This is a genomic window from Protaetiibacter mangrovi (assembly GCF_024752305.1).
GTDB classification, from domain to species: domain Bacteria; phylum Actinomycetota; class Actinomycetes; order Actinomycetales; family Microbacteriaceae; genus Homoserinibacter; species Homoserinibacter mangrovi.
The window spans coordinates 27,050-139,786 of sequence record NZ_JANTHX010000005.1 but is presented as its reverse complement, the minus strand read 5'-3'; the positions used below and the strand labels follow the sequence as shown (position 1 = coordinate 139,786).

113 protein-coding genes, 1 tRNA gene and 1 riboswitch (1 of these 115 running past the window's edge) are annotated in these 112,737 nt (G+C 71.6%); of the genes, 46 read left to right on the top strand and 68 right to left on the bottom strand.

Annotation, left to right across the window (positions count from 1 at the left end; genetic code table 11):
- Both NUH29_RS05515 and NUH29_RS05510 read right to left on the bottom strand, forming a co-directional pair.
- Positions 1-68 carry the 5' end (the start) of a pyridoxal phosphate-dependent decarboxylase family protein gene (locus NUH29_RS05515; protein WP_258798028.1) on the bottom strand. The gene continues 1,393 nt to the left of window position 1, outside the view, so the window shows 68 of its 1,461 coding nt (coding positions 1-68); its start codon is at positions 66-68; its stop codon lies off the left edge, out of view.
- Positions 65-1,453 carry an MFS transporter gene (locus NUH29_RS05510; protein WP_258798027.1) on the bottom strand — a complete coding sequence of 463 codons (1,389 nt, stop codon included), beginning with the start codon at positions 1,451-1,453 and terminating at the stop codon, positions 65-67. The genes NUH29_RS05515 and NUH29_RS05510 overlap by 4 nt, the downstream gene beginning before the upstream one ends.
- Before the next feature lie 95 nt (positions 1,454-1,548).
- Here NUH29_RS05510 and NUH29_RS05505 point away from each other — a divergent pair, with 95 nt between their 5' ends.
- Positions 1,549-3,099, top strand: coding sequence for a succinic semialdehyde dehydrogenase (locus NUH29_RS05505; protein ID WP_258798026.1), 1,551 nt, complete (start codon positions 1,549-1,551; stop codon positions 3,097-3,099).
- Positions 3,100-3,115: 16 nt separating this feature from the next.
- Here the strand turns inward: NUH29_RS05505 and NUH29_RS05500 are convergent, their stop codons facing one another.
- Entirely contained in the window at positions 3,116-3,496 is a 381-nt protein-coding gene (locus NUH29_RS05500; RefSeq protein WP_258798025.1) for a twin-arginine translocase TatA/TatE family subunit, read from the bottom strand.
- Positions 3,497-3,553: 57 nt separating this feature from the next.
- Here NUH29_RS05500 and NUH29_RS05495 point away from each other — a divergent pair, with 57 nt between their 5' ends.
- Positions 3,554-4,186, top strand: coding sequence for an O-methyltransferase (locus NUH29_RS05495; protein WP_258798024.1), 633 nt, complete (start codon positions 3,554-3,556; stop codon positions 4,184-4,186).
- A 57-nt stretch (positions 4,187-4,243) separates the two neighbouring features.
- On the opposite strand, the gene NUH29_RS05490 is transcribed toward NUH29_RS05495, so the two are convergent.
- The 4 genes from NUH29_RS05490 to NUH29_RS05475 form a co-directional block, all read right to left on the bottom strand.
- Positions 4,244-4,414, bottom strand: coding sequence for a DUF3117 domain-containing protein (locus NUH29_RS05490; protein WP_130489111.1), 171 nt, complete (start codon positions 4,412-4,414; stop codon positions 4,244-4,246).
- Positions 4,415-4,492: 78 nt separating this feature from the next.
- The gene (locus NUH29_RS05485) at positions 4,493-5,731 is read right to left on the bottom strand and encodes a hypothetical protein (protein WP_258798023.1); all 1,239 of its coding nucleotides are present in this window, start codon (positions 5,729-5,731) and stop codon (positions 4,493-4,495) included.
- The gene (gene dapE, locus NUH29_RS05480; RefSeq protein ID WP_258798022.1) at positions 5,713-6,789 is read right to left on the bottom strand and encodes a succinyl-diaminopimelate desuccinylase; all 1,077 of its coding nucleotides are present in this window, start codon (positions 6,787-6,789) and stop codon (positions 5,713-5,715) included. The genes NUH29_RS05485 and dapE overlap by 19 nt, the downstream gene beginning before the upstream one ends.
- A 9-nt stretch (positions 6,790-6,798) precedes the next feature.
- A complete protein-coding gene (locus NUH29_RS05475) occupies positions 6,799-7,383 on the bottom strand; it encodes a YdcF family protein (RefSeq protein ID WP_258798021.1) in 585 nt (194 codons plus the stop codon).
- Positions 7,384-7,442: 59 nt separating this feature from the next.
- Between NUH29_RS05475 and dapD the strand changes: the two genes are divergently transcribed.
- Both dapD and NUH29_RS05465 read left to right on the top strand, forming a co-directional pair.
- The gene (gene dapD / locus NUH29_RS05470; protein WP_258798020.1) at positions 7,443-8,366 is read left to right on the top strand and encodes a 2,3,4,5-tetrahydropyridine-2,6-dicarboxylate N-succinyltransferase; all 924 of its coding nucleotides are present in this window, start codon (positions 7,443-7,445) and stop codon (positions 8,364-8,366) included.
- Positions 8,367-8,586: 220 nt separating this feature from the next.
- Positions 8,587-9,444: a DUF559 domain-containing protein gene (locus NUH29_RS05465; protein WP_258798019.1), complete on the top strand. Its 858-nt coding sequence runs from the start codon at positions 8,587-8,589 to the stop codon at positions 9,442-9,444.
- Between the two features lie 189 nt (positions 9,445-9,633).
- Here the strand turns inward: NUH29_RS05465 and NUH29_RS05460 are convergent, their stop codons facing one another.
- From NUH29_RS05460 to NUH29_RS05445, 4 genes are read right to left on the bottom strand one after another with little or no spacing between them, the layout of a single operon-like run.
- A complete protein-coding gene (locus NUH29_RS05460; RefSeq protein WP_258798018.1) occupies positions 9,634-10,929 on the bottom strand; it encodes a citrate synthase in 1,296 nt (431 codons plus the stop codon).
- A 2-nt stretch (positions 10,930-10,931) separates the two neighbouring features.
- Positions 10,932-12,032, bottom strand: coding sequence for a succinyldiaminopimelate transaminase (gene dapC, locus NUH29_RS05455; protein ID WP_258798017.1), 1,101 nt, complete (start codon positions 12,030-12,032; stop codon positions 10,932-10,934).
- A gap of 2 nt (positions 12,033-12,034) precedes the next feature.
- Positions 12,035-12,355 carry a ferredoxin gene (gene fdxA / locus NUH29_RS05450; RefSeq protein ID WP_258798016.1) on the bottom strand — a complete coding sequence of 107 codons (321 nt, stop codon included), beginning with the start codon at positions 12,353-12,355 and terminating at the stop codon, positions 12,035-12,037.
- A gap of 9 nt (positions 12,356-12,364) precedes the next feature.
- Positions 12,365-12,727 carry a hypothetical protein gene (locus tag NUH29_RS05445; RefSeq protein ID WP_258798015.1) on the bottom strand — a complete coding sequence of 121 codons (363 nt, stop codon included), beginning with the start codon at positions 12,725-12,727 and terminating at the stop codon, positions 12,365-12,367.
- 113 nt (positions 12,728-12,840) lie between these two features.
- Between NUH29_RS05445 and efeU the strand changes: the two genes are divergently transcribed.
- From efeU to efeB, 3 genes are read left to right on the top strand one after another with little or no spacing between them, the layout of a single operon-like run.
- A complete protein-coding gene (gene efeU / locus NUH29_RS05440; protein WP_258798014.1) occupies positions 12,841-13,716 on the top strand; it encodes an iron uptake transporter permease EfeU in 876 nt (291 codons plus the stop codon).
- A gap of 45 nt (positions 13,717-13,761) precedes the next feature.
- A complete protein-coding gene (gene efeO, locus NUH29_RS05435; RefSeq protein WP_258798013.1) occupies positions 13,762-14,967 on the top strand; it encodes an iron uptake system protein EfeO in 1,206 nt (401 codons plus the stop codon).
- Positions 14,967-16,262, top strand: a complete 1,296-nt coding sequence (efeB, locus tag NUH29_RS05430) for an iron uptake transporter deferrochelatase/peroxidase subunit (protein ID WP_258798012.1) — start codon at positions 14,967-14,969, stop codon at positions 16,260-16,262. The genes efeO and efeB overlap by 1 nt, the downstream gene beginning before the upstream one ends.
- Positions 16,263-16,272: 10 nt before the next feature.
- Here efeB and NUH29_RS05425 read toward each other — a convergent pair whose 3' ends face one another.
- The 8 genes from NUH29_RS05425 to NUH29_RS05390 all read right to left on the bottom strand — a co-directional run bounded on the left by NUH29_RS05425 (position 16,273) and on the right by NUH29_RS05390 (position 26,887).
- Positions 16,273-17,112, bottom strand: coding sequence for an SGNH/GDSL hydrolase family protein (locus NUH29_RS05425; protein ID WP_258798011.1), 840 nt, complete (start codon positions 17,110-17,112; stop codon positions 16,273-16,275).
- A 60-nt stretch (positions 17,113-17,172) separates the two neighbouring features.
- Complete coding sequence (locus NUH29_RS05420; RefSeq protein ID WP_258798010.1) at positions 17,173-17,610, bottom strand: hypothetical protein; 438 nt, start codon at positions 17,608-17,610, stop codon at positions 17,173-17,175.
- Positions 17,611-17,671: 61 nt separating this feature from the next.
- The gene (typA, locus tag NUH29_RS05415; protein WP_258798009.1) at positions 17,672-19,585 is read right to left on the bottom strand and encodes a translational GTPase TypA; all 1,914 of its coding nucleotides are present in this window, start codon (positions 19,583-19,585) and stop codon (positions 17,672-17,674) included.
- 66 nt (positions 19,586-19,651) lie between these two features.
- Complete coding sequence (locus NUH29_RS05410) at positions 19,652-21,502, bottom strand: ABC transporter family substrate-binding protein (protein ID WP_258798007.1); 1,851 nt, start codon at positions 21,500-21,502, stop codon at positions 19,652-19,654.
- Positions 21,503-21,524: 22 nt separating this feature from the next.
- A complete protein-coding gene (locus NUH29_RS05405; RefSeq protein ID WP_258798006.1) occupies positions 21,525-23,243 on the bottom strand; it encodes a dipeptide ABC transporter ATP-binding protein in 1,719 nt (572 codons plus the stop codon).
- Entirely contained in the window at positions 23,240-24,250 is a 1,011-nt protein-coding gene (locus NUH29_RS05400) for an ABC transporter permease (protein ID WP_258798005.1), read from the bottom strand. Before NUH29_RS05400 ends, NUH29_RS05405 begins: the two co-directional genes overlap by 4 nt.
- Positions 24,240-25,169, bottom strand: coding sequence for an ABC transporter permease (locus tag NUH29_RS05395; protein ID WP_258798004.1), 930 nt, complete (start codon positions 25,167-25,169; stop codon positions 24,240-24,242). Before NUH29_RS05395 ends, NUH29_RS05400 begins: the two co-directional genes overlap by 11 nt.
- Before the next feature lie 92 nt (positions 25,170-25,261).
- Positions 25,262-26,887, bottom strand: a complete 1,626-nt coding sequence (locus NUH29_RS05390) for a peptide ABC transporter substrate-binding protein (RefSeq protein ID WP_258798003.1) — start codon at positions 26,885-26,887, stop codon at positions 25,262-25,264.
- A 253-nt stretch (positions 26,888-27,140) separates the two neighbouring features.
- Between NUH29_RS05390 and NUH29_RS05385 the strand changes: the two genes are divergently transcribed.
- From NUH29_RS05385 to NUH29_RS05370, 4 genes are all read left to right on the top strand, one after another.
- Entirely contained in the window at positions 27,141-27,548 is a 408-nt protein-coding gene (locus NUH29_RS05385; protein WP_258798002.1) for a DCC1-like thiol-disulfide oxidoreductase family protein, read from the top strand.
- Positions 27,545-28,348 carry a CPBP family intramembrane glutamic endopeptidase gene (locus NUH29_RS05380; protein WP_258798001.1) on the top strand — a complete coding sequence of 268 codons (804 nt, stop codon included), beginning with the start codon at positions 27,545-27,547 and terminating at the stop codon, positions 28,346-28,348. The genes NUH29_RS05385 and NUH29_RS05380 overlap by 4 nt, the downstream gene beginning before the upstream one ends.
- Before the next feature lie 41 nt (positions 28,349-28,389).
- Positions 28,390-28,551 carry a hypothetical protein gene (locus NUH29_RS05375; RefSeq protein ID WP_258798000.1) on the top strand — a complete coding sequence of 54 codons (162 nt, stop codon included), beginning with the start codon at positions 28,390-28,392 and terminating at the stop codon, positions 28,549-28,551.
- A 66-nt stretch (positions 28,552-28,617) separates the two neighbouring features.
- The gene (locus NUH29_RS05370) at positions 28,618-29,139 is read left to right on the top strand and encodes a redoxin domain-containing protein (RefSeq protein ID WP_258797999.1); all 522 of its coding nucleotides are present in this window, start codon (positions 28,618-28,620) and stop codon (positions 29,137-29,139) included.
- Positions 29,140-29,281: 142 nt separating this feature from the next.
- Here the strand turns inward: NUH29_RS05370 and gcvP are convergent, their stop codons facing one another.
- The 4 genes from gcvP to NUH29_RS05350 form a co-directional block, all read right to left on the bottom strand.
- A complete protein-coding gene (gcvP, locus tag NUH29_RS05365) occupies positions 29,282-32,116 on the bottom strand; it encodes an aminomethyl-transferring glycine dehydrogenase (RefSeq protein ID WP_258797998.1) in 2,835 nt (944 codons plus the stop codon).
- The gene (gene gcvH, locus NUH29_RS05360) at positions 32,113-32,484 is read right to left on the bottom strand and encodes a glycine cleavage system protein GcvH (RefSeq protein ID WP_258797997.1); all 372 of its coding nucleotides are present in this window, start codon (positions 32,482-32,484) and stop codon (positions 32,113-32,115) included. Before gcvH ends, gcvP begins: the two co-directional genes overlap by 4 nt.
- 1 nt (position 32,485) lies before the next feature.
- Positions 32,486-33,619, bottom strand: coding sequence for a glycine cleavage system aminomethyltransferase GcvT (gene gcvT / locus NUH29_RS05355; RefSeq protein ID WP_258797995.1), 1,134 nt, complete (start codon positions 33,617-33,619; stop codon positions 32,486-32,488).
- A 183-nt stretch (positions 33,620-33,802) separates the two neighbouring features.
- Positions 33,803-33,896, bottom strand: a riboswitch (glycine riboswitch).
- Positions 33,897-33,943: 47 nt separating this feature from the next.
- Positions 33,944-34,528 carry a hypothetical protein gene (locus tag NUH29_RS05350; RefSeq protein WP_258797994.1) on the bottom strand — a complete coding sequence of 195 codons (585 nt, stop codon included), beginning with the start codon at positions 34,526-34,528 and terminating at the stop codon, positions 33,944-33,946.
- An 86-nt stretch (positions 34,529-34,614) separates the two neighbouring features.
- On the opposite strand from NUH29_RS05350, the gene NUH29_RS05345 reads away from it, so the two are divergent.
- Positions 34,615-37,722 (top strand): hypothetical protein, encoded by a 3,108-nt coding sequence (locus NUH29_RS05345; protein WP_258797993.1) that lies wholly within the window; start codon positions 34,615-34,617, stop codon positions 37,720-37,722.
- A gap of 46 nt (positions 37,723-37,768) precedes the next feature.
- Positions 37,769-38,128, top strand: a complete 360-nt coding sequence (locus NUH29_RS05340) for a DUF7882 family protein (protein ID WP_258797992.1) — start codon at positions 37,769-37,771, stop codon at positions 38,126-38,128.
- Between the two features lie 6 nt (positions 38,129-38,134).
- On the opposite strand, the gene NUH29_RS05335 is transcribed toward NUH29_RS05340, so the two are convergent.
- Positions 38,135-38,434, bottom strand: a complete 300-nt coding sequence (locus NUH29_RS05335) for a hypothetical protein (protein ID WP_258797991.1) — start codon at positions 38,432-38,434, stop codon at positions 38,135-38,137.
- A gap of 82 nt (positions 38,435-38,516) precedes the next feature.
- Positions 38,517-38,852, bottom strand: coding sequence for a DUF7882 family protein (locus NUH29_RS05330; RefSeq protein ID WP_258797990.1), 336 nt, complete (start codon positions 38,850-38,852; stop codon positions 38,517-38,519).
- 73 nt (positions 38,853-38,925) lie between these two features.
- On the opposite strand from NUH29_RS05330, the gene NUH29_RS05325 reads away from it, so the two are divergent.
- Positions 38,926-39,495 carry a carboxymuconolactone decarboxylase family protein gene (locus NUH29_RS05325; RefSeq protein WP_258797989.1) on the top strand — a complete coding sequence of 190 codons (570 nt, stop codon included), beginning with the start codon at positions 38,926-38,928 and terminating at the stop codon, positions 39,493-39,495.
- Between the two features lies 1 nt (position 39,496).
- Here the strand turns inward: NUH29_RS05325 and NUH29_RS05320 are convergent, their stop codons facing one another.
- Both NUH29_RS05320 and glsA read right to left on the bottom strand, forming a co-directional pair.
- The gene (locus NUH29_RS05320; protein ID WP_258797988.1) at positions 39,497-41,128 is read right to left on the bottom strand and encodes an MFS transporter; all 1,632 of its coding nucleotides are present in this window, start codon (positions 41,126-41,128) and stop codon (positions 39,497-39,499) included.
- A gap of 5 nt (positions 41,129-41,133) precedes the next feature.
- Positions 41,134-42,150, bottom strand: a complete 1,017-nt coding sequence (gene glsA, locus NUH29_RS05315) for a glutaminase A (RefSeq protein WP_258797987.1) — start codon at positions 42,148-42,150, stop codon at positions 41,134-41,136.
- 113 nt (positions 42,151-42,263) lie between these two features.
- Here glsA and NUH29_RS05310 point away from each other — a divergent pair, with 113 nt between their 5' ends.
- Positions 42,264-42,842: a 1-acyl-sn-glycerol-3-phosphate acyltransferase gene (locus NUH29_RS05310; protein ID WP_258797986.1), complete on the top strand. Its 579-nt coding sequence runs from the start codon at positions 42,264-42,266 to the stop codon at positions 42,840-42,842.
- A 44-nt stretch (positions 42,843-42,886) separates the two neighbouring features.
- Here NUH29_RS05310 and NUH29_RS05305 read toward each other — a convergent pair whose 3' ends face one another.
- Together NUH29_RS05305 and NUH29_RS05300 are read right to left on the bottom strand one after the other, a co-directional pair.
- Positions 42,887-43,285, bottom strand: a complete 399-nt coding sequence (locus tag NUH29_RS05305) for a VOC family protein (protein WP_258797985.1) — start codon at positions 43,283-43,285, stop codon at positions 42,887-42,889.
- Between the two features lie 22 nt (positions 43,286-43,307).
- Positions 43,308-44,111: a DNA/RNA non-specific endonuclease gene (locus NUH29_RS05300; protein WP_258797984.1), complete on the bottom strand. Its 804-nt coding sequence runs from the start codon at positions 44,109-44,111 to the stop codon at positions 43,308-43,310.
- A gap of 187 nt (positions 44,112-44,298) precedes the next feature.
- On the opposite strand from NUH29_RS05300, the gene NUH29_RS05295 reads away from it, so the two are divergent.
- Complete coding sequence (locus NUH29_RS05295) at positions 44,299-45,270, top strand: hypothetical protein (RefSeq protein WP_258797983.1); 972 nt, start codon at positions 44,299-44,301, stop codon at positions 45,268-45,270.
- 104 nt (positions 45,271-45,374) lie between these two features.
- Positions 45,375-47,111 carry a peptidase M16 family protein gene (locus tag NUH29_RS05290; RefSeq protein WP_258797981.1) on the top strand — a complete coding sequence of 579 codons (1,737 nt, stop codon included), beginning with the start codon at positions 45,375-45,377 and terminating at the stop codon, positions 47,109-47,111.
- 15 nt (positions 47,112-47,126) lie between these two features.
- Here the strand turns inward: NUH29_RS05290 and NUH29_RS05285 are convergent, their stop codons facing one another.
- The 3 genes from NUH29_RS05285 to ychF form a co-directional block, all read right to left on the bottom strand.
- The gene (locus NUH29_RS05285) at positions 47,127-47,459 is read right to left on the bottom strand and encodes a nuclear transport factor 2 family protein (protein ID WP_258797980.1); all 333 of its coding nucleotides are present in this window, start codon (positions 47,457-47,459) and stop codon (positions 47,127-47,129) included.
- Between the two features lie 31 nt (positions 47,460-47,490).
- Positions 47,491-48,342, bottom strand: a complete 852-nt coding sequence (locus NUH29_RS05280; protein ID WP_258797979.1) for a hypothetical protein — start codon at positions 48,340-48,342, stop codon at positions 47,491-47,493.
- Between the two features lie 66 nt (positions 48,343-48,408).
- Positions 48,409-49,485: a redox-regulated ATPase YchF gene (gene ychF, locus NUH29_RS05275; RefSeq protein ID WP_258797978.1), complete on the bottom strand. Its 1,077-nt coding sequence runs from the start codon at positions 49,483-49,485 to the stop codon at positions 48,409-48,411.
- A 431-nt stretch (positions 49,486-49,916) separates the two neighbouring features.
- Between ychF and NUH29_RS05270 the strand changes: the two genes are divergently transcribed.
- The 3 genes from NUH29_RS05270 (at position 49,917) to NUH29_RS05260 (ending at position 51,197) form a co-directional block, all read left to right on the top strand.
- Complete coding sequence (locus NUH29_RS05270) at positions 49,917-50,201, top strand: hypothetical protein (RefSeq protein ID WP_258797977.1); 285 nt, start codon at positions 49,917-49,919, stop codon at positions 50,199-50,201.
- Positions 50,202-50,346: 145 nt separating this feature from the next.
- A complete protein-coding gene (locus tag NUH29_RS05265; protein WP_258797976.1) occupies positions 50,347-50,937 on the top strand; it encodes a 3'-5' exonuclease in 591 nt (196 codons plus the stop codon).
- 47 nt (positions 50,938-50,984) lie between these two features.
- A complete protein-coding gene (locus NUH29_RS05260) occupies positions 50,985-51,197 on the top strand; it encodes a response regulator (protein WP_258797975.1) in 213 nt (70 codons plus the stop codon).
- Positions 51,198-51,314: 117 nt separating this feature from the next.
- Here NUH29_RS05260 and NUH29_RS05255 read toward each other — a convergent pair whose 3' ends face one another.
- On the bottom strand, positions 51,315-52,811 hold the full coding sequence (locus NUH29_RS05255) for a CoA-acylating methylmalonate-semialdehyde dehydrogenase (protein ID WP_258797974.1): 1,497 nt from the start codon (positions 52,809-52,811) through the stop codon (positions 51,315-51,317).
- A gap of 215 nt (positions 52,812-53,026) precedes the next feature.
- On the opposite strand from NUH29_RS05255, the gene NUH29_RS05250 reads away from it, so the two are divergent.
- Entirely contained in the window at positions 53,027-54,394 is a 1,368-nt protein-coding gene (locus tag NUH29_RS05250) for a DNA recombination protein RmuC (protein WP_258797973.1), read from the top strand.
- Positions 54,395-54,400: 6 nt separating this feature from the next.
- Here the strand turns inward: NUH29_RS05250 and NUH29_RS05245 are convergent, their stop codons facing one another.
- From NUH29_RS05245 to NUH29_RS05235, 3 genes are read right to left on the bottom strand one after another with little or no spacing between them, the layout of a single operon-like run.
- Positions 54,401-56,524, bottom strand: a complete 2,124-nt coding sequence (locus NUH29_RS05245) for an ABC transporter ATP-binding protein (RefSeq protein WP_258797972.1) — start codon at positions 56,522-56,524, stop codon at positions 54,401-54,403.
- A complete protein-coding gene (locus tag NUH29_RS05240) occupies positions 56,521-58,254 on the bottom strand; it encodes an ABC transporter ATP-binding protein (protein ID WP_258797971.1) in 1,734 nt (577 codons plus the stop codon). The genes NUH29_RS05245 and NUH29_RS05240 overlap by 4 nt, the downstream gene beginning before the upstream one ends.
- A 34-nt stretch (positions 58,255-58,288) precedes the next feature.
- Positions 58,289-58,873 (bottom strand): TetR/AcrR family transcriptional regulator, encoded by a 585-nt coding sequence (locus NUH29_RS05235; RefSeq protein WP_258797969.1) that lies wholly within the window; start codon positions 58,871-58,873, stop codon positions 58,289-58,291.
- Between the two features lie 57 nt (positions 58,874-58,930).
- Between NUH29_RS05235 and glpK the strand changes: the two genes are divergently transcribed.
- Together glpK and fbaA are read left to right on the top strand one after the other, a co-directional pair.
- The gene (glpK, locus tag NUH29_RS05230) at positions 58,931-60,430 is read left to right on the top strand and encodes a glycerol kinase GlpK (RefSeq protein WP_258797968.1); all 1,500 of its coding nucleotides are present in this window, start codon (positions 58,931-58,933) and stop codon (positions 60,428-60,430) included.
- A gap of 74 nt (positions 60,431-60,504) precedes the next feature.
- Entirely contained in the window at positions 60,505-61,536 is a 1,032-nt protein-coding gene (fbaA, locus tag NUH29_RS05225; RefSeq protein ID WP_258797967.1) for a class II fructose-bisphosphate aldolase, read from the top strand.
- Here fbaA and NUH29_RS05220 read toward each other — a convergent pair whose 3' ends face one another.
- From NUH29_RS05220 to NUH29_RS05210, 3 genes are read right to left on the bottom strand one after another with little or no spacing between them, the layout of a single operon-like run.
- Positions 61,537-62,685: a hypothetical protein gene (locus NUH29_RS05220; RefSeq protein WP_258797966.1), complete on the bottom strand. Its 1,149-nt coding sequence runs from the start codon at positions 62,683-62,685 to the stop codon at positions 61,537-61,539.
- Complete coding sequence (locus tag NUH29_RS05215) at positions 62,675-63,958, bottom strand: sensor histidine kinase (RefSeq protein ID WP_258797965.1); 1,284 nt, start codon at positions 63,956-63,958, stop codon at positions 62,675-62,677. The genes NUH29_RS05220 and NUH29_RS05215 overlap by 11 nt, the downstream gene beginning before the upstream one ends.
- Before the next feature lie 59 nt (positions 63,959-64,017).
- Positions 64,018-65,085: a 4-hydroxy-3-methylbut-2-enyl diphosphate reductase gene (locus NUH29_RS05210; RefSeq protein WP_258798423.1), complete on the bottom strand. Its 1,068-nt coding sequence runs from the start codon at positions 65,083-65,085 to the stop codon at positions 64,018-64,020.
- A gap of 50 nt (positions 65,086-65,135) precedes the next feature.
- On the opposite strand from NUH29_RS05210, the gene xseA reads away from it, so the two are divergent.
- The 6 genes from xseA to NUH29_RS05180 are packed head-to-tail and all read left to right on the top strand — an operon-like array spanning position 65,136 to position 70,456.
- Positions 65,136-66,338, top strand: coding sequence for an exodeoxyribonuclease VII large subunit (gene xseA, locus NUH29_RS05205; protein ID WP_258797964.1), 1,203 nt, complete (start codon positions 65,136-65,138; stop codon positions 66,336-66,338).
- Between the two features lie 26 nt (positions 66,339-66,364).
- Positions 66,365-67,522: a flavin-containing monooxygenase gene (locus NUH29_RS05200; protein ID WP_258797963.1), complete on the top strand. Its 1,158-nt coding sequence runs from the start codon at positions 66,365-66,367 to the stop codon at positions 67,520-67,522.
- A gap of 1 nt (position 67,523) precedes the next feature.
- Positions 67,524-67,754 (top strand): exodeoxyribonuclease VII small subunit, encoded by a 231-nt coding sequence (locus NUH29_RS05195; protein ID WP_373317436.1) that lies wholly within the window; start codon positions 67,524-67,526, stop codon positions 67,752-67,754.
- Positions 67,751-68,401 (top strand): DUF4245 domain-containing protein, encoded by a 651-nt coding sequence (locus NUH29_RS05190; RefSeq protein ID WP_258797961.1) that lies wholly within the window; start codon positions 67,751-67,753, stop codon positions 68,399-68,401. Before NUH29_RS05195 ends, NUH29_RS05190 begins: the two co-directional genes overlap by 4 nt.
- A complete protein-coding gene (locus NUH29_RS05185) occupies positions 68,398-69,015 on the top strand; it encodes a carbonic anhydrase (protein WP_258797960.1) in 618 nt (205 codons plus the stop codon). The genes NUH29_RS05190 and NUH29_RS05185 overlap by 4 nt, the downstream gene beginning before the upstream one ends.
- A 43-nt stretch (positions 69,016-69,058) precedes the next feature.
- On the top strand, positions 69,059-70,456 hold the full coding sequence (locus NUH29_RS05180) for a class II fumarate hydratase (RefSeq protein WP_258797958.1): 1,398 nt from the start codon (positions 69,059-69,061) through the stop codon (positions 70,454-70,456).
- A 119-nt stretch (positions 70,457-70,575) separates the two neighbouring features.
- Here the strand turns inward: NUH29_RS05180 and phoH2 are convergent, their stop codons facing one another.
- The 3 genes from phoH2 to NUH29_RS05165 form a co-directional block, all read right to left on the bottom strand.
- A complete protein-coding gene (phoH2, locus tag NUH29_RS05175) occupies positions 70,576-71,931 on the bottom strand; it encodes an RNA 5'-3' helicase PhoH2 (protein WP_258797957.1) in 1,356 nt (451 codons plus the stop codon).
- A 185-nt stretch (positions 71,932-72,116) separates the two neighbouring features.
- Positions 72,117-73,244: an aminotransferase class V-fold PLP-dependent enzyme gene (locus NUH29_RS05170; protein WP_258797956.1), complete on the bottom strand. Its 1,128-nt coding sequence runs from the start codon at positions 73,242-73,244 to the stop codon at positions 72,117-72,119.
- Positions 73,245-73,251: 7 nt separating this feature from the next.
- Positions 73,252-74,037 (bottom strand): isoprenyl transferase, encoded by a 786-nt coding sequence (locus NUH29_RS05165; RefSeq protein ID WP_258797955.1) that lies wholly within the window; start codon positions 74,035-74,037, stop codon positions 73,252-73,254.
- Between the two features lie 86 nt (positions 74,038-74,123).
- On the opposite strand from NUH29_RS05165, the gene trhA reads away from it, so the two are divergent.
- Positions 74,124-74,921, top strand: coding sequence for a PAQR family membrane homeostasis protein TrhA (gene trhA / locus NUH29_RS05160; RefSeq protein WP_258797954.1), 798 nt, complete (start codon positions 74,124-74,126; stop codon positions 74,919-74,921).
- 1 nt (position 74,922) lies between these two features.
- Here the strand turns inward: trhA and NUH29_RS05155 are convergent, their stop codons facing one another.
- On the bottom strand, positions 74,923-75,156 hold the full coding sequence (locus tag NUH29_RS05155) for a hypothetical protein (RefSeq protein WP_258797953.1): 234 nt from the start codon (positions 75,154-75,156) through the stop codon (positions 74,923-74,925).
- A 58-nt stretch (positions 75,157-75,214) separates the two neighbouring features.
- Here NUH29_RS05155 and NUH29_RS05150 point away from each other — a divergent pair, with 58 nt between their 5' ends.
- Together NUH29_RS05150 and greA are read left to right on the top strand one after the other, a co-directional pair.
- Positions 75,215-75,655 (top strand): DUF4307 domain-containing protein, encoded by a 441-nt coding sequence (locus NUH29_RS05150; RefSeq protein ID WP_258797952.1) that lies wholly within the window; start codon positions 75,215-75,217, stop codon positions 75,653-75,655.
- 68 nt (positions 75,656-75,723) lie between these two features.
- A complete protein-coding gene (gene greA / locus NUH29_RS05145; protein ID WP_258797951.1) occupies positions 75,724-76,209 on the top strand; it encodes a transcription elongation factor GreA in 486 nt (161 codons plus the stop codon).
- 82 nt (positions 76,210-76,291) lie between these two features.
- Here the strand turns inward: greA and NUH29_RS05140 are convergent, their stop codons facing one another.
- The 4 genes from NUH29_RS05140 to NUH29_RS05125 all read right to left on the bottom strand — a co-directional run bounded on the left by NUH29_RS05140 (position 76,292) and on the right by NUH29_RS05125 (position 79,858).
- Positions 76,292-76,666 carry an ArsR/SmtB family transcription factor gene (locus NUH29_RS05140; protein ID WP_258797950.1) on the bottom strand — a complete coding sequence of 125 codons (375 nt, stop codon included), beginning with the start codon at positions 76,664-76,666 and terminating at the stop codon, positions 76,292-76,294.
- Positions 76,663-77,310 carry an SRPBCC domain-containing protein gene (locus tag NUH29_RS05135; RefSeq protein ID WP_258797949.1) on the bottom strand — a complete coding sequence of 216 codons (648 nt, stop codon included), beginning with the start codon at positions 77,308-77,310 and terminating at the stop codon, positions 76,663-76,665. Before NUH29_RS05135 ends, NUH29_RS05140 begins: the two co-directional genes overlap by 4 nt.
- Positions 77,311-77,439: 129 nt before the next feature.
- Positions 77,440-78,708, bottom strand: a complete 1,269-nt coding sequence (ilvA, locus tag NUH29_RS05130) for a threonine ammonia-lyase (protein ID WP_258797948.1) — start codon at positions 78,706-78,708, stop codon at positions 77,440-77,442.
- Complete coding sequence (locus tag NUH29_RS05125) at positions 78,668-79,858, bottom strand: AI-2E family transporter (RefSeq protein ID WP_258797947.1); 1,191 nt, start codon at positions 79,856-79,858, stop codon at positions 78,668-78,670. The genes ilvA and NUH29_RS05125 overlap by 41 nt, the downstream gene beginning before the upstream one ends.
- Positions 79,859-80,030: 172 nt before the next feature.
- Here NUH29_RS05125 and NUH29_RS05120 point away from each other — a divergent pair, with 172 nt between their 5' ends.
- The 5 genes from NUH29_RS05120 to NUH29_RS05100 are packed head-to-tail and all read left to right on the top strand — an operon-like array spanning position 80,031 to position 85,159.
- A complete protein-coding gene (locus NUH29_RS05120) occupies positions 80,031-81,161 on the top strand; it encodes an ABC transporter substrate-binding protein (protein WP_258797945.1) in 1,131 nt (376 codons plus the stop codon).
- Entirely contained in the window at positions 81,158-82,015 is an 858-nt protein-coding gene (locus NUH29_RS05115) for an ABC transporter permease (protein ID WP_258797944.1), read from the top strand. Before NUH29_RS05120 ends, NUH29_RS05115 begins: the two co-directional genes overlap by 4 nt.
- The gene (locus tag NUH29_RS05110; protein ID WP_258797943.1) at positions 82,012-82,806 is read left to right on the top strand and encodes an ABC transporter permease; all 795 of its coding nucleotides are present in this window, start codon (positions 82,012-82,014) and stop codon (positions 82,804-82,806) included. The genes NUH29_RS05115 and NUH29_RS05110 overlap by 4 nt, the downstream gene beginning before the upstream one ends.
- Complete coding sequence (locus NUH29_RS05105; RefSeq protein ID WP_258797942.1) at positions 82,803-83,903, top strand: ABC transporter ATP-binding protein; 1,101 nt, start codon at positions 82,803-82,805, stop codon at positions 83,901-83,903. The genes NUH29_RS05110 and NUH29_RS05105 overlap by 4 nt, the downstream gene beginning before the upstream one ends.
- Before the next feature lie 38 nt (positions 83,904-83,941).
- Complete coding sequence (locus tag NUH29_RS05100; RefSeq protein ID WP_258797941.1) at positions 83,942-85,159, top strand: winged helix-turn-helix domain-containing protein; 1,218 nt, start codon at positions 83,942-83,944, stop codon at positions 85,157-85,159.
- Positions 85,160-85,172: 13 nt separating this feature from the next.
- Here the strand turns inward: NUH29_RS05100 and NUH29_RS05095 are convergent, their stop codons facing one another.
- Positions 85,173-85,871, bottom strand: coding sequence for a hypothetical protein (locus NUH29_RS05095; RefSeq protein WP_258797940.1), 699 nt, complete (start codon positions 85,869-85,871; stop codon positions 85,173-85,175).
- 82 nt (positions 85,872-85,953) lie between these two features.
- Positions 85,954-86,526: a LemA family protein gene (locus tag NUH29_RS05090; protein ID WP_258797939.1), complete on the bottom strand. Its 573-nt coding sequence runs from the start codon at positions 86,524-86,526 to the stop codon at positions 85,954-85,956.
- A gap of 81 nt (positions 86,527-86,607) precedes the next feature.
- Between NUH29_RS05090 and NUH29_RS05085 the strand changes: the two genes are divergently transcribed.
- Both NUH29_RS05085 and NUH29_RS05080 read left to right on the top strand, forming a co-directional pair.
- Positions 86,608-87,354: an ABC transporter ATP-binding protein gene (locus NUH29_RS05085; RefSeq protein WP_258797938.1), complete on the top strand. Its 747-nt coding sequence runs from the start codon at positions 86,608-86,610 to the stop codon at positions 87,352-87,354.
- Positions 87,351-88,082: an ABC transporter permease gene (locus tag NUH29_RS05080; protein WP_258797937.1), complete on the top strand. Its 732-nt coding sequence runs from the start codon at positions 87,351-87,353 to the stop codon at positions 88,080-88,082. Before NUH29_RS05085 ends, NUH29_RS05080 begins: the two co-directional genes overlap by 4 nt.
- A gap of 63 nt (positions 88,083-88,145) precedes the next feature.
- Here NUH29_RS05080 and NUH29_RS05075 read toward each other — a convergent pair whose 3' ends face one another.
- Genes NUH29_RS05075 through NUH29_RS05060 form a run of 4 tightly spaced genes read right to left on the bottom strand, consistent with a single transcriptional unit; the run spans position 88,146 to position 92,633 of the window.
- The gene (locus NUH29_RS05075; RefSeq protein ID WP_258797936.1) at positions 88,146-89,492 is read right to left on the bottom strand and encodes a D-arabinono-1,4-lactone oxidase; all 1,347 of its coding nucleotides are present in this window, start codon (positions 89,490-89,492) and stop codon (positions 88,146-88,148) included.
- Positions 89,489-90,709 (bottom strand): amino acid deaminase/aldolase, encoded by a 1,221-nt coding sequence (locus NUH29_RS05070; protein WP_258797935.1) that lies wholly within the window; start codon positions 90,707-90,709, stop codon positions 89,489-89,491. The genes NUH29_RS05075 and NUH29_RS05070 overlap by 4 nt, the downstream gene beginning before the upstream one ends.
- 8 nt (positions 90,710-90,717) lie before the next feature.
- Entirely contained in the window at positions 90,718-92,001 is a 1,284-nt protein-coding gene (locus NUH29_RS05065) for an MFS transporter (RefSeq protein ID WP_258797934.1), read from the bottom strand.
- A gap of 41 nt (positions 92,002-92,042) precedes the next feature.
- Positions 92,043-92,633, bottom strand: a complete 591-nt coding sequence (locus tag NUH29_RS05060; RefSeq protein WP_258797933.1) for a TetR/AcrR family transcriptional regulator — start codon at positions 92,631-92,633, stop codon at positions 92,043-92,045.
- 109 nt (positions 92,634-92,742) lie between these two features.
- Between NUH29_RS05060 and NUH29_RS05055 the strand changes: the two genes are divergently transcribed.
- A tRNA-Leu gene (locus NUH29_RS05055) sits at positions 92,743-92,816 on the top strand.
- A 104-nt stretch (positions 92,817-92,920) separates the two neighbouring features.
- On the opposite strand, the gene NUH29_RS05050 is transcribed toward NUH29_RS05055, so the two are convergent.
- On the bottom strand, positions 92,921-93,286 hold the full coding sequence (locus NUH29_RS05050; RefSeq protein WP_258797932.1) for a VOC family protein: 366 nt from the start codon (positions 93,284-93,286) through the stop codon (positions 92,921-92,923).
- A gap of 65 nt (positions 93,287-93,351) precedes the next feature.
- Here NUH29_RS05050 and NUH29_RS05045 point away from each other — a divergent pair, with 65 nt between their 5' ends.
- Entirely contained in the window at positions 93,352-93,798 is a 447-nt protein-coding gene (locus tag NUH29_RS05045; protein ID WP_258797931.1) for a MarR family winged helix-turn-helix transcriptional regulator, read from the top strand.
- A 3-nt stretch (positions 93,799-93,801) separates the two neighbouring features.
- Here the strand turns inward: NUH29_RS05045 and NUH29_RS05040 are convergent, their stop codons facing one another.
- The 7 genes from NUH29_RS05040 to NUH29_RS05010 all read right to left on the bottom strand — a co-directional run bounded on the left by NUH29_RS05040 (position 93,802) and on the right by NUH29_RS05010 (position 101,875).
- Positions 93,802-95,085 carry an MFS transporter gene (locus NUH29_RS05040; protein WP_258797930.1) on the bottom strand — a complete coding sequence of 428 codons (1,284 nt, stop codon included), beginning with the start codon at positions 95,083-95,085 and terminating at the stop codon, positions 93,802-93,804.
- Between the two features lie 112 nt (positions 95,086-95,197).
- The gene (locus NUH29_RS05035) at positions 95,198-96,520 is read right to left on the bottom strand and encodes an NAD(P)/FAD-dependent oxidoreductase (protein WP_258797929.1); all 1,323 of its coding nucleotides are present in this window, start codon (positions 96,518-96,520) and stop codon (positions 95,198-95,200) included.
- Positions 96,521-96,562: 42 nt separating this feature from the next.
- On the bottom strand, positions 96,563-97,807 hold the full coding sequence (locus NUH29_RS05030) for a S8 family peptidase (protein WP_258797928.1): 1,245 nt from the start codon (positions 97,805-97,807) through the stop codon (positions 96,563-96,565).
- A gap of 1 nt (position 97,808) precedes the next feature.
- Positions 97,809-98,327 (bottom strand): DUF501 domain-containing protein, encoded by a 519-nt coding sequence (locus NUH29_RS05025; protein ID WP_258797927.1) that lies wholly within the window; start codon positions 98,325-98,327, stop codon positions 97,809-97,811.
- Positions 98,324-98,842 (bottom strand): FtsB family cell division protein, encoded by a 519-nt coding sequence (locus NUH29_RS05020; protein ID WP_258797926.1) that lies wholly within the window; start codon positions 98,840-98,842, stop codon positions 98,324-98,326. Before NUH29_RS05020 ends, NUH29_RS05025 begins: the two co-directional genes overlap by 4 nt.
- A gap of 284 nt (positions 98,843-99,126) precedes the next feature.
- Entirely contained in the window at positions 99,127-100,401 is a 1,275-nt protein-coding gene (gene eno / locus NUH29_RS05015) for a phosphopyruvate hydratase (protein ID WP_258797925.1), read from the bottom strand.
- A gap of 214 nt (positions 100,402-100,615) precedes the next feature.
- Positions 100,616-101,875 carry a histidine--tRNA ligase gene (locus tag NUH29_RS05010; RefSeq protein WP_258798422.1) on the bottom strand — a complete coding sequence of 420 codons (1,260 nt, stop codon included), beginning with the start codon at positions 101,873-101,875 and terminating at the stop codon, positions 100,616-100,618.
- A 126-nt stretch (positions 101,876-102,001) separates the two neighbouring features.
- Between NUH29_RS05010 and NUH29_RS05005 the strand changes: the two genes are divergently transcribed.
- Both NUH29_RS05005 and NUH29_RS05000 read left to right on the top strand, forming a co-directional pair.
- Positions 102,002-102,976 (top strand): ABC transporter ATP-binding protein, encoded by a 975-nt coding sequence (locus NUH29_RS05005; RefSeq protein WP_258797924.1) that lies wholly within the window; start codon positions 102,002-102,004, stop codon positions 102,974-102,976.
- A complete protein-coding gene (locus NUH29_RS05000) occupies positions 102,973-104,040 on the top strand; it encodes an ABC transporter permease (RefSeq protein WP_258797923.1) in 1,068 nt (355 codons plus the stop codon). The genes NUH29_RS05005 and NUH29_RS05000 overlap by 4 nt, the downstream gene beginning before the upstream one ends.
- Before the next feature lie 4 nt (positions 104,041-104,044).
- Here NUH29_RS05000 and NUH29_RS04995 read toward each other — a convergent pair whose 3' ends face one another.
- Positions 104,045-104,641 (bottom strand): TetR/AcrR family transcriptional regulator, encoded by a 597-nt coding sequence (locus tag NUH29_RS04995; RefSeq protein WP_258797922.1) that lies wholly within the window; start codon positions 104,639-104,641, stop codon positions 104,045-104,047.
- Between the two features lie 134 nt (positions 104,642-104,775).
- On the opposite strand from NUH29_RS04995, the gene NUH29_RS04990 reads away from it, so the two are divergent.
- Positions 104,776-105,531, top strand: coding sequence for an SDR family NAD(P)-dependent oxidoreductase (locus NUH29_RS04990; RefSeq protein WP_258797921.1), 756 nt, complete (start codon positions 104,776-104,778; stop codon positions 105,529-105,531).
- A gap of 1 nt (position 105,532) precedes the next feature.
- Here NUH29_RS04990 and NUH29_RS04985 read toward each other — a convergent pair whose 3' ends face one another.
- Entirely contained in the window at positions 105,533-106,621 is a 1,089-nt protein-coding gene (locus NUH29_RS04985) for an EamA family transporter (RefSeq protein WP_258797920.1), read from the bottom strand.
- A gap of 77 nt (positions 106,622-106,698) precedes the next feature.
- Between NUH29_RS04985 and NUH29_RS04980 the strand changes: the two genes are divergently transcribed.
- Positions 106,699-107,247, top strand: a complete 549-nt coding sequence (locus NUH29_RS04980; protein WP_258797918.1) for a CGNR zinc finger domain-containing protein — start codon at positions 106,699-106,701, stop codon at positions 107,245-107,247.
- Here NUH29_RS04980 and mazG read toward each other — a convergent pair.
- The 3 genes from mazG to NUH29_RS04965 all read right to left on the bottom strand — a co-directional run bounded on the left by mazG (position 107,223) and on the right by NUH29_RS04965 (position 110,489).
- A complete protein-coding gene (mazG, locus tag NUH29_RS04975) occupies positions 107,223-107,909 on the bottom strand; it encodes a nucleoside triphosphate pyrophosphohydrolase (RefSeq protein WP_258797917.1) in 687 nt (228 codons plus the stop codon). The genes NUH29_RS04980 and mazG overlap by 25 nt on opposite strands.
- A gap of 79 nt (positions 107,910-107,988) precedes the next feature.
- A complete protein-coding gene (locus tag NUH29_RS04970; RefSeq protein WP_258797916.1) occupies positions 107,989-109,434 on the bottom strand; it encodes an MFS transporter in 1,446 nt (481 codons plus the stop codon).
- A gap of 41 nt (positions 109,435-109,475) precedes the next feature.
- Positions 109,476-110,489: an acyltransferase family protein gene (locus NUH29_RS04965; protein WP_258797915.1), complete on the bottom strand. Its 1,014-nt coding sequence runs from the start codon at positions 110,487-110,489 to the stop codon at positions 109,476-109,478.
- Positions 110,490-110,591: 102 nt separating this feature from the next.
- Here NUH29_RS04965 and NUH29_RS04960 point away from each other — a divergent pair, with 102 nt between their 5' ends.
- Positions 110,592-111,341, top strand: coding sequence for a CPBP family intramembrane glutamic endopeptidase (locus NUH29_RS04960; protein ID WP_258797914.1), 750 nt, complete (start codon positions 110,592-110,594; stop codon positions 111,339-111,341).
- 12 nt (positions 111,342-111,353) lie between these two features.
- On the opposite strand, the gene NUH29_RS04955 is transcribed toward NUH29_RS04960, so the two are convergent.
- Both NUH29_RS04955 and NUH29_RS04950 read right to left on the bottom strand, forming a co-directional pair.
- Positions 111,354-111,953, bottom strand: coding sequence for a gamma carbonic anhydrase family protein (locus tag NUH29_RS04955; protein ID WP_258797913.1), 600 nt, complete (start codon positions 111,951-111,953; stop codon positions 111,354-111,356).
- 9 nt (positions 111,954-111,962) lie between these two features.
- Positions 111,963-112,737, bottom strand: a 775-nt coding sequence (locus NUH29_RS04950) for a TRCF domain-containing protein (RefSeq protein WP_308445747.1), incomplete at its 5' end; no start/stop codon positions are given.

Below are 112,737 nucleotides of genomic sequence, written 5' to 3'. Positions count from 1 at the left end.
GGCGGGTCGACGGCCCGCATAGCCGTCAGCCGGCCGATGATCTCGTCGACGTCGCCCGCGGGGTTCATCGTGTTCCCTCCTGGTCGGCCGCGGCATCCGCGGTGTCGGTCACGAAGTCGGCGCGTCGCAGCGGGTACCGGGCGAGCGTCCAGAGGCTCAGGCCGATCATGACGGCGGGCACGATGCTGAAGCTCAGCACGATGCCGGTGAGCGCGGTCGCCGACTGGTCGACCACAGCGCCGGCGACCGACTCCTGATAGCCGGTGGCGGCGAGCAACAGGGTCAGCAGCACCGCGCCGAGCGCCATGCCGGTGGTCTCGCCGGCCGTCCAGACCCCGCCGAAGATGCCCGCGCGCCCCGGGCCGTTGCGCCGCGCGTCGTCGGTGATGACGTCGGGCAGCATCGCCATCGGCAGGGTCTGCATGCCCGCATAGGCGGCGCCCGCGAGCGCGACCGGACCGTAGAGCCACGGGCCGGGCACCCAGACCAGCAGCACCAGCGAGAGCGCCGCGAGGCCGTACAGCACGCTCGCGAGACCGAACGCCCACTCCTTGCCGGTGCGGCGGGCGATGAGCGACCACAGCGGCGCGCAGACCAGGGCCGGCGCGATGAGCGCGAGGAACAGGTAGGTCGTGCCGCTGTCGTCCCGCAGCACCCACTTGGCGATGTAGGCGGCTCCCGCGAGCATCATCCCGGTCGCCAGCGCCTGCAGCAGGAAGGTGCCGAGCAGGTTGCGGAACGGCCGGCTGCCGCGCAGCGCCTCCACCCCGTCCCGGTAGTGGGCCGCGAACGAGCTGCGCGCGGGCGGCGCGGAGGGGAGGCTCCGGGGTGCCGAGGTGGTGGCGACGATCATGCCGACGCCGAGCAGCACCCCGGCGACGACCGACATCCAGAAGTAGCCGCCGTGGGTGGGGCCGCCGAACGCCTTGACGAGCTCGGGCCCGCCCGCCCCGAACAGCAGGATCGCGAGGGTCAGCACGACGACGCGAGCCGACAGCAGCCGGGTGCGCGCGTCGTAGTCGGTGACGAGCTCCGCGGGCAGCGCGATGTAGGGCACCTGGAAGAGGCTGAAGGCGGTGGCCGCGAGCACGAACGCGACCAGCACCCAGACGCCGCTCGCGACGGGCCCGAGACCGGGAAGCGCGGCGAAGGTCAGGATGAAGAACACCGGCAGCAGCAGGCCGCCCAGCAGCATGAACCGGCGCCGCGACCCGGTGAGGGCGAGGCTGCGGTCGCTGCGCCCGCCGATGAGCGGGTCGATGATCACGTCCCACACCTTCGCGACACCGATGATGACGCTCACCCAGATCGCGGCGACCCCGAGCGTGTCGGTGAGGTAGATAGCGAGCACGAGGCCCGGCAGGGTGGCGAATCCGCCCGTTCCGAGGGAGCCCGCGGCGTAGCGGGCGGTCACGGATGCGGTCAGCGGTCGGGTGCCGGACGGCGATGTCATGCGGGCCACCCTATCCGGGCGGCGGAGCCCTCACGTGCAGCCTCCCCCGCACAGGGGTCGCGAACTTGGACGCCCGTCCAAGTTAGACTCGCCGCATGCCCGGCCAGCTGCTGCCGCGGTCGCTCGCCGACGAGCTCACCACCGATCTCGCCGGCCGCGCCGCCACCCCCGTCCCCGTCATCGCCCCCTTCACGGGCGAGCAGCTCTACCTGCTGCCGCACGCGACGGTCGCCGAGGTCGAGCAGGCGGCGGCGCGGGCCCGCGACGCCCAGCGCGCGTGGTGGGAGGCGGGCGACGCGCACCGCCGATCCGTGCTGCTGGCGGGCCACGACCTGTTCCTCGAGCGGCGCGAGCTGCTGCTCGACGCGGTGCAGTCCGAGACGGGCAAGACCCGCGGACAGGCCTTCGAGGAGGTCTTCAACTCGGCCGCCGCCACCCGCTACGCCGCCCTCACGGCGCGCCGCATCCTGCGCACGGAGGGGCGCCGCGCCGGCATCCCGCTCGTCATGCGCACCAAGGTGCGTCGTGCGCCGAAGGGCCTCATCGGCGTCATCACGCCGTGGAACTACCCGCTGAGCCTCGCCCTCATGGACATCGCGCCGGCCCTCGCCACGGGCAACGCCGTCATCCAGAAGGCCGACGACCAGGGCACCCTCTCGGTGCTCCTCGCGCGACGCGCCTTCGTCGACGCGGGGCTGCCGCCCGAGGTGTGGCAGGTCGTCGCCGGCCCGGGCGCCGAGATCGGCTCGGCCGTCGTCGACCAGGCCGACTACGTGTGCTTCACCGGCTCGACCGCCACCGGCCGCACCGTCGCGCAGCGCGCCGCCGGTCGCCTCATCGGCGCGTCGATGGAGCTCGGCGGCAAGAACCCGCTCATCGTGCTCGACGACGTCGACCCCGAGAAGGCGGCGGCGGACGCGGCATACGGATGCTTCTCCGCGGCCGGGCAGCTGTGCGTCTCGATCGAGCGCATCTACGTCGAGAAGGGCGTCGCCGACCGCTTCATCCCGGCCTTCGCCGAGCGCGTCCGCAACCTCTCGCTCGGCGTGGACTTCGACTACACGGCCGACGTCGGCTCCCTCGCCACGCAGACCCAGCTCGAGCGCGTCACAGCCCACCTCGACGACGCCGTCGCGAAGGGTGCCACCGTGCTCGCCGGAGGTGCGGCCCGCCCCGACCTCGGCCCGTACGTCATGGAGCCGACCGTGCTCACCGACGTCACCGACGCCATGCAGTGCTTCGCGGGCGAGACCTTCGGCCCGCTCGTCGCCGTCACGGTGGTCGACGATGCGGATGCCGCGGTCGCCGCCGCCAACGCGAGCGAGTTCGGGCTCAACGCATCCGTGATGTCCGGTTCGCGCTCCCGCGCCCGCGCCGTCGCAGCGCGCGTGAAGGCCGGCTCGGTCAACGTCAACGAGGGCTACCGGGCGAGCTTCGGCTCGATCGACGCCCCCATGGGCGGCGTCAAGCACTCGGGTCTCGGGCGCCGCAACGGCCTCGACGGCCTGCTGCGTTTCACCGAGTCCACCACGGTCTCCGAGGCGACCGGCCTCATGCAGCTGCCCCGCACCGGCCCCGAGTTCGCGAAGCTCGTCGGCCTCATGGTGCTGACCCTGAAGTCGCTCAAGGCGATCCGCCGCCGCTGAGGAGGGCCAGCAGCCCCTACGTCGCCTCGACGTCGTACGGGGGGACGACACCCTTGCCGAGGCGTCGCTGCCGCAGCTCGTAGGCGGTCGCCGCGGAGCGCCGGGGCGCCGCCGGTCCGGCCGGGACGGACGCCGACGGGTCCTCCTCGAGCAGGGCGTCGCGGATGATGCGACGCGGGTCGTACTTGCGCGGGTCGAGTTTGGCCCAGTCGACCTCGTCGAAGTCCGGCCCCATCTCCTCGCGCATGCGGTCCTTGGCGCCGTTCGCCATGTCGCGCAGCGACCGGGTGAGGCGCGCGAGCTGCGCCGCATAGCCGGGCAGGCGCTCGGGGCCGACGAGGAAGATCGCGATCACGAAGATGATCAGGATCTTGTCGAAGGTCAACCCGAAGGACACCCGCTCAGGATAACCGTCGCCGGCTGGGCACGGCCTACGCTGGAACCCGGAGGCGACGTGAGCGACAAGGACCTGAGCTGGAAGTACGCCGAGGAGTTCTCGGGCGAGCCGGCGACCACGCAGCTCGCCCGCCAGCACTCGCTCGAGCTCGGCATCGACCCCGTCTCGCCCGCCGCCGGAGCGCAGCTCGCGGTGCTGGCCGCCGCGATCGACGCCCGCACCATCCTCGAGATCGGCACGGGAGCCGGCGTGAGCGGCCTCTGGCTGCTGCAGGGCGCCCCGGGCGCCACCCTCACGACGATCGACGTCGAGATCGACCACCAGAACCGCGCCCGCCAGGCGTATGCCGACGCGGGCATCCCCGCCGCCCGCACCCGGCTCATCGCGGGACGGGCCACCGAGGTGCTGCCGCGCATGAACGACGGCGCCTACGACCTGGTGCTCGTCGACGCGGATGCGGCATCCGTGCTCGACTACGTGGAGCACGGCCTGCGGATCGCGCGGAAGGGCGGCATCGTCGTCGTCGCGCACGCCCTCTGGCGCGGGCGGGTGGCCGACCCGGCGCACCGCGACGAGACGGTCGCCGACTACCGAGCGCTGCTCGCGACGATCGCGGAGTCGAGCGCCGTGACCGCCGCCCTCAGCACGGCCGGCGACGGCCTGCTGCAGCTCGTCAAGACCGCCGACTGAGACGCAGAAACCCCGCCGATCCGGAGGACCAGGCGGGGTTTCGCTTCAGGATGGGTTTCAGCCCGCGATGACGCCCGCGAGCGCGTCGTGCAGCTCCTTGGCCTCGTCATCGTTGACCGAGACCACGAGACGCCCCCCGCCCTCCAGCGGAACGCGCACGATGATGAGGCGACCCTCCTTCACAGCCTCCATCGGGCCGTCACCGGTCCTCGGCTTCATGGCTGCCATGAGATGTCCCCTTTCGACGGTTGCTCATCCCCATTATCCCGTATGCGGCGGACACGGGCCAATCCGCGGGGTGCGGGCCTACGGCGGCGACCAGTCGCCGGGCAGGCGGATCCAGCAGAAGTACACCCACACCAGCTGCCCGAGCACCCCGAGCACGACGAGCGACACCCGCCACAGGCGCGACCGCGGCACCGCGAAGGCGCCGAGCGCGGGCGAGAGCGGCAGCAGCAGCCGCCAGGTGCTCGACTGCGGGAAGAACACCGCCATGAGGTAGACGAGGTAGCCCACGAGCCACAGGCGCACCTCGAGCCCGAGCCGCCGCGCCCACGGGCTGAGGACGAACCCCGCGAACAGCACGAGCGACGCCCCCACGACCGCCACCGCAGCGCCCGCGGATGCCGTCTCCGGAACACCGGCGAAGCGCAGCCAGAAGGCGATCCCGTCGAACCATGCCGCGAAGGGCACGAGATGCCCGTAGCCGAGGTACCCGGCGCGCCAGGCGAGCTCGGTATCCGTGTACGCCGACACCGAACCGGTCACCGCCCACGCGATCGCCGACCACAGCAGGCCCGCCGCGACGCTCACGATCCCGGCGACGCAGATGGCGAGCGCCTCCCGCCGGGGCAGCGGATGCGCCTCGGCGTCGCGGCGCCACCGCACCAGCCGCGCCACGAGGTAGAGCAGCAGGAACAACGCGAACGCGAGGCCGCTCGGTCGGGTCAGCGACATCACGACCACGACGGGCAGCAGCACGCCGAAACGGCGACGCTGCACGAGCAGCAGGGCGAGGAACAGCAGCGCGAGGCCCGACGCCTCGGCGTAGGACACCTGGAACATCACCGACAGGGGCGCCGTGCAGAGCAGGACGACGCCCGTGAGCGCCTGTCCCGCCCCGAGGCCCGCGCCGCGCAGCAGCCGCTCGAACAGCAGTGCGGCGCCCGCCCCCGCCGCGAGCGAGAACAGGACGGCGATCACCGGGAAGCCGAACCCGGCCCGGGCGAACACGCCCAGCAGCAGCGGATACACCGGCAGGAACGCCCAGGCGTTCTCGGTGACGTGCCCCGCGTCATCCTTCGGCAGCTCGGCCGGGTAGCCGTTCAGCGCGATGATCCAGTACCACTGGCCGTCCCAGTTGGCGGCGAGGGTGAAGTAGTCCGGCACGGTGGTGCCGGTCTCGTGCGCCTGCACGACCGCGAAGCACAGCAGGACGACCGTCGTGACGACGCGGCTGAGCGCATAGACGACGAGCACCCGGCCCCACCACGGCGTGAGCCGCCAGCGCACGAGCGCCGGGGTGATCAGCCGGCGGTCAGCCATCGGCGCAGGCCCGCCTCGACCCGCTCGATCTGAGCCACCGGAACCCGCTCGTCGTCAGCGTGCGCGAGGCTCGGGTCACCCGGACCGTAGTTGACGGCCGGGATGCCGAGGGCGCTGAAGCGGGCCACATCCGTCCAGCCGTATTTGGGGCGCGCCTCGCCCCCGACGGCCGCCACGAACTGCTGCGCGAGGGGCGCGTCGAGCCCGGGGCGTGCGCCCTCGGCGAGGTCGGCGACGACGATCTCGACCGGCAGCCCCGCGAACAGCTGCTCGAGGTGGGCGAGGGCCTCGGCGCCGCTGCGGCTCGGCGCGAAGCGGTAGTTCACGTGCACCGTGCACTCGTCGGGGATGACGTTGCCCGCCACCCCGCCCGAGATGCGGACCGCCGAGAGGCTCTCACGGTAGACGAGGCCGTCGACCTCCACCTCCTGCGCCTCGTACGCGGCCAACCGCTCCAGCACCGGCGCCGCAGCGTGGATGGCGTTCTCGCCCATCCAAGCGCGCGCCGAATGCGCCCGGCGGCCGCGGGTGGTGACGTCGACGCGGATCGTGCCGTTGCAGCCGCCCTCGATCTCGCCGTTCGAGGGCTCGCCGAGGATCGCGAAGTCCGCCTCGAGCAGCTCCGGCCGCTCGCGGGCGATGCGTCCCAGTCCGTTCCGGGCGGAGTCGACCTCCTCGTTGTCGTACCAGACCCAGGTGACGTCGACGGCAGGCGCGGCGAGCTCCACCGCGAGCGCCAGCATGACCGCGCAGCCGCCCTTCATGTCGACCGTGCCGCGACCCCAGAGGGTCGCGCCACCGTCGTCGAGGCGCGCGGGGAGGTTGCCGTTCACCGGCACGGTGTCGATGTGGCCCGCGATGACCACCCGCTGGGCACGGCCGAGCCGCGTGCGGGCGACCACGGCGTCCCCGTCGCGGATCACCTCGAGGTGCGGCTGGGCGCGCAGCACCGCCTCGATCGCGTCGGCGAGCGCCGCCTCCTCCCCCGACACCGAGAAGACGTCGACGAGCTGCCGGGTGAGCTCGGTCGTGGAGGCGGTGAGGTCGAGCGCGGGCACGAACCCAGCCTACGGGCGGGGCAGCCCGCGCAGCGCCCGGAGGCCGATCACCGCCATCACGGGCTTCAGCAGCAGCTGCTCGCCGACGCGGTAGTCGTCGGCCCGCACCAGGCGCTCGGCCAGGTCGGGGCGGATGCGCCGCAGCTCCGCGCGGGCGTACTCGCCGTGCAGCGGATTCGACACGAGGGCGATGCGGGCGGCGCCCTCGAGCAGCGGCACGACGTTGCGCACGTTCTCGCGGGTGTTGCGGCTGCGCGTCTCGACGAGGATCTCGCCCCGCACGCCCAGCTCCTCGCGTGCGTAGTGCGCCATCAGCTCGGCCTCGGGCACCGGGCTGTGCACGGGGCCCCCGCTGAACACGAGTCGGTCTCCGGGCGCACCGCGGAAGGTGCGGACGGCCGCCCGCACCCGCTGCCGGTTGACGAGGTTCGCGCGCGTTCCGCGGTTGCCGTAGCCGAGTCCGACGACGACCTGGGGGCCGTCGGCCCCCGCGGCGCCGCCCAGCCGCCTCGTGGAGGCCCGCAGGTGCACGAGCTCGCCCCACATCAGCACCGCGGCGAGAACCGCGGCGACCGCGATCGCGAGCCTGCGCACCAGGCGATCGTACGACCGGCCCGCGGATCGCGCCGCGGTCGGGCCGATAGCCTGGAGTCATGACGACCGCCTGGGGCCACGGACTGGCCACGACCGCCGCCGACGGCACCGTGCTCGACACCTGGTTCCCCGCACCCGCCCTGGGAGCGGCCCCCGCGGATGCCGTCGCACCCGCCGAGGTGGGCGACGGGGTGGGAGACGACGAGGTGCGGCAGGTGACCACGGCGGCGGTCCTCGTCGAGATCGACACCGACGCCCCGCCCGCGTCCACCCCCGACGCCTACCTGCGGCTGCACCTGCTGTCGCACCTGCTGGTGAAGCCCAACGAGGTCAACCTCGACGGCGTCTTCGCCCACCTGCCGATCGTGGCGTGGACGACCGCCGGCCCCGCGCATCCGTCGGTGCTGCAGAGCGGCCGCGGGCGCCTGCAGCGGGCGGGGGTGTCGGTGCACGGGGTCGACAAGTTCCCCCGGCTGCTCGACTACGTGGTGCCCGAGCGCGTGCGCATCGCGGATGCGGCGCGCGTGCGGCTCGGCGCGCACCTCTCCCCCGGCACGACCGTGATGCACGAGGGCTTCGTGAACTACAACGCCGGCACCCTCGGCGCCTCGATGGTCGAGGGCCGCATCTCGCAGGGCGTCGTCGTGGGCGACGGCTCGGATGTGGGCGGCGGCGCGTCGATCATGGGCACCCTCTCGGGCGGCGGCACCCAGCGCGTCGTCATCGGCGAGCGCGCGCTGCTCGGGGCGAACTCCGGCATCGGCATCTCGATCGGCGACGACTCGGTCGTCGAGGCCGGCCTCTACGTGACCGCCGGCACCAAGATCACCTACCTGCTGCCGGCGGGCCCCCGCACGGTGAAGGCCGTGGAGCTCTCGGGCGTGCCCGGCATCCTGTTCCGCCGCAACTCCCTCTCCGGGGCCGTCGAGGCGCTCCCCCGCGCCGGCCACGGCGTCGAGCTCAACGCCCAACTGCACGCCTAGCCGTACCCGCCGCGTCGTCCCCACCCTGCAGTCGGGTCGAAAATGCAGGAACCCAAAGCTGCCGACCCTGGTTTCACAGGGATTGAACAGGGGACACGCCCGGATTCTCCTGCATTTTCGACCTCACCTCCTCTCCTGCACGGGCGGTCGACTCTGATGTTGCGCGCCGATACCCGACCCATGCGACGGGATGCGGTCCGAGGTGGTCAGCATGCTGCGGATGAGCCTGACCGCAGATCTCCGAAGCCTCGGCGGCCTCGCCCCAGCGCACGCCCTGCTGAAGATGGGGTGGACCTACCGTGCACTCGACTACGCCGTCCGACAGCGATGGGTGCAGAGAATTCGCAACGGATGGTATGCACTCAACGAGATCGACGGGCTCCTCGCTGCTGCCTGGAGGGTGGGGGGCCTACTCACCTGCGTGAACGCGGTATCGAGCTTCGGAATGTGGTCGCCGCCCGACGACCACCTCCACGTGATCGTGCCACCGCACGATGCGCGAATGAGGCGCCCGGATGATCGGCGCATCCGGCTCTCCGACGAACCCGACGATCGGGTCGTCCTCCATTGGAGGGATGCCGAAGCACACGATCGATTCCGCGCGACGCCGATCGAATGCATCGTCGACCTCGCCGCGTGCCACGCGCCGCAGTGGGTGCTCGGTGCGCTCGACAGCGGGCTCTCGAGTCGGGTCCTGAACCGATCGGACCTCCGTGAGCTGCGCCGTCGCCTTCCGGGTGAGCGAGGCGAGATCCTCTCCTTTGTCGACCCCCGGTCGGAGTCCTTCCCGGAATCCGTTCTGCGGTGGCATCTCATCCGAGCAGGCATCCCGTTTCTCACCCAGCAGTGGATCGACGACATGCGTGTCGACTTCCTTCTCGGTCGCCTCGTCATCGAAGTCGACGGGAAGGAGCACCACGACAACTCCGGCGCGTTCGAACGGGACCGTGCGCGCGACGCCCGGCTCGGCATCCGCGGCTACCGGGTGCTGCACTTCAGCTACGTGCAGGTCGTGTACCGCCCGGATGAGGTGATGGCGTCGATCCGCGCCGCGCTCGCACGCGGCGACCACCGCTGATACCCCGATTCACGGATCCCGAAGTCGCGACCACTGGGTGGAAAATGCAGGAGATGTCGGGCGCGTCGCCGACTGCTACCCAGCGTTCCCGGACGCGGCGGCTCGAAGTTCCTGCATTTTCGACGTAGTCGACGAGGTGGGCGGACGGGGAGCAACGCCCGAGGCGCCGCGACGCGGCGGCGGCGCGGGTCAGCGGCCGGCGGGCCAGGGGCGCGGGGCGGGGCCCACGTAGAGCTGCTGCGGACGGCCGATCTTGGTGCCGGCGTCGTCGTTCGCCTCGCGCCAGTGGGCGATCCAGCCGGGCAGGCGGCCGATCGCGAAGAGCACGGTGAACATGCGGGTCGGGAAGCCCATCGCCTTGTAGATCACGCCGGTGTAGAAGTCGACGTTCGGGTAGAGACGTCGCTCCTGGAAGTACTCGTCGTCGAGGGCGATCTGCTCGAGCTCCTTGGCGATGTCGAGCAGCGGGTCCTTCACGCCGAGGTCGGCGAGCACCTCGTCGGCCGACTCCTTCACGAGTTTCGCGCGCGGGTCGTAGTTCTTGTAGACGCGGTGCCCGAAGCCCATGAGGCGGATGCCGTCCTCCTTGGCCTTCACCCGCTCGACGAACTTCGACACCGACTCGCCCGAGTCCTGGATCTGCGCGAGCATGCGCAGCACCGCCTCGTTGGCGCCGCCGTGCAGCGGGCCGTACAGCGCGTTGATGCCGGCGGAGATCGACGCGAACATGTTCGCCTCCGTCGAGCCCACCAGCCGCACCGTCGAGGTGGAGGCGTTCTGCTCGTGGTCCTCGTGGAGGATGAGCAGTCGGTCGAGCGCCTTCACGAGCACGGGGTTCACGTCGTACACCTCGGCGAGGTTGCCGAAGTTGAGCTTCAGGAAGTTCTCGACGAAGTCGAGCGAGTTGTCGGGGTAGAGGAACGCCTGGCCGAGCGACTTCTTGTGGGCGTAGGCGGCGATGACCGGCAGCTTCGCGAGCAGGCGGATGGTCGACAGCTCGACCATCTCGGGGTTCTTCGGGTCGAGCGAGTCCTCGTAGTAGGTCGACAGCGCCGACACCGCGGCCGACAGCACCGACATGGGGTGCGCGGTGTGCGGCAGGGCCGAGAAGAAGCGCTTGAGGTCCTCGTGCAGCAGCGTGTGGCGTCGCACCTTCTCCGAGAACTCGGCGAGCTCGGACGGCGTCGGCAGCTCGCCGTAGATGAGCAGCCAGGCGACCTCGAGGTAGGTGGAGTTCGCGGCGAGATCCTCGATGGCGTAGCCGCGGTAGCGCAGGATGCCCTCGTCGCCGTCGATGTAGGTGATCGCGCTGCGCGTGGCGGCGGTGTTCACGAACCCGGGGTCGAAGGTGTTGTAGCCGGTCTGCTTGGTGAACGACGACAGGTCGACCGCGTCGCGGCCGTCGACGGCCGCCAGCACCGGGAACTCCGCGACCCGATGGCCGAGGTTCAGGGTCACCTTCTCGTTGCTCGTCGTGTCGCTCACCGTTACAGCCTACCGGCGCGCAGACGGGAGACGGCCTCGTCTACCCTCGCATCGGTGGCAGTGAGGGCCACCCGCACGTGCCGCGTCCCGGCCTCGCCGTAGAACGATCCGGGTGCCACCAGGATGCCGATGCGCGCGAGCGCGGCGACGGTCTGCCAGCAGTCCTCGTCGCGGCTCGCCCAGAGGTAGAGGCCGGCCTCGGAGCCGTCGATGCGGAACCCGGATGCCGTGAGCGCCGCGGTGAGCGCCTCGCGCCGCCGCCGGTACAGCTCCTTCTGCGCCGCGACGTGCTCCTCGTCGGCGAGGGCCGCGATCATCGCCGCCTGCACGGGTGCCGGGGGCATGAGCCCGAGGTGCTTGCGCACGGTCAGCAGCTCGCCCACGAGGTCGCTGCAGCCGGCCACGAACGCCGCACGGTAGCCGGCGAGGTTCGACTGCTTCGACAGCGAGTACACCGAGAGCGTCAGCCGCCGCGAGCCCTGCGTCACCTCCGGGTGCAGGATGCTCGGGGTGGGCTCGTCGGAGCCCCAGTCGAGCTCGGCGTAGCATTCGTCGTTCGCGATGACCGCGCCCAGCTCGCGGGCGCGCACCACCGCGCGACGCAGGAAGGCGAGGGAGTGCACCCGCCCGTCGGGGTTGCCCGGGCTGTTGAGCCACACGAGCCTGGTCTCGGCCGGCCACTCCTCGGGCTCGTCGGAGCTGAGCACGGTGGCGCCGACGACGGCCGCGCCCACGGCGTAGCTCGGGTACGCGGCGGTGGGCTGCACGACGACGTCGCCCGGCCCGAGGCCGAGCAGCCTCGGCAGCAGCGCCACGAACTCCTTCGACCCGATGGTCGGGATGACGTTGTCGACGGTGAGGTCGGGCACACCGCGGCGCCGGGCGTACCACTCGACGATCGCCTCGCGCAGCGCGGGCGATCCGGAGGTCGCGGGGTAGGCGTGCGCGTCGGTTGCGGCGGCGAGCGCCTCCCGCACGGATGCCGGGGTGGGGTCGACGGGGGAACCGACCGACAGGTCGACGATGCCGTCCGGATGCGCCCGCGCCTGGTCGGCGTACGGCGTCAGCAGATCCCAGGGGAAGTCGGGCAACTCCAACGACACGGTCACTCGCCCTGGGGCGGCAGCGCGGCGACGACCGGGTGATCTCCCGCGATCACACCGACCTTGGCGGCGCCGCCCGGCGATCCGATCTCCTCGAAGAACTCGACGTTGGCCTTGTAGTAGTCGCTCCACTGCTCGGGCAGGTCGTCTTCGTAGTAGATGGCCTCGACGGGGCAGACCGGCTCGCACGCACCGCAGTCGACGCACTCGTCGGGGTGGATGTAGAGCATGCGGTCGCCCTCGTAGATGCAGTCGACGGGGCACTCGTCGATGCAGGCGCGGTCTTTGACATCCACGCAGGGAAGGGCGATGACGTAGGTCACCGTCTCATCCTATGGCGACTCGGACCCGGGTTCCGGACGTCGGCGGATCGGCCAGGCCGCGGCCGCCGCGATCACGGTGGGCACCGCCACGATCCAGGCGATGCCGAGCGCGTCGTCGCCGATGACGACGGCGTCGCCCTGCACCAGCAGCACGTAGCCGACGGGCGCCAGCACACCGAGGGCGCCGGCGGAGGTCGCGATCGGGTCCTCGAAGGCGAGCCGGACACCGAGCACGTAGCCGGCGACGAGCAGCAGACCGCCGAGCAGCACCCACGGGGGCGACTGCGCGTGGGCGAAGGTCGTGACGAGGCCGACGACGGCGCCGACGACGGCCGCCAGGACGGCGACTCCGGCGCGCAGCAGGGGACTCACGTCGCCACGATAGCCCGAGCTCCGAGTGGACAGCGGGGGTCGACGGGCGTAGGCTCGCTGAGCCGGTAAGGATCGCCTTACCTAATCCCGTCCAGAAACCCGGAAAGTCCCCCGTGCTCGCGAACGTGCTCATCGGCCTCCGCGAAGGCCTCGAGGCCGGTCTCGTGGTCGGCATCCTCGTCGCCTACCTGAAGAAGCTCGGCCGCGACGAGCTGATCCCCCGCCTCTGGATCGGCATCTCGCTCGCGATCGCGCTCTCGCTGGGCGTGGGCGCGCTGCTCACCTGGGGGCCCTTCGGCCTGAGCTTCCAGGCGCAGGAGATCCTCGGGGGTTCGCTGTCGATCCTCGCGGTGGGTCTCGTCACCTGGATGATCTTCTGGATGCTGCGCCACTCGCGGGGCCTCAAGGGCGAGCTCGAGCAGGGCCTCGACGGTGCCATCGCCCGCGGTGCCGGCTGGGGGCTCGTGGTGCTCGGCGTCGTGAGCGTCGGCCGCGAGGGGGTCGAGACCGCGCTCTTCGTCTGGGCAGCGACCACCTCCACCGGCGAGCCCGTGCTCGGCACCCTCGGCGCGGTGCTCGGGCTGCTCGGCGCCGCCGTCATCTCCTACCTGATCTACCGCGGCTTCGTGCGCATCAACCTCGCCGTGTTCTTCCGCTGGACGGGCATCTTCCTCATCGTCGTCGCGGCCGGAGTGCTGGCCTACGGCGTCGGCGACCTGCAGGAGGCGGGGGTCATCCCCGGCGCGGGCCAGCCCGCGTTCAGCCTCGCCGCCCTCGTCCCCGCCACCAGCTGGTACGGCATGGTGCTCGCCGGCGTCTTCAACTTCACCCCGGAGCCCACCTGGGCCCAGGTCATCGCATGGCTCGGCTACATCGTCGTGACGGGCACCGTGTTCCTGCGCCGCAGCCGGCGCTCGCCCCGCCCCGCCACCTCATCCGGCCCGGCACCCACCCGCCGTGTCCCGGATGCGGTGGAGCACACCGCCTGACCCGCAGCACCCCGATCCCCGCCCCGCACATCCCCGAGGAGACCCATGCCCACCCGCCTCCCGCTCGCCGCCGCCGCGGCGCTCGGCGCATCCGCCCTCCTGCTCACCGGCTGCGTGCCGAACACCCCGGCCGGCGACGCCCTGAACGTGGCGATCACCGACACGAGCTGCGCGGTCTCGGCCGACACCGCCCCCGCGGGTGCCATCACCTTCGAGCTCGACAACACGGGCAGCGACCTCAACGAGTTCGAGATCCTCGCCGACGACAAGCTGCGGATCGTCGGCGAGAAGGAGAACATCGCGCCCGGCCAGCCCGTCAGCTACACCGTGCAGCTGGACCCGGGCACGTACTACACGGCGTGCAAGTTCCAGCTGGTGGGCGAGCCGATCGGGCTCGCCGAGTTCACCGTCACGGGCGAGGCCGCCGTCGTGGACGCCGACCGCCAGGCGCTCGAGGACGAGGCTGTGACGAACTACATCGCCTACATCCGCTCGCAGGCCGGCGAGCTGCTCCCGCGGGTGCAGCAGCTGGTCGCCGCCTACCAGGCGGGCGACGATGCGACGGCCCGCACCCTGTTCGCGGCCGCCCGCGTGCCCTACGAGCGCATCGAGCCGACGGCCGAGGCGTTCGGCGACCTCGACCCGAAGATCGACTACCGCGAGGTCGACGCCGTGGCCGAGGGCCTCGACTGGACCGGGTTCCACCGCATCGAGAAGGACCTCTGGGTTCCGGATGCCGACGCCCTGAACTCGGACGGCACGAGCGCCTGGCTCGACTGGCAGCCGTCCACGCCCGAGCAGCGCACGCGGTTCGGCGACCAGCTCGTCGCCGACGTGCAGCAGCTGCTCGACCTCGTCTCCGACCCGACGTTCACGGTGAGCCTGTCCGACATCTCGAACGGCGCCATCGGGCTGCTCGACGAGGTCGCCACCGGCAAGATCTCGGGCGAGGAGGACTGGTGGTCGCACACCGACCTCTCCGACTTCGCGGCGAACGTCGACGGCGCCTCCGTGGCCTTCGGCAACGTCGAGAAGCTCGCCTCGACGAGCGACGAGGGCGAGACCCTCGCGAGCGAGATCCGGAAGCAGTTCGACGCCCTCGAGACGGTGCTCGCGCAGTACGGCTCCGTCGACGACGGCTTCACCCCCTACGATCAGGTGACCGACGCGCAGCGCAAGCAGCTCTCCGACGCCGTCAACGCGCTCGCCGAGCCCCTCTCGCAGCTGACCAGCACCGTCCTCGGAGTCTGATGACCGCATCCCCGCCCACCCCACCCGGGCCCGACGACGGCATCTCGCGCCGCGGGCTGCTCGGCCTCGCCGCCGTCGGCGGCGCGGGCCTCGTGGTGGGCGGGGCGGCGGGCGGCGCGCTCGCCGCGTCGGTGGCCGGGGCGGCATCCGGATCGGGGAGCACGACCCGCTACGACTTCTACGGCGGGCACCAGGCCGGCATCACCACGCCGGCCCAGGATCGGCTGCACTTCGCCGCGTTCGACCTCGCCGACGGCGCCACCCGCGACGAGCTGGCGAGCCTGCTCGCCGACTGGACGGACGCCGCGGCGCGCATGACGCAGGGTCTCGAGGTGGGCGAGACCGGCGCGGTGGACGGTTCGCCGTACGCGCCGCCCGAGGACACCGGCGAGGCGCTGGGGCTGCCGCCGTCGGGGCTCACGATCACCTTCGGCTTCGGCCCCACGCTGTTCGAGACCGCGGAGGGCGTCGACCGCTTCGGTCTCGCCGACCGCCGACCGCCGGCCCTCGAGCCGCTCCCCCGCTTCACGGGCGACGCCCTCGACCCCGCGCGCTCCGGCGGCGACCTGTGCGTGCAGGCGTGCGCCGACGATCCGCAGGTGGCGGTGCACGCCATCCGCAACCTCAGCCGCATCGCGTTCGGTCGCGCGAGCTTGCGCTGGTCGCAGCTCGGGTTCGGGCGCACCTCCTCGACCTCGACGAGCCAGGTGACCCCGCGGAACCTGTTCGGCTTCAAGGACGGCACCGCCAACCTCAAGGCGGAGGAGCCCGCCGAGGTCGCCGAGCACGTCTGGGTGTCGTCCGAGCAGGGCCCCGACTGGATGGTGGGGGGCAGCTACCTGGTGGCCCGCCGCATCCGGATGATCATCGAGAGCTGGGACCGCGTGCAGCTGGCCGAGCAGGAGGACCTCGTCGGTCGCACCAAGGGCGAGGGCGGGCCGCTCTCGGGCGGCACCGAGTTCGCCCCGATCGACCTCGACGCGACGGACGCCGACGGCACGCCGGCGATCGCGGCCGACGCGCACGTGCGGCTCGCGCATCCGGACGTCAACGGCGGCATCCGGCTGCTGCGCCGCGGCTACAACTTCGTCGACGGCAACGACGAGCTCGGCCGCCTCGACGCAGGCTTGTTCTTCCTCAGCTTCCAGAACGACCCGGCGCGCTTCGTGACCGTGCAGCGCTCGCTCGCCCGCGACGGCCTGAACGAGTACCTGCGCCACGTGGGCTCGGCGGTCTTCGCGATCCCCGCGGGGGTGCCGGAGGGCGGCTCGATCGGCGACGCCCTCCTCGCCTGATCCGCGAGCGCTACCGAAACCGGCGAGCGCTACCCGTGGACGGGTGGCGGTCGCCGGTTTCGGTAGCACTCGGTGTGGCGAGGGCGGCGACCGCCGCGGGGAGCAGCGCCTCGGCAGTGCGGCGATAGCCGAGCGCACTGGGGTGGAAGCCGTCGATGCCGAACGCCTCGTCGGGGCTGGCCACGAAGTACCCGCCCACCGCCTGACGCAGCGAGACGACGCGCGCCCCCGCGGATGCGGCGGTCGCCGCCTGCGCGGCCGCGAGCCGTCGAGACAGCCGCGACAGCAGCTCGCGCAGGGGTTGCGGCACGGTACGCACCGCGCCGAGGTCGGGGCACGTCCCGACGATCACCTCGGCGCCGAGATCGCGGAGTCGCTCGACGGCGTCGCGCAAGTGCGCGGTCGAGGTCGAGAGGGGGATGCGGTGGGTCACGTCGTTGCCACCCACGATCACGAGCGCGACATCCGGCCGGTAACCGCGGGGCAGGGCATCGAGCTGTGCGGCGAGCGACGAGGTCTCCGCTCCGACGACGGCGACGGTGCGCAGTTCGACCGGTCGGGCGGTCGCACGGGCGAGGCCTTTCGCCAGGCGCGCGCCCGGGGTGTCCTTGCGGCGGTGCGCGCCGAGCCCCGCCGCGACGGAGTCGCCCATCACGAGCAGCTCGAGCGGCTCGCCCGCGAGCCGGGGTCGCCAGATGCGATCCGAGCGGGGCACGTCGTCACCGTGCGGCTTGCCGATCCGTCGCCGGGCGAGAGCGGCCTGGTGGGCGAGGGCCGCACGGAGGCCGACGCCGACCGCGGCGAGGGCACCGAGCACCCCGACGGCGAGCAGCATCCCCTTTCGTTCCACCGCCGCGATCCAACCCCACGCGGGTGAACGGATCGCGGCGGTCGGATGACGCGCGGCGCGCTACTCGGTGACGATGACGACGGTGTACGCGACGGCGTAGCCGCCCTCGTCGTCGTCGGCCGGACCCGCGACGATGACGACCTTCAGGTCGTCCTTCTCGTAGGCCGACGCGCCCTCGATGAGCTCGGTGAAGCCCGCGTCGAGCATCAGCTGCTTGGCCTGATCGGCGGCCGCCTCGTCGGCGACGCGGATCGTCACGCCCCAACTGCGGTCGTTCACCTTGAGCCCGGCGATGACGTCCCCGTCGACGAGCGGCACCTCGGAGGGGAAATCGGCGGGGATGGAGCCGAGCGGGTTGTCCGAGCCTGACCCGCCTCCCCCCGTGCCCTGCTCCACGATGTCGCGGACCGGGTTCGGGATGAGCGAGCAGCCGGTGAGCGCGCCTGTGGCGAGCGTCAGCGCGGCGAGGGCGGCGGCGATGCGGATGCGGTGCGACATGGGGACCTCCGTGGTGGTGTCGCTGTCACGACGCGCGACGCGCCCCGGAGGGTTGACGCCGCTACGCGTTCTGATTCTGCCGCTTGAGGCGGCTCGCCGCGCGGGCGCGCTCGGTCTGGTCGAGCACGACCTTGCGGATCCGCACGATCTCCGGGGTCACCTCGACGCACTCGTCCTCGCGGGCGAACTCGAGGCACTCCTCGAGGGTGAGCTCGCGCGAGGGCGTCATCTTCTCGAAGTTGTCCGAGGTGGAGGAGCGGATGTTGGTGAGCTGCTTCTCCTTGGTGATGTTGACGTCCATGTCGTCGGCGCGCGAGTTCTCGCCGATGACCATGCCCTCGTAGACCTCCTGCGTCGGCTTCACGAAGAACGACATGCGCTCCTGCAGGGCGACGATCGCGTTCGGCGTGACGACGCCCGCGCGGTCGGCGACGATCGAGCCGTTGACGCGGGTCGTGATGGTGCCGGCCCACGGCTCGTAGCCGTGCGAGATGGCGTTCGCGATGCCGGTGCCGCGGGTGATGGTGAGGAACTCGGTGCGGAAGCCGATGAGTCCGCGCGAGGGCACGACGAACTCCATGCGCACCCAGCCGGTGCCGTGGTTGGTCATGCCGTCCATGCGGCCCTTGCGGGCGGCGAGCAACTGGGTGATGGCGCCGAGATGCTCCTCGGGGGCGTCGATCGTCAGGTGCTCGAAGGGCTCGTGCACCTTGCCGTCGACCTGCTTGGTGACCACCTGCGGCTTGCCGACGGTGAGCTCGAAGCCCTCGCGGCGCATGTTCTCGACCAGGATCGCGAGCGCGAGCTCGCCGCGCCCCTGCACCTCCCACGCATCCGGGCGGCCGATGTCGACGACGCGGATGGAGACGTTGCCGATGAGCTCGCGGTCGAGCCGGTCCTTCACCATGCGGGCGGTGAGCTTGTGGCCCTTGACCTTGCCGACGATGGGCGAGGTGTTGGTGCCGATCGTCATCGAGATGGCCGGCTCGTCGACCTCGATGGCGGGCAGCGGACGGATGTCGTCGGGGTCGGCGATCGTCTCGCCGATCGTGATCTCCTCGATGCCCGAGACCGCGACGATGTCGCCCGCGTGGGCCTCCTCGGCGGGGTAGCGGTCGAGGGCGCGGGTCTTGAGCAGCTCCGTGATCCGCACGTTCGAGTGCGTGCCGTCGCTTCGCACCCAGGCGACGGTCTGCCCCTTCTTGATCTGGCCGGCGAAGACGCGCAGCAGGGCGATGCGGCCGAGGAACGGCGAGGAGTCGAGGTTGGTCACCCAGGCCTGCAGCGGTGCCTCGTCGTCGTACGACGGTGCGGGCACGTGCGTGAGGATCGCGTCGAACAGCGGCTCGAGGTCGTCGTTGTCGGGCAGCGCGCCGTTCGCGGGCTGGTTCCAGGACGCGGCGCCGTTGCGCCCCGAGGCGTAGATCACCGGCAGCTCGAGCAGCGCGTCGACGTCGAGGTCGGGCATGTCGTCGTGCAGGTCGCTCGCGAGCCCGAGCAGCAGGTCGTGGCTCTCCTCGACGACCTCGTCGATGCGGGCGTCGGGTCGGTCGGTCTTGTTGACCGCGAGGATCACGGGCAGCTTCGCCTCGAGGGCCTTGCGCAGCACGAAGCGGGTCTGGGGCAGGGGCCCCTCGGATGCGTCGACGAGCAGCACGACGCCGTCGACCATCGACAGGCCGCGCTCGACCTCGCCGCCGAAGTCGGCGTGACCCGGGGTGTCGATGACGTTGATCGTGACGGGACCGTCGGTCGCGTGGAGGCCCTCGTAGATGATCGCCGTGTTCTTGGCGAGGATCGTGATGCCCTTCTCGCGCTCGAGGTCGTTGGAGTCCATGGCGCGCTCCTCGACGTGCTCGTGCGAGCCGAAGGAGTTCGTCTGACGGAGCATGGCGTCGACGAGCGTCGTCTTGCCGTGGTCGACGTGGGCGACGATCGCGACGTTGCGCAGATCGGAGCGGTGAGCGATGGGCATGCGGGAACCTCGGGATGTTGGAGGGGAAGTCGACGGCGCGCGATGCGCGACACCCCATCCTACCGGTCAGCCCGCCGCCGGGCTCGCGCTCGGGGTCGCGGGCGTCCAGGACCACGCGTCCCAGAGCACTCCGCGGGCCAGCGGGGACCGCGTGACGCCCGCCACGCGGTCCGAGACGGCGGTGAGGGTCGGATGCGCGAACAGCGGCACGCCGTACGCGTCCGCCCACAGCACGGCGTCGAGCTCGCCGAGCGCGGCACTCTGCGCCTCGGGGTCGTCGGTGCCCGTGATCGCGTCGACCAGCTCGTCCGCACGCGGATCGGAGTAGTGGTTGAGGTTGGCGACGGCCGAGTCGCTGCGGAACACCGCCGCGACGGCTCCCGGGCCGAGCCGCGTCGTGTCCCAGGCGAACAGCGCGGCATCGTAGGCGCCCGCCACCCCGAGGATGCTCGTCCAGTCGGACCGCGAGCAGTCGGTCACGCGGAAGCCCGCACGAGCCGCCGAGGTGCGGATCAGCTCGAACTCGGCGACCCGGCGCGCGTCGGCGGGGTCGAACAGGATGCACACCTCGGGCGCGCCGACGCCCGCCTCCGCCAGCAGACTGCGCGCGGCGTCGACGTCGGTCGACTGGTAGTCGGCCGATCCGTTGTCGGCGATGGTGTCGTCGTAACCCGGCGCACCGGGGCGCAGCACGAACGAGTCGAGCAGCCCCGCGTCGACCTGGTCCGGCACCACCAGCTCGTCGAGGATCTGCTGCCTCGGCACCACGTGCAGGAACGCCTGCCGCACCCGCGGGTCGCCGAAGGCGCCGCTCTTCGAGTCCGCGAACTGCAGATCGAGGTGCTCGAAGGTCGCCTCGGAGCCGGCGGTGACGGTCACTCCGGGCACCTCGCTCAGCTCGCTCGCGACTCCGGGGTCGGGCGCCGGGGAGGCGACGTCGACCGTGCCGTCCTGGAAGCGGCGCACCAGCTCGGCCGGGTCGGCGACGGTCGAGAGCACGATCGTCTGGATCGCGGGGGCCCGCGCGCCGCGATACCGCGGGTTCGCTGTGAGGGTGACCCTGCCGTCGCGCACCTCGGAGACGAGGTACGGGCCGCTCGCGACCAGCAGCTCCGGGTCGGGTGCGGCGCCGGTGAGGTCGTACCCGCTGTTCCACACGTTCGCGATCGCCGAGAGCGCGGCGGGATCGGCGTCGTCCACGGCCGACACGAGCGCGTCCTGGGCCGCGCGCGCGTCCGCCGCATCCGGGTCCGCCGAGGCCGCCGCGTCGCCGAGCGGCAGTCCGAGCGCACGCGACGCCACCACGTGGGCGGGCAGCCCCGGCGCCAGGGCGGTCTCCCAGCCGGGGGTGAACTCGTCGAAGTGCACGAACAGCGATCGCCCGTCGTCGCCGAGCTGCGGGGTCTGGGTGGCGCGCTCGAGACCCCTCCCCCGGGCTCCGTCGAAGTACACGACGTCGCCGGGCAGCTCGGTGAGGCGCCCCGACTCCGCGTCGACGTAGGCCTCGGGGTCGACGTCGGGCGTGTCGAGCGCCCCCGAGTTGGCCGCCCAGGCGAGCAGCAGATCCGCGGGCGTCACGGGCACCCCGTCCGACCAGGTGACCCCCTCGGCGATCGTGTACCGCACGGTCAGGGGGTCGTCGGCGGTCCGCTCGGCGCTGCCGAAGCTCGTGTCTCGCACGAGACCGTAGGCGTCGTCCGGATACGCGAACGAGGTGCCCGTCAGGTAGGCGACGTCGGCGTTGACCTCCGACGCGCGACCGTAGGAGCTGTTCGGGTTGAGCGAGGTGAGGGTTCCGTCGACCGCGACCGCGACCGTCGAGCCCTCGACGATCCGGTCCTGATCCGTGCAGCCCGCCAGCGCCGCCGCCGTGACGAGCACGGCGGCGGCGAGAGCCGGGAAGCGGGGGGAGGTCACCCTCTCCACCCTAGGCGCGGGTTCAGGCCCCCAGCGGGATGTCGACGCCGGGGATGGCGGCGAGCAGCTCGCGGGTGTACGCGGTCTTCGGGTTGTCGAAGACCTCGCCCACGGTCGCCTGCTCGACGATCTTGCCCTGCTGCATCACCGACACGTGGTCGGCGATGACGCGCACGACCGCCAGGTCGTGCGTGATGAACAGGTAGGTGAGCCCCAGCTCGGACTGCAGCTCGGCCAGCAGGTTGAGCACCTGCGCCTGCACGAGCACGTCGAGCGCGGACACCGCCTCGTCGAGCACGACGATCTCGGGCTTGAGCGCGAGCGCGCGCGCGATCGCGACGCGCTGCCGCTGCCCGCCCGAGAGCTCGTTCGGGTAGCGCGCCAGCACGGTCTGCGGCAGCGCGACCTGGTCGAGCACCTCGAGAACGCGCGCCTTGCGCGTCTTGGCGTCGCCGACGCGGTGCACGTTGAGCGGCTCCGCGATGGTGTTGCCGATGTTGTGCAGCGGGTCGAGCGAGCCGTACGGGTCCTGGAACACCGGCTGCATCTTGCGACGCAGCGCGAGCAGCTCCTGCTTGCCGAGCTCCGTGATGTCCTTGCCGTCGACGTGGATCGTGCCGGACGTGATGTCCTCGAGCCGCAGCAGCAGCTTGGCGGCCGTCGACTTGCCCGAGCCGGACTCGCCCACGAGCGCCATGGTCGACCCCTTGGGCACCTGGAACGAGACCTTGTCGACCGCGGTGAACGGGATCGAACGGGGCCCGCCGGTGCGGATCTTGAACACCTTGGTGACGTCGCGGAACTCGATGACCGGAGGGGCGTCCACGGACGCCTCGGCTGCGCGCTCCGCCACCGTCAGCAGGCTGAGCGTGGGCTCCTCGCCCTCGACCTCCACCGAGCCGATCGGCGCACCGGTCGCCGCGGCGGCCTGGATGCGCTGGGATGCGAGGCTCGGCGCCGCCGAGACCAGCCGCTTGGTGTAGGGGTGCCGCGGGTTCTGCAGGATCTCGCGGGCGGGGCCCGACTCCACGATCTTGCCGCGGTGCATGACGACCAGGTTCTCGGCGCGCTCCGCGGCGAGCCCCAGGTCGTGCGTGATGAAGATCACGGCCGTACCGCGTTCCGCGGTCAGGTGCTCGAGGTGGTCGAGGATCTTCTTCTGCACCGTGACGTCGAGCGCGCTCGTCGGTTCGTCGGCGATCACCAGCTTGGGGTGCGACGACAGGCCGATGCCGATGAGCACGCGCTGCCGCATGCCGCCCGAGAACTCGTGCGGGAACTGGCGCAGCCGCTGATCGGCGTCCGCGAGGCCGGCCTCCTTGAGCACCTCGACGGCGCGCTTGCGCACGTCGCGCTTCGAGGTGGCGAGCCCGTTCGCACGGATCGTCTCCTCGACCTGGAAGCCGATGCGGTGCACCGGGTTCAGCGAGTTCATCGGGTCCTGCGGGACGAGGCCGATCTCCTTGCCGCGCACGGCCTCCATCTCGCCGCGCTTGAGCTGGGAGAGGTCGCGACCCTCGAACAGCACCTTGCCGCCCGTGATCCGCCCGCTGCCCGGCAGCAGGTTGATGATGGCGTGCGCGGTCGTCGACTTGCCGGAGCCCGACTCGCCGACGATGGCGATCGTCTCGCCCGGGTAGACGTCGAAGCTCACGCCGCGCACGGCCGGCACGAAGCCGTCCTGCGTCTTGAACGCGACCTGCAGGTCCTCGACGGAGAGCAGGGGTTCCAGAGCGCTCATCGGGTCGCCCTCGCCTTCGGGTCGAGCGCGTCGCGCACGGTCTCGCCCAGCATGATGAAGGCGAGCACGGTCACGGACAGGGCGATGGACGGGTAGATGAGGGTCTGCGGCGCGGTGCGCAGGCTCGTCTGGGCCGCCGAGATGTCGTTGCCCCACGACATGTAGATGTTGTTGGGCAGACCGACGCCGAGGAACGACAGGGTCGCCTCCGCGGTGATGGCTCCGGCGAGACCGACCGTCGAGATGATGATGACCGGCGCGATGGAGTTCGGCAGCACGTGCATGAACATCGTGCGGAACTTCGAGAGCCCGATGGACTCCGACGCCATCACGTAGTCGAGGTTCCTCACCCTCAGCACCTCGGATCTCAGGATGCGCGCCGTGGATGGCCAACTGAAGAAGCCGATCGCGAGCGAGATGATCCAGATGTTCCGGTCATGCAGGAACAGCGACATGATCACGACCGCCGCGAGGATGTACGGGATCGCGAAGAAGATGTCGCCGAGTCGCATCAGGAACGAGTCGAGCCAGCCGCCGAAGTATCCGGCGAAGGCGCCGATGACGATGCCCATCACGGCGACGAGCACCGTCACGATGATGCCGACCGAGAGCGAGGTGCCCGTGCCGTGCACGATACGCGAGAACACGTCGCAGCCCTGCTTGGTGAACCCGAGCGGGTGGCCGGGCAGCGGGCCGTGGTCCGAGATGCGCGTGCCGATCGGCACGCCGAGCGCATCGGCCTGGTCCTGGGTCTTCACGCTCAGGATGCAGTTGTCGTTCGGCGGCACCTGGGTCAGCGCGCCCGGGAACAGCGCCACGAACACGATGAACAGGATGATGACGGCCGAGACCCAGAACATCCAGCGGCCGCGGAGGTCACGCCAGGCGTCGAGCCACAGATTCGACTTGCGGTCGCTGACGCGCACCGCGTCGACCGCACCGAGGCCGCCTTCGTCGACCTCTGCGACGTAGTGCGGGGCGGTGCGGACAGGGTTCTTACTTGACATAGCGGATCCTCGGGTCGAGCACGCCGTACAGGACGTCGATGGCGATGTTCACGAGCACGTAGACGATGACGAGGATCGTCACGATGGAGACGATCTCCGGGGTGTCCCCGCGGTTGATCGCCTTGAAGAGCTCGTTGCCGACGCCCGGTACGTTGAAGATTCCCTCGGTGACGGTCGCGCCGACGATCAGGATGCCGAAGTCGGCGGCGAGGTTCGTGGTCACGGGGATCATCGAGTTGCGCAGGATGTGCACGGGGATGACGCGCCCTCGCGACAGTCCCTTGCCGTACGCCATCCGCACGAAGTCGTTCTGGCTGGTCTCGATGACGGAGGCGCGCGTCAGCCGCACCACATACGCCATGTTGAGGCCCGCGAGCACGATCGCGGGGAGTATCAGGTCGCTCCACGGGGCGCCGGCGCCCACGGTCGGCCGGAACCAGCCCAGCTGGATGCCGAAGATCCACTGCGCCACGAAGGCGAGCACGAAGACCGGCATCGAGATGATGAGCAGGGTCACGAGGAGCGAGACGTTGTCGAAGATCCCGCCCTTGCGCAGCCCCGAGATGAGACCGACGAGCACGCCGATCACGAGCTGGATGATGACCGCCAGAAGCGCGAGACGCAGCGTCGTCGGGAAGGTGCGGGCGAGGATCTCGTTCACCGACTGCCCGGCGTAGGTGGTGCCGAGGTTGCCCTGGAGGATGTCGCCCAGGTACAGGAAGTACCGGGTGAGGAAGGGCTCGTTGAGGTGGAACTTCTCCTCGAGCGCCGCCACCTGCTCGGGCGCCGGGGTGCGGTCGCCGAACATGCGGAGGACGGGGTTGCCGGGGGTGAGGAACACCATCGAGAAGATGATGAACGTCGACCCGAAGAAGACAGGGATGCCCTGCAAGAGGCGCCTGACGATGTACCAGAGCATAGGGATTTCAGCGTTTCAGAAACTCAGGGGGAACGCACCCCGTGGGGCGGCGCCGTATCGACGCCGCCCCACGGTGCGTAGTGCGATCGCTCTTACTCGGACTTGGTCACGTTGTAGAGGATCGGCCAGCTGTCCCAGCCGTACTCCACGTTGTCGACCAGCGTCGAGTAACCGGCGGTGACGGCGCCGTACCAGAGCGGGATCGCGGGCAGGTCGGTGAAGAGCTGCCCCTGGGCCTCGTTGAAGATCTTCGACTGCTCCTCCTGGGTGGGGGCGGCGAGGCCCTCACGGAACAGCTTGTCGAAGTTCTCGTTGGAGTAGTCGGCGTCGTTCGAGCCCGAACCGGTCACGTACAGCGCGCCGAGGATGTTGGCCTGCGACGGGAAGTCGAACTGCCAACCGGTGCGGAACGCCGCCTTGATCGTGCGGTCGTTGACCTCGGTACGCAGACCCTTGAAGTCCGGGTACGGGAGGCCGACGGCGTCGATGCCGAGCGAGTTCTTGATCGAGTTGACGGTCGCGTCGACCCACTCCTGGTGGCCGCCATCCGCGTTGTACGCGAGCTGGAACGTGCCGGACCAGGGGCTGATCGCGTCAGCCTGGGCCCACAGGTCCTTGGCCATCGCCGGGTCGTACTTCATGACGTCCGAGCCCTCGATCGACGCCGGGTCGAAGCCCGCGATGACCGGCGAGGTGAAGTCCTCGGCGGGGGTGCGGGTGCCCTGGAAGATCACGTCGGTGATCTCCGCGCGGTCGATGGCGTGCGAGATCGCGGCGCGACGCAGCTTGCCCTCCTCGTTGTCACCGAAGTGCTCGAGGTTGTAGTTCATCGTGAACGACTGGAACACGGCGCTCGCCTGCTCGACCGCGCGGTCGCCCAGGTCGTCCTTGAAGGTCGCCAGCGCGTTCGTCGGGACGGTGTCGATCACGTCGACGTTGTCCGAGAGCAGGTCGGCGTAGGCGGCGTCCTGCGTCGCGTAGACCTTGAAGTTCAGGCCGCCGTTCTGCGCCTTGCGCGGGCCGGTGTAGCCGTCGTTCGGCACGAGCGACAGGGACTCACCGTGGACCCAGCCCTCGTCCGAGAGCTTGTAGGGGCCGTTGCCGATGGGGGCGTCGCCGAACGCGTCCGGGTCGTCGAAGAACGAGTCCGGCAGCGGGAAGAACACCGTGTAGCCCAGGGCGACGGGGAAGTCGGCGCGGGGCTGGTCGAGAACGACCGTGAAGGTGGTGTCGTCGACGACCGTCAGGTCGAGGGTGTTCTCGCCACCGTCGTAGGTGCCGCCCTTGAACGCGATCGCGTCGATGAACCACCACTGGTTCAGGAGGTCGGGGTTCGAGGCCGCCCACTGCCACGCCTTGACGAAGGAGTCGGACGTGACGGGGGTGCCGTCGGAGAACGTCTGGTCGGCCTTGAGCTTGACCGTCCACGTGATGTAGTCGTCGGACTCGATCGACTCGGCGGCGTCGTAGTCCCACGATCCGTCGGCCTTGTAGTAGACCAGACCGGCGAACATGTTGTTGAGAACCTGACCGCCGTTCACCTCGTTGGTGTTGGCCGGGATCAGCGGGTTCTCCGGCTCACCCCAGGCGACGTTGACGACGCCGGTCGATGCCGATCCTCCCCCGGTGTCGCCGCTGTCGGACGCACAACCGGAGAGGACGAGCGCGGCGGCGATGACGACGCCTCCGGCTGCTGCTGCGATGCGAGAGATTCGCACAGTTCCTCCTGTACACAATGGGACGCCATGCGAGCGTGTGGCGCGCATGGCGGTGATGCCTGCAACCTTAAGTGGCTGCTCCACCACCACCAAACCCGCGACGGGAATCGTTACACGGAGGAAACCGCTCCGCTGGTTTCTTGCACAGCAGTCGATTGAGCGCAAGAAACCGGCGCGAGATGACACGATGCTGCGTACCGTCCGCGGCCGAGGCCGATCTCGCGCGAAAAGGCGTGCGGCGTAGCATCGGGGGGTGCCCCTCGCGCGTGTCCCGAAGCCCGTCACCCGGCCGATCCTGATCTTCGACGGCGACTGCGCCTTCTGCACGACCTGGGTGAATCGCCTCGCCGAGCTGCTCCCGCGGTTCCCGGAGGCCGTGCCCTACCAGTGGATCGACTACGGCGAGCTCGGGCTGGATCGACACGACGTGACCCACTACGCCTGGTACGTCTCCCCCACCCGTCAGCTCGGCGGCCATCTCGCGCTCTCCGCCCTGTTGCGCTGCCAGCGCGGTCCGGGCTGGCGGTTCGCCGGCTGGCTCCTCGCCACGCCGCCGATCTCCTGGGTCGCCGCCGTCGCCTACGCCGCCGTCGCCCGCTACCGGCACCTGCTCCCCGGCGGCACCCCGGCGTGCGCCCTCCCTCCCGCCGAGCGCGGATGAGCGCCGCCGCCCCCGCGCCGCCCCCGGATGAGCGGCTCGAACCGTCGCAGGCACGCCTGTGGTGGGAGATCGCCATCGTGCTGGCGCTCGGTCTCGGGCAGTCGGCGGTCTACGCGATCGTCGCGCTCGCGTACCGGCTGACGCGCGAGACGGCGCTCGCCGACCAGACCGCGACGCTCAACCCCTCGCTCAGCGACCGCGAGGTCTTCGACCTCATCTATCAGCTGCTCGCGATCGTGTTCGCCCTCGTTCCGGTGCTGCTCGTGTGCTTCCTCGTCTGGGCGCCGCGGCGGCCGCACCTCGCGCCGCTCGGCCTCGACGGACGACGGGTCGGCCGTGACATCGTGTGGGGTGCGGGTCTCGTCGCCGCGATCGGGATCCCCGGCCTGGCGCTCTACGCGGGCGGGCGGGCGCTCGGGCTGTTCGTGGCGGTCGACCCGGGCGGTCTCGGCGACCACTGGTGGACGGTCCCGGTGCTGCTGCTCTCGGCAGCGCGAGCCGCCGTCCAGGAGGAGTTCGTGGTGCTGGGCTACCTCTTCGACCGCCTCCGTCGGCTCGGCTGGGGCGTCTGGCCCATCGTCCTGGCCACCTCGGTGTTCCGCGCGAGCTACCACCTCTACCAGGGCCCGGGGGCGTTCGTCGGGAACCTGCTCATGGGCGTGGTCTTCGGCTTCCTGTTCGCCCGCACCGGGCGCCTGCTGCCGTTCCTGGTGGCGCACTTCCTGGTCGACGCCATCGCGTTCGTCGGCTACCCGCTCGCGGCGGCGTGGTGGCCGGGGCTGTTCGGACTCCCCGGATAGGGGACTCCCCGACGCCCGAGGAGGTCAATAGACTCGCGCGCATGTCTGAGCCCGACTCGGGGGAGTCGGCGATCGCGACGCAGGCGCCGGAGTCTGCGACCGATGCCGCGCCGCCCCCGCCCGCCGCGGGAGCCACCCGCTTCGAACTGCCCCCGCCGACCGACGGCGCCGTCCGGTTCGAGCTGCCGCCGCCTCCGGGCTGAGACCCGTCCCCCGAGCGCATCCCCGCCGTCCCCCGAGAAGTTGACGCGTCACGTAGAGTGGCGTGAGTGACCGGAACCGAGATCGGCGACCTCGCCCCCGACTTCGCACTGCGCGGCATCCGATTCCAGGACGGGACCGTCGAGCACGACGAGTTCCGCCTGTCGAGCCGCCGCGGCGCCCCCATGGTGCTGGCCTTCTACCCGCTCGACGCCAGCAAAGTCTGCACCGAGCAGCTGTGCAGCTACCAGGACCAGTTGAAAGGGTTCGAGGACCTCGGCGCCCAGGTGTGGGGCATCAGCCTGCAGGGGGTCGAGAGCCACGAGGAGTTCGCCCGCGCCCAGGGCATCACCTTCCCGCTGCTCGCCGACACCGAGGGCGTTTCCAGCGCGTACGGCGTGATGCTCGGCAACCTCGCGGTGCGCCGCTCCGTGTTCATCCTCGACGGCGACGGCGTGATCCGCTGGAAGCACGTCGCGATGCTGGGCCTCACCTACCGCAGCGCCGAGCAGATCCGCGAGGAGCTGCGCCGCCTGTTCCCCGCACCCGAGGCCGGCCAGACCCGCTACGCCCTCCCCCCGCCCGAGTAGCTCGCACGCGACGCTCCGCGGGGTCGGATGGCCCTCTTGCGGACGCATGCCCCCGCGCCCCTGGACGGGGCGCTCCCGAAGGGGCGCACGCGGGGGAATGCGTCCCGAAACCGAATCCGCTCCGCCGCGGAGCGTCGAGTTCCTACGCGAACGCCTCTACAGGCGGACAGGCGCAGACCAGGTTGCGGTCGCCGTAGGCCTGGTCGATGCGGCGGACGGGGGGCCAGTACTTGCCACCGTGCACGAGCGTGTGCACGGGGTAGACGGCCTGCTCGCGGCTATAGGGGTGGGTCCACTCGCCGGCGATCACCGACTCCGCGGTGTGCGGGGCGTTCGCGAGCGGGTTGTCGCCCGCCGGCCACTCCCCCGCGCCCACCGCATCCGCCTCGGCCCGGATGGCGATCATCGCCTCGACGAAGCGGTCGAGTTCGGCGAGGTCCTCGGACTCGGTCGGCTCGACCATGAGGGTCCCCGCGACGGGGAACGACATGGTCGGTGCGTGGAAGCCGTAGTCGATGAGGCGCTTCGCGACGTCGTCGACGGTCACCCCGGTCGCCTCGCGCAGGGGTCGCAGGTCGAGGATGCACTCGTGCGCGACGAGGCCGTTGTCGCCCGCGTAGAGCACGGGATAGTGCTCGCGCAGCCTGACCGCGATGTAGTTCGCCGCGAGCACGGCCGCGCCGGTGGCTCGGCGCAGACCCTCGGCCCCCATCATGCGCACGTACGCCCACGAGATCGGCAGGATGCTCGGGCTGCCGTGGGGGGCGCTCGAGATCGGGTTCGCGTGGACGTCGCCGCCGGCGCCCGGCAGGAACGGCGCGAGGTGCGCCTTCGCCGCGACCGGGCCGACGCCGGGCCCGCCGCCGCCGTGCGGGATGCAGAAGGTCTTGTGCAGGTTCAGGTGCGACACGTCGCCCCCGAAGTCGCCGAAGCGCGCGTAGCCGAGCAGGGCGTTGAGGTTCGCACCGTCGACGTAGACCTGACCGCCCGCCGCGTGCACGGCATCCGTGACGGCACGGATCTCGTGCTCGTAGACGCCGTGCGTCGAGGGATAGGTCACCATGAGGGCGGCGAGGTCGTCGGCGTGCTCCGCGACCTTGGTGCGCAGGTCGTCGAGGTCGACGTTGCCGAGCTCGTCGCACGCCACGACGACGACCTTCATGCCCGCGAGCACCGCGCTCGCGGCGTTGGTGCCGTGCGCGCTCGACGGGATGAGGCACACGGTGCGGTTCTCGCCGTTGGCCAGGTGGTATCCCCGGATCGCGAGCAGGCCCGCGAGCTCGCCCTGGCTGCCGGCGTTCGGCTGCAGGGAGACCTCGTCGTAGCCGGTGACGTCGGCGAGCCATCCGGAGAGCTGCTCGATGAGCTGGAGGTAGCCGGCGGTGTCGGCCTCGGGCGCGAGGGGATGCAGGTTCGCGAACTCGGGCCAGGTGACGGCCGCCATCTCGGTGGCCGCGTTGAGCTTCATGGTGCACGAGCCGAGCGGGATCATGCCCCGATCGAGGGCGTAGTCCTTGTCGGCGAGGTACTTGAGGTACCGCATCATGCCGGTCTCGGAATGATGCGTGGTGAACACCGGATGCGTGAGGTACTCGGTCTGCCGCATGTGGTCGGGGTCGATCGACCGCGAGATCGGCTTGAACCCGAGCCCGGCGGGCGCCGCGTCGCCGAGCACCGCCCGCAGCACCACGAGGGCGTCGGCGGCGGTGGTCGTCTCATCGGTGGAGAACTGCACGGTGTCGGCGTCGACCTGCCACAGCAGCACCCCCTCGGCGTCGGCCGAAGCCACCACCTGGGCGGCGCGGCCGGGCACCCGCACGGTGACGGTGTCGAAGAACAGCTCGTGCAGCGGGGTGACGCCGCCCTCGCGCAGCGCGTCGGCGATCAGGTTCGCCATCCGGTTCGCGTGGTGCGCGATCGCCTTGATACCGCGCGGACCGTGGTAGACGGCGTACATCGAGGCCATCACGGCGAGCAGCACCTGCGCGGTGCAGATGTTGCTGGTCGCCTTCTCGCGGCGGATGTGCTGCTCGCGCGTCTGCAGCGAGAGCCGGTAGGCGGGATAGCCGTCCGCATCCTGCGAGACGCCCACCAGCCGACCGGGCAGCTGACGCTCGAGGCCCGCACGCACGGCCATGTAGCCGGCGTGCGGTCCGCCGAAGCCGAGCGGCACACCGAAGCGCTGGGTGGTGCCGACGGCCACGTCGGCGCCGAGCTCACCGGGGCTCGTGACGAGCGCGAGCGAGAGCAGGTCGGCGGCGAGCACCGTGATGCCGCCCTGCGCCTTGACCGCGGCGACGACCTCGGCCGGGTTCCACAGCCGCCCGGACGCGCCGGGGTACTGGATGAAGGCTCCGAATACGTCGAGATCTGCGGGAGGCGGCGACATGTCGTAGGAGGTCTCGTGCAGCACGATGCCGACCGCTTCGGCGCGATGCCGCAGCAGCTCCTTGGTGCGCGGCAGCGCATCCGCGTCGACGAGGAACACGTTCGACGACGAGCCGGAGGCGCGGCGCGCGAGCAGCATGCCCTCGACGACGGCCGTGCCCTCGTCGAGCATCGAGGCGTTGGCGGTCGCGAGACCGGTGAGGTCGGTCACCATGGTCTGGAAGTTGATGAGGGCCTCGAGGCGCCCCTGCGAGATCTCCGGCTGGTAGGGCGTGTAGGCGGTGTACCAGCTGGGGTTCTCGAGCACGTTGCGCTGGATCACCGCGGGCGTGACGGTGCCGTGGTATCCGAGCCCGATCATGGGGCGGGCCACACGATTGCGTTCGGCCAGCGCGCGCAGTTCGGCGAGCGCCTCGACCTCGGATGCGGCGGGCGGCAGGGTGGTCGCGGCGTCGGCGGGCAGCCGGATGCCGGCCGGGATGGCGGCGTCGACGAGCGCGTCGACGCTCGGATAGCCGAGCGCGGCGAGCATCTGCTTCTGGGCGGCGGTGTCCGTTCCGATGTGGCGGTCGGCGAACAGGGCGGTCATTCGGCGGTGAGCGCGGCGTACTCGTCCGCGGAGAGCAGGGCGGGCAGCTCGGTGAAGCGCACGGCGATCATCCAGCCGGCGCCGTAGGGGTCGGAGTTCACGAGCGAGGGGTCGTCGACCACCGCGTCGTTCACCTCGACGACCTCGCCGTCGACGGGAGCGTAGAGCTCGCCGACCGACTTCGTCGACTCGATCTCGCCGACGACACGGCCGGCCGCGGCCGCGGAGCCGACCTTCGGCAGGTCGACGAACACCACGTCGCCGAGCTTGTCGGCGGCGTAGTCGGTGATGCCGATGCGGGCGACGTCGCCGTCGACGGCGATCCACTCGTGCTCGGCGGTGTACTTGAGTCCTTCGGGGAGCGACATCTCAGCTCTTCTTTCTCGAGTAGAACGGCAGGGTGACGACGGTCGCGGGGATGCGGGTCCCGCGCACGTCGATGAAGACGGTGGTGCCGACCGAGGCGAGCTCGGGGTCGATGAGGGCCATCGCGATCGGATGACCGAGGGTGGGCGACAGGGCGCCGCTCGTGATGGTGCCCGCGGGGTCCGCGGCCTCAGCGGTCGCGAAGACCGGGTAGTCGGCGCGCCCCGCCCGACGTCCCTCGGCGGCGAGGCCGACGAGCACGGGCGCGCCCTCGGCGGGGCCGGCCTCGACCGCGACCTCGCCGACGTATCCGCCGGGCTTGCCCGCCACCGGCACCCGCCCGAGGCCCACCTGCTGGGGCAGGGTCGCGCGGGTGAGCTCGTGCCCGTAGAGGGGCATGCCGGCCTCGAGGCGCAGGGTGTCGCGGGCCGCGAGACCGCAGGGGATGAGCCCGGCGCCCGCACCGGTCTCGGCGATCGCGTCCCAGAGCTCGGACGCCGCATCCGGGTCGAGGAAGAACTCGAAGCCGTCCTCGCCGGTGTAGCCGGTGCGCCCGACGAGCACCTCGTGCCCCCGGAAGTCGCCCGTGATCGCGCGGTAGTAGCGCAGCCCGTCGAGCGCGGGGATGTCGAAGCCCTCGACGTTCCGGAGGATCTCCTCGGCGCGTGGCCCCTGCAGGGCGACGAGGGCGACGTCGTCGGACTCGTCGTCGACGACGCAGTCGAAACCGGCGGCGCGCTCGCGCAACGCGTCGACCGCCGCGTGCCGGTTGCCGGCGTTCGCGACCACCAGGAACCGATCCGGTCCGGTGCGGTAGACCACGAGATCGTCGATGACACCGCCGTCCTCGGCGAGCAGCAGGCTGTACTTGGCCTGCCCGTCCTCGATGGCCGACAGCCGGCCGGCGAGCGCGTGGTCGAGGGCGGCGGGGGCCTCGGGCCCGAGCACCAGGATCTCGGCCATGTGGCTGAGGTCGAACAGGCCCGCAGCCTCGCGCACTGCGCGGTGCTCGGCGAGGTCGGAGCTGTAGCGCACCGGCATCATCCAGCCGGCGAAGTCGGTGAAGGCCGCGCCGGCGGCGACGTGGACGGCGTCGAGCGGCGAGCGACGGGCGGTGCCGTCGGGGGTGTCGGTCATGGCGAGTTCTCCGATCTCGGTCGGTGGAACTCCCCCTCTGTCACCGGTGCCTGAGAGATTCGCGACGGGGGGTCGCTTTCACCTTGGGCGGCTTCGAGAGGTGCGCAGCGGGGATCTCGACACGCCGCTTGCGGCGGCTACTCGATCTGCTCCGCGCTCCGCGCGGAGCACTTTCCAGAGCGGCCTGTCGATGCGGTACACGTACCTGAGAGATTGGCGGGGAGGCTTGCTCCTTCGGTGCCCGCGGCTCGGCCGCCGGCTCTCCCGCATCGCGTGCGGCCCGTTGTTCGGTTGTGCGGTCAGCCTAGCGGATGCCGCGGCCGCTCAGTCCGTCAGGCCCGCGGCGTAGAGCAGCGCCGATGCGACCGCTCCGGCCAGCACCGCGCCCCAGAGCGCGATGCCCGCCCAGCATGCGGCGCTGAGGTACCACGGGGCGCGTCCGCGCAGCCCGTAGGCGCTGAAGACCGCCCCCAACGACCACGCCGGGCCGAGGGCGAAGACACCCGCGACGTCCTCGAGGTAGCGCCCGCGGCCGCCCTGGAACAGGGTTTCGACGAGGCCGCCGGCGGTCAGCGCCCACGCGACGACGGCGACGAGCGAGAGGCCGAGGCCGAGCCAGGGGAAGACGCGCGCGAGCGCGGCGGGACGCGCGCGCACCGAGACGGCGAAGCCGATGCCGCAGGCGATGAGGGTCGCCACCAGATCGATCGTGACCCCCGCGTTGACGAGCCACTCGGCCGGGGCGCTGTTCGGGAAGCCCACGCCGCCCACGACGTTCGCGACCAGCCCGGCGAGCGCGAGCAGGGCGACCACCAGACGCCCCCACGGGCTCTGCCGAGCCGTGCGCGCAGGGTCGACGGCGACGCCCTCGGGTGTCCGCGCGGCGGCGGGCGGGGCGGCGTCGCTCATAGGCCGAGGGTAGCGGGCCGGCGGCACGGTGACAGCGGGCGGGGTCGCCGCTAGCCTGTGAGCAATCCTCCCCGGCTGGAGCCCCCGTGTCCGCTGCCGTACCCCCCTCCGCCGCCTGGCGCCGACGGTTCCGCGCGAGCCTCGGCTCGTCCGGAGCACTCGTCGTGGTCGCGACGGCCGCGCTCGTGGTCATGAACGAACTCGACCGGCTGATCGCCGACGTGCTGTCGCCCTCCGGTCGCATTCATTCGCTCAGCTCGGTGATCGGACCCGGGGCCGCGCTGCAGACCGAGGCGTGGGGGGACTGGGCGGCGTCCGGGGAGCTGGCCGGGCAGCTCGTGCGGGCGCACACCCTGGCCGATCTGGTGTTCATCGGCTGCTACGCGGCGCTGCTCTCCCGGTTCGTGCGTCGGCTCGCGCCCGCCGACTCAGCGGGGCGCCGCCGGGGACTGCGGCTCGTGCGGGCGATGGCGGTGGCCGACCTGCTCGAGGACGCGCTCGTGCTGGCCCTGAGCTTCGCGGCGCCCCCGCCGACCTGGCTCGTCGTCGCCCAGGTGGGGGCGAGCTACCTCAAGTGGGCGGCGGTGGTCGCCTTCGCGATCTTCGCCGTGCTCGGACCCGAGATCGGGGACCGGGTGCGTGCCGCGGCCGCCCGCGGATGGCGGGGGCTCTATGCGCAGCGTCTGGTGGCGATCGTCGTCGGCGCGATCGGCGTGGTGTCGCTCGTCACGGCCGACGGGGTGCTCGAGCAGCTCGCCGACGTGTACCGCTCGTGGGTCGGCTACGGCGGCCTCGACGTCGGGCCGCTGCTCGCGGCGCTGGCCGCCTTCGCGCTCACGGGGACGGGTCTGCTCTGGCTGGCGCGCGGCCGCGTCCGCCGGTACGCGGGCTCGGAGGACGACGCGCGCGCGCAGTCGCCGCTCGTCCCCTGGTTCGTCGTCGCCGCGGTCGTCGCCGTCATCGGCGTGGCTCTCGGCATCCCGCAGAACGGATCGTGGGCCGACTGGGTGCCGCTCGCGGCGTTCCTGCTCGTGCTGCTCGTCATCCCCCTCATCTCCCTCGCGCTGCGCCGACGCGCGGTCCTGCTGCCCGATGCGCTGCGCTCCCCCGACACGAGCGGGGATGCGGACGCCGCCCGGCGGGCGGGCGACGTGCTGCTCGCCGCCTGGATCGCGCTCGCGGGTCTCGGGCCGCTCAAGTCGCTCGTGACCCCCGTCGCGCTCGAGGCGACCGGCGCATTCGCCGACTCCCGGTTCGCGACCGCCCTGCCCGGCACGGTGGCTCTCGCGCTCGGGTACCTCGCGCTCGCGGTGGCCGGCGTCGTCGGGTTCCGGCGCTGGTGCGCCCGCGACCCCCGCGGCGTCGCGAGCGGCGGCGGCATCCGCCCCACCCTCCGCGCCGCGGTGCACGCGGGTGCCGTCACCGAGCAGCAGCAGACGCTGCTGACCCGGCTGGGACTCGTGGTGCTCGGCGTCTCGGGCTGCGTCGTGGCCGCGTTCCTGCTCGCCCCGATGGCGATCTCGGCGGTGCTCGGCGCCCCCGCCGTGATCGTGCTGCTCGCCGGTGCGTGGACGGGCATCCTCGGATGGCTCACCCTGACCCTCGGGAGGTTCCGGCCGCTCGAGGTGTTCCGCGCGTTGCGACTGCGCTCCGCCCCCGTCGTGACGCTGCTCGTCGTGCTGCCCGTGGTCGCCTCGGCGGTGCAGAACGCCCCCGGGCTGCACGCCGTGCGATTCCCGGTCGGCGACGCACTCCCCGAGCGGCTCCCCCTCGCCGAGGCCTACGCGGACTGGTACGCGGGCGGGAGCTGCGTCACCGAGCTCGGCGGCGTCGCGGTGAAGCCGCTCGTGCTGGTCGCCGCAGAGGGCGGCGGCATCCGCGCCGCCACCTGGACGGTCGACGTGCTGCGCGAGCTGCCGCGGGCGAGCGACTGCGCCTCGGATGCGGTGTTCGCCTCGACCGGCGCCTCGGGGGGCAGCATCGGTCTGGCCGCCTTCCGCGAGACCGGCAGCACCCGAGGAGGCGCCGCGCAGTCGACCATCGACATCGGCGGCGACGATGCGCTGTCGGCCGACCTCGCGGGACTGCTCGCGGGCGACCTGGTGGGCGCCGCGACCGGCATCCGGGTGCCCTCGAGCGGGGCGCCGCACACCGACGAGTGGGTCTGGCGCGACCGCACCGCCCTGCAGGAGACCACCTGGGAGGCGCAGGCCCCGCAGTTCGCGGAGCCCTTCGACGCGTCACCCGTCGCCCCGACCGGCTACCTCGTGCTCGGCTCGACGGACTCGACCTCGCTCTGCAAGGTGCTCGTCAGCCAGCTCGACCTCACCTCCGGCGGGTGGACGCAGACGAGCGGCGGCGCCGGCGCGCAGACCGCCGCCTCCCCCGACTGCACGGCGCGGCGGGCGGAGCTCGCCGACACCATCGACCTGGTCGACTACCTGGGGGCGTGCCGGGCCGACCTCAGCTGGGCGAGCGCCGCCGAGCTCTCGGCGCGGTTCCCGTTCGTGAGCCCGGCGGGCCGCATCTCGCCGGCGACGCTGCCCGACGGCTGCCGCCGGGTGGCCGACCTGCAGCTCGTGGACGGCGGCATCATCGACAACAGCGCGCTCGGAACCTGGGTCGACATCGCCCCCGCGCTCACGGCGCTCATCCGCGACACGAACGCCGCCGCGGCATCCGGGGCGGGGCCGTACGTCGTGCCGGTGGTGCTCTTCGCCACCAACGAGCCCGGGACCGACGTGCTCGTAGCGCCCGACGGCACCCGCCCCGAGGCGCTCGTGCCGTTCGCCGCCATGCTGGGCGCGAAGGGCGCCCAGGTCTCCCCCGCCGCCTGGCTGCGGCGCGCATCCGACGCCTACCGCGAGGTGTGCCCGCCGTCGGACGCCGGATGCGCCTCCGCCGTCGCCGCGGTGCGCGATTCCCTGCCCGGGGGCGTGGTCGTGGCCTCCCCCTCGACCGGCCCCGCGGTGTCGGCGCCGCTCGGCTGGAGCCTCTCGCCGTTCAGCCGCAGCCGCCTGCGTTTCGAGGCGGAGGCGCAGGCCGTGTGCGGGCGCGATCCCGAGAAGGTCGCCGCGTCGACGCTCGCCGCGCATGCCGACGACGGCTGCCGGGCGAGCGGCGAATACGGCATGCTCGGCACGCTGCTCGACGCCTTCGACGGCGCGCAGCCCGAGACCGTCGAGGTGCCGTAACATCAGCGCAGGCGCCGCCGAGCGAGCGGCCGGCAGGAAGGTCGTCGTGGGGTCTCTCATCTACGGGATGTCGGGCGTCGAGGTCTCCTTCGACGACCGCGTCCTCGCGCATCTCGAGCTCGTGATCAACGCCAAGCTGCGCCGACGCGAGTCGTTCATGCTCAGCTGGCGCGACACCCCGGGCGTCGGCGACGGGCGAAGCTCGATCTGGCTCGACACCGCGATCCCGCTCTACTTCCGCTACTCGGGCAGCCGCATGCCGCTCATCGACAAGGAGTGGCTCGAGGAGCTCGCCGTGCAGGCCGGCTCGACGCGCGGGCTGGTGCTCGGCGAGGACCCGGTCACCGAGCAGCCCGTGAAGTCGCGCGACAACTCCGTCAAGCGCAAGGACCACCCGGCGCGCTGACCCCGCTCAGCGCAGGTCGAATCCGACGCTGTCGAGCCGGTGCGCCTTGAAGCGCAGCACCTCGACCGCGTAGTCCTCGCCGTCGAGCGGCTGCTCGCGCATGTCGAGGCTCGTCGTGGCGAGCGGCGTCGCCGCCGTGAGCACGAGCTCGGCCACCACGGGCTCGCCGCCTCGCAGCGCCGGGATGGTGACGCGTTCGGGCGGCTGATTGAGGGGCAGCGTGACGATGTAGTCGAGCAGCGCCTCCGCGACGCGCTCGGTCGTCACCAGTTCACATCCGGCGTAGTGCAGTGCTCTCATGTTCATGCCCCATGGATCTCGACTCGATCTCCATGGTCACCCACGGCACAGGATGCCGCGAACCCGTTCCGCTTTGCGGCGGAACGTGCTAAGCGCTCACCTCTGCACCGAGTTCGGGGAGGGGTCCCGTCTCGATGTGCTCCGCCGTCAGCTGGATGCCGCCCGTCGTGTTCGCCGAGCGGAGGATCTCCTCGATCCACTCCCGGTGCAGCTCCGGGGGCTGCGGCTCCGCGAACTCGAACCGCAGCGGGATGGACTCGTGCATCCAGATCGTCGTGCGGCCCACGGGGGCGTCCTCGGCGTGCGTCCACGAGAGGGTGAAGCTCTCCCCGCGGCGGAGCTTCGTCACCACCGCGACCTTGAGGTGCGCCAACGTGCGATCATCCATCTCGATCGGCTGGTCGGCGTAGAAGAGTGTTCCCATGGGCACATCGTAGGGCCGCGCAGGGCTTCCGCATCACCGACGTCGGTGCCAGGCTCGTGCGCGGGAGGACAGCATGACCATCATCCGCACGCCCGAGCCCGACGAGGTCGCCGGCGACGCCGCCGAACTGTACGCGGAGGACCTGCAGGCGATCGGGTACGTCCCCTCGCACACGCGCGTCATGGCGACGAACCCGGCGGCCGTGCGGGCGTTCGAGAACCTGATCCGCGCATCCATCCGCACCATGGATCTGCGCCGCTACGAGCTCGTCACGCTCGCCGCCGCGCAGGCGATCGGCTCGCGGGCCTGCCGCCTCGCCCACGGCCGCAAGTCGCTCAAGGTGTTCGACGAGAACCAGCTGGAGCGGATCGCCCGCGACTTCCACGACGCCGGGCTCAGCGAGGCCGAGGTGGCGATGATGGACTTCGCGCAGAAGCTCTCCCACGACTCGGCGTCGATGACGGATGCCGATTCGCTGCGGCTGCGCGAGCTCGGATTCTCGGACGACGAGATCGTCGACATCGCACTGGCCGCCGCGGCCCGCAACTTCTACTCGCGCGCGCTGCACGCCCTCGCGGTGCCGGTGGACGTGCCGCCGGACCTGTCGCCCGCGCTGCGCGACGCGCTCGTCGACGGGGTGTGACTCAGGCCTTCTCGCCGCCCGCGGGCGACGGGTCGGGGATCTCGCCGGGCCGATAGCGCGGCAGGCGCGCCGCGGGCACGATGGCGAGCGCCGAGATGCCGGCGAGGATGAGCAGCCCGGTGCGCAGGGCGGAGAGGCGGGCCTCCTCGTTGATGCGCACGAACTCCTCCGCCTGGGAGTCGGTCGCCTCCGTGCCCGCGAGCAGCTCGCGCAGCTGGTCGTTGCTGACGAAGTTCGCGTTCTCGAGGCTCACCTCGTCGACGAGCTCGTCGGGCAGGTAGGTGTTCGCCATGATCGCCTGCCCGATGCCCCACGACAGGATGCCGACGAGCATCGCCCCGGCGACGGCCGTGCCGACGGCGGAGGCGAGGTTCTGGGTGGTGCCGCGGATCGACCCCACGTCGCCCGCCAGCTCCTTCGGTGCGGCGGTCACGAGCACGTTGAACACCAGGGTCACGAGCGCGCCCTGGCCCACGCCGAACACGAACAGCCCGAGGATCGTGGGCAGGGTCTCCCAGTTGTTGGTGACGACGAACGACAGCCAGACGAGCGCCGCCGTCGTCATGACGAAACCGAAGACGCCGATCGTGCGCGGGTCGAAGCGCCCGTAGAAGCGCACGATGAGGGTCGCCGTGACGAAGACGGTGAGGTTGAACGGCATCATCGCGAGCGAGGTATCGAACGGGGTGCGCCCCTGCACGATCTGGATGTAGAGCGGCACCGTGAAGTTGAGGGCCGCCTCGAGCGCCACGACGATGAACATCGCGTACACCGCGGCGCGCTCGCTGCCGCGCCCCAGCACCGAGAGGCTCACGAGCGGCACCTTGCCGGCCTTGGTGCGACGCCTCGTCCACAGGAAGAACAGCTGGCCGAGCACGATGCCCAGCACGATCAGCAGCGGGGCGGGCGAGATCCCGGCAATGTCGAACGGCGCGTCCTCGGTCGCCGAGAGCACCCCCCAGCCGCGCAGGTTGTTGAACCCGAGGGTCAGCGAGACGATCGCCAGACCGATCAGCACCGCGGCCACCAGGTCGATGCGGATGCCGGGGTCGCCCCTGTCGCCGCGCAGGCCGAAGCTCAGCACGAACACCGCGACCGCGATCGCGAGCACGATCGCGAAGACCGGACGCCATCCGATGAGCGTGCCGAGCGCGCCGCCGATGAAGAACGCGGTGACGCCCGAGATGGCGCGCGCGGATCCGAGCGAGCCGACCGCGGTGGCCTGCTGCGCGCCGCGGTAGTTCTCGGCGATGAGCGCCACGAGCGACGGCACGATGATGGCCGCCGAAGCGCCCGCCACCACCTGGGCGGCGATGATCCACTCGATGCTCGGCCCCAGCAGCATCATGAGCGAGCTGCCCGCGAAGGTGACGATCACGACCCGGAAGATCAGCACCCATCCGATCCGCTGACCGAGCTTGGCGCCGGTCATCACGAGCGCCGCGACGGCGAGGCCGTAGACGACGATCGCGGTGCTGGCGGTGGTCGGCGGCACCCCGAACTCGTCGACCATGCCCCCGATCGACACCGGCAGCGCGGCGACGTTGAACGACATGAGCATCTGGGCGAGGAAGAGGCCCACCATGGGGGCCCAGGAGCGCCGGATCTCGACTGCGGTGCCGGTGGTGGTCATGCCGATCAACTCTCTCTCGTGTAGGGGTAGGGGCCGTGCGCGTGCGCCTCGGACGCGAACACGTCGAGTCCGAGGGCGCGGGAGAGGTAACGGGTGGCGCGCTGGCCGCGCACGGAGTTGCCGGCCGAGTCGAGGCGCGGCGAGAAGACCCCGATGCCGCCCTTACCGGGCGACACGGTCACGATCCCGCCTGCGACGCCCGACTTGCCGGGCAACCCGATCTCGAACAGCCACTCGCCCGAGCGCTCGTAGAGACCCGTGGAGGCGAGCACCGCGAGCGTGTCGCGCGCGACCGATGCCGACACGACGCGGTCGCCCGTCACGGGATTGACCCCGCCGTCGGCGAGCGTCGCCCCCATGACGGCGAGGTCGGCGGCCGTGACGAGCAGCGAGCACTGGCGCGTGTAGACGTCGACGGCCGCGAGCGGGTCGGTGTCGATGCGGCCATACGCCTCGAGCAGGGTGCCGATCGCGCGATTGCGCTGGTTGGTGTCGGCCTCCGAGGTGTAGACCTCGCCGTCGAGTTCGAGTCGGCGCCCCGCGAACGCCGAGAGGCCGTCCTGGATGCGCCCCCAGCGCTCCTCGGGGGATGCGGCGGGCACGAGGGCCGTGGTCGCGATCGCCCCCGCGTTGACCATCGGGTTCATGGGGTGGCCGCCGTTCAGCTCGATCGCCACGACCGAGTTGAAGGCGAGCCCGGTGTTGTTGACCCCCACGCGCTCGCGCACCGCGGTGTGGCCGAGCTCCTCGCAGACCAGCGCGTAGACGAACGCCTTCGAGATGGACTGGATCGAGAACGCGACATGCGCATCGCCCGCGGTGTGCACCGCACCGTCGACCTCGGCGACGCTCACCCCGAACAGCTCGGGATCGACCTGCGCCAGGCGCGGGATGTAGTCGGCGACGACGCCGTCGGACACCGCGAGCGCGTCCCGGTGGGCGTCGAGCACCAAGCGCTCGACGGCCTCCCAGCCGGGCAGCGAGCCCGTGGAGACGCGGATCGGCAGCTCTGCCTCGTCCATGCTTCCTTCTCACGGTCGCGAACGACGCTCACGCTACTCCCGAGCCGGCCACACGGGGAGGGCCGCCGACGCGCATTCCCGGTTCGTGATCCGGGGTCGCGTATCGTTCCTGGATGCGCCGCCTCATCGCCCGGCTGTTCTGGGCCGTCTCCCGCTGGAAGCTCGTCACCGAGCCCGCGCCGACCCGGCCCACCGTGCTCGTCGGGGCGCCGCACACCTCCAACTGGGACTTCGTGCTCATGCTCGCGATCGCGTGGCGGTTGCGCGTCGACATCCGCTGGCTCGGCAAGGCGAGCCTGTTCGCCGGGTGGCGCGGGCCGATCATGCGGGCGCTCGGCGGCATCCCGGTGGACCGCTCGGATCCCGCCCGCGTCGTCGGCGAGGTCGTGGAGCGGATCCGCTCGGGCGAGGTGTTCGGCCTCGTCGTCACCCCCGACGGCACCCGCACCAACCGCGGGCCGTGGAAGTCGGGCTTCTACCGCATCGCCCGCGAGGCCGGCATGCCGGTCACCCTCGGCTACGTCGACCGCACCACGATGACCACGGGACTCGGACCGAGCATCGAGCTCACGGGCGACGTCGCGGCCGACATGGACCGCATCCGCGCCTTCTACGCCGACAAGGCCGGCTTCCGCCCGGAGTGGCGCAGCGAGCCGCGGCTCGACGCCGAGGTCGCCCCGTCTCGCGAGTAGTCGTACTTCCAGCCCAAAACCACCCGGATGGGCCGGAAATACGACTACTCGACGCCGTTGAACATGAACTCGATCCGGATGCCGTCGGCGTCTTCGAGGAAGGCGGCGTAGTAGCGCGCGGTGAAGCGCGGGTAGGGCTTCGGCTCGCGCACCTCGGTCCACCCCGCTGAGACGGCGAGGTCATGCAGCCGGTCGACCTCGGCACGGGTGTCGATCGCGAAGGCGAGGTGCTGCCATCCGACCGTGCCGTGCCGGTGCGGCCCCGACTCGGGCTCGCGGGCGGGCATCAGGATCAGCTCGGTCTCGCCCTCCCGGTACCAGGCAGCGCCGTTGGCGTCGCCCTCCTCCCGCTCGAGGCCGAGGGCGGTCAGCACCGGATCCCACTGCGCGATGGCGCGGTCGAGGTCGCTGACCGTGATGCCGAGGTGGTCGAAGAGGGGCATGCGGCCAGTCTCGCGGATGCGGCTACCAGATCGCGTGCTCCAGCGGCAACCGGGGAGCCTCGGGTGCCAGCTGCTCGAGCGGGCGCTCCCACGTCAGGTACGCGCCGAAGTCGAGTCCGGCGATCTCGCGCAGCTCGGCGATCGGCAGGCGGTAGGTCTTCCAGCGCTCGAACGGGAACAACTCGGGGCCGAGGTCGTCGAGCGACTGCCGCAGCAGGAACGCCTGCGCCCGCGGCGCACCGTCGAACTCGTAGACGAACAGCTTCCAGAACGCCGTCGGGATCGCCACCCCGCGGTACAGCGGATCGGCGGCGGTGAGCACCGGCCCACCGAACAGGCACACGCGTTGCCGGCTGAGGCGGGCCTCGGCGAGCAGGTCGTCTTCGAGCCGCCCCCAGAGGCCGCCGCGGCTCGCCTGGTTGAAATCGCGGTGCTGCGGGGTGATGTTCGTGAAGAAGAACGAGTCCGAGTTGGCCCGGGCGGCATCCGGCTCCCACAGCAGGTCGGCGCGGCGGGCGACGTGCCCGCGATCGATGTCGTTGCGGGCGTAGAGCTCGTCGGTGAGCTGCAGTCCGGTGGGCACGCGTGGGTCGGGGCGGAATCGGATACCGCTGCGGCCGATCGCATCCTCCGGCAGCAGCGCCTCGCCGTCGATGTTCCACGCGACGACGCGCGCCATCCGCCGGCTGCGGCTCATGACGAGCGAGAAGTGCGCGTAGTCGATCCAGTCGGCGCCGTCGACGGGCACGGCGTCGGCCGCCGCCGCATCCGTGAGCTCGGGATACGGCGTCGGGCTGCCGAGGAAGTCGCGATCGAAGCCGGGCACGGGGGGATTCTCACACGCGAACCCGGCCCCGTCGACCCGTCGACGGCCTGCGCCGTGCGGGCTCGCATCCCCCGCTTGCGGGGCGCGTGAGGCGGCAGGGGACTTGGTACATTGGCGACCTCGGAGGATTCCTCCGAGGTCCGCCGAGGCAGTCCGATCGCGGCGCCCAGTCGATGAAGGATGTCGCGTGAGCCGGGTGCCAGAGATCGAACACCCTCGCGAGCCCTCCTACGACACCTTCGCCGACATCCCCGACTACGCGTCGCTCCGGGCGGCCGTCGATGCCGGCGACTGGCGCGGCCTCGAGGTGGGCCTCGATTCACTGCCCGCCGACGAGGCGACCTACGCGATGACCCTCCTCGCGGAAGTGGCCGGGATCGAAGCCGTCCTCGAGATCGAGCACGCCGCCCATGCCGAGTCCGCACACATCGCGACCCTGCTCGCCATGCGGCGGACGGTTCAGGCATGGGAGGCCCGGACGCGGCGGCAGTCGGCTGACGTCGAGCCCGAGCGGTTCGCGGCGTTCCTGTCGTTGCTCCGCGAATCGGAAATCATGTTGATCGCGGTCTGCGGCGCACATCCGAACTTCGCGCCGGCCTGGGCGGCGAGGATCACCAACGCTCGGGGACTCCAGCTCGGCGCCTCCGAGATGCGTCGGCGCGCCCGTCGGCACGCCGACCTCTCCCCTCACGACCTCACGGCGCAGGGGGCGCAGTTGCAGTACCTGCTCCCGAAGTGGTTCGGCACCGACGACGACGCCGCCGCATTCGCCCGGGGGTGCGCCGCTGCCGCGCCCGAGGGATCGACGGCCCCTGCGATCGTCGCCGTCTACCACCTCGAGCGCTGGCTCGAGACAGGCGGGCGCGCGGCGGGCACGGCATACCTGTCACGCCCGGAGGTGCTCGCCGAGCTGCGCGCAAGCGCCGCGCGTTCGGTCCTCCATGTCGCGTACCGCCCCACCCCGCTCGGGGTCGTCGCGCACTCCGCATTCCTCATGGCCTTCTGGCTGGCCGGAGCGCACGCCGATGCCGCCGTCCACGTCCGCGCCCTCGACGGTCGCGCCAGCGAATTCCCCTGGAGGTACGCCATCGACGAGCCATCGGAACTGGGACGGATCCGCGCCGAGATCCTCTCTCAGGAGACGGCCGCGCGGCGATGACACGGGATCAGGAGACGGCACACGTGCTCGAGGGGATCCGGGACCTCATCCAGGCGACCGACGTGGATGGGATCCCCACCTTGTTGGCCCCTCAAGACGGTCCGATGACCGCGGGACTCGTCTTCCGCGTCGGCACCGCAGACGAGACGGTCGCGACCGGCGGCATCACGCACCTGGTCGAACACCTCGCGCTGTTCACCCAGAACCTCTCCGCCGGCCACCAGAACGGCGAGACGCACGACAACTTCACCCATTTCTTCGTGCGCGGAACGGAATCGCAGGTCGTGGCGTTCCTCGACTCGGTGTGCGCGTCCCTGCGCGACCTCCCCGTGCATCGCGCGGCGGTCGAGAAGGACATCCTGAGGACCGAGGCGAACGGGCGAGGCTTCGGCAGCGCGTACGCCCAGCGCATCGAGCGCCACGGCGCCGTCGGCCCCGGCGTCGTCGCGACCGGCGAGCTCGGATTGGCGGCGATCGACACCGAGCAGATCCTCGAGTGGGCGCGGACCTACTTCACCCGCGACAACGTGGTGCTCTGGATCGCCGGCGACCGCATCCCCCCCGGACTCCGACTGGACCTCCCCTCGGGCGCGCGACATGCGGTCCCCCGTGCGGCGGCGATCCCGCAAGCGATGCCCGCGTACTTCCCCGGCTCACAGGGCTCCGTGCTTCTCGACGCGATCGTCCGCCGTTCCGCCGCGGCGGCGCTCTACTCGAGGGTGCTCGCCAAGTCGCTGTTCCGCGCGCTCCGTCAGGAGGGCGGCTACTCCTACACGGCCGACTGCCGCTACGAGCCAGTCGACGCCGAGCGAGCCCGTATCACCGTGTACGCGGATGCCCTCCCCGAGCAGCAAGCCGCGGTGATCGGAGGTCTCGTCGACGTCCTGGCCGCCCTGGAAGCGGGAACGATTCACGCCGAGGACCTCTCCACCGCGCGAACCGCCTCCCTCGACGTGCTCGACGTGCCGCACCTCGGCGCCGCCATGCTGCCCTCGACCGCGATGGACCTGCTCATGGGCGCACGCGTGGTGCATCCCGCGGAGGTGCGCCGAGAGTACGAGCACATCACACCGGCCGACCTCGCCGCCATCGGACGGGAGATGAAGGCCGACGCCCTCGCCCAGATACCCGAGGGCGATCTCGAGTGGGCAGGGTTCAGCCCCTCCCCGCGATGGTCGAGGGGAGCCGTCCAGGGGGCGCGATACCCCCGGATCGGGGATCCGACGACGGTTGTCGTGATCGGAAACGACGGGGTCTCGCAGACGACGCCGCACGGCGCCGCCACCGTGCTCTTCGACTCCTGCGTCGGGTACCTCACCTGGCCCGACGGAGCGCGCACACTTCTCGGCGCCGACGGATTCCGGGTATCCGTCGAACCGTCGCTGCACCTGGGCATGACCGCAGAGACGATCGCCGCCCTCGATGCTGCGGCCCCGCAGGGGGCGGTTATCCCGCTTCCGCCCCGCGCGCCGGACGAGATCCCGCAGCCGCCTTCTGCCGTCTCGATCCCGAAGCTCCCCACCCGGCCCCTCCGCTGGCGCGGATACGGCGCCTGGGCTGTGGTGGTGGGCGTCATCACCGCGCTCCTGGGGCTCGTGTTCTTCGCGACCGCCATCGACCTCACAGCCTCCGTGGGAACCATCGACGAGGACGGCGACCACCTCACAGCCTCCGTGGGAACCATCGACGAGGACGGCGACCTGGTCACTCCGGGGGACGTCGTCGCCCGATGGACGATCGTGCTGATCATGGCCGGCGCGACGATCCAGTTCCTCGGGGGCGCGCACCGCCGCCGCAGGTGGAAGCGGCTCGTCGCGGCCGGTTGGCAGCCACCGCTGTGATGCATCGCTGACGGGTCAGCTGTCGGGAGTCTGCTGGTGCAGGACGAGCTCCCGCGACCGCAGGCGATAGGTGGACGAGAGGGTGGCGGTATATCGCTGCTGCCCACGCACCCCGCGAAAGCGGTAGACGAGGGACGCGACGTCCCCGTTCTCGATGAGGCGCGGCGCCTCGAGCGCGACGCTGTCCCAGCCGGTTGACGCGTCCATCGCCGCGACGCACTCCGCCTTGTCGAGCACGGCACCCGGGACGATCACGACCGCGTCCTCCGCGAGCACCTCGCTGTACACATCCCCGCGACCGTCAGCGAGGCGACGCTCGATCTGCATCAGTTCGTCTGCGAGGTCCATCTCCCCACCCGACACCGATGTACGCGTGTAGTCAAGCCGGGGGTTGCAGCTGGCCCAGACGTACGGCGACCCGTTCCACGAACGTCGCCACGTCCTTCTCGAGGACACGACCGTCGGTGAACACGCGCACCTGCACGACGAGGTTGCCGCGCTGCAGGTCCCACACATAGGACCTCCATCGGGGCCCCGGGGTGCCCTCGCGGACCCAGCCCACCGCCGCCACGTCGGTCGGTACGTCGACCGCAGCCTGGGCCGTGATCTGGATGAGCGAGGTGTCGAGTCCGCCCGCCGAGGGCACGTCCAAGTCCTGCCACGGGCAGGCTGCCACGCGCGTGTGGAGGTCGTGCATGAACGCGCTGGCGTCGTCGGTCGTGGCGAACTCCCGACCGGCGATGTCCATCACCTCGTCGCCGGTCTGCCAGACCTGGACCCAGCTGATCGGGTCGTCGGACGTGCTGTCGGAACCGACCGGGAAGTAGGGGGCATTGGTCGGGACGAACGAGCACTCCGCGTCGCCGCCGATCGAGAGCCATTGGTCGCCTCCGTCCGAAGCGACCTGGGCCACCGTCGCGGACTCGAGGTCGCCCACCCCGTAGAGCTCGTCCTCGATCGACAGCAGGGCGACGTCCCCGGCGGACACCTCCAGAAGAGCTGCGGACCCGATATCGAAACAGCGGTCTGGACACGCGAGGGGCGCATCCGCGTCCGGCTGCTGAGCGGGTCCCTCGAGGAACGGCTGGTCCGGGCTCGTCTCCGCCACGCTGTGGGTGACGTATGCGACGAACCCGAACACCGTCAGCGCGACGACACCGAGAACTGCTGCCACCCCGAGCGCGATCAACGTCCATGCCCACCAGGGCATGCCTCGCTTCTTCGGCGCCACGGAGGGGCCCGGCAGCGGTGACATCACGACCACGAGCCTAGGGCGCTCGGCGGGACCGCGGCGGCGTCACACGTTGAAGCGGAACTCGACCACGTCGCCGTCCTGCATGACGTAGTCCTTGCCTTCGATGCGGGCCTTGCCGCGCGAGCGCGCCTCGGCGAGCGAGCCCGCGGCCACCAGGTCTTCGAACGAGACGACCTCGGCCTTGATGAATCCGCGCTCGAAGTCGGTGTGGATGACGCCCGCCGCCTGCGGCGCCTTCCAGCCCTTGCGGATGGTCCAGGCGCGCGACTCCTTGGGGCCGGCGGTGAGGTAGGTCTGCAGGCCCAGGGTGTCGAAGCCGATGCGGGCGAGCTGGTCGAGACCCGACTCGTCCTGGCCGGTGGAGGCGAGCAGCTCCGCGGCGTCCTCGGGGTCGAGGTCGATGAGCTCCGACTCGACCTTCGCGTCGAGGAACACCGCCTTCGCGGGGGCGACCAGCGCCGCGAGCTCCGCCTTGCGGGTGTCGTCGGTGAGCACCGCCTCGTCGACGTTGAAGACGTAGATGATCGGCTTGGCGGTCATCAGGCCCAGCTCCTTGAGCAGGCCCAGCTCGATGCCGGCGGCGCGCGACAGCGGCGTGCCCTCGTCGAGCGCCTTCTTGGCAGCGAGCGCCGCATCCAGCACCGCGGGATCCGCCTTCTTGCCCTTGACCTCCTTCTCGAGACGCGTGATCGCCTTCTCGAGGGTCTGCAGGTCGGCGAGCGCGAGCTCGGTCGTGATGACCTCGAGGTCGTCCTTCGGGTTCACGGCGCCGGCGACGTGCACCACATCCGCGTCGTCGAAGCCGCGCACGACCTGGGCGATCGCATCCGCCTCGCGGATGTTCGCGAGGAACTGGTTGCCGAGCCCCTCGCCCTCCGAGGCGCCCTTCACGATGCCGGCGATGTCGACGAAACTCACCGTGGCGGGCAGGATGCGCTCGCTGCCGAAGATCTGCGCCAGGATGCCGAGCCGCTCGTCGGGCAGGTTCACCACGCCGACGTTCGGTTCGATCGTCGCGAACGGGTAGTTCGCCGCGAGCACCGTGTTCTTGGTGAGGGCGTTGAAGAGGGTCGACTTGCCCACGTTGGGGAGTCCGACGATGCCGATGGTGAGAGCCACGGGGGTCAAGCCTACCGGCGTCCGATCGGGCCGATCCGCCCCCGGTGGACCGCGACACGCCCGGGATGCTTGCGTCCGCTCCCTCGGTGACGCTAACGTGACAAGCCGCGCCGACAGGCGGCGCAACCAGATACCGAAAGGAGCCGGCCATGATGAACGCACCGTTCACCCGCCGTGGGCGTCAGTTCGCCCGCATCGCCGGCTTCGTCGGCGTCCTCATCGTCCGGGAAGGCTAGGCGTTTCTGCGCCACCGTCCGTGACGGTGGCGACGCTCTCGAAGCCCGATCGGCGGATGTCCGCATCCGACGATCTCGTCCCGTCTACGACCCCGCCGCATGTCGGTGGTGGTCGGTACCTTGCCGCCAGGAGCGGCACTCCTCCGAGCGGCCCACCAGGCCGACTCGACACCCACCACATCGAGGACACCGATCATGAACACCACGCTGACGCCGACCGTGCGTCACACCCAACCGCCTCACGAGGTCGAGACCCCGGACACCCATGCGCTCGTCGCGCGTCGGCTCGGATTCGTCGATCGCGCCGCGCTGCACCTCGGCATGGCGCTCATCCGATGGGGCCGCCGCCCCGGGCGCGAACTCGCCCGCCACGAGCGCGTCGCCACCTCGTTCGAGCGCAGCCTGCTGCACCGCGACCGCGAAGCGGCGCGCATCGAGCTGGAGCGCGAGCATGCGCGCATCGTCGCCCGTCTCTTCTGAGCGGGCGCTCGCGGAACCACCATCGGGCCCGTCACCAGACCTCGTCAGGTGACGGGCCCGTCGCATCCCCACCGCCCCCGGCTCGTATGCGCGCGCACCGGCGCGCCCCGACCCCGCTGTCGGTGCCCCGTGCGAGAGTCGGAACGTGCCACTGGACTTCACCGCGATCGACTTCGAAACCGCGAACGGGTCCAGCGCCAGCGCCTGCTCCGTCGGCCTCGTGAAGGTGCGCGACGGGCAGATCGTCGACCGCATCGGATGGCTCATCCAGCCGCCGCCGGGTCACGACCACTTCGTCGAATGGAACACGCGCATCCACGGCATCCGAGCCGACGACGTGCTGGGCGCCCCCGGCTGGGTCGAGCAGCTGCCCGACCTCGTGGAGTTCGCGGGGGGCGACATCCTGGTCGCCCACAACGCCGGATTCGACATGGGCGTCATCAAGTCGGCGTGCGCCGCGACGGGCCTCCCCACCCCGGCGTACTCCTACATGTGCAGCCTGCAGCTCGCCCGCAAGACCTACCACCTCGACTCGTACCGTCTGCCGTCGGTCGCCCTCGCCGCCGGCTTCGAGGACTTCCCCCACCACGACGCCGTCGCCGATGCGGAGGCGTGCGCGGCGATCATGATCCACGCGGCCGACCGCCACGGCGCCATCGACCTGCCCGAGCTCGCCGAGCTCGCCGGCATCCGCATCTCGACCACCGTGCCGCCCGCGGTCGCCGTCGCCTCCTGAACACGGCGCCCCGCCCGGCGTAGGCTGACGCTCGAAACGGAGGAGTCATGTCCGACACCATCCTGGGCCGTCTGATCGGCGGCCCGCTCGACACGCAGATCATCCCGCTCGACGCGGCGACGCTCGACGCCATCGACGACGAGCTCGTGCTGCCGTGGGAGCAGGGACAGCTCATCTACCGCCGAGCGGGCGACGCCGAGAACACCGGCGAGCACGACGGCCCGACCACCGTGCCCTACCGCTTCGACGCCGAACTCTGACGTACTCCCGGGCGGTTCGCACCGCCTCGACCGGGCGTCAGACATCCTTCGCTGCGGATGGACACCCGCGCGCGGGTGTCCATCGTGCCATAGACATGTCTACGGCACGATGAGCGGTCAGCCGTTCTGGGGGAAGCCCAGGTTGATGCCGCCGTGCGACGGGTCGAGCCAGCGCGAGGTCACGGCCTTCTGGCGCGTGAAGAAGTGGATGGCGTCGGGGCCGTACGCCTTCGTGTCGCCGAACAGCGAGTCCTTCCAGCCGCCGAAGGAGTAGTACCCGACCGGCACCGGGATCGGCACGTTGATGCCGACCATGCCCACCTGCACCTCGCGCTGGAAGCGGCGGGCGGCGCCACCGTCGTTCGTGAAGATCGCCGTGCCGTTGCCGTAGCGCCCGTTGTTGATGAGCTCGAGCCCCTCCTCGTACGACTGCACGCGCACGACCGAGAGCACCGGTCCGAAGATCTCGTCGCGGTAGACGGCGGATGAGGTGGGCACCTTGTCGACGAGGGTCGGCCCCAGCCAGAAGCCGTCGGCGTCGCCGTCGACCTCGATGCCGCGGCCGTCGACCACGAGCTCCGCGCCGTCCGCGACGGCCACGTCGAGGTAGCCCGCGACCTTGTCGCGGTGCTCCTTCGTGATGAGCGGGCCCATGTCGCAGCCGCGGGTGCCGTCGCCGACCGTGAGGCCCGACATCCGCTCCGAGATCTTCGCGATGAGCTCGTCGGCGACGGGCTCCACGGCGACCACGACCGAGATCGCCATGCAGCGCTCGCCGGCCGAGCCGAAGCCCGCGTTCACGGCCGAGTCGGCCACCAGGTCGAGGTCGGCGTCGGGCAGCACGAGCATGTGGTTCTTCGCGCCGCCGAGGGCCTGCACGCGCTTGCCGTTCGCCGACGCGGTCTCGTAGATGTACTTCGCGATCGGGGTCGAGCCGACGAACGATACGGATGCGATGTCGGCGTGGTTCAGGATCGCGTCGACCGACTCCTTGTCGCCGTTGACGACGTTGAACACGCCGTCGGGCAGGCCGGCCTCCTTGAGGGCCTCGGCCATCCAGATCGCGGCCGACGGGTCCTTCTCGGACGGCTTCAGCACGACCGCGTTGCCGACCGCGATCGCGACGGGGAAGAACCACATCGGCACCATCGCCGGGAAGTTGAACGGGCTGATGATGCCGACCACCCCGAGCGGCTGCTTGAGGGAGTAGACGTCGACGCCGGTCGAGACGTTCTCCGAGTACTCGCCCTTCGCGAGGTGCGGGATGCCGCACGCGAACTCCACGACCTCGAGGCCGCGCGCGATCTCGCCGAGCGCATCCGAGGTGACCTTGCCGTGCTCGGCGGTGAGGATCGCCGCGAGCTCGGACTTGCGGGCGTTGAGGATCTCGCGGAACGCGAACAGCACCTGCTGGCGCTTCGCCCAGCTCGCCTCGGCCCACGCCGGGAACGCCGCCTTCGCGGTGGCGACCGCGTGGTCGACATCCGCGGCGGAGGCCAGCCGCACCTCTTTCTGCACGACGCCCTTGGCGGGGTCGTAGACGGGCGCGGTGCGCGTGGAGGCGCCCGCGAAGACGGCACCGCCCACCCAGTGGTCGAGGATCTCAGCAGCCATGATCAGGAGGCTACTCGCAGACATTTCGTTAACATTTTCGGTTCGTGGCCGACTGTTCACGCCTGCCAGAAATGCAGGAGATTCTCGGCATCCGACCCGGGATTCCGGGAGTCGGCCGGCGGGCGGATGCGGATCTCCGGCATTTCTGCACCCGGAGCGCGGATGCGGCGGCCGGTCGCCGCGGAGATGTCGGCGGCCGCTGCGACACTGGCGGCATGGACGCACTGCTGCCGCTGATCATCGGGCTCGTGCTCGGCCTCGCCGTCGGGGCCGGCGCCGCGACCCTCGTCGCGCGGTCCCGTCGCGCCCCCTCCACGGAGGCGGACGCGGCGCTGCGCGAGGCGCGCCACCAGGCGGTCGTCGCCGAGGTGCGCGCAGCCGAGGCCGCGGCCCGCGCCGAGGTCGAGCGCACGCTCGCGGCGGCGCAGGCGTCGCTCGCGGGGCTGCGCGAGCAGCTCGCCGACGCGCAGGAGCAGTACCGGGCGACCGTCGAGCGCCACGAGCTCGAGGCCAAGCAGCGGCAGGCCGAGGCGGCGGCGGAGCACAAGATCCTGCAGGAGCTCGCCCCCGTGAAGGAGACGCTGACGTCGATGCAGGCAAAGGTCGTCGAGCTCGAGACCCAGCGGGCCCTCCAGCACGGCGAGATCTCCCAGCAGTTGAAGTCGGCCGCGGAGTCGGAGGCCCGGCTCAGCCTCACCGCCGAGCAGCTCGCGAGCGCCCTGCGCAACAACGCCACCCGCGGCGTCTGGGGTGAGACGCAGCTGCGCACCCTCGTCGAGTCGGCGGGGCTGCTCAACAGGGTCGACTTCAGCGTGCAGTCGACGATCGAGGCCGAGAGCGGCACGCGCCGCCCCGACATGGTGGTCACGCTGCCCGGCGGCAAGTCGATCCCGGTCGACGCGAAGGTGCCGTACAACTCGTTCATCGAGGCGAGCGCCATCCCGTCCAGCGCGACGGGTGAGCAGGAGGCGCAGCGCTCGCGCCTGATGGCGCAGCACGCGAAGCAGGTGCGCACGCACGTCGACGCGCTCGCATCCAAGTCGTACTGGACGGGGCTCGACGCGAGTCCCGACTTCACGATCGCGTTCATCCCGAACGAGCCGCTGCTCGCGGCGGCCGTCGAGGCCGACCCGACGCTCATGGACTACGCCTTCTCGAAGCGCATCATCCTCGCCAATCCGGGCACCCTGTGGGCGCTGCTCAAGACGATCGCCTTCACCTGGCAGCAGGACGTGCTCACGGAGGACGCGAAGCGCCTCTTCGACCTCGGCAAGGAGCTCTACGGGCGCCTCGCGACCCTGTCCGAGCACGCCGACCGCCTGCGCGGCGCCATCGAGTCGACGGTGAACCACTACAACAAGTTCGCCAGCTCGCTCGAGCAGCGCGTGCTCGTGACCGCCCGCAAGCTCGACGGCCTCGACGAGTCGAAGGTGATCGGCGAACCGAAGCTCATCGACGAGACGCCGAAGCACCTCACCCAGGCCGAGTTCGCCGCCCTCGACGAGCTCGGGCGTCCCGAGATCGATCCCGCCGTGGTGACGCCCGCATCCGGCACCCGCGGTGCCGACGCGAAGTCCGCCTGACGTCGACTACTCCGCGTTCTCGGGCGCACCCTCCTCGGCGAGCGCCTCGAGCACGATCCCGCCGGTGGTCGGCGCCGGCCCGGCCAGAGCGCCGGCCATCGCCGGCACCGGCTGCGGCTCGTCCTCGAGCGGCGCCGCGAACTGGGCCTCGTAGAGCCGCGCGTACGCGCCGTGCGCGGCGAGCAGCTCCTCGTGGGTGCCCTGCTCGACGATCGCGCCGTTCTCCATCACGAGGATGAGATCGGCATCCCGGATGGTCGACAGCCGGTGGGCGATCACGAAGGAGGTGCGATCCTTGCGCAGCGCGCTCATCGCCCGCTGCACGAGCAGCTCGGTGCGGGTGTCGACCGAGCTGGTCGCCTCGTCGAGGATCAGCACCGACGGCTTCGCGAGGAACGCCCGCGCGATCGTGATGAGCTGCTTCTCACCGGCCGAGACGTTGCCGCCCTCGTCGTCGAGCACCGTGTCGTACCCGTCGGGCAGCGAGTGCACGAAGCGGCCGACGTACGACGCGGTCGCCGCCGCCATGATGTCCTCCTCCGAGGCGTCCGGCCGGCCGTAGGCGATGTTGTCGCGGATGGTGCCCCCGAACAGCCAGGTGTCCTGCAGCACCATGCCGGTGCGCGAGCGCAGGTCGTCGCGCGTCATCCGGGTGGTGTCGATGCCGTCGAGGGTGATGCGGCCCGCATCCGGGTCGTAGAACCGCATGATGAGGTTCACGAGCGTCGTCTTGCCGGCGCCGGTCGGTCCGACGATCGCGATCGTCTGGCCGGGTTCCGCCACGAGCGAGAGGTCGTGGATGAGCGGCTTCTCCGGGTCGTACGAGAACGACACGCCCTCGAAGGCGAGGCGACCGGTCGCGCCCGACGGCGAGTCGGCGGGCGACGGGTCGGCCTCCTGCTCCTCGGCGTCGAGCAGTTCGAACACGCGCTCGGCGGAGGCGACGCCCGACTGCAGCAGGTTGGCCATCGACCCCAGCTGCGAGAGCGGCTGCGTGAACTGACGCGAGTACTGGATGAACGCCTGCACGTCGCCGAGCCGCATCGAGCCGTTCGCGACGAACAACCCGCCGACGACCGCGATCGCGACGTAGACGAGGTTCCCGACGAACATGGTCGCGGGCATGATGATGCCGCTGATGAACTGCGCGCCGAAGCTCGCGCGGAACAGCTCCTCGTTCTTCTCGTCGAACCGCGCCTGCACCTCGCGGTGGCGGCCGAACACCTTCACGAGCGAGTGGCCGGTGTAGCCCTCCTCGATCTGGGCGTTGAGCGACCCGGTGTGGGTCCACTGCGCCACGAACAGCTTCTGCGAGCGCTTGGCGACGAGCACCGTGATCACGAGGGTGACCGGGATGGCGACGAGCGCCACGAGGGCGAGCACCGGCGAGATCCAGAACATCATCACGAGCACGCCGATCACCGTCAGCAGCGAGGTGAGCAGCTGCGACAGCGTCTGCTGCAGGCTCTGCGAGATGTTGTCGATGTCGTTCGTGACGCGGCTGAGCAGCTCGCCGCGCGGCATCTTGTCGAAGTACTTCAGCGGCAGCCGGTGGATCTTCTCCTCGACGTCCTTCCGCAGCCGCAGCACGGTGCGCTGGGTGATGCCGTTCAGCACGTAGCCCTGCAGCCACATGAACACGGAGCTGAGCACGTAGAGCAGCAGCACGGTGCCGAGCACGAGGGCGAGCGCCGAGAAGTCGATGCCCTCCCCCGGGCGCAGGTCCATGTTGCGGAGCATGTCGGCCTGGGTGGTCTCGCCCTGGGCCTCGAGCCCGGCGATCACCTGGTCCTTCGTGACGCCGGCCGGCAGCTGCGCCGAGATGACGCCCTCGAAGATGAGGTTCGTCGCCTGGCCGAGCACCTTGGGTCCGATGACGCTGAGGATGACGCCGATCGTGCCGAGGAGGATCACGAAGACCACGCCGATCCGCTCCGGGCGCAGGCGCCCGACGAGGCGCCGCGCGGACGGGCCGAAGGTCATCGCCTTCTCGGCGGGCATGCCGCCGCCCCCGAAGGGGCCGCCTCCGCCACCGGGGCCGGGGCGTCGGGCGGGAGCCGCGGGACGAGCCGGGGTCTTGTCGCCGCCGCCGCCCTGAGTAGCGTCGTCAGACGCGTGTCGAAGGGTCACGCCGCCTCCTCCGCGCTCAGCTGGCTCTCCACGATCTCGCGGTACTCGTCGGAGCTCGCGAGCAGTTCGTCGTGGGTACCGAGGCCGACGACGGCGCCGTCCTCGAGCACCACGATCTGGTCGGCCTGCAGGATCGTCGACACGCGCTGGGCGACGACGATCATGGTCGCGTCGCCCACCTCGCGGGCGAGCGCCTGGCGCAGCCGGGCATCCGTCGCGGTGTCGAGGGCCGAGAACGAGTCGTCGAACACGTAGATCTCGGGTCGTTTCACGAGGGCTCTCGCGATGGCCAATCGCTGTCTCTGACCACCGGACACGTTGGTTCCCCCCTGGGCGATCGGTGCCTCGAGCTGCTCGGGCATCTCCGACACGAAGTCGCGCGCCTGCGCGATCTCGAGCGCGGCCCAGAGCTCCTCGTCGGTGGCGTCCGGGTTGCCGTAGCGGAGGTTCGACGCCACGGTGCCCGAGAACAGGTACGGGCGCTGCGGGATGAGTCCGATGCGGCTCCACAGCAGCTCCGGGTCGAGCTCGCGCACGTCGACACCGTCGACGAGCACGGCGCCGCCGGTCACGTCGAACAACCGCGGAAGCAGGTTCACGAGCGTCGTCTTGCCGGCGCCCGTGGAGCCGATGATGGCGGTCATCCGGCCGGGACGCGCGGTGAACGAGACCTCGCGCAGCACGGGGGCCTCCGCCCCGGGGTAGGCGAAGGTGGCCGCGCGCAGCTCGACCTCGCCGCCTGCGGCCAGCTCGGTGATCGGCGTGACGGGTGCGATGACCGAGGGCTCGGTCTCGAGCACCTCGCCGATGCGGTCGGCGGACACGGCGGCGCGCGGCAGCAGCACCGCGAGGAAGGTCGCCATCATGACCGCCATGAGGATCTGGATGAGGTAGCTGAGGAACGCGATCAGCGAACCGACCTGCATCTCGCCGTCCTCGATCCGGAACGCGCCGAACCACAGCACCGCGACGCTCGACACGTTCAGCACGAGCATCACGACCGGGAACATGAGCGCGAAGAGCCGTCCGGCGCGCAGCGCCGTGTCGGTGAGCTCCTCGTTGGCGACGGCGAAGCGCTCGCGCTCGCGCTGCTCGCGCACGAACGCGCGGATGACCCGGATGCCGGTGAGCTGCTCGCGCAGGATGCGGTTGACGTTGTCGATGCGGGCCTGCATCTTGCGGAACTGGGGCACCATCCGCACGATGATGAGCCCGACCGCGATGAGCAGCACGGGCACCGCGACGACCATGATCCAGGAGAGCGTCAGATCCTCCTGGAGCGCGAAGATCACCCCGCCGATCGCGAGGATCGGGGTCGAGACGAGGATCGTGCAGCTCATCAGCACGAGCATCTGCACCTGCTGCACGTCGTTGGTCGAACGGGTGATGAGCGACGGCGCGCCGAAGCGGGCCACCTCGCGCTCGGAGAACTCCCCCACGCGACGGAACACCGCGGCGCGCAGGTCGCGGCCGAGCGCCATCGCGGCGCGCGCGCCGAAGTAGACGGCGAGGATGGACGCCGTGATCTGCCCGAGGGTGATGAGCAGCATCACCCCGCCGGTGGCGAGGATGTAGCCGGTGTCGCCCTTCGCGACGCCCTGGTCGATGATGTCGGCGTTGAGCGCCGGCAGGTAGAGCGACGCGATCGATTGGGCGAGCTGGAAGACGACGACGCCGATCAGGAGCGGCCAGTAGGGCCGCAGATGGCGCACGAGCAGTTTGCCGAGCACGGATGCTTCTTTCGTTGCGGTGGGTGGGCGGGGATCAGAAGGCGACGCCGTGCACGACGATGGTCGCGAGCTCGGCGGAGTCGAAGCGGCGGAAGTGGTTGAAGGGCTCGATGGATGCCCCGAAGGCGACGAGCCGCAGGTACCAGGCGACGGTGTCGATCGGCACGCCGAGGTGGGCGAGGTCGGGCTGGAGCAGCTCGCGCACGATGTCGAGCCAGTCCTCGTTCGCGGCCTCGCGTCGGGGAGGCGGGCCGTCCATCTGGAAGAGCTGCATGATCCGGAACACCTCGCGGAACCGGGTGCGCAGCGCCTCGATGACGCAGGCGATCTTGTCCTCGAAGGGCAGGTCGAGCGGGATGCGGCGCAGCTCGGCGCGGAAGGGCTCGGGGTCGAGTAGGCGGTCGAGTGCGGCCGCGAACAGCGACTCCTTGTCGCCGAAGGCGCGGAACACGGTGCCCTCGGCGATGCCGGCGGCGTCGGCGAGCTCGCGGCTGGTGGCGTCGCGCCCCCGTTCCATGAGCAGCGGCAGCACGGCGTCGAGAATCGCCTCGCGCCGGTCGTCGGGCGCGAGCGGGCGCGCGCGCTCCCGCACGACCACGAACTCCTCCGGCAGCACCACCCGGCGATCATAAGTGAGTGAGCGCTCACTCCGCAAGCGGTGGTCTAGCCTGACCGCATGACAACGGCCCGTCACATCGTCGCGATCGATCAGGGCACGACCTCGACCCGTGCGATCGTCTTCGACGACCGAGGGCGCGTCGTCAGCACCGGCCAGCTCGAGCACCGCCAGCACTTCCCGAAGCCGGGATGGGTGGAGCACGACGCCGAGGAGATCTGGACGAACACGCGCCGTGCGATCGGCGCCGCGCTCTCGGACGCCCACATCACCCGGCACGACGTCGCGGCGATCGGCATCACCAATCAGCGCGAGACGGTGTTCGTGTGGGATCGGGCCACCGGCAAGCCGATCCACCGTGCGATCGTCTGGCAGGACACCCGCACCCAGGATGCGGTCGACGCCCTCGCCGCGGACGGCGGCATCCGCCGCTTCGCCGAGCGGACCGGTCTTCCGCTCGCGACCTACTTCTCGGCCACCAAGATCGCCTGGATCCTCGACCACGTCGACGGCGCCCGCGAGCGCGCCGAGCGCGGCGAGCTGGCCTTCGGCACGGCCGACAGCTGGGTGCTGTGGAACCTGACCGGCGGCGCGGTGCACGCCACCGACGTCACGAACGCGAGCCGCACGCTGCTCATGGATCTCGCGACCCTCGACTGGAGCGACGAGCTGTGCTCCGCGTTCCGGGTGCCCCGCGCGATGCTCCCCGAGATCCGCTCCTCGTCCGAGGTCTACGGCCACGCCGAGTCGCGCAGCCTGCTGCGCGAGACCCCGATCGCGGGCATCCTCGGCGACCAGCAGGCCGCGACCTTCGGTCAGGCCGCGTTCGACGCGGGCGAGTCGAAGAACACCTACGGCACCGGCAACTTCCTCATCGTGAACACGGGCACCGAGCTCGTGCACAGCGCCCACGGGCTGATCACGACGGTCGCGTACCGGCTCGGCGACGAGCCGCCGCGGTTCGCCCTCGAGGGCTCGGTCGCGGTCGCGGGCTCCCTCATCCAGTGGCTGCGCGACAACCTGGGGATCATCCGCGACGCCGCCGAGGTCGAGGCCCTCGCCGAGAGCGTCGACGACAACGGCGACGTCTACGTCGTGCCCGCCTTCGCCGGCCTCTTCGCCCCCTATTGGCGCCCGGATGCGCGGGGGGCGATCGTGGGGCTCACCCGCTTCGCCACCAAGGCGCATCTCGCCCGCGCCAGCCTCGAGGCGGTCGCCTACCAGACGCTCGACGTCGTGCGCGCGGCCGACGCCGAGCACGGGGCCCCCATCCGGGAGCTCCGCGTCGACGGGGGCATGGTCGGCAACGAGCTGCTCATGCAGTTCCAGGCCGATGTGCTCGGCATCCCCGTGGTGCGCCCCGTGATCGCCGAGACGACGGCGCTCGGCGCGGCCTACGCCGCGGGGCTCGCCGTCGGGATCTGGGCGGACACCGACGAGCTGCGGACGCTGTGGGCCGAGGACCGCCGCTGGGAGCCGGCGATCGACGAGGCGACCCGCGAGCACGGCGTCGCCCGATGGCATCGCGCCGTCGAGCGCACCCTCGACTGGGTGGAGTGAGAGCCGGGTCCGCCCCGGACGCCCCTCCCCTAGACTCGGTGGCGAAACCACCCCGCCCCGCCAGGAGGACCCCCATGCCCGTCGCCACCCCGGATCAGTACGCCGAGATGCTCGACACGGCGAAGAAGAACGCCTTCGCCTTCCCCGCCATCAACGCGTCGAGCTCCTCGACCATCAACGCCATCCTGCAGGGCCTCACCGAGGCCGGCTCCGACGGCATCATCCAGGTCACCACGGGCGGCGCCGACTACTTCGCGGGGCAGAGCGTGAAGGCCCGCGCGTCCGGAGCGCTCGCCTTCGCCGCGTTCGCCACCGAGGTCGCCAAGAACTACCCCATCACCGTCGCGCTCCACACCGACCACTGCCCGAAGGACGCCCTGCCCGGCTTCGTCCTGCCGCTGCTCGAGGCGTCCGAGGCCGAGGTCCGCGCCGGACGCAACCCGATCTTCCAGTCGCACATGTGGGACGGCTCTGCCGTGCCGCTGGCCGAGAACATCGAGATCGCCCAGGAGCTGCTGCCGCGCCTCAAGAACATCCGCGCGATCCTCGAGGTCGAGATCGGCGTCGTCGGCGGCGAGGAGGACGGCGTGCAGCACGAGGGCTCGAACGAGGCCCTCTACACGACCCTCGGCGACGTCGAGCAGGCCGTCGAGGCCCTCGGCCTCGGCGAGAACGGGCGCTACATCGCGGCGCTCACGTTCGGCAACGTGCACGGCGTCTACAAGCCCGGCAACGTCAAGCTCCGCCCCGAGCTGCTCGGCGAGATCCAGGCGGGCATCGCGGCGAAGTACGGCACCGGCCCGAAGCCGCTCGACCTCGTGTTCCACGGCGGTTCGGGCTCGACGGATGCCGAGATCGCCGAGGCGGTCGCGAACGGCGTCATCAAGATGAACATCGACACCGACACGCAGTACGCCTACACGCGCGACGTCGCCGGCTGGATGTTCGAGAACTACGACGGCGTGCTCAAGGTCGACGGCGAGGTCGGGAACAAGAAGGTCTACGACCCGCGCGCCTGGGGCAAGCGGGCGGAGTCGGCGCTCGCCGCGCGCGTGGTGGAGGCGACCCAGCAGCTCGGCTCGGCCGGGCACTCCATCAGCCGCTGATCAACTCGGATCGCGCGGGTCGTTCGGCGGCACGCGGAACGAGAGGCGGTCGCGGCCGAGGCGCACGTCGCGCATCTGTCCGCGCAGGTTGAAGTAGTACGGAGAGAGGTGCCGCACCCGCCTGCCCTCGGGCAGGTCGGCGTCGAGCGTGATGGCGACGCCGGTCGATCCGTCGTCGTGGGCGCGCAGCTCCATGTAGATGGTCGTGGCGTCGGTCGACGGGTCGTCGATGACCGCGCGCACGAGATCGCGGATGGCGGTGCGCTGGGCGACCCGCATGTACTGCGCACGACGCTCGGGATCGACCACCACGACCCGCGCGTCGTCCGCGTGCAGGCCGAGCCAGGCGAGGTCGGTGCGCGAGACGAGGTCGTCGCGCAGGTAGCGGGCGATCTCGCCCGCGAGCGAACGGTCGCCGTCTGTCACCGTCCCGCGCTCCGCGATTGCACGGAGGAACGGCACGGCGCGCGCCGTGAAGCGGGCGAGCGCCTCGCGCTCCGCGGCCTCGTCCGCCGGGTCGGGCTCGAGCAGCGCGGAGACCGTCTCGCTCGAGCGGTTGTCGACGATGGGCAGCATCCGGCGCACGAGCGTGTAGGAGAAGGCGGTGGCGCCGGCGACTCCGACCGCGACGGGGGTCGCGACGATGATCAGCACGGACACCGAGTCCCAGGTCGACACCCGGGGATCCACGACGAGGGACGCCACCGGCACCGCGGTGACGAGCGCGACCGTTCCCCAGAACAGCAGCCTCCAGGGCGCGAGGTAGGGGGTGAGCGATCCGAGCACGAGGGCGTAGCACAGCGGCGCCCACCACAGCTCGATCGCGACGCTCGACTGCGCGTAGCCCAGCGCGGACGCCACGAGACCCGCGCCGCCGAGCACCACGGTCACGAGGCCGAGCTGCCAGTCGAGCCGGTTGCGCAGAGCCGTCATCACCTGCAGCAGCACGCACGCCGCCGTGCACAGCGCGACGCCCACGAGCTGCATCGCCGGCCAGGCGCTCTGCGACCAGGTGAGGAACGACACCAGTCCGCCGTACAGGAGCACGAAGACGGCGAAGACCAGGGGCACGTAGGGACCGGTGAACCAGCTCATCGGGTCGACGTCGCGCGCGGCGTAGCGCAGGGCCGTCCGGCGCCTACTCTCCACGACCCACCTCCTGGTGCCGGGGAGGTGCGCCGGGGTCGAGCACCGCCGTGACCGGGATCGAGAGCAGCACGGTCGTTCCGGAACCCGGCGTCGACCAGATCCGGGCCCGCCCCCCGACCGCCTCCATCCGCGCCACGATCGACCCCCGCATCCCCAGCCGGTTCGCGTCGACGTCCTCAGGATCGAACCCCACGCCCTGGTCCGAGATCATGAAGGTGACCGACTCCGCGGAGTACATGATGTTGACCTCGGCGACGTCGGTCCCCGAGTGCTGGAGCACGTTCTCGAGCGCGGCGCGGATCGCGGCGACGAGCGCGTCGCCGGCGTTCGGCTCGTACAGGTAGACCCCCGTGGTGACGCCCGTCACGTTCACGGTGAGCCCCCGCCAGCGGAAGTCGCTCGCGATGCGCGCGAGCTCGTTCCGGATGCGCGCCTGGTTCTCGTCGGGCACCACCACCTCGCTCGTCGCGTGCACCCACGCGCCGCCCGCGAGGGTGTCGAGGTCGTCGATCAGCCGCCGCCGGCTGCGCTCGTCGAGCACGTCCGGAGCGTTCATGACGCGCCGGCTGCGCTCGTCGAGCACGTCCGGAGCGTTCATGACGACCGTCAGGTCGTTGAGCACGGTGTCGTGCACCACCGCGGTGGCGCGGCGCGCCAGGTCGGCGCCCGCGGCACGCCGGCGGGTGGCGTCCTCGAGCTCCTCGAAGCGCGGGAGGCGCCGCCGCTGCCGCGCCTGGATGGTGAAGAGGGTGAGGTACATCACGGCCGCCACCAGCAGCGCCATCGCCGGCCCGTAGCCCGGTGCGAACGGCGTGCCGGTCGTCACCGCCACGAACCCGGCGACCCCCATCGCCACGACGAAGCCGCTCACGCACCACAGCAGGCCGGCGATGGCGGAGGTCGAGGTGACGCCGATGGCGACGAGCGCGAGCGTCGGGCGGTTGACGAGGAAGCGCTGGTCGTCGAGCAGCCCGGGGTCGACCGTCAGCAGCTCGACCTCGTAGCAGACGGCGAGCGCCGCGCCGATGACCAGGTAGGCGATCACGACCGCACGACCGGGCCTCCAGAGGCACACCACGATCGCCGCGACGAGCAGCACGAGCAGGGCGAGCGGGACCGGGATCGCCTCCGGGTACCCGTTGCGCACGAAGGTGTCCACGAGCACCGGGATGGTGAGGATGATGATCGTCAGCCCCGCCGAGAAGGCGAACACCGACACCGCTCCCGTGATGAGCCGCGCCGCCGCCTCGCGCGGCAGGAGGGTCACACGCATCCGGAGCCCCCTCGTCTTCCTGACCCGATTCTGCCCGATGCCGGCCGCGGTGGGGCGGTTCAGGCGCGGGCGCGTCCCCCCAGGGCCCGCGCGTCGGCGTTCCCGGACGCGTCACGGCGCAGCTCCTTCGGCAGAGAGAACATGAGGTCCTCCTCGGCCGTGCGCACCTCCTCGACGGCGAGATACCCCGCGTCCGCGAGGTCGGCGAGCACCTCCTGCACGAGCACCTCGGGCACCGAGGCCCCGCTCGTGACCCCGACCGTGGCGACGCCGTCGAGCCACTCCTGGCGGATCTCGCTCGAGTAGTCGATGCGGTGGGCGGCGCGCGCGCCGTGCTCGAGGGCGACCTCGACGAGCCGCACGCTGTTGGACGAGTTGGCCGAGCCGACCACGATCACGAGGTCGGCCTGCGGCGCGACCTTCTTGATGGCCACCTGCCGGTTCTGGGTGGCGTAGCAGATGTCGTCCGAGGGCGGGTCCTGGAGCTTCGGGAACCGCTCGCGGAGACGCCGCACGGTCTCCATCGTCTCGTCGACCGAGAGCGTCGTCTGCGAAATCCAGACCAGGTTCTCGGGGTCGTCGACCTCGAGACGCGCGACGTCGTCCGGGCTGTTCACGAGGATCGTGCGCTCGGGCGCGTGGCCCATCGTGCCCTCGACCTCCTCGTGGCCGGCGTGCCCGATGAGCAGGATCTGGAGATCCTGCTTGGCGAAGCGGGTGGCCTCCCGATGCACCTTGGTGACCAGGGGGCAGGTGGCGTCGATGGCCTGCAGCTCCCGCTCGGCCGCCGACTGCACGACCATCGGCGAGACCCCGTGGGCGCTGAACACGAGGTGGGAACCCGTGGGGACCTCCTCGACCTCGTCGACGAAGATCGCGCCGCGGCGCTCCAGCTCGGAGACGACGTGCACGTTGTGCACGATCTGCTTGCGCACGTAGACCGGGGCGCCGTAGTTCTCGAGCGCCTTCTCGACGGCGATCACCGCGCGGTCGACGCCCGCGCAGTATCCGCGCGGGGCGGCGAGCAGCACGCGCTTCGGCGCGCCGACGGGTTCGTCGCGGAGGCGACCGCGCGGAGCCGGGACGTGGGGCGTCTCCAGGGTCGTCCCCAGTGCGCCGTTCGAGATCCCGCTCACATGCCGAGTCTAGGGTCCTCCGCATCGCATAACCTGGGCGCGTGTCCGACGCCGCCAAGCCCACCGCCGAGAGCCCGTGGGCGGTCGCGACCCTCTCGTCGAAGATCAAGGACTACATCGATCGGCTCGGCTCGGTGTGGGTCGAGGGCGAGCTCACCCAGTGGAACCTGGCGCGCGGCGTCGTATACGCGAAGCTGAAGGATCTCGACCAGGACGTGACGGTGTCGCTCACCGTGTGGTCGTCGACCCTGCAGCGCCTCACCGAGCAGTTCGCCCAGGGTGACCGCGTGGTGGCGCTCGTGCGTCCCGACTACTGGGTGCGCGGCGGCAGCCTCTCGATGGTGGCCTCCGAGCTGCGGCACGCGGGTCTCGGCGACCTGCTGGCGCAGCTCGAGAGGCTCAAGCGCACCCTGCAGGAGGAGGGGCTGTTCGACGCCTCCCGCAAGAAGCCGCTCCCCTTCCTCCCGCGCTGCATCGGGCTCGTCACGGGCAAGGACTCGGATGCCGAGAAGGACGTGCTGCGCAATGCGCAGCTGCGCTGGCCGCAGGTGACGTTCCGCGTGCGGCACGCCGCCGTGCAGGGCACGAACGCCGCCCGCGAGGTCGCCGCCGGCATCCGCGAGCTCGACGCCAACCCGGAGGTCGACGTGATCATCGTGGCCCGCGGTGGCGGCGACTTCCAGAACCTGCTGGTGTTCAGCGACGAGCAGCTCGTGCGCGCCGCCGCCGCCTGCGCGACGCCGCTCGTGTCGGCGATCGGACACGAGGCCGACAGCCCGCTGCTCGACCTGGTCGCCGACCTGCGCGCCTCCACCCCGACCGACGCCGCGAAGCGCGTGGTGCCCGACGTCGCCGACGAGGCGGCACGGGTGCAGCAGGCGCGGGCGCGCATGGCGATGCGCATGACGTCGCTCGTGAACGGCGAGATCGAGCGGATCGCCGCGCTGCGGTCGCGGCCGGCCCTCGCCGACCCCGGCGTCATGGTCGATGCCCGCGCCGAAGACCTCATCCGCCTCGTCGACCGCGGCTCGCACCTCGTGCAGCTGCGCGTCGAGCGCGAGCAGACCGCCGTGCACCGTCTGGTGGCCGAGCTGCGCGCACTCTCCCCCCAGCGCACCCTCGACCGCGGGTACGCGGTCGTGCACGCGGGCGCCGCCCTCGTGCGCGACCCCGCCGCGGTGTCGTCGGGCGATGCGCTCCGCATCCGGGTCGCGGGCGGCGAGCTCGCGGCGCACGCCGACTAGTCGTCCGGAAGGCGGGAGGAAGCACCATGGATCCGTCCCCCGTGCTCGTGATCGGCGCGGGCCCCGCCGGCCTGGCGGTCGCCGCATCCCTCGGCAGGCGCGGCATCCGCGCGGTCGTGCTGGAGCGCACCGACGACGTCGGCGCCTCGTGGCGGCACCACTACGAACGGCTCCACCTGCACACCACCCGGCGCTGGTCGGGCCTGCCGGGGCTCCCCATCCCTCGTCGCTTCGGCCGATGGGTCGCGCGCGCCGACGTCGTCCGCTACCTCGAGACGTACGCCGCGCACCACGGGATCGAGGTGCGCACGGGCGTCGAGGTCACGCGCATCGCGCGGGCGGACGGGGGCGGATGGGTGCTCGAGACCGCGGCCGGGGAGGCGCTCCGCGGACCGACCGTGGTGATCGCCACGGGCTACAACCACACCCCGGTGCCGCCGAGCTGGCCGGGCGCCGAGCGGTTCCCCGGCGAGCTGCTGCACGCCTCCGCGTACCGCGACGCGAGCCCCTACCGCGGCCGGGACGTGCTCGTCGTCGGCGCCGGTAACACGGGTGCCGAGATCGCCGTCGACCTGGTGGAGGGCGGCGCGGCGCGCGTCCGGCTCGCGATCCGCACGGTCCCGCACATCGTGCGGCGCTCGAGGCTCGGCTGGCCGGCGCAGGGCACGGGGATCCTGGTCCGGCACCTGCCCGTGCCGGTCGTCGACCGGATCGCGGTGGTCACCTCGCGTCTCGAGGTGCCCGATCTGTCGGCCTACGGCCTGCCCCGGCCGACGACCGGTCTGTACTCGCGCGTCATGGAGGGATCGGTGCCGCTGCAGGATGTCGGGCTGATCGCGGGGGTGCGGGCCGGACGGATCGAGCCGGTCGCGGCCGTCGAGTCGTTCGGCCCCGACGGCGAGGTGGTGCTCGCGGACGGCTCCCGGTTCACCCCGGATGCGATCATCGCGGCCACCGGCTACCGTCGCGGGCTCGAGCCGCTGGTCGGCGACCTCGGGGTGCTCGACGAACGCGGCCTGCCCCGCGTGCACGGTGCGCGCACCGCGCCGTCGGCCCCCGGCCTCCACTTCACCGGGTACACGAACCCCATCAGCGGCATGTTCCGCGAGCTCCGGCTCGACGCCGACCGGATCGCCGCCGCGATCCACCGGGCGGCCGGGAAGCGGTCCGACGAGACGATCTAGGATGGACAGCATGACCGACGCCACCCCCGCCGACGTCGCCGCACTCAGCTACGAGCAGGCGCGCGACGAGCTCGTGCAGGTGGTGCAGCAGCTCGAGCAGGGCGCGGCGACGCTCGAGGAGTCGCTCGCCCTCTGGGAGCGCGGCGAGGCGCTCGCCCGACGCTGCGAGGAATGGCTCGTGGGCGCGAAGGAGCGGCTCGACGCCGCCCGCGCCGCGGCCGAGGGATCGTGAGCCCGCGCGCGAGCGGGGTCGACGAGGCGGGGCGGCCGATCGTCGCCGAGCTCGGCCGTGCCGAGACCCCGCAGGAGACCGCGGAACGCAAGGCCGCCGCGAGCGCCAAGCGCCGCGGCAACCAGACGGTGCTGAACCTCGCGATCGCGACCGTGGCATCCGCGGTGGCCGCGATCGTCATCGTCATGACCGTCGGCCTCGTCGACACCGGGTCGCGCATCGACCCCGTCGACTACGTCGCGGTCGGCGCCGCCGCCCAGGCGACCGTCGACGAGCCCCTCATCGTGCCGACGCTCCCCGAGGGCTGGACGGCCAACCGCGCCGAGCTCGCCACCGGTTCCGACGGCGTCACCACGTGGCGGATCGGATTCGTGACCCCCGAGCAGCAGTACATCGCGCTGGTGCAGGGCATCGACGCCAACCCCAGCTGGGCCGCCGACCAGGTGCGCGGCGCCGCCGCCGGAGCCACCGTCGCGCTCGACGGGGTCGAATGGACCACGCATGACCGACGCGGCGCATCCGACCCCGGAAACGTCGCCTACGCCCTCACCACCGACGCGGGCGCCTCGACCATCGTGCTCGCGGGGACCGCGGGCGACGAGGAGTTCGCGGTGCTCGCCTCCGCCGTCGCCCAGGAGCTGCCATGACCGAGACCGCACGCCGCACCCCCGCCGACGTCTGGCGCGAGATGGTGCGCGGCAACGAGCGCTTCGTCGCGGGGCAGCCCGCGCACCCCCGCCAGGACGTCGAGCGCCGCGAGGAGCTCGCCGCCGCCCAGGCGCCGCACGCCGCCCTGTTCGGCTGCAGCGACTCCCGCCTCGCGGCCGAGATCATCTTCGACAAGGGGCTCGGCGATCTGTTCGTGGTGCGCAACGCCGGGCAGGTCATCTCCGACTCGGCGATCGCCTCGCTCGAGTACGCGGTGGCGGTGCTCGACGTGCCGCTCATCGTGGTGCTCGCGCACGACGCCTGCGGCGCGGTGCAGGCCGCGATCGACCTCGACAAGCCCGACGCCCGCCCGCTGCCGCCGCACATCGCGGGACACATCGCCGCGATCCGCCCCTCGGTGCGGGCCGCCGCATCCCGCGACCCGGAGGCGGTCGGCCTGACCCACCTGGAGCGCACCGTGAGCGAGCTGGTGGCGCGCTCCGAGCTCATCGCCGACGGTGTCGCCGCGGGTACGCTGGCTGTCGTCGGAGCGAACTACAAGCTCCTCGAGGGCACCGCCGTCCCGGCCGTCATCGTCGGCGACGCCGCCTAGGCCACTCCCCCGTCACACCGAGCCGCACCGAAAGGGCACACCCATGGGCACCGACGCCGAGTACCGCATCGAACACGACACGATGGGCGAGGTGCGGGTGCCGGCATCCGCGCTCTACCGTGCGCAGACGCAGCGGGCGGTCGAGAACTTCCCGATCTCGGGCACGGGCCTCGAGGCGGCGCAGATCGTGGCGCTCGCCCGCATCAAGCGCTCGGCGGCGATCGTCAACAAGGAGCTCGGCGTGCTCGACGGCGCGATCGCGGACGCCATCGTCGCCGCCGCGGACGACATCATCGGCGGGGCGCACCACGACCAGTTCCCGGTCGACACCTACCAGACCGGGTCCGGCACCAGCTCGAACATGAACATGAACGAGGTGCTCGCGACCCTCGCGACCGAGAAGCTCGGCGCGCCGGTGCACCCGAACGACCACGTCAACGCCTCGCAGTCGTCGAACGACGTATTCCCCACCTCGGTGCACGTCGCCGTCACGGGGGCGCTCATCGGCGACCTGGTGCCGGCGCTCGACCACCTCGAGACCGCCCTCGAGGCGAAGGCGGCGCTCTGGAAGCACGCGGTCAAGTCGGGCCGCACCCACCTCATGGACGCCACCCCGGTCACCCTCGGCCAGGAGTTCGGCGGATACGCGCGCCAGGTGCGGCTCGGCATCGAGCGCATCGAGGCGGCACTCCCCCGCGTGGCCGAGGTGCCCCTCGGCGGCACCGCCGTGGGCACCGGCATCAACACCCCGAAGGGCTTCCCGCAGAAGGTCATCGCCGAGCTGGCGGCCGCATCCGGGCTCCCCGTCACCGAGGCGCAGGACCACTTCGAGGCGCAGGGAGCGCGTGACGGGCTGGTCGAGGCGTCGGGGGCGCTGCGCACCATCGCGGTGTCGCTGACCAAGATCTCCAACGACCTGCGGTGGATGGGGTCCGGCCCCAACACCGGTCTCGGCGAGCTGCACATCCCCGACCTGCAGCCGGGTTCCTCGATCATGCCCGGCAAGGTGAATCCGGTGATCCCGGAGGCCGTCATCATGGTCGCGGCGCGGGTGATCGGCAACGACGCCACCATCGCGTGGGCCGGCGCCACCGGCAACTTCGAGCTCAACGTCGCGATCCCCGTGATGGGCACGGCACTGCTCGAGTCGATCCGCCTGCTCGCCAACTCGAGCCGTGTACTCGCCGACAAGACCGTCGACGGCCTCGAGGCGAACCTCGAGCGCGCGGCCGCACTCGCCGGCATGTCGCCGTCGATCGTCACGCCGCTCAACAAGTACATCGGCTACGAGAGCGCCGCCAAGATCGCCAAGCACGCGGTCGCCAAGGGCATCACGGTGCGCGAGGCCACGATCGACCTCGGCTTCGTGAAGCGCGGCGAGCTCACGCTCGAGCAGCTCGACGCGGCGCTCGACGTGCTCTCGATGACCCACCCGGGCTGATCCGGGAACCGCCGCATCCGCAGAAATGCAGGAGAAGACACGGATCCGGGCCGCCGACTCCCGTCACCACGGGGGCGGCGACCCGGATCTCCTGCATTTCTGAGGGGGTCGGACGCCGATCAGGCGAGCTCGTTGGACTCCAGCAGCTCGGTGACGAGCGCCGCGATCGCGGAGCGCTCCGAGCGGGTCAGGGTGATGTGGCCGAAGAGCGCGTTGCCCTTGAGGGTCTCGATCACCGAGGCGACGCCGTCGTGGCGGCCGACGCGCAGGTTGTCGCGCTGGGCGACGTCGTGGGTGAGCACGACCCGCGAGTTCTGGCCGATCCGCGAGAGCACCGTCAGCAGCACGTTGCGCTCCAGCGACTGCGCCTCGTCGACGATCACGAACGCGTCGTGCAGCGAGCGCCCGCGGATGTGGGTGAGCGGCAGCACCTCGAGGATGCCGCGCTCCACCACCTCGTCGAGCACGTTCTCGGAGACCAGGGCGCCGAGCGTGTCGAACACCGCCTGGCCCCAGGGGCTCATCTTCTCCTCCTTGTCGCCGGGCAGGTAGCCGAGCTCCTGGCCGCCGACCGCGTAGAGGGGACGGAACACCATGATCTTGCGGTGCTGCTGCTTCTCCAGCACCGCCTCGAGACCCGCGCACAGCGCGAGCGCCGACTTGCCGGTGCCGGCGCGACCGCCGAGCGACACGATGCCGACCTCCTGGTCGAGCAGCAGGTCGATCGCGAGGCGCTGCTCGGCGCTGCGGCCGTGCAGTCCGAACACGTCGCGATCGCCGCGCACGAGCTTGAGCTCGCCGCGGCCGGTCACGCGCCCGAGGGCCGAGCCGCGCTCGGAGTGGATGACGAGGCTCGTGTTCACCGGCAGGTCCTGCACCTGCCGCGAGACGAGGGTCTCGGTGTCGTACAGATCCGCCATCTGCTCGGCCGAGATCTCCAGGTCGGCGACCCCCGTCCATCCGGAGTCCACCGCGAGCTCGGCACGGTACTCCTCGGCGGCGAGACCGATCGACGCGGCCTTGACGCGCAGCGGCAGGTCCTTCGAGACCACGACGACGTCGAGACCGTCGTTGGCCAAGTTCATCGCGACCGCGAGGATGCGGGAGTCGTTGTCGTTCAGCTGCAGCCCCGAGGGCAGCACCGACATGTTCGAGTGGTTGAGCTCGACACGCAGCGTGCCGCCGTTGTCGCCCACCACGATCGGGAAGTCGAGCCGCTCGTGCTCGACCCGCAGGTCGTCGAGGATCCGCAGGGATTGGCGTGCGAAGTAGCCGATCTCGGGATCGTGGCGCTTGGCCTCGAGTTCGGTCACCACGACCACGGGGAGCACGACGGAGTGCTCGGCGAACCGGTAGATGGAGCGCGGGTCGCTCAGCAGCACGGAGGTGTCGAGCACATAGGTGCGCTCCCCCTGCTTCCGATCCTGAACTGCGCCGGTCGTGGACTTCTGCTGGGGCTTGTCGAGCGCGGGCACTCCCACTCCATCCCCGGGTGGGCACGCCACCCGGATCCTGTCGCGGATCGGCCAGGGGCTCAGCGGTGCGAACTTATGTGGCCGCTCCGACCGGGCACGGTGCCCGATGACCCGACGCTAAGCCCGGGTCGGCGCATCCCGGGGCGCGACACGCGTGGGCCGTGTTACGCGCTCGTGAACTCTTCTCAGCGACCGGATGCCGTGGCGAAGGACGTGAGCGCGGAGCGGAGCATGGCGAGCGTCTCGGCGTCGGTCGAGGCGTGCGGGGCGAGGCGCACCGTGCCGCCGCGCACCGTCACGCTCACCCCGTGGTTGTGCAGGGCCGCGGCGAGCATCGTGAGCTGGTCGGGCTCGGGCCGCACGATGACGATGCCGGCGCGCTCCGCCTCGGCACGCGGCGAGACGACCGGCAGGGCGAACTCGTCGGCCGTGTCGATGACGGCGCTCACCCGTTCGGCGACGCGGGCGTGGATCGCCGCGACGCCCACCTCGGCGATCTCCTCGAGGGCGGCCGAGAAGCGCGCCATGGCGATCGGGTCCGCGTTCGAGACCGCATACGCGCGTGCGTCGGGCGCCGGCGGCAGGACCTCGTCGAGCGGCATGCCCTCGGACTCGGTGCCGGTGAAACCCGACCAGACGGGCGTCAGGTGCTCGAGCGCGTGGTCCGAGAGGGCGAGGAAGCCGGTGCCCCAGCCGGCGCGGGCCCACTTCTGCCCGCCCGCGACCACGACATCCGCCACCTGGTAGGGCGCGTCGACGACGCCGAAGCCCTGGATGGCGTCGACGATGAGGAGCCGGTCGCCGATCACCTGGCGGATGCCCTCGAGGTCGACGAGGTAGCCCGTGCGGAAGTCGACGAGGCTCACCGCCACGGCGACGACCGAGCTGTCGAGCTGGTCGCGGATGTTGCCGGGGGTGACGCGCCCGTGATCGGTCTCGAGCCACAGCGGCTGGGCGACGCCGAGCGCCTCCTGGGCGCGCACGGTGGCGAAGGTGAGCGAGGGGAACTCGGCGGCCGAGAGGGCGACGCCGCCGGTGACCCCGAACAGCGCGTGCATGAGGCCCTGGCTCGTGTTCGGCTGGAACGCGATCTGCTCGGGGCGGAACCCGGTGACGGCCGAGACGGCGGCGCGCACGCGGGCGCTCTGCTCGAAGATCGGGGCGAACGACCCGAAACGTCCCCCCGCGAGCAGCGTCTGGAAGGCCTCGGTCTCGGCGCGCACGGTGTCGCCGATCGGCCCGACCCCCGCGAAGTCGAGGTAGCCGGGCTCCTCGTGGAAACGCGCGGCGTAGTCGTCGATGTCGAGGGTCACAGGGGCCTCACTGTCCGTAGCGGCGGTGCCGCGTCGCGTAGGCGCGCAGGGCGCGCAGGAAGTCGACCTCGCGCAGGTCGGGACCGAGCGCCTCGACGAAGTAGAACTCGCTGTGGGCCGACTGCCACAGCATGAAGTCCGAGAGGCGCTGCTCCCCCGAGGTGCGGATGATCAGATCGGGGTCGGGCTGACCCTGGGTGTAGAGGTGCTCGCCGATCAGCTCGGGGGTCAGGATGCCGGCCAGCTCCTCGACGCTGCCGCCGCGCTCGCCGTGGTCGCGCACGATGCTGCGCATGGCATCCGCGATCTCGCGGCGCCCGCCGTAGCCGACGGCGAGGTTCACGTGCAGCCCGACGTTGCCGGAGGTGCGGTCGGCGGCGGCGCGCAGCGCCCCGACGAGGGGCTCGGGGAGCCCGTCGGTGGTGCCGACGTGCTGGATGCGCCAGTCGGCGGCTCGGGAGAGGTCGTCGGCGAGGTCGGCGATGATCTCGAACAGCTGGTCGAGCTCGTCGTCCGATCGCCCGGTGAGGTTGTCGGTGGACAGCAGGTAGATGGTGACCACCCTGATGCCGAGCTCGTCGCACCAGCCGAGGAACTCGCGCATCTTCTCGGCCCCCGCGCGGTGACCGTGCGCGGCGGTCTCGAGCGCCCGCTCGCGGGCCCAGCGCCGGTTGCCGTCGATGATCATCGCGACGTGCTGCGGCAGGGTCGCCCCCTGCAGCTGGCGGCGCAGCCGAGCCTGGTAGAGGCCGTAGAGCGGTCCCGTGCCGCCTGGACCCTGCCGCTGACTCACGGAGCAACGCTAGCCGACCCGGGCCCGCGCGGCGATCCGGCCGACGCTCCCAGGATGCGTGATGGACCCCCGGCTACGATCGCACCATGACTGCCGCGCCGGCCCCGACCGACAACCCGTCCGACGCCGCCGGCGGCGAACTGCCCGGGTCGCCGACCGCGGACGAGGCGCGCGCGGAGGCCGAACCCGCCGCGGGTCTGCCGAACCTGCCGTTCCTCGAGGACGAGCTCGATCATCCGCCGGTCGAGACGAAGCCGCTCTGGCGGGGCTGGATCCACGCGGGCACCTTCCCGCTCGCGATCGCCGCGGGGATCGTGCTCATCTGCCTCGCCGACGGTGCGGCCGCCAAGTGGGCGTCGGCGGTGTTCATGGCGAGTTCGCTGCTGCTGTTCGGCATCTCGGCCACCTACCACCGCTTCAACTGGTCGCCGAAGGTCAAGGCGGTCTTCCGCCGGCTCGACCACTCCAACATCTTCCTGCTGATCGCCGGCACCTACACGCCGCTCGCCGTGTGCGCCCTGCCGCCCGACAAGGCGGTGGTGCTGCTCTCGATCGTCTGGGGCGGCGCCCTGCTCGGGATCGGCTTCCGGATCTTCTGGCTCAAGGCGCCGCGCTGGCTCTACGTGCCGCTCTACGTGGCCCTCGGCTGGGCGGCGATGATGTACATCGTCGACCTCGTGAACGCGAACGTCGCGATGATGGTGCTGGTGCTCGTCGGCGGCGTCTCCTACACCGTCGGTGCCGTGTTCTACGCGCTCAAGCGCCCGAATCCGGCGCCCGGCGTGTTCGGGTTCCACGAACTGTTCCACGCCTGCACCGTGATCGCGTTCCTGTGCCACTGGACGGCGATCCTCTTGATCGTGATGAACCCCGCCTACAGCTGAGTCAGGCCTCGGGGCGGTCCTCGGCGGCGGCCTCTTCGGCGTCGAGCTGCTCGGCGATCGCGGCGCGGTTGTTCACACGGCGGATGCGGCGGTTGAGACTGATGAGCAGGCCGATCGTGGCGATGATGAGCCCGAGGGTCACGAAGAACCCGACGACGCCGGGGGTGACGAGGTTCTCGTCGAACGCCGGTGTCGGCGAGGGGGTGGGCGTCGCCGCCCAGAGGATGTGGAGCACGATCGCCCTTTCCGAAGCGAATAGCCTGGGACCAGCGTAATCCGAGCCGGGAGACCTCTTGACCGCACACGACCTCGACGCGAGGTACGGACGCACCCCCGCACGCCGTGCGCGCGCGCGATTCGTCGCGATCGGCGCGGCGATCGGCGTCGCGGTGGTCGTCGTCGCCTGGGTGGTGTGGGCGGGGCTGCTGAGCCCTGCCGCGTCGATCGAGGCGAAGGACGTCGGATACCGGGAGCTGACGGCCTCGACGGTCGAGGTGCGCTGGCAGCTCACCGCTCCGGCCGACACCGCCGTCTCCTGCGCGGTCCAGGCGACGAGCGAGAACCACGCCGTGGTCGGTTGGCTGGTGGTCGAGGTGCCGCCGTCCTCGGAGACCACCCGCACCCTCTCGGCGACCGTGCGCACGAGCGAGCCCTACGTGGGCGGCTCGGTCTACCGCTGCTGGCTGCCCGACGCCTCGGCGGCCGCGGATGCGGTGGCGGCCGAACTGGCCTAGGCTGTCCGGAACGTATCACCCTGTGGAGACCGGCCGAGTGCCGGTCTCGATTGTTTGTGAGGAGCAGCATGCCCGAGACCACGACGTGGCTCACCCAGGAGTCCTTCGACCGCCTGAAGGCGGAACTGGCCGAGCTGGAGGGTCCCGCGCGCGTCGACATCGCCAAGAAGATCGAGGCGGCGCGCGAGGAGGGCGACCTCAAGGAGAACGGCGGCTACCACGCCGCGAAGGACGAGCAGGGCAAGATCGAGGCCCGCATCCGTCAGCTCACCGAGCTGCTGCGCACCGCGACGGTCGGCGAGGCCCCCGAGTCGGATGGCACGGTCGCCCCGGGCACCCTCGTGACGGCGAAGATCGCCGGCGACACCTCGACGTTCCTGCTCGGCAACCGCGAGATCGCGAGCGACACCGAGGATCTCGACGTCTATCCGGAGTCCAGCCCGATCGGTCAGGCGATCCTCGGCCACAAGGTCGGCGACACCCTCAGCTACACGGCCCCGAACGGCCGCGAGATCCCCGTGGAGATCGTGGCGGTCGAGACCTTCCACGGCTGACCCGCCGCCCCATCCCGCGAGAGTACGCGCTTCCGCGTACTCTCAGCCCCGAAAGTACGAGGAAGTGCGTACTCTCGGGGAGTCAGGCGGAGGCTGCGCCCGGCTCCGCGCGCGCCGCGCGGCGGCCGCGGGCCAGCTCGGTGTCGAGGGCGTCGAGCGGGTTCGCCAGGCCGGCCAGCGGGTCGACGAGGGCGGCGAGCCAGTCCTGGGCGGACGCCACCGCATCCGGGGCGAGCGCGTAGAAGCGCCGGGTGCCCTCGGCGCGCACCGTCAGCAGGCCCGCGTCGCGCAGCACCTTGAGATGCTGCGAGACGGACGGCTGCGAGATGGCCTGCACCCGCTGCACGCCCTCGACGAGGGCCCCCGCCGGCTGCTCCCCCGCCGAGGCGAGCAGCACGAGGTGCCGGCGCACGGGATCCCCGAGCGCCTCGAACACGGCGGCGGGCTCCGCGCTCACGAGCCCTCCGGGGCGGTCGTGTAGAAGGCGTAGGCGCCGTCGCCCGCCGCGCGCATCGCATCCGGATCCTCGCCCGCGGCGATCGCCGCCTCGGTCCACCCGTCGGCGGCGGCACGGTGGAACGCCCGCCCCTCCTCGGTGAGCGGGAAGGTGGTCGCGAGCGCGGGATCCACGGTGTCGCCCGAGTCGAGGTGCAGTCCGAGGCCGAGCAGCGCCCCGTCCCAGCCGATGCCGACGGCGCCGGGGCCGTACACGCTCCAGAACTCCTCCGGCACGTGCGCCTCGTGCACGAGCTCCAGCTCGGTGCCCTCCCCGCCCGGCGTCAGCGTGATCGTGACCCAGGACGGCGCGCCCATCATCTCCCAGGTGATGGCGAAGGAGCGCGGCGGGTCGCAGCTCTCGACCGTGCCCGAGGCGTTGCCCGTCAGCTCGTACCGGCCGCCGACGCTCAGGTCGCCGGAGATCGGCAGGAACCAGCGGGGGATGCGCTGCGGATCGGTGAGCGCGCTCCAGAGGTCGTCGGCGTCGGCGCGGTACTCGCGCCGCGCGATCGCGATGCGGGTGGGGGCACCGCCGCGCTCCCCCGTGCGCAGTTCGCGCGTCACCAGCCCCGCGGTTCCGATGGGGTCGTCGAGCAGCGTCATCGCATCCTCCTTTGTATAGGTGGTTACCTATATTACGCGTGATGCGACTCACGTCAAGAGGCGAGAACCCGCGCAGCCGGGCGCGCCCGGCGGAGCGGAGCGTCGCGGATCACCGCGGCGCAAGAAGAATCAGACCGGATCGACCCGGGGGCGGTAGCCGGCGTCGCGGAGGCGGCGCAGCACGAGCTCGGCGTGCTCCGCGCCGCGGGTCTCCATGTGGATCTCGATCTCGACCTCGCTGATCTGCAGGCCGAAGCCGTGACGGGTGTGCAGCACCTCGACGACGTTCGCGTTCGCCTCGGCGATCAGCTCGGCGATCCGGGCGAGCTGGCCGGGGCGGTCGGGCAGCGGGATGTTGACCTTGAGGTAGCGGTGGGAGGCGGCGAGACCGCGGCTGATCACGCGCTCCATGACCATGGGGTCGATGTTGCCGCCCGAGAGCAGGATGACCGTCGGGCCATCGACGTCGAGCTGGTCGGAGAGGGCCGCGGCGACGCCGACCGCTCCCGCCGGCTCGACGACGAGCTTCGCGCGCTCGAGCAGCACGACGAGCGCGCGGGCGGTGTCGTCGTCGTCGACCGTCACGACGCGGTCGACCGCGTCGCGCACGATCGCGAAGTTGAGCTCGCCCGGCCGCCCCACCGCGATGCCGTCGGCGATCGTCGGCCCGGTGGTGATGGCCGTGGGCGCGCCGGCGGCGAGCGAGGGCGGGTACGCCGCCGCGTTCGCGGCCTGCACCCCGATCACCCGCACACGGCGTCCGAGCTCCGGCTCGAGCTGGGCGAACGCCGACGCGACGCCGGCGATCAGTCCGCCTCCGCCGATCGGCACGACGACGGTGGCGACATCCGGCACCTGCTCGAGGATCTCGAGCGCCAACCCACCCTGACCGGCCACCACGTCCGGGTGGTCGAACGGGGGGATGACGACCGCCCCGGTGCGCTCGGCGAACTCGGCGGCGGCCTGCAGCGTCTCGTCGACGACGTGCCCGTGCAGCACGACCTCGGCGCCGTAGTTGCGGGTGGCCTGCAGTTTCGGCAGCGCGACGCCGAGCGGCATGAAGATGGTGGCGCGGATGCCGAGCTCGCGCGCCGCGAGCGCGACGCCCTGCGCGTGGTTGCCCGCCGACGCCGCGACGACGCCGCGCGCCCGCTCGTCGTCGGTGAGCTGCGAGAGCCGGTTGTAGGCCCCGCGGATCTTGTACGACCCGGTGCGCTGCAGGTTCTCGGCCTTGAGGTGCACGGGCGCCCCGAGCACCTCCGAGAGGAACCGCGACTCCTCCATGGGCGTCACGACGGCGACGACGGAGGCGCGCTCGCGCGCACGGCGGATCTCGGCGAGCGAAGGTCCGGGGAGCTCAGTCACGGATGCTGCGGCCTCTCGTCGACGGGACGACATCCGCGACCGACGGATGCGGCTTGGTGCGCCACTCGCCCCGCGCGATGTAGACGATCATCGCGTTCAGGGTGGCGGTGAGCGGGACGGCGAAGAGCGCGCCCGGGATCCCCGCGAGGAATCCACCCGCGGCGACCACGATGACGACGGCGAGCGGATGCACCTTCACGGCGTTGCCGACGAGGAACGGCTGCAGCACGTGACCCTCGAGCTGCTGCACGCCGATGACGATGAGCAGCATGACGAAGGCCTGCCACGGCCCCATGAACACGAGGGCGATGAACACCGCGAGCGCCCCCGACACCACGGCGCCGACGACGGGGATGAAGGAGCCGAGGAACACGAGGATCGCGATCGGCACGACCAGCGGGAAGCCGTCGTAGAACAGGCCGAGCACGAACGCGCCGAGTCCGATGCCGACGGCGTCGATGAACGCGACGAGCACCTGCACGCGCACGAAGGTCGAGAGGGTGATCCAGCCGGCCTCGCCACCCCCGATCAGGGCGGCGCGCGACCTCCGCGGGAAGATGCGCACGATCCAGTGCCAGATGCCGCGCCCGTCGATCAGGATGAACAGGGTCGCGAACAGCACCAGCAGGAAGCCGGCGAGGAAGTGGCCGACGCTCGACCCGACGGAGAGCGCGCCCGACCAGATGACCCCCGCGTCGTCCTGGATCGAGGTGACGAGCTGGTCGACCCAGTCGTCGAGGTCCGACTGGGAGAGACCGAACGGGAGATCGAGCAGCCACTGGCGCAGATCCTCCCAGCGCAACAGGGTCTGATCACGCAGAGCGGGGTAGCCGTTGATGACCGTCACCACGGTCAACCAGATCAACCCCGCGAGCACGGCGAGCACGCCGACCTCGGAGACGGCGACCGCCGCCCACTTCGGCCAGCGGTGCGCCTGCAACCAGTTCGAGAAGGGCACGAGCAGGGCCGCCAGCAGGAGGGCGACCATGAGCGGCACGACGATGTAGCGCAACTGGATGACGAGGAAGATCAGCAGGCCGATGACTCCGGCGACGACGAGCAGACGCCAGGACCAGGCGGCGGCGATGCGCATACCCGCGGGCACGGCGTCGGCGACGCGCGCGTCGACCGCCCGGCGCGCCTCCTCGTCGCGAGCACGTTCGCTGCGGAATCCGAAGGCCACGGAGCAAGTCTAGGCGGGGCGTATTCCCGAGGCCGATCCGCGCAGCCGACCATCGCTCGTCACCCGAGCAGCACCGACTGTTCACCGGGCCCGCGCCGGCTGGTCACCGCGCGCGCCTACCGTCGGCCCGTCGCGTCACCCGCGCGCCACCACCGAGAGGAACAGCATCCCCATGACATCCCTTCTCCCCGCCCGCGCCCGCATCGCGGGCGTCGCCGCCCTCGCGGCGACCGCGATCGTGCTGACCGGCTGCGCGAGCGAGCCGGCCACCGGATCCGGCGACTCGGATGCGGCCGCCGCCACGAGCGTCGCCGACTTCGGCACCTTCGCCGACCTGGAGGCCGCGGCCGAGGCCGAGGGCGCGCTCAACGTCATCGCGCTCCCCCGCGACTGGGCGAACTACGGCGAGATCCTCGACGCCTTCGCCGCCAAGTACCCCGGGATCACGATCACCGAGATCTCGCCCGACGTCTCGAGCGCCGAGGAGATCCAGGCCGCGAAGACCAACGAGGGCCTCGACACCGCCCCCGACGTCTTCGACATCGGCCTCACCGTCGCGCTGCAGAACACCGACGTGTTCGCCCCCTACCAGGTGCAGACCTGGGGCGACATCCCCGACGCCCTGAAGGAGCCCTCGGGCCTGTTCGTGGGCGACTACGGCGGGTACATGTCGATCGGCTACGACTCGTCGAAGTACCCCGAGCCCGCGACCCTCGACGACCTGCTGGGCGCCGACTACAAGGCGGCCGTCGCCATCAACGGCGACCCGACGCAGGCCGGCGCGGCCTTCGCGGCCGTGGGCCTCGCGACCGTGCAGTCGGGCGGCGACCTGGACGACTTCCAGCCGGGCATCGACTTCTTCGGCGAGCTGAACACGGCAGGCAACATGCTGAAGCTCGACGTCACGAGCGCGACCGTCGCGAGCGGCGAGACCCCCGTGGTCTTCGACTGGGACTACCTGAACGCGACCCACGTCGCCGACAACCCCGACTGGAAGGTGCGCGTGCTCCCCGGCACCGGCTACGCCGGCTACTACAACCAGGCGATCAACAAGGACGCCCCGCACCCGGCGGCGGCGCGCCTGTGGCAGGAGTTCCTCTACAGCGACGAGGCGCAGAACCTGTGGCTCAAGGGCGGCGCACGCCCCGCGCGCATGGAGGCCATGATCGCGGCGGGCACGATCGACGCGGATGCCGCCGCGGCGCTCCCGGAGGCCCCCGCGGACGTCGTCGTGCCCACCGAGGCGCAGTCGACCTCGGCCGGCACCCTGCTCGGCGAGAAGTGGGCGGCCGCGGTCCAGTGACCTCCGCCACCCGCAGCACGTGGGCGGCGATCGGGCTCGCCCCGTTCGCCGCCTACGTGCTGCTGTTCCTGGCCCTGCCGACCGTGCTCGCGGTCGCATCCGGGCTCGTCGACGCCGACGGGGCCTTCACCCTCGACAACATGGCGGCGCTCGGCGATCCCGTGATCCTCGCCACCTTCGCCAACTCCACCTGGTTGTCGCTGCTCACCGCGGTGATCGGCGCCGTGGTCGGCGCCCTCGTCTGCTATGCACTGCTCGGCCTCTCGGAGACCGGCGCCGTGCGCACCGCGGTCGACGCCGCGGCCGGCGTGTTCGCGCAGTTCGGGGGCGTGATGCTCGCCTTCGCGTTCATCGCGACGATCGGCCTGCAGGGCGTCGTCACGCAGCTGCTGCTCGGCGCGGGGATCGACATCTTCGCCTCCGGCCCGTGGATCTACGAGCTGCCGGGGCTGATCCTGCCGTACGTGTTCTTCCAGATCCCGCTCATGGTCATCACGTTCATGCCCGCGCTCAGCGCCCTGCGACCCCAGTGGGCGGAGGCGAACCTCACCCTCGGGGGCAGCCGCGCCTCGTTCTGGACCCGGATCGGCATCCCGGTGCTCGCGCCCTCGTTCCTCGCCTGCACCCTGCTGCTGTTCGCGAACGCGTTCTCGTCGTACGCCACGGCGGCGGCGCTCGCCAGCCAGGGCTCGCAGATCGTGCCCCTGCAGATCCGCACCGCCCTCACCAGCGAGACGGTGCTCGGTCGCGAGAACCTGGCGGGCGCCCTGGCGTTCGGCATGATCGTCGTGGTCGGCGTCGTGATGTGGCTCTACTCGCTCGTCCAGCGGCGCGCGGCGAGGTGGCGCGGATGAACGGCATCGCCCCCTCCCGCGTCACCCGCTGGGTGATCGGCATCCTGGTCGGCGCGTTCTTCGCGATCCCGATGCTCGCGACCCTGCTCTACACCTTCCGCGACGGCGACGGCTTCTCGCCGGTGCACTGGGCGGCCCTGTTCGATCCGGCCAAGACCTCCTCGTATGCGCCGATCTGGGTGGGCCTCGGCAACTCGCTCGTGCTCGCGGTGGTGACCGTCGCGATCGTGCTGTTCCTGCTGACGCCGACGATGATCCTCGTGCACCTGCGGTTCCCCCGCCTGCGGCCGGGGTTCGAGTTCCTCGTGCTGCTGCCCATCTCGATCCCCGCGATCGTGCTCGTCGTGGGTCTCGCGCCGATCTACCAGCAGCTCGGCCGGATGCTGGGCACCGGAGCGTGGACGCTGGCCTTCGCCTACGGCATCACGGTGCTGCCCTTCGCCTACCGGGCGATCCAGGCGTCGATCGACGCGGTCGACATCCGCACGCTCAGCGAGGCCGCGCGGTCGCTCGGCGCCGGCTGGGCGACGATCGTGCTGCGGGTGATCGCCCCGAACCTGCGCACGGGCCTGCTGGCCGCGTCGCTCATCTCGGTCGCGGTGGTGCTCGGCGAGTTCACCATCGCGTCGCTGCTCGGCCGGCAGGTGTTCCAGACGGCGCTCGTCGTCGTCAAGAACACCGACGCCTACGCAGCCGCCGTGTTCACCCTGCTCGCGTTGGCGTTCGCCTTCGTGCTGCTCATCGTGATCGGTCTCGCCGGCCGCTCGCGCACCCGAAAGGCCGGATCATGACCACCTCCCCCATCCCGGTGCGGGCGCTCCCGCGCACCTCGGAGAACTCGCTGCTCGCCGAGGCCGGCACGGGCACGCGGGTCGAGTTCCGCGGCATCGTGAAGGACTACGGCGCGACCCGCGTGCTGCACGGCCTCGACCTCGACGTCGCCCCCGGCGAGTTCGTCTCGCTGCTCGGGCCGTCCGGGTGCGGCAAGACGACGGCGCTGCGGGTGCTCGCCGGCCTCGAGCAGGCGAGCGCCGGCGTGGTGCTGCTCGGCGACGCCGACGTCTCGGCCGTGCCGACGAACCGACGCGACATCGGGATGGTGTTCCAGTCGTACTCCCTGTTCCCGCACCTGCGGGTGGTCGACAACGTGGCGTTCGGGCTGCTGCGCCGCAAGGTGGCGAAGGCGGAGGCCGCCCGCCGCAGCCACGACGCCCTGGCCCTGGTGGGGCTCGACCATCTCGCCGACCGCTTCCCCCACCAGCTCTCCGGGGGCCAGCAGCAGCGGGTCGCCCTCGCCCGGGCGCTCGTCACCGAACCCCGCGTGCTGCTGCTCGACGAGCCGCTGTCGGCGCTCGACGCGAAGGTGCGCGTGCAGCTGCGCGACGAGATCCGCCGCATCCAACTGCGGCTCGGCATCACCACCGTGTTCGTCACCCACGACCAGGAGGAGGCGCTCGCCGTCTCCGACCGCATCGCCGTGATGAACGCCGGACGGATCGAGCAGATCGGAACCCCGGAGGAGCTGTACCTGCTGCCCGCGACGCCCGAGGTGGCGGCCTTCGTCGGACTCTCCAGCCTCGTGCCCGGCATCGGGGAGGGCGCGTCGGTGCGGGTCTGGGGGCAGTCGCTGCCGGTGAGCGGCGAGGCGGTGTCGGGCGAGGTCGACGTCTTCGTGCGCCCCGAGAACGTGCGGCTCGTCGCGACGGACGGGACGGAGGCGACCGTGCAGGAGAGCACCTTCCTCGGCAGCTTCCGCCGCACCCTGGTGAAGACGGCCGACGGGGCGATGGTGCGCGTGCAGCACCCCGCCTCGGAACGGGTGGAGTACGACGACCGCGTGCGGATCGCGATCGACCCGGAGCCCGTGTCGGTGCGTCCGCGACGCTGAGATACCCCGCGTCGGCGGCGGACGGTAGCGTCGCACGGGTGGCCGACTCCGTCTCCCCCGCATCCGCGCGACGCATCGCCCTCGCCGCCCAGGGGTTCGGGCGACCGCGGCCCGAGGTGGTCGGCACACGGCAGCTGAACCTGCTGATCGAGCGACTCGGCCTGCTGCAGCTCGACTCGGTGAACGTGCTGGAGCGCAGCCACTACCTGCCCGTGTTCGCGCGGCTGGGCGCCTACGACAAGACCCTGCTCGACAGGCTCACCTTCGCCAGACGCGGCCCCTACCGCGAGTACTGGGCCCACGAGGCGGCCCTCATCCCCCTCGAGCACTGGCCGCTGTTCCGCTTCCGCATGCAGGACTACCGCGACTACTTCGAGCGCTCGGGTGACCCGTGGCTCGCCGCGCACGCCGACACGCTCGGCTGGCTGCGCTCCGAACTCGCCGAGAAGGGCCCTCTGCCGGCGTCGAAGATCGAGCGGGACGCCTCCGCCCCCCGCCGCGGGAGCTGGTGGGAGTGGGACGAGGTCAAGCGCGGGCTCGAGCGGATGTTCCGGGTCGGCGAGGTGGTGTCGGCCGGGCGCAGCGGCTTCGAGCGCACCTACGCGCTGCCCGAGCAGGTGATGCCCGCGGAGCTCTCGGCGCGCGAGGTCCCGCGCGAGGAGGCGGTGCACGCCCTCATGGAGCGCTCGGCGCGCGCCCACGGGATCGGCACGCTGTCCGACCTGGCCGACTACTACCGGCTGAAGAACGCGGATGCGAAGCCCGCCCTCGAGCGGCTCGTCGACGAGAGCGTGGTGCGCCGGGTGACCGTGCCCGGGTGGACGAAGCCGGCCTACCTGCACCGCGAGGCCCGCATCCCCCGCCGCATCGAGGCCACCGCGCTGCTGTCGCCGTTCGACCCGGTGGTGTGGGAGCGCGAGCGCGCGCTGCGGCTGTTCGGGTTCCACTACCGCATCGAGATCTACACCCCCGCCCCCAAGCGGGTCTACGGCTACTACACGCTGCCGGTGCTCGTCGACGACGCCCTCGTCGGGCGCATCGACCTGAAGAACGACCGCAAACGGGGCGTGCTGCGGGTGCAGTCGGCGTGGCGCGAGCAGGGTGCTCCGGATGCCGTGGCCGAGCGCATCGTGCCCGCCCTGCGCGAGCTGGCCGCGTGGCAGGGGCTCGGCGAGCTCGAGGTGGTCGACCGCGGCGACCTGGCGCGCGCGGTCGCCGCGGAGGCGGGCGTCGCGCTCCTTCCGGCGTCGGCCTGAGATCGACCGAAGGTCACGGACCGGGCGCGATCCGACTTCCGGGTCCGACGAAGACGACCCAGCTCCCCGGCGTGGTGTTCTGCGAGACCCATGCCGCGACGTTCGACGCGAGGGTGTCGCGGTCCGTCTCCCATTGCATCCACCATCCCGCCGGCTTGACGGCCGTCGCGACCCATCTCATCCCCCCGACCGAACCGTCGTCGTGCGGCACCGCCATGCTGCGCAGACGCAAGGTCACGATCGACTTGCCCGCGCCGAGAACGTCGGCTTGAAGGCTCTTCTCCTCTTCGAAGTTGTCGATCGCCGCCGCACCGTTGTCGGTGGCCGTGTCGACGCCGATCGCATCCAGGCGCGCCTGGATGTCGGCCGTGACGAGAGCGGGCAGAGGTTCGTCCGGGTCGGTGACGACGTAGCGACCGTCCGGAAGCGGGTAGTAGTACAGGGAGTCGTCGGAGGTCGACGGGTCGTCGCACCAGGCGGCGAACTCCGCCTCGTCCAGGACGTCGCCCGTCGTGTGGACGGCGGAGGCCGCGGAGGTGCCACCGGTCGTCGGGGGCGTCGGCGTCGGCTCCATCGTCGACGTCGATGTCGCCGTGGGCATCGGATCGGACGAGCTGCGCGAATCGCCGCCCGCACAGCCGGTGAGAGCCGCGGCCAGCGCGAAAGCGGCCACGACGACGACGGGGGCGCGATTCGGTCGGATGCGGGTCATGGTCCCATCCTCGCAGGCCGGCCCCGGCGGTCCGGCAACGATTCGAGGACATCTCGACCCCGACGGCGGGCGTCGCAGAGGTCTAGAACTGCACGCGGGGCGGCTCGGCGACCGCCGACGCCCCCGACACCTCGAAGAAGTCCCGCGCGCCGTATCCGAGACCCCGCACGAACAGGCTGCTCGGGAAGGCACCGAGCTTCGCGTTGAACTCGCGGACGCTGCCGTTGTAGGCGCGGCGGGCGGCCTGGATGCCGTCCTGCGCCGCGACGAGATCCGTCTGCGCCTGCAGGAAACGCGGGTCCGACTGCAGCTTCGGGTAGCCCTCCGCCACGGCGAGGGCCGCCGTGACCGCCGCCTGGAAGCGCTCCTCCGCGGCGGCCGCCTCGGAGGGCGTCCCCGCGTCGACGGTGGCGCCGCGGGCCGCGGAAACCCGCTCGACGACGCCGCCCTCGTGCGACGCATGTGCCGAGACGCTGCCGACGAGGCCCGGCACGACCTCCGCCCGCCGCTCGAGCTGGGCGGTGACCTCGCCCCACGCGTCGTCCACGCGCGCGTGCAGCTTCACGAGACCGTGGTAGCTCGACCAGAGCCAGACGCCGACGATGACGACGACCACGACGGCGACGCCGATGATCACGAGGACGAGGGGATCCATACCGGAATCCTACGGCGCACCCGGATCCCGCGACCGCGCGTTCGCCGCGGATTCGGCGGGCGTTGGCGGATAATCGCGAACGTGATCGACACCCGCGACGCCGTCGTCGCGCACGCACTCGTGGTCCGGCGCGGACGGACCGAGATCCTGCACTCCGTCGACCTCCGGGTGGCGGGCGGCCAGGTGGTGGGGCTGCTCGGTCCGAGCGGGGCCGGGAAGACCACCCTCATGCGCGCGATCATCGGCGCGCAGCACATCGGCTCGGGCACCGTCGAGGTCTTCGGTCGCCCCGCCGGGCACCGTGTCCTGCGCCGGCAGCTCGGCTACATGGCGCAGTCCGCGGCGATCTACGACGACCTGACGGTCGAGCAGAACCTGGACTACTTCCGTCGCGTGCTCGGGGCTCCGGCGTCGGACGTCGACCGCGTCGTCGCCGAGGTCGGGCTCGACCCCGTGCGCAGGAACCTGGCCTCCCGGCTCTCGGGCGGTCAGCGGAGTCGGGTGTCGCTCGGCGTCGCCCTGCTCGGCGCGCCGCGGCTGCTCGTGCTCGACGAGCCGACGGTCGGTCTCGACCCGGTGCTGCGCGAGGAGCTGTGGGGGCTGTTCGCCCGCCTCGCCGCGAGCGGCACCACCCTGCTCGTCTCGAGCCACGTCATGGACGAGGCGCGGCGCTGCGACCGCCTGCTGCTCGTGCGCGAGGGGCGCATCATCGCCGACGACACCCCCGCCGGCCTCCTCGCGTCCACCGGCGCATCCGACCACGACGAGGCGTTCCTGCGGCTCGTGCGGCGGGACGCCGCGTCCGGCACCGGTGGGGAGGCGGCATGAGCCCGCGCCTCACCTTCGCGACCGCGGGACGCGTGCTGACCCAGATCCGGCACGACCCGCGCACCATCGGGCTGCTGCTGGTGGTACCTGCCCTGCTGATCGGGCTGATCGCCTGGATCTTCGACGACACCCCGGTCTTCGATCAGGTCGGTCCGGCGATGCTCGGCATGTTCCCGTTCATCGTGATGTTCCTCGTGACGAGCATCACGACGCTCCGGGAGCGCCGTTCGGGCACGCTCGAGCGGCTGCTCGTGCTCCCGCTCGGCAAGGGCGACTTCATCGGGGGCTACGCGCTCGCCTTCGGGCTGCTCGCCACCGCCCAGGCGGTCGTCGCGGTCGGGTGGGCGGTCTGGGGGTGCGGGCTCGAGATCGACGGGGAGCTCTGGATGCTGGTGCTGGTGGCGGTGGTGAACGGCCTGCTCGGCACGATGCTGGGCCTGCTGGCGAGCGCCTTCGCCTCGACCGAGTTCCAGGTGGTGCAGTTCATGCCCGTCATCGTGGCGCCCCAGATCCTGCTCGGCGGCATCTTCCTGCCGCGGGATCAGATGCCCGACGCGCTGCAGGCCATCTCCGACTGGCTGCCGCTGTCGTACTCGATCGACGCGTTGAACCTCGTGCAGGACGGCTCGGACGGCGGCCAGGTGATCGCGGACGTGCTGGTGGTGGCCGCGTTCGCCGTCGGAGCGCTCGTGCTCGCCGCGCTCACGCTGCGGCGTCGCACCCGCTGACCGACGAAAACGGGCGGGTCGCACGGCCCCCCGACCGCGCGACCCGCCCACCGTCCCCCCGCGTCAGCGACCGAGCGCGCGCTCGAGGTACGGGTTCTGGAAGACGCGATCCGGATCGAGCCGGTCGCGCACGGCGAGGAAGTCGCCGAAGCGCGGGTAGCGCTCGGCGAACACGCCCGCGTCGAGATGGTGCATCTTGCCCCAGTGCGGCCGTCCGCCGTGGGCGAGGAAGATCCGCTCGGCCGCGCGGAAGTACTCCGCCGGGTCGTCCTTCACGTAGCGGTGCACCGCGATGTAGCCCGACTCGCGCCCGTGGGCGGTGGAGAGCCAGTTCTCGTCGGGGGCGGCGGCCCGCACCTCGACGGGGAACGAGATCCGCCACCCCGAGGCGTCGATCATCGCGCGCAGCTCGTGGAGCGCCGCCGGCACCTCGTCGAGCGGCAGCGCGTACTCCATCTCGCGGAAGCGCACGTTGCGCGGCGCGGTGAACACCTCGTAGGAGTGGTCGGTGTACTCGCGGTCGCCGTAGACGCGCGTGGCGAGCCGGTTGATCGACGGGGTGAGTCGCGGCGCCAGGTGACCCACGTTGCACATGAGCGCGAGGGCCGCGTTCGACATGAGCTGCTCCTCGACCCAGTTCGCGACGGCGCCGACCGGCTGCCGCCCGGCGTCGAGCGGCAGGCGGGTGTTCGTCTTGGTCATCACCCGGTCGGTGTGCGGCCACCAGTAGAGCTCGAAGTGGTCGGCCGCCTCGACGCGGGCGCGGAACTCGTCGATCACCTCGAACGGCTCCGGATGCTCGACGGCGTGCAGCAGATACGCGGGCGCGCACTGGATCTCCAGCTCGACCAGGATGCCGAGCGCCCCGAGGCCGAGGCGCACCGCGGGCAGCAGTTCGGCGTTCTCGCGTTCGTTCACCCGCAGCAGCGAGCCGTCACCCGTGACGAGGACGACTCCCGTGATGGTCGTCGCGAGCCCGCCGAAGGCGAGCCCCGTTCCGTGCGTCCCGGTCGACGTGGCGCCCGCGATGGACTGACGGTCGATGTCGCCCATGTTCTGCAGCGCGAGCCCCCAGGGGGCGAGCAGTTCGGGCAGCCGATGCAGGCGCGTGCCTGCGGCGAGCGTCACCCGGCCGCTCGCCGAATCCGCCGTGACGACGCCCTGCAGCCGGTCGAGGTCGACGAGGATGCCGTCGGTCGCGGCGATCGCGGTGAAGCTGTGCCCTGCCCCGACGGTCTTGACCGGGAGTCCGCGTTCCCGGGCGGCGCGCACCACCGCCTGCACCTCGGCGACGTTCGCCGGTGACGCGCGGAACGCGGGGCGCGACGACTCGGAGCGCCCCCAGTTGCGCCACGGCCCGGCCGCACGCAGCGGAGCTCGGGTGCCGTGTCCGGATGCTGTGGTCGTCACAGGAAGGCCTTCCCCTCACCGCGGTAGGTGGGAATGCGATCGAGGATGCGATCGCCCTCCACCAGCAGGAACTCGTTCAGATGCTCCGAGAGCTCGCCCGCCTTCACGTGCCGGAAGAAGACCCGGTCGCCGATCTTGAGGTCGCGCGCAGCCGCGCCCTGCACGGGCGACTGCACCTCGCCCGCCTCCTCGCGGGGCAGATAGCCGAGGCCCTCGGGCCAGACGGGGCGCGGCAGCCGACCCTGTCCGGGCGGTCCGGAGGCGATCCATCCGCCCCCCAGCACGGTGGCGATCTCGGCGGTGGGGCGGCGCACCACGCTCATCGCGAAGGAGGCCGCCGGGGCGGGCTGGAAGTGCGCGTAGCCGTCGAACAGCAGGGGGCCGAAGAGGCCGGAGCCGGCGGCGATCTCGGTGACCGAGTCGTCGGCGTGGGTCGATTCGAGCGACCCCGTGCCGCCGCCGTTGACGAACTCGAGGTCGGCGATCTTGCGCACTTCGGCGACCGCGGCACCGCGCCGCTCGCGCAGCTCGGCGGCCGAGGCCTTCTGCATCGCCCGGATGGCGACCTTCGAGAGGCCCTGATTGCCGACGCCGGCGATCTGGGCTTCGTAGCCCATCATGCCGACGAGCCGGAAGCCCGGGCGCTTGACGATCGCCGCCGCGAGCGAGGCGGCCTCCGCCACCTCGTACACCGGCGAGCGGCGCACGCCGACGTGACCGAGCACGGGGTTGCGATAGCTCGAGTCGAGCTCGAGGCACACCCGGATCTCGGCACGCTGGCTGGTGGGTGCGATGCTGTCGACGAGGTCGAGGTGGGCGAGCGAGTCGACCATGAGCGTCACGCGCGACGCGAGCTGCTCGTCGGCGGCGAGCTGCGCGATCGCCAGCCGGTCCACGCTCGGGTAGCCGACCACGACGTCGTCATGGGTCTCGGCCAGCCACAGCGCCTCGGGCAGCGTGTAGGCCAGGATGCCGCGGTAGCCCGGCAACGCCAGCACGGCATCCAGCACCCCGCGCACCCGCACGGACTTGCTCGCGACACGGATCGGGGTGCCCTGCGCGCGCGCCAGCATGTCGTGGGCGTTCGCCGCGAGGGCCTCGACCGAGATGACCCCGTAGGGCGGTTCAACCCCGCCGGTGGCGGCCGCGAGACGCGGCCACCACTCGGCGGGCGCCCGCCACGGTCGTTCGGACGGAGATACCAGGGGGAACGGCATCCCGGGTCCTACTTGACGTGGCGGACGAGCGAGACGACCAGCGCGCCGAGGACGGCGGCGATGGCCGAGAGCATGAACAGGCCGCGGAAGCCGCCGAGGGCGTCCACGACGAGGGCGCCGAGCAGCGGCGCGAGGGCCTGCGGCACCTGGAACGCGATGTTCATGATGCCGAGATCCTTGCCGCGGTCGTGCGGGTCGGGCAGCACCTGGGTGGCGAGCGCCTGATCGACGGCGAGGAAGGCGCCGTAGCCGAGGCCGAGCAGGCCGCCGGCCACGAAGGTCGCCTCGTAGCTCGTCGCGAACACGAGCACGAAGGCGGCGACCGCCTGGGCGAGCGATCCCCAGATCACGAACACCTTGCGACGCGCGAGACGGTCGGAGAGGTAGCCCACGACGAGCGCGGTGAGCACGACGCAGATCAGGTAGACGACGATGAGCGGCAGCAGCGCGTCCTCGGCGTCGTCGATGCCGATGTTCAGGCCGAACGCCAGGTAGTACAGCAGCAGGCCGGTGCCGAGCGCGTTTCCCGTGTTGACGAGCACGCGGCTCGCGAGCGTCCAGGCGAAGTCGGGGTACTTGCGCGGCGAGATCCACATGCCGCGCAGCAGGGCGGACATCGTGAACTCGGGGCGCTGCTGCGCCGTGATCGGCGTCTCCTTGGTGGCGAACAGCACCGGCAGCACGAGGATCGCGAGGCCGATGGCCATGGCGAGGTAGCCGAGGGTGATCGTGACGAAGACCTCGGTGATCAGGAGCACGCCGAGGATGATCCCGACCGCCTGCGGCGCCGACATCCAGCCGGACACGAAGCCGCGCTGACGCACGGGGACGAGGTCCGAGATGAGGGCCGTGAGGGCCGAGGCGAGCACGCAGAAGCCGACGATCGTGAGCGTCCAGAAGACCGCGATCGCCACGATGCCGTGCACGAGCCCGAGCGCCACGAGCGACAGGGCGAACAGGGCCGCGCCTCCCACGACCCAGGGACGCCGACGCCCGAACCGCGAGGTGGTGCGGTCGGAGAGGAAGCCCGTCACCGGGAAGGCCAGGATCGCGAAGAAGCCGGCGATGCCCGAGACGATGCCGAAGGCGACGACGGAGTCGGTCCAGTCGGCCGGGTGGCCGATCTCGGCGTCGACCTGCAGGGGCAGGAGCACCTGGAACGGGCCGAGCTGCGCCATCCAGACGCCGAGCCAGGCGGCGGCGAAGGCGGCGATCCAGGCGCCGGTGACCGCGCGCTGCGGTTCGGCGAACGCGGCCGGCGAGCCGGTCGCGGTGTGCTGAGGTGCGGACATTCGGACTCCTGAGGGTCGTGTGCGGTCAGGCGGGCGGTGGTTCAGGTGGTGACGGCGAACGGCACGAGCGCCGTCGTCGCGAGGTCGATGGTGCGTTCGGCGGCGGCGTCGTCGCGATCGGCGAGCCAGGCCAGGGTGACGCCGTCGGTGATCGTGACGACGAGTCGGGCGAGGTCGGCGACGGGGATCGTCCACCGGATGCCGAGGTGGGCTTCGGCCGCGCCGAGCACCTCGGCGGCGAGGGCGTGGTAGCGCGCGTACTGCTCGGCGGGCAGGTCGGCGAGCTCGCTCGAGCGCAGCGCGTACTGGGTGAGCTCGAACATCGCCTGCTCGCGACCGGGCGCGGAGCGCACGTGCTCGAGGTAGGCGCTCAGGGTGCGGCGGATGGCGTCGGCCGGGTCGACGGCGTCGGCGAGCAGCCCCGCGAGCGCGGCATCGCCCTCCCCCGCGACGACGAGCTCCACGACGTCGCGCAGCAGCTCGTCGCGGGACGGGACGGCGTAGTGGAAGCTGCCGAGCGGCATCTGCGCCTCGGCGACGATGGCACGGGTCGTGGCGGCGTGGACGCCGTCGCGGTCGACCACCACGAGGGCGGCGCGCGCGAGGGCGGCGCGCCGTTCGGCAGCCGACATCCGTGCCACACCGTCTCCTCTCGTCGCCGAGTCCCCCAGAGTTGGTCAAGTGTCCCAGACGTGCGACCAGGACACCAATCCCCCCGTTGGGGTGTGAGGATGGGCGCACGCCCTCGTAGCCCAACCGGCAGAGGCAGGCGACTTAAAATCGCCTCAGTCTGGGTTCGAATCCCAGCGAGGGCACCTCGATGAGATTCGAACCTCGGTGGGCCCACGCCGCCAGAGGCTCCGCGCGCGGCGCAGCCGCGGGTGGAGGGGCGGTGGGGACGAATCCCAGCGAGGGCACCTCAGGCGCGGTCGTGGAGCGTCACGTGGTAGCCGTCGGGGTCGGCGAAGGCGAAGGTGCGCCCGAACGGCCCGTCGATCGGCTCGGCGACGATCGGGTGGCCGTCGGCGACGAGGGCGTCGTGGATCGCCTGCACCTCGGTGGCGTGCAGCCAGAGGGCGACGCCGAGTCCGGGGCGGCCGGATGCGAGCTCCGTGCCGGGCACCAGCTCGCGCAGCGCGAAGGCGATCGGGGCCGTCTCGAACACGACGGCGTGCGGGGGTCCGGCGGGCGAGCGGACGAGCCCGAGGTAGCGCTCGTAGAACGCCTGCGAGGCGTCGAGGTCGCTGACCTGCAGTGAGATGAAGTCGGGGCCGGTGGCGGGCATGGGGTTCCTCCTGGTATGGGTATGTCAGTTCTCTGACATCCACCAGCGTATGTCAGACTACTGACATGGAACGACCGGGCATCGAGCTCGACACCTCGCTGGGGTACCTGCTGAAGGAGGCGTCGAGCGCGCTGCGCGGCTCGATGGAGGAGGTGCTGCGTCCGCTCGGGATGACCATCACCCACTACTCGTGCCTCGAGCTGCTGGCCCAGCGCCCCGGCCTCAGCAACTCGGAGCTCGCGCGCGGCACCTTCGTCACCCGGCAGTCGATGAACGTGCTGCTGCAGGCGCTCGAGCGCGACGGCTTCGTCGAACGGGCCAGCGAGCCGCCGACCGGACGGGCCCTCCCCACCCGCCTCACGGCGAGCGGCCGGCGCAGCCTCGACCAGGCGAGCGCGGCCGTCCGCTCGGTCGAGCTGCGGATGCTGGCGCAGCTGAGCGACGCCGAGCAGGCGGACGCACTGCGCATCCTGCGCACCATGGTGCGCTCGCTGCGCGGCGAGCGCGACTGAGCGCTACTTGACGTTCTGCACGAGCGCGATGACGGCACCGCCGATGGCCGTGACCACCCCCGCGAGCAGGAACAGGCTCGAGAACCCGCCGACCGCCGCCACGATGAGCGCCCCGAGGATCGGCGCCATCGCGACCGGCACCTGGTAGGCGACGTTCATGATGCCGAGGTCCTTCGCCCGGTCGCGCGCGCTCGGCAGCACCTGCGTGGCGAGCGCCTGCCCGACGGCCAGGTAGGCGCCGTAGCCGAGACCGAGGATCGCGCCCGCCACGAACGTCGCCTCGTACTGGTTCACGAACACCAGGATGAGCGCCGCGATGCCTTGCAGCACGGCGCCCCAGATCACGAACACCTTGCGACGGGCGATGCGGTCCGAGATCCATCCGCACAGCAGCGCGGAGAGCACGACGCCGAGCAGGTAGACGAGCATGAGCGGCAGGAAGGCCTGGCGGGCGCCGGTGCCGAAGTCGAGCTGGTAGGCGAGGTAGTAGAGCAGCAGCCCCGTTCCGAGCGCGTTGCCCGCGTTGACGAGGAAGCCGCTCACCCAGGTCCAGGCGAAGTCCGGGTGGGCCTTCGGCGAGATCCACAGGCCGGCGAGCAGGTCGGCACGGGAGTGCGCCGGACGCTGCTCGCGCGTGATGGGCGTCTCCTTCACGAACACCAGAACGGGCACCACGAGCACCGCCAGGGTCACGGCGAGCGCGACGTAGCCGAGCGTCACGGTCGCGAACACCTCGGTGAACAACACCGCCCCCAGGATGATGCCGACGGCACGCGGCGACGACATCCATCCGGCGACGTAGCCGCGCTGCCGCACCGGCACCTGGTCGTTCAGCAGAGCGGTCAAGGCGGATGCCGCGGCGCTGAAGCCGATCAGGGCCAGGGACCAGAACACGGTGATGAGCACGAGTCCCTGCGCGGCGCCGAGCGCCAGCAGCGCCACAGCGAAGAGGGCCGAGCCGCCGGCGATCCACGGACGCCGGCGTCCGAAGCGCGAGGTGGTGCGGTCGGAGAGGTAGCCGGCGATCGGGAACGCCGCGATGAGGAACGCACCGGCGACCCCCGACACGACGCCGAATGCGACGACCGCGTCGGTCCACTCCGTGGTCTCGCCGACCTCCGCGTTGACCTGCAGCGGCAGGGCGACACGGAACGGGCCGAGCTGCGCCATCCACACGCCGACCCAGGCGGCGGCGAACGCGGCGATCCATCCGCCGCCGACCGCGCGCTGCGGTTCGGCGAAGGCCGCGGTGGATCCGGCGGTGGGTACGGAGGCGGTGTGCGACACGGTGGTCTCCTCGTCGTCGAGTCGGCCCGACAACTGTCGCAAGCGTTTCCCGAGCTGACCACTCCCCCGTTGAGGGTGGGCGGAGGGGTCTACCCCCGTGGCGCCGCGCGCGTCACGCCTTGGGGCGCGAGGCGAACTCCTCGAACGAGGCGCGCGGCACGTCGCGCGCCGGGATGCCCACGAGGTCGCGGCGGAACAGGAAGTTGATGATCCAGTTGCCGAACACGCGCGCCTTGCGTTCCCACATGGGCATCGCGAAGCCGTGGTACCCGCGGTGCATGACCCAGGCGATGAAGCCCGTGATGGCGAGCTTGCGCCACTGGTAGACGCCGACGTAGAGGCCCAGGCCGGCGACCGCGCCGAGGTTCTTGTGGAAGTAGTCGACCGGTGCGTCGCCGCGGATGTCGGCTACCAGGTTCTTGGCGAGGCGCTTGCCCTGACGCACCGCGTGCTGGGCGTTCGGCACGCAGAAGCCGCCGACACCGCCGCCCGAGAGGTCGGGCACCGCGGCCACGTCGCCGGCGGTCCACGCATCCGGAACGACCACGCCGTTCTCGTCGACGATGCGCAGGTCGGCCTGCGCGCGCAGGCGACCGCGCTCCTCGAGCGGCAGGTCGGTTCCGCGCACGACCGGGTTGGCCATGACGCCCGCGGTCCAGATCATCAGGTCCGACTCGAAGCTCTCGCCGGTCGACAGCTCGATCTTGCCGTCGACGGCGCTCGCGAGCTGGGTGTCGAGGTGCACGGTGGCGCCGCGCTTGGCGAGGTTCTTCAGCACCCAGTGGCTCGTCGGCAGCGACACCTCGGGCATGATGCGACCCATCGCCTCGATGAGGTGGAAGCGGGTGTCGTCGAACTCGATGGTGTCGTAGGCGGCGACGAGGGAGCTCGCGAAGCTGCGCAGCTCGGCGAACACCTCGATGCCGGCGAAACCGCCGCCGACCACCACGACCGTGAGCAGACGGTCGCGCTCGGGCCCGGCCGGCAGGTTCGACGCCTTCTGGAAGTTCTCGGTGAGGCGGTCGCGGATCGACATGGCCTCCTCGATGTTCTTGAGGCCGATCGCCTGGTCGGCGACGCCCGGGATGGGGAAGGTGCGCGACACGGCGCCCGCGGTCATCACGACGGTGTCGTAGTCGACGGTCCACGGCTCGCCGACGGCCGGGGTGATCTCGGCGGTCTTGGTGGCGTGGTCGACCTTGGTGACCTTCGCGGTGACGACCTTCGTCTTCTTGAGGTGACGACGGTGCGCGACGACCGCGTGGCGCGGCTCGATCGACCCGGCCGCGACCTCGGGGAGGAACGGCTGGTAGGTCATGTACGGCAGCGGGTCGACCATGGTGACCTCGGCCTCACCTCGGCGCAGATGCTTCTGGAGCTTCTTGGCGGTGTAGAAACCGGCGTAGCCGCCGCCGACGATCAGGATCTTGCGCACGCTCGGGGATCTCCTCGCTGGGGGGAAAAAGTCGGTCCCAATCTACCGCGTGCGCGACCGCCTGCCGAACGCGCGGGCGGCGCCCCCCAGGAAACCCCCCACCACGAAGGCGACGAGCAGCGCGCCGAGGAGCGGAGCACCCACCTGCCCGAGCAGCACGGGGGTGGGCAGGAGCACGCCCACCGGGTCGAACGGCTCGTCGGGAACCGTGCGGATCACGGGCGCGGGACCCGCCTCCAGGTCGCTCTCGGATGCGCTCTGACGCCGGTTGACGCGGATCCACTCGTCGAGCTCGCCCATGGGGTTCGCGTCGACGTGCGGCACCTCGGCGGTGACCGCGGCATCCGCGTCGAGCAGGCCGAAGCCGTACGCGACGTCGGTGCCGGGCGCGCCCGCGTCGCGGGCCGTCGACGTGATGCGGGCGATGACGTTCGCGGCGTCGAGCCCCGGATGCGCGGCCCGCACGAGCGCGACGACGCCCGCCACGATGGGGGTCGCCCCGCTCGTGCCGCTCCAGCGCGCGTAGCTGCCGTCGGGCATCGCCCCGACGAGCTCCTCGCTCGGAGCGGAGACGCCGATCGTCACACCCTGGGTGGAGGCCTTCCGGCTCGTCTGGCCGGCGCGGTCGACGCCGGCCACCGTCAGCACGCCGGGCATGGTGGCGGGTGCGCCCACCTCGTCGGTGCCGGATCCGCGGTTTCCCGCGGCCGCCACGATCACGACGTCGTGGTCCATCGCGTAGGAGAACGCGTCGTCCCAGCTGGTCGGCCAGTCGAGGGTGTTGCGGGTGAGCGACATGTTGATGACGTCGGCGCCGTGGTCGACCGCCCAGCGCACCGCGTCCGCGATCTGCTGGTCGGAGTCGCCCGTGTCGAACCCGATCGAGATCGCGAGCACGGAGGCCTCCGGCGCGCTCCCGATCACCCCGGATGCCGCCCCGGTGCCGCGTCCCGCGGCCAGCGAGGCGACGAGCGTGCCGTGCTCGCCCTCGGAGCCGACCGGCGTCCGGCCGTCGGCGCTGCCGTGGCCGGAGAAGTCCGCGCCGCCGGTCACCGCCCCCTGCAGTTCGCGCGGGGAGCCGACGCCCGTGTCGATCACGGCGATCGTGACGCCCGCGCCCCGGGTGACGGCCCAGGCGTCGCGGATGCCGTAGTCGTCGAGCCAGTACTCCGCGCTCCGCACGGCGTCGGCCGGGGCGGCCGGAATGGCGGAGACGGGCCCCGACGACCCGCCGAGCAGCGCCACGACGCCGAGCACGACCGCCAGCGGCCGACGGGCGCGACGCACCTCAGGCCCCGAGGGCGGCGCCCGGTTCGGCGCACGTGCACCGCTCGGGCGACCAGCTCGACCGCGCGAGGGCGGCGTCCCCGATGGGGTTCACCCCCGGTCCGGCGGCGAGCGCGTGGGCGGCGAGCGCGTGCAGGCACTTCACGCGGTCGGGCATACCCCCCGCCGAGAAGCCCGCGATCTCGGGCACCACCTCGATCGACTCCCGGTCGGCGAGGTACGACTGGTGCGCGGCGCGGTAGGCGTCTGCGACCTCGCCGTCGAGCATCGCCGCGAGCTCCGGCATCACCCCGGTCGCCTCGAGGGTCGACATCGCCGCCGTCGCGCCCGGATGCGAGAGGTAGTACAGGGTCGGGAACGGCGTGCCGTCGGGCAGCCGGGGGCTCGTCGCGACCACGGTCGGGTTGCCGCACACGCAGCGCGCGGCGATGCCGACGACCCCGCGGGCGGGGCGACCGAGCTGCGCGGACACCACCGCGACCTCCGCAGCGGTGGGCGGCTCGAACGGGGGGCGGGTCATCCGGCGCTCCCGGTGCTCTGCGCGGGGCTGTCGAGCTGCCCGAGCTGTTCGGGCGTCGCCTGGGTGAGGCCCGCCGTGTAGACGGATCCGAGGAGCGCCGTCACCCAGTCGACGCGCGTGGCCTGGATGCTGTCGCTGATCGGCTGCTCGTCGCTCGCCTGCGGGCTGCCGTCGTCGTCGATCACGAGGTAGGCCACGTCACCCGGGAAGACGTAGAAGAGGCGGTCGCGGGCCTGCGACTCGATGTAGGCGGGATCGCTCCAGCGGGCGACCTCGGCGTCGAGGTCGTCGAGGTCGCTCTGCGCGTCCGCCACCTGCTGCTCGAGCTGGGCGATCTGCTGCCGCTGCTCGACGAGCGTCTTGAGCTGCGGGGCCAGCACGACGAGCGCCGCCACGATGAGCCCGAGCACGGTCAGGGCGAACCCCGACAGCCGGAAGCCGCGGAGCCAGGTCGCGGCGCGCGACGGCTCCGCCATCGCGACCCCCACGCGCTCGGTCGGCTGCTTCGGACTCACCCGTTCAGGCTATGCGACGCGGTGGGGGGTGGATTTCGACACGCTCGCTGCGCTCGCTACTCAATCCGCGAGGAGGCGTCGAGCCCGCGCGGTGGCGTTCCGCCACGACGGACACAGCACGAGGGGCGGGGATCCGTTCTCGAGTCGCTGGCACCGGGCCGCGCGCTGGAGCTAGGAGCGAAGGCCATTTCTGGCCTTCGCCGCGACGCCAGCGCCGGCGGCCGTCCCGGCCGCCGGTCGGCATGCGGCTCGGAAACCGAGCCCGCCCCCGAAAGCGTCAGAGATTACGCGCGGCGGAACGCCGACGCGCCCGCGTAGACCGCGGCGTCGCCCAGCTCCTCTTCGATCCGCAGCAGCTGGTTGTACTTGGCGACGCGCTCGGAGCGGGCGGGGGCGCCGGTCTTGATCTGGCCGGCATCCGTGGCGACGGCGAGGTCGGCGATGGTGGTGTCCTCGGTCTCGCCGGAGCGGTGCGAGAGGATCGCGGTGTAGCCGGCGCGCTGGGCGTTGGAGACGGCGTCCAGGGTCTCGGTGAGGGTGCCGATCTGGTTCACCTTCACGAGGATCGAGTTGGCGGCGCCGAGGTCGAGGCCCTTCTGCAGGCGCACCGGGTTGGTGACGAACAGGTCGTCGCCGACGAGCTGCACCTTCTTGCCGAGGGCGTCGGTGAGCGCCACCCAGGCGTCCCAGTCGTCTTCGGCGAGCGGGTCCTCGATGGTGACGATCGGGTAGTCGGCGACGAGCTTCGCGTAGTAGTCGATCATCTGCTCGGCCGACAGGTCCTGACCTTCGTAGCGGTAGACGCCGCCCTCGAAGAACTCGGTGGAGGCGACATCCATGCCGAGCGCGATCTCGCTGCCCATCGTGAAGCCGGCCTTCTCGACGGCGCCGATGATGAAGTCGAGCGCCTCGCGGGCGGTCGACAGGTCGGGCGCGAAGCCGCCTTCGTCGCCGAGGCCGGTCGCGTAGCCCTTGGCGTGCAGCTCGGCCTTGAGCGCGTGGTAGACCTCGGCGCCCCAGCGCAGCGCCTCGCGGAAGCTGCCGGCGCCGACGGGCAGCATCATGATCTCCTGCGCGTCGAGGCCGTTGTCGGCGTGCGCGCCGCCGTTGATGATGTTCATGAGCGGCACAGGGAGCACGTGCGCGTTGGGGCCGCCCACGTAGCGGAACAGCGGCAGGTCGGCGGAGTCGGCGGCGGCCTTGGCGACGGCGAGCGAGACGCCGAGGATGGCGTTGGCGCCGAGCCGCGACTTGTTCTCGGTGCCGTCGGCGGCGATCAGTTCGGCGTCGACGAGGCGCTGGTCGGAGGCCTCGAAGCCTTCGATGGCGGGGCCGAGCACGTCGAGGACGCCCTCGACGGCCTTCTCGACGCCCTTGCCGAGGTAGCGGCCCTTGTCTCCGTCGCGGAGCTCGTATGCCTCGAACGCTCCGGTGGACGCGCCGGAGGGGACGGCGGCACGCGACACGGTGCCGTCTTCGAGGAGCACCTCGACCTCGACGGTCGGGTTGCCTCGGGAGTCGAGGATCTCGCGGGCGCCGACGGCCTCGATAGCAGACACGGGGAACTCCTTTGGGGGATGTGGTGTGTGGGGGCGACTGAGCCCACCCGCGATCCTACCGAGTCGCACTCCCTCCCCGATCCGGCTCGGACTCCCCGATCCGGCTCAGAAATGCAGGACTCCGCAGCAGGAGCACCCGGACTCCGGCGGTGCGCCGCCACGTCATCCGGTTTTCTCCTGCATTTCTGGGTCTGCCGCGACCGCAGGAGGCGGCTCAGTCGAGAGGGCGCAGGTCGAGGTCGTCGACGGATGCGGGGGCGTCGGCTCCGAGGAAGGCGAACGAGGTGAAGGCCTGCTCGGCGAGGTTCTCGAGCTGCAGCTTCGTGTTCTTCGCGCGCTTGACGAGTCGGGCGCGGTCGCCGCGCGCGACGAGCGCGGACTGCAGCGCGAGCAGGGTCGCGAGAGGCGCATCGGCGTCGTGCAGCAGCGCGACGGCTGCGCCCCCGGATGCGGCGGGCGGCTCCACGAGGTCGACGAGGCGCTCGAATCCGAGCGAGAACCCGGTGGCGGGCACCTCGGTGCCGAGGAACCGGCCGATCATGCCGTCGTAGCGACCGCCGCCGCCGAGCGAGTACGGGACGCTCGGGTGGGCCAGCTCGAAGATGGGCCCCGTGTAGTACCCCATGCCGCGCACCAGGAACGGGTCGAAGACGAGCGGCGGCGCGTCCTCCCCGCGTGCCGCTGCGACCGCATCCCCGAGCTCCACGAGGGTGGCGACGACCGCGTCGTCCGCGCCGTCGGGCAGCGCCTTCCGGATCGCCTGCTCGCCGAACGGGAGGAACTCGCGGGTCTGCGGGCGCAGCAGGAAGGCGCGGAAGGCCGCCACCGCATCCGCGTCCGACCCGCGCTCGCCGAGCTCGGCCACGACGCCGTCGGGCCCGATCTTGTCGAGTTTGTCGATCGTGATGAGCACCGCCTCGTGCTCGTCGGGCGCGAAGCCGAAGCCCGCGAGCATACCGATGAGCAGGCGACGGTCGTTGACGCGGATGCTCGCCTCCGCGAGACCGAGCGCGTCGACGGTCGCGAGCGAGGCGACCAGCAGCTCGGCCTCGGCCTGAATGCCGGGCTCGCCGATGATGTCGATGTCGCACTGCACGAACTGGCGGTAGCGCCCCTTCTGCGGGCGCTCGGCCCGCCACACCGGGGCGAGCTGGATGCTGCGGAACACGTTCGGCAGTTCGGCGCGGTGGGTGGCGTAGAAGCGCGCGAGCGGAACGGTCAGGTCGAAGCGCAGCCCCAGGTCGACGAGGTCGAGCGGCTGCTCCGCGGACTGCAGGTCGTCGCGGCTGAGGCCCCGCCTCTGCACGCCGAAGGCGAGCTTCTCGTTGTCGCCGCCGAGACCGGCGTGCAGGCGCTCGGAGTCCTCCATCACCGGCGTCTCGATCTCGTCGAAGCCGTGCGCGCGGTACGACTCCCGGATGATGCCGAGGATGCGCTCGCGACGCGCCTTCTCGGCGGGGAGGAAGTCCCGCATGCCACGGGGAGGGTTCACCTGCGTTGCCACCCGTCGATTCTAGGGAGGCGGTGTTCACCCCGCGGATGCGGTGCGTCATCCGGGCGGGGGATGCCGCACCGCGCATGCGCCCCCTAGTCTCGCCCCATGAGCGCCCCCGAACCCGTGCCCGCCGCGAGCGCCGCGGCACCCGCTCCCGCCGACATCGTCGTGGAGGACGTCGGCCGCTCGTTCGGCGCCGTCCAGGCGGTGCGCTCGGTGAGATTCACGGCACGCGCCGGCGAGGTGACCGGACTGGTCGGCCCGAACGGCTCGGGCAAGACGACCCTGCTGCTCATGCTCGCGACGCTCCTCGTGCCCGACCGAGGCACGATCCGCATCGGCGAGCACGATCCCGTCACCGAGAGCGCCGCCGTGCGCGCGACGCTCGGCTGGATGCCCGACGTGCTCGGCTCCTGGGCGAACCTCACCGTGCGCCGCAGCCTCGTGCTGACCGCCCGGCTCTACGGCATCACCGGCCGCGCGGCCGACGACCGGGCGGCGGAGCTCGTCGAGCTGGTCGACCTCGCCGAGCTCGCCGACCGGCCGACCCGGGTGCTGTCGCGCGGCCAGAAGCAGCGGATGAGCCTCGCCCGCGCGCTCGTGCACGATCCGCGGGTGCTGCTGCTCGACGAGCCGGCATCCGGGCTCGACCCCGGGGCACGGATCGCCCTGCGGGTGCTGCTGCGGCGGTTGGCGGCCGAGGGGCGCACGATCGTCGTGTCGAGCCATGTGCTGGCGGAGCTCGACGAGCTCGCCGACCGCGCCGTCTTCCTCGAGGCGGGGTCGACGGTGAGCGCGGATCGGGTGGAGGCGGCTCGGGTCGCGGAGCGCGGCTGGCGCATCCGGGCGCTCGACGCGGAGGGCCTGCGGGAGGCGCTGCGTGCACAGGGCATCGACGCCGACCGCATCGTGGCCGAACCGCAGGGCCTCGTGGTGCCGCTGGCCGGCGACGAGCGGGCGGCCGAACTGCTCGCCGCGCTCGTCGGCGCCGGCATCCGGGTGGTGTCGTTCGCACCCGCCGTGGGCGACCTCGAGCACACCTTCCTCGATCTGAACTCCGACGGGGAGGCGGCCCGATGAGCTGGCTCGGCAGGATGTGGACGGTCGCCTCGATCGAGCTGCAGCAGCGGGTGCGCGGCCTCGCCTGGTACGTGCTGCTCGGCGTCTTCGTCGTGGTGGTGCTGCTCGTGACGGTGTTCACGACGATCGCGACGTGGAACTCGGACGCCCCCGGCGCGGTGCTGTACTCGGTGATCGTCTACTTCGTGCTGCTGCTCGGCACGCTGGTGACCCCGGCGCTCAGCGGCAACGCGATCAACGGCGACCGCGAGAACGGCACGCTCGCCACCACGCAGGTCACGCTGGTGTCGACGGCGCAGCTGGTGCTCGGCAAGCTGCTCGCGGCCTGGATCACGGCGCTCGGCTTCCTGGTGGCGGGGCTGCCGTTCCTGCTGTTCGCCCTCGTGATCGGCGGGGCCTCGGTCGACACCGCGATCGTGTCGATCCTCGTGCTCGCCCTCGAGCTCGGCGTGGTCGCCGCGATCGGCGTGGGTCTGTCGGGGCTCATCCGGCGTCCGCTGTTCTCGGTCGTCGCGACCTACCTGGTGGTCGCCCTGCTGTCGGTGGGAACGCTCATCGCGTTCACGCTCGGCGGGCTCGTCAACCAGCAGGAGGTGACCGTCGAGAACGAGTACGTCGACTGGGAGGCGTCCTCCGACGAGATCGATCCGCAGACGGGCTACCCGGTCGAGTTGGTGTGCATGACCGAGGAGTACACGTACACGGTTCCGCGCTTCGACACGGTCTGGTGGATGCTCGCGGCCAACCCCTACGTGCTGCTCGCGGATGCGGTGCCGACGCACTTCGACGCGTACGGCAATCCCGACGACCTGTTCGGCTCGCTCAAGTACGGGGTGCGTCAGGCGCAGCTGCCGCCGACGGTCGGCCAGTCGTGGTCGGAGTGCGATCAGCTCTCGTCCGACGGGGAGTACCCGACCGCCGAGGAGGTCATCGCCTCCACGGTGCCGAGCTGGGCGATCGGGCTGCTGCTGAACGTGCTGCTGGCCGGGGCGCTGCTCGTCGGCGCGATCTCGCGCACGCACGCGCCGGCGCGACGCCTCGCGGCGGGCAGCCGCATCGCCTGAGCCTTCAGGCGGTCGGCCACCACGCGGGCATCAGCCGCCCGAGGAGGGCGAGCGGCACGGCGGGGTCACGGGGCTCGGCGGTGTGCAGCCAGACGGCGATGAGGCCGACGACCCCGTCGGCGATGTAGCGCACCGTGGCGTCTTCGACGAAGCCCGGGTCGGCGCCGCCCGGACCTCCGGGCACGACGAGGCTCGACTGGGCGATGAGCAGGCGCGTCGAGGTCTGGAAGTGCTCGCTGAGGAAGGCGTGCAGCGTGGCACCGGCCGCGCCGTCGAGGTTGCGGTAGACGGCGGCGTGCCGGTCGACGTGGGCGAAGACCCCGAGCGTCACCTGCTGCAGCGCGACGGCGATGCCCCGCGGATCCGCGTCGCGGAGGTGGCGCTCGCGCAGCTCGTCGAGCTCGTCCGCCAGCGCCGCCTGGAGCACGTCGAGGGGGGATCCTCCGTGCTCGTAGACGGTGGACCGGTGCACGCCGGCCCGTTCGGCGAGCGCGGTGACGGTGATCGCGCCGGGGTCGCCCGCGGCGGCGAGCTCGATCGCCGCCGCGTGCAGGGCGGCCCGGGTGCGACGCTGCCGTGCGTCGGCGGGTTGTGCGGGCATCCGACCTCCTCGCGCGGAGCCTAACCGACAGGTGTAGGCTGGGCGTTAATCCGACAGATGTCGGTTAGTGGAGCCTTCGGACGTCGCGGTCCTCCCCTCGTCCGCGGGCTGCGGAAGAACGAAAGGCATCCCCCATGGCCACCTACGATGTCGCGGAGCGTTCCGCGATCGTCACGGGAGGCGGAAGCGGCATCGGCCGCGCCGTCGCCCTCCTGCTCGCCGCGAACGGCGCCAAGGTCGTCGTCGCCGACCTCGTGAAGGATCACGCCGAGGCCGTCGTCGCCGAGATCGAGGCCGCGGGCGGCACCGCGGTCGCCCACGTGGGCGACGTCGCCGACCCCGACGACGCGGTCGCCGCGGTCGAGGCGGCCGAGAAACTCGCCCCCCTGAAGATCGCCGTCAACAACGCCGGCATCGGCGGCCCGTCCGCCCCGACGGGCGAGTACCCGCTCGACGGCTGGCGCAAGGTGATCGACATCAACCTCTCGGCGGTCACCTACGGCATGCGCGCCCAGCTGCCGGCGATGGTGCGCAACGGCGGCGGCTCGATCGTGAACATGGCCTCGATCCTCGGATCGGTCGGCTTCGCCGGGTCGGTCGCCTACGTCGCGGCCAAGCACGGCGTCGTCGGCGCCACCAAGAACGCGGCGCTCGAGTACGCGACCCAGGGGGTGCGCGTCAACTCGGTCGGACCGGGCTTCATCAAGACGCCGCTCGTCGAGGCGAACCTCGACGCCGACACCCTCGCCTTCCTCGAGGGCAAGCACGCGATGGGCCGCCTCGGCGAGCCCGAAGAGGTCGCGGGGCTCGTGGCGTTCCTGGCGTCGGATGCCGCCTCGTTCATCACGGGCAGCTACCACGTCGTCGACGGGGGCTACACGGCGCAGTGACTCAGAGCGGTGTCGCGGTGGCGTCGGGGAGCCGGGAGGCCTCCGGCGCCACCGCCGCATCCGGCGCGCTCTGCGGCGTCTGGTGCGGCTCGGTCGGCGCGGGCGGCGCATCCGGGAGGATCGCGATCGGCTCGGTGACCGGCAGCGGCTCGGGCAGCGGCGCCGACGCCGCGACCGGCTCGAGGCGCACCAGCACGATGCCGCCGAGGATGAGCCCGGCCCCCACGAGCCCGATCGGGCCGATCGCCTCGCCCAGCACGATCCAGCCGATGAGCCCGGCGAAGATCACCTCCGACAGGCCGAGGAACGAGGCCACCCGCGTGCCGAGCAGCGTGATGGCCGTGATGCCGGCGACGTACGCGAACGCGGTCGAGACGACGCCGACCGTGACGAGCGGCGCCCACCAGGGGGCGCGCATGCCGAAGAAGGCGACCTCGCCGAAGCTCGCGTGCATCGGGAGGATCCCGACGAGGCCCGCGAGGCCGAGCGCCAGCGCGCCCACGACGAAGCCCGACCAGGCGAGCGCCACCGGCGGGACCCCCACCGGGGTGCGGTCGCCGACGACGTAGTAGAACGCGACGCCGATCATCGCGACGGAGGCGAGGGCGATGCCGACGGGATCGAGCGCGCCCGCACCCGAGGGCCCGATCACGAGCACGAGACCCACCACGGCGAGGCCGGCGCCGACCAGCACGACGCGATGCGGCATCCGCCGCGTGCGCGCCCAGGCCAGCAGCAGCAGGGCGACGGGGGCCAGGTACTCGATGAGCAGGGCGATGCCGACCGGGATGCGCTCGATCGCCGCGTAGAAGGCGAGCTGCACACCGGCCACGGCGAGCACGGCGTAGGCGAGCACGAGGCGCCAGGCCCGCAGCAGGGGGCGCAGCTCGCCGCGCATGGCGATGATCGCGGGGATCGCCAGGGCGAGGGCGGCGACGACGAGCCGCCCGAAGACCGCGGCGCCGGGGGTCCAGCCCTCGGAGAACAGCGGCTTGACGATGGTGCCGCCCGCCCCGAAGGCGAGCCCGGCCGCGAGGCCCATCACGACGCCGACGAGGCCGCGGCGGGCGGAGACGGCGCGGAGGACCATCGGTCGACCTCTTTCCGGTGTCATGGGCTAAGTTGGATTCAGTCGTGACAGTACCGCCCCCGTCGGTCAGGAGTCAAATGCTTTTCACCCATGACACCGAATTGAACCTCGCCTTCCTCCAGGCACTCGGCGACACCGTCGAGAGCGCATCCGAGAGCGGCACCGACGAGCTCTCCACGCAGGCCCAGCTGTCGCAGCTCATCCGGGAGTGGAAGTTCTCCGGACGCCTCGATCGCGACGCCGCCGAACTCACCGCGGTGCGCGAGGCGCGGGACCGGATCCGCGACATCTGGGGCGCCGACGAGGACGCCGTCGTCGACTGGGTCAACGGGATCCTCGCCGACGCGCGCGCGGTCCCCCGTCTCGTCGACCACGACGGCTTCGGCTGGCACATCCACGCCGTCGACAACGAGGCGCCGCTCGCCGACCGCATCCTCGTCGAGGCGGCGATGTCGCTCGTCGACGTCATCCGCGCCGATCGCCTCGACCGGCTGCGCGACTGCGAGGCCGACGACTGCACCGGCATCTTCGTCGACCTGTCGAAGAACGGCTCGAAGCGCTTCTGCTCGACGCGCTGCGGCAACCGGATGGCCGTGCGGGCCTACCGGGCGCGCTCGGACTCCTGAGCCTCCCGCGCGCGGATGTCCTCCTGCAGGCGACGGAGGGCGTCGCGGAGAGCGCGCTCGGCGTCGAGGCCCGCGGCGCGTGAGGCGACGACCGTCGCGAGCAGCTCGTCGCCGAGCTGAGCCTCCGTGGCGGGAACGGCGTCCGCGGCGACGGGATCGAGCCCGACCTTCTCGGCCCGGCCCACGAGCTTCGCCGCGAGAGCGAGGGCCGGCATGCCCTGCGGGATGCCGTCGAGCACGCTCGCGCGGGTCGGCTTCTCCACCCTCTTCAGCTCGTCCCAGCGCGCCATCACGGCGTCGGGGGTGTCGGCGACGGCGTCGCCGAACACGTGCGGGTGGCGGCCCACCATCTTGGCCGTCATGTGCGCCGCGACGTCCTCGAGGGTGAAGCGCCCCTCCTCCGCCGCGATGTCGGAGTGGAAGATCACCTGGTACAGCACGTCGCCGAGCTCCTCGACGAGCTCGGCGTCGTCGCCCGCCTCGATCGCGTCGACGAGCTCGTAGGTCTCCTCGACGAGGTACTGCACGAGCGAGGCGTGGGTCTGCTCGCGGTCCCACGCGCATCCGCCGGGGGCCCGCAGATGCTCGAGCACGGCCACGAGCTCCTCGAGCCGCGGATGCGGCGTCGTCGGCACGACGGGTTCGGATGCGGCCTCGCTCATACCCTCATCCTCTCGCCCCAGCCGGTGAGGGGTCGCAAAGTGCAGCGACACGCCGGGGCCGCGTGCAGTTCGCGACCCCTCAGCCCACCTCGGGGATGGGGCCCGTCGCGGGGGCGGCGGCGGATGCGGCGCGCCGCTCGCGGGGCATCGTGACGGTCGCGACGAGCAACAGCGCCGCCACGATCGCCGCGCCGACGAAGACCGCCGTCGAGGCGTCGATGATCGTCGCGGGATCGGTCTCGTCGCCGCCGTGCGCGGCGATCACGCCGTTCGCGACCGCGCCGAGCACCGCAGCGCCCACGGACTGGCCGATCGAGCGGGCGAACATGTTGGCCCCCGTGACGACGCCCCGCTCGTCCCAGCCGACGCTCGACTGGGCGGCGACCAGCGTCGGGACGGCCGCGAAGCCGAAGCCGAGCCCGATTACGAACGATACGGCGGCCACGCCGAGGATCGACGGGTAGGGCCCGAGCAGCGCCAGCGCCACCGTGCCGAGCACCACGAGCGAGGCGCCCATCACGGCGGTCGTGCGGAATCCGATGCGCAGGTAGAGGCGCCCCGAGAGGGAGGCGGCGATCGGCCAGCCGATCGTCAGAGTCGCCAGCGCGAGCCCGGCGACGAGGGGGCTCACACCGATCCCCACCACGAGATAGGTGGGCACGAAGGCGGTCAGACCGATGAGCGCGGCGCCGACGGCGAGGCCGACGACGTTCGTCGAGCGCAGCAGCGGCCGGCCCATGACCCACAGCGGCAGCACGGGCTCCGCCGCCCGACGCTCCACCAGCACGAAGCCGACGAGCAGCAGCGCCCCCGCGCCGAAGATCGCGAACGACACGGCGGAGTCCCACGCCCAGCTGTTGCCGCCCTCGAGCACCCCGAGCAGCAGGAGCGTGAGGGCGGCCGTGAGCAGCGCCGCCCCCGCGACGTCGATGCGGTGCCGCCGGCGCTCGAAGCTCTCGTGGTAGTCGCGGGCGAGCAGCCAGAACGCGATCGCGCACAGCGGGATGTTGATGAGGAAGATGCCGCGCCAGAAGTCCCACATGGCGAAGATCCCGCCGAGGGCCGGTCCCGCGACGGCCGCGATCGCCCAGACGCTCGCGATGTAGCCCTGTGTGCGGGCGCGCTCCTCGAGGGTGTAGATGTCGCCCACGATCGTGATCGTGATCGGCAGGATGGCGCCCGCGCCGATGCCCTGCAGGGCGCGGAACGCGATGAGGCTCGGCATGTCCCACGCGATCGCGCACAGGATCGAGCCGAGCAGGAACACCGCGATCCCGAACAGGATGATGCGCTTGCGCCCGATCGTGTCGGCGAGCTTCGCGTAGACGGGGACCGTCACCGACTGGGTGAGCAGGTAGACCGAGAACAGCCAGGGGAACTGGCTGAACCCCCCGATGTCGCCGACGATCGACGGCACCGCCGTCGAGATGATCGTGGCGTCGATCGCGACGACCGCGGTCGCCACCATGATCGCCAGCAGGATGGGTCCCCGCTCGGACCGCAGCCCGACATCGTTCTTCGTCATCGAAGGGGTTCAAGTCGTGCGCGGCCCCGCGCATTCCCGCGTCAGGTCGCCGGAGCCGATCGGGTGCGTGCGAAGCGCCCCACCGGGGCCGGCAGCGAGTACACCCCGCCCACCCTGCCGAGCAGCTCCCCCAGCAGCACGCTCGCCGTGATCGAGATCGCGATGAGCAGCAGCACCGCGATCGCGGCGGGGACCAGATCCGTCGGCACCACCCAGGCGAGCAGCGACACGACGAGCACGTGGGTGACGTAGATCGGCAGCGTGCGCTGCCCGAGGTAGCCCACCGCACGGGCCGCGGGACCCCAGCGCGCGAGCGTCACCGCGAGGGCCACGCCGAACGCGGCGCCCGCGAACGAGACGAGGTAGCCGACCAGCGCGTGCAGCGGCCCGAGGGCGAACACCACGCACCCGACCACGAACACGCCGGCCACCAGCAGCGCCCAGGGGATCGTGAGCCGGCCGGCGAGCGCCCGGATGCGGGAGCTCGCGAGGGATCCGAGCAGGAAGAACACGAAGTAGGTGCCGATCGAGCGCCACGTGTACACGGCGCCGATCTGCAGCACGCCGGTCGCGAAGAGTCCGCTCACGACGAACCCGGCCGCGAGCTGCACCCACCACGGCAGCCGGCGCATGAGCCAGGCCAGCGCCATGTAGAGCGCGAGGCCGTACACGAACCAGAGCCCCGACCACGGCAGGATGAGCGCGGTCGTCAGGTCGCCGAGCGGCGAGACGGCGGGGTCGAACGGCCACGGCACCCAGAGGAACCAGGCGTATCGGATGAGGCACCACAGCGCGTAGATGTAGATGAGCAGCGCCATGCGCCGCCAGAACAGGGCCGAGAAGCTCGCGCGCGCGATGATCCCCGAGGCGAGAACCCCCGACACGAGGAAGAACAGGGGCATCCGGAACGTCGCCAGGAGGGCGCTGATCGCGGGGAGGGGGCCCACCGACCAGCCGTTCCCGTCGAGGAACTGGATGCTGTGGTGGGCCACGACGAGCGTGATGGCGATGCCGCGGGCGACATCGATCCACACCAGGCGGGCGGGGGGCTCCATGCCCCCCAAGTCTGACGACGGCGTGTTTCACCCGGGTGAACATCCCGTGGCGATCTGCGGCACCCGGAACTGCCAGGATGGGACGACGCGAGGGAGGTGCGCATGGCGTTGCAGTTGCTGGCGCTCCTCCTCGTGATCGTCGCCCTGCTGGTCTGGCGCGCCGTCTCCCGCGAGCGGCGCGAGTACGCCCAGTTCAAGCGGATGCGCGCCACCTCCTCCCGGCAGAAGGTGATGAGGCGCTGGCTCGTCGAGTCGGTGCTCGTCTTCGGGGGGCTCTCGGCGGCGGTGCTGCTGGCCGCCTGGGAGTACGTGCCGCAGGTGCTGCGCGACGGTCAGGCGTGGGAGCCGATCGCCGCATCCCGGGCGTTCTTCCTGGACTCCCCGCTCGGCCGGGGCATCGCGATCGGCGCAGCGGTCGGGGTGCTCGTGGCCCTCGTGCTGCCGGTGCTGCTGCTGCGACGCGCGAGCCCCGACGACGTGCCGAAGCTCGGCGACATCGGAGCCCTGCTGCCGCGCACCCGCGGCGAGCTGCCCTACGGAGCGGGTCTCGCGCTCTCGGCGGGGGTCTTCGAGGAGCTCATGTTCCGGCTCGCGCTGCCCGCGCTGTTGTTCGGCATCTGGCCCGACGGCCCCGTCGCCTTCGCGCTCTCGACCCTGCTGTTCGGGGCGCTGCATCTCTACCAGCGCTGGGTCGGCGTGCTCACCGCCACCGCGCTCGGGGCGATCTTCGCCTACCTCTACCTCGTCTCGGGCACCATCCTGCTGCCGATCGCGGTGCACGCGATCGTCGACCTGCGCTCGCTCGTGCTGCTGCCGCTCGTCATCGGCAAGGTCTGGTCGACGCGCTCCTGAGGCGCGGAGGGCTCAGCCGACCGGACGGTCGTCGGCGTGGCGGGCGAGGTGGCGCGCGTAGCGCTCCGTGAGCTGCACCATGAGATCCGGCGTCGAGCGGTCGAGGCCGAACACGTAGCCCGGGAAGTCGAGCCCCTGCTGGATCGCCCAGATCTCGTCGTGCCGCTCGGGGCTCAGGATCCGGGCCGGATCGCCCACGGCCACCCACGCGATCGGCACCGTCGCACGCTCCGGCAGCACGGTGCGCAGGTGCACGACGGCGTTGATGCGCACCTCGCTGCGCGCCCCGATGCGCGCCCCGTTGAACACCCGGGCGCCGGTGGCGAGGAACACCTCGTCGCCGACCGTCGCGCCCGACACCGACGCCATCGGGCCCACCAGCACGTGGTCGCCGATGTGCAGCGGATCGGTCGCGCTCGCCCGCAGGAGGGCGTTCTCCATCACGATGCTCGACTCGCCGATCGTGATGGGGCCGCCCTCGGCGCTGATGACCGCGCCGTGCAGCACCTGGCAGCCGGGCCCGATCGTCACGTCGCCGGAGATCACGGCGGTCGGGGCGACGACGGCGGTGGGGTCGACGCGCGGGCTGTGCCCGAGGTGCTCGAACAGCATGCGGTCAGGCTAGCCCTGGGGCACGGCCGCCGTCAGCAGCTGCTCGACCCAGGCGATCAGCTCGGCGTCGGATGCGCCCTCGGGCATGGGCACGTTGACGGCGTGCTGGGCGGCGAAGAACTTGACGCCCGGGTACATGCGGGTGAGCCGCACCTGGATCGAGTCGGGCGGGTCGAGCGGCGCGAGCCGCATCCGTCCGCCCATCGCCACGACCTCGCCGAGCCCGGCCTTCTGGGCGCGTCGGCGCAGCCGCGAGACGGCGACCAGCTGCTGCACGGCCTCCGGCAGTTCGCCGTAGCGGTCGACGAGCTCCTCGACGACCCGGTCGAGGGCGTCGTCGGGTGAGAGCGGCGCGGCCGCGGTCGAGAGCTTCTGGTATGCCTCGAGGCGCAGCCGCTCGGACTCGATGTAGCCGTCGGGGATGCGGGCGTCGACCGGCAGCTCGAGGCGCAGCTCGGTCTGGCCCTCCGCGACGTCGCCGCGGAACGCCGACACCGCCTCGCCGATCATGCGCAGGTACAGGTCGAATCCGACGCCCGCGATGTGGCCGGACTGCTCGCCGCCGAGCAGGTTGCCGGCGCCGCGGATCTCGAGATCCTTGAGGGCGATCTGCATGCCGCCGCCCAGCTCGTTGTTGGCGGCGATCGTCTCCAGGCGGTCCTGCGCGGTCTCGGTGAGCGGCTTCTCGGCCTCGTAGAGGAAGTACGCGTAGGCGCGCTCGCGGCCGCGACCCACGCGTCCGCGGATCTGGTGCAGCTGGCTGAGGCCGTACTTGTCGGCGGCG

Coding starts and splice junctions, on each gene's coding strand:
- NUH29_RS05510 (WP_258798027.1), bottom strand. CDS start 1,453: ATGACATCGCCGTCCGGCACCCGACCGCTGACCGCATCCGTGACCGCC.
- NUH29_RS05505 (WP_258798026.1), top strand. CDS start 1,549: ATGCCCGGCCAGCTGCTGCCGCGGTCGCTCGCCGACGAGCTCACCACC.
- NUH29_RS05490 (WP_130489111.1), bottom strand. CDS start 4,414: ATGGCAGCCATGAAGCCGAGGACCGGTGACGGCCCGATGGAGGCTGTG.
- NUH29_RS05485 (WP_258798023.1), bottom strand. CDS start 5,731: ATGGCTGACCGCCGGCTGATCACCCCGGCGCTCGTGCGCTGGCGGCTC.
- dapD (WP_258798020.1), top strand. CDS start 7,443: ATGACGACCGCCTGGGGCCACGGACTGGCCACGACCGCCGCCGACGGC.
- NUH29_RS05465 (WP_258798019.1), top strand. CDS start 8,587: ATGAGCCTGACCGCAGATCTCCGAAGCCTCGGCGGCCTCGCCCCAGCG.
- efeO (WP_258798013.1), top strand. CDS start 13,762: ATGCCCACCCGCCTCCCGCTCGCCGCCGCCGCGGCGCTCGGCGCATCC.
- efeB (WP_258798012.1), top strand. CDS start 14,967: ATGACCGCATCCCCGCCCACCCCACCCGGGCCCGACGACGGCATCTCG.
- NUH29_RS05420 (WP_258798010.1), bottom strand. CDS start 17,610: ATGTCGCACCGCATCCGCATCGCCGCCGCCCTCGCCGCGCTGACGCTC.
- typA (WP_258798009.1), bottom strand. CDS start 19,585: ATGCCCATCGCTCACCGCTCCGATCTGCGCAACGTCGCGATCGTCGCC.
- NUH29_RS05405 (WP_258798006.1), bottom strand. CDS start 23,243: ATGAGCGCTCTGGAACCCCTGCTCTCCGTCGAGGACCTGCAGGTCGCG.
- NUH29_RS05400 (WP_258798005.1), bottom strand. CDS start 24,250: ATGTCAAGTAAGAACCCTGTCCGCACCGCCCCGCACTACGTCGCAGAG.
- NUH29_RS05395 (WP_258798004.1), bottom strand. CDS start 25,169: ATGCTCTGGTACATCGTCAGGCGCCTCTTGCAGGGCATCCCTGTCTTC.
- NUH29_RS05380 (WP_258798001.1), top strand. CDS start 27,545: ATGAGCGCCGCCGCCCCCGCGCCGCCCCCGGATGAGCGGCTCGAACCG.
- NUH29_RS05375 (WP_258798000.1), top strand. CDS start 28,390: ATGTCTGAGCCCGACTCGGGGGAGTCGGCGATCGCGACGCAGGCGCCG.
- gcvP (WP_258797998.1), bottom strand. CDS start 32,116: ATGACCGCCCTGTTCGCCGACCGCCACATCGGAACGGACACCGCCGCC.
- gcvH (WP_258797997.1), bottom strand. CDS start 32,484: ATGTCGCTCCCCGAAGGACTCAAGTACACCGCCGAGCACGAGTGGATC.
- gcvT (WP_258797995.1), bottom strand. CDS start 33,619: ATGACCGACACCCCCGACGGCACCGCCCGTCGCTCGCCGCTCGACGCC.
- NUH29_RS05350 (WP_258797994.1), bottom strand. CDS start 34,528: ATGAGCGACGCCGCCCCGCCCGCCGCCGCGCGGACACCCGAGGGCGTC.
- NUH29_RS05335 (WP_258797991.1), bottom strand. CDS start 38,434: ATGAACATGAGAGCACTGCACTACGCCGGATGTGAACTGGTGACGACC.
- NUH29_RS05330 (WP_258797990.1), bottom strand. CDS start 38,852: ATGGGAACACTCTTCTACGCCGACCAGCCGATCGAGATGGATGATCGC.
- NUH29_RS05325 (WP_258797989.1), top strand. CDS start 38,926: ATGACCATCATCCGCACGCCCGAGCCCGACGAGGTCGCCGGCGACGCC.
- NUH29_RS05320 (WP_258797988.1), bottom strand. CDS start 41,128: ATGACCACCACCGGCACCGCAGTCGAGATCCGGCGCTCCTGGGCCCCC.
- glsA (WP_258797987.1), bottom strand. CDS start 42,150: ATGGACGAGGCAGAGCTGCCGATCCGCGTCTCCACGGGCTCGCTGCCC.
- NUH29_RS05310 (WP_258797986.1), top strand. CDS start 42,264: ATGCGCCGCCTCATCGCCCGGCTGTTCTGGGCCGTCTCCCGCTGGAAG.
- NUH29_RS05305 (WP_258797985.1), bottom strand. CDS start 43,285: ATGCCCCTCTTCGACCACCTCGGCATCACGGTCAGCGACCTCGACCGC.
- NUH29_RS05290 (WP_258797981.1), top strand. CDS start 45,375: ATGACCGCGGGACTCGTCTTCCGCGTCGGCACCGCAGACGAGACGGTC.
- NUH29_RS05285 (WP_258797980.1), bottom strand. CDS start 47,459: ATGGACCTCGCAGACGAACTGATGCAGATCGAGCGTCGCCTCGCTGAC.
- NUH29_RS05270 (WP_258797977.1), top strand. CDS start 49,917: ATGAACACCACGCTGACGCCGACCGTGCGTCACACCCAACCGCCTCAC.
- NUH29_RS05260 (WP_258797975.1), top strand. CDS start 50,985: ATGTCCGACACCATCCTGGGCCGTCTGATCGGCGGCCCGCTCGACACG.
- NUH29_RS05255 (WP_258797974.1), bottom strand. CDS start 52,811: ATGGCTGCTGAGATCCTCGACCACTGGGTGGGCGGTGCCGTCTTCGCG.
- NUH29_RS05250 (WP_258797973.1), top strand. CDS start 53,027: ATGGACGCACTGCTGCCGCTGATCATCGGGCTCGTGCTCGGCCTCGCC.
- glpK (WP_258797968.1), top strand. CDS start 58,931: ATGACAACGGCCCGTCACATCGTCGCGATCGATCAGGGCACGACCTCG.
- fbaA (WP_258797967.1), top strand. CDS start 60,505: ATGCCCGTCGCCACCCCGGATCAGTACGCCGAGATGCTCGACACGGCG.
- NUH29_RS05215 (WP_258797965.1), bottom strand. CDS start 63,958: ATGCGTGTGACCCTCCTGCCGCGCGAGGCGGCGGCGCGGCTCATCACG.
- NUH29_RS05200 (WP_258797963.1), top strand. CDS start 66,365: ATGGATCCGTCCCCCGTGCTCGTGATCGGCGCGGGCCCCGCCGGCCTG.
- NUH29_RS05195 (WP_373317436.1), top strand. CDS start 67,524: ATGGACAGCATGACCGACGCCACCCCCGCCGACGTCGCCGCACTCAGC.
- NUH29_RS05185 (WP_258797960.1), top strand. CDS start 68,398: ATGACCGAGACCGCACGCCGCACCCCCGCCGACGTCTGGCGCGAGATG.
- NUH29_RS05180 (WP_258797958.1), top strand. CDS start 69,059: ATGGGCACCGACGCCGAGTACCGCATCGAACACGACACGATGGGCGAG.
- trhA (WP_258797954.1), top strand. CDS start 74,124: ATGACTGCCGCGCCGGCCCCGACCGACAACCCGTCCGACGCCGCCGGC.
- greA (WP_258797951.1), top strand. CDS start 75,724: ATGCCCGAGACCACGACGTGGCTCACCCAGGAGTCCTTCGACCGCCTG.
- NUH29_RS05135 (WP_258797949.1), bottom strand. CDS start 77,310: ATGACGCTGCTCGACGACCCCATCGGAACCGCGGGGCTGGTGACGCGC.
- ilvA (WP_258797948.1), bottom strand. CDS start 78,708: ATGTCGTCCCGTCGACGAGAGGCCGCAGCATCCGTGACTGAGCTCCCC.
- NUH29_RS05120 (WP_258797945.1), top strand. CDS start 80,031: ATGACATCCCTTCTCCCCGCCCGCGCCCGCATCGCGGGCGTCGCCGCC.
- NUH29_RS05110 (WP_258797943.1), top strand. CDS start 82,012: ATGAACGGCATCGCCCCCTCCCGCGTCACCCGCTGGGTGATCGGCATC.
- NUH29_RS05105 (WP_258797942.1), top strand. CDS start 82,803: ATGACCACCTCCCCCATCCCGGTGCGGGCGCTCCCGCGCACCTCGGAG.
- NUH29_RS05095 (WP_258797940.1), bottom strand. CDS start 85,871: ATGACCCGCATCCGACCGAATCGCGCCCCCGTCGTCGTCGTGGCCGCT.
- NUH29_RS05090 (WP_258797939.1), bottom strand. CDS start 86,526: ATGGATCCCCTCGTCCTCGTGATCATCGGCGTCGCCGTCGTGGTCGTC.
- NUH29_RS05080 (WP_258797937.1), top strand. CDS start 87,351: ATGAGCCCGCGCCTCACCTTCGCGACCGCGGGACGCGTGCTGACCCAG.
- NUH29_RS05070 (WP_258797935.1), bottom strand. CDS start 90,709: ATGCCGTTCCCCCTGGTATCTCCGTCCGAACGACCGTGGCGGGCGCCC.
- NUH29_RS05065 (WP_258797934.1), bottom strand. CDS start 92,001: ATGTCCGCACCTCAGCACACCGCGACCGGCTCGCCGGCCGCGTTCGCC.
- NUH29_RS05060 (WP_258797933.1), bottom strand. CDS start 92,633: ATGTCGGCTGCCGAACGGCGCGCCGCCCTCGCGCGCGCCGCCCTCGTG.
- NUH29_RS05050 (WP_258797932.1), bottom strand. CDS start 93,286: ATGCCCGCCACCGGCCCCGACTTCATCTCACTGCAGGTCAGCGACCTC.
- NUH29_RS05045 (WP_258797931.1), top strand. CDS start 93,352: ATGGAACGACCGGGCATCGAGCTCGACACCTCGCTGGGGTACCTGCTG.
- NUH29_RS05025 (WP_258797927.1), bottom strand. CDS start 98,327: ATGACCCGCCCCCCGTTCGAGCCGCCCACCGCTGCGGAGGTCGCGGTG.
- NUH29_RS05010 (WP_258798422.1), bottom strand. CDS start 101,875: ATGCGGGACTTCCTCCCCGCCGAGAAGGCGCGTCGCGAGCGCATCCTC.
- NUH29_RS05005 (WP_258797924.1), top strand. CDS start 102,002: ATGAGCGCCCCCGAACCCGTGCCCGCCGCGAGCGCCGCGGCACCCGCT.
- NUH29_RS05000 (WP_258797923.1), top strand. CDS start 102,973: ATGAGCTGGCTCGGCAGGATGTGGACGGTCGCCTCGATCGAGCTGCAG.
- NUH29_RS04995 (WP_258797922.1), bottom strand. CDS start 104,641: ATGCCCGCACAACCCGCCGACGCACGGCAGCGTCGCACCCGGGCCGCC.
- NUH29_RS04990 (WP_258797921.1), top strand. CDS start 104,776: ATGGCCACCTACGATGTCGCGGAGCGTTCCGCGATCGTCACGGGAGGC.
- NUH29_RS04985 (WP_258797920.1), bottom strand. CDS start 106,621: ATGGTCCTCCGCGCCGTCTCCGCCCGCCGCGGCCTCGTCGGCGTCGTG.
- NUH29_RS04980 (WP_258797918.1), top strand. CDS start 106,699: ATGCTTTTCACCCATGACACCGAATTGAACCTCGCCTTCCTCCAGGCA.
- mazG (WP_258797917.1), bottom strand. CDS start 107,909: ATGAGCGAGGCCGCATCCGAACCCGTCGTGCCGACGACGCCGCATCCG.
- NUH29_RS04970 (WP_258797916.1), bottom strand. CDS start 109,434: ATGACGAAGAACGATGTCGGGCTGCGGTCCGAGCGGGGACCCATCCTG.
- NUH29_RS04965 (WP_258797915.1), bottom strand. CDS start 110,489: ATGGAGCCCCCCGCCCGCCTGGTGTGGATCGATGTCGCCCGCGGCATC.
- NUH29_RS04960 (WP_258797914.1), top strand. CDS start 110,592: ATGGCGTTGCAGTTGCTGGCGCTCCTCCTCGTGATCGTCGCCCTGCTG.
- NUH29_RS04955 (WP_258797913.1), bottom strand. CDS start 111,953: ATGCTGTTCGAGCACCTCGGGCACAGCCCGCGCGTCGACCCCACCGCC.